The following is a 115,343-nucleotide window of genomic DNA, read 5'->3' as shown; positions in this document are numbered from 1 at the left end:
AGCGATCGTAATGCATGGCGCAGATTATGTAAGTGACGCATTTGCCGCAGTGCATAAAAGGATTGGAAGAAGCTGGGGATGCCCTGCGGTTCCAAGAGAACTGTCGCAATCAATGATCAATACAATAAAAGGTAGAAATTTATTATTCATCTATTATCCTGATCAGAATTACCTTTCCTCTTCGGAATGGTTAAAAGCATAAACGAAAAAGCAGTCAAATTTGACTGCTTTTTTAATTTTTGAATACATTATCATCAGAAACTTTAATCCTTAACAGGAATTATTATTGGATTTATGAATGCCGAATATAAAAATAACCAAGATGCGGATGTATCCCCCAAAGTATCATCAGAATGTGTTCCTGCTATAAGGTTAATGAGTAATCCGGACGGATCATGTACTTTTGAAGAGTGAAAAATACCTGCTTTAACTCACATTAATGCTCATGTATTTTGGATCAGTAATCAAACGGAAGAATGGGAAAGAAACACCCATATTGCTCCACGAAAACAATATGTTGTTACCATTAAAGGAACTGTTAGATTTAAGGTTACTGATGGCTCAACATTTGTAATTGAGCCAGGAGTTATTCTCTTGGCAGAAGATATTGAAGGCGAGGGGCATAGTTGGGATATGATTGATTGTGAAGAGTGGACAAGACTGTATATTCCAATGGTAGAAAATGCTGATGATTTTTTCATTCCCAATAATACTGGGAGACTTTAGAATATCCTGTCTGCCTATCTGTTATTTAAATAAAAAATCCCTATGTAAAAACACAGGGATTAAAATTATCTTTATTTCAGAACTAGCTGAATTTTTTGAATACTAGAGTCGCATTATGCCCTCCGAAACCAAAAGCATTACTCAATGCAAAATTGATCTCTTTTTCTTTAGCTTCTCCAAATACAATATTAATATCCTTTGGAATATTTTCATCAATACGGTGAAGATTGATGGTAGGAGGAATAATACCATTCTGAATAGCCTTGATAGAAAGGATGGCTTCAACTGCACCTGCTGCACCTAATAAGTGCCCTGTCATTGACTTTGTTGCACTGATATCGAGCTTTTTATTTCCTTTAAAAGCATTGTTAATGGCTTTTAATTCAATCAGGTCTCCCAATGGAGTAGAGGTAGCGTGTGGGTTGATATAATCAATATCTTCCATATTGGCACCTGCTTCCCTTACGGCTAATTGCATTGCTTTAATAGCCCCAACGCCATCCGGATGAGGTGCTGTCATGTGATAAGCATCTGCTGTCATAGCGGCACCTGCTAATTCTGCATAGATTTTTGCTCCTCTTGCTACTGCATGTTCATATTCTTCAAGAACTAATGCTCCCGCACCTTCACCCATTACAAAACCATCTCTTTCCGCATCATAAGGGCGGCTGGCTGTAGCAAAATCATCATTTCTTGTAGACATTGCTTTCATAATAGAGAATCCACCAATTGAAGCCGGAGTAATAGCCGCTTCAGAGCCGCCACTGATGATTACTTTTGCTTTTCCGAGACGGATATAGTTGAAAGCATCCATTAATGCTGTATTTCCGGTTGCACAAGCAGATACTGTGGTATAGTTGATTCCCTGAAGTCCATATTTCATGGAGATCATTCCTGAAGCCATATTGGCAATAAATTTAGGGACAAAGAAGGGATTAAAGCGAGGGGTACCATCACCCTGTGCAAAATCCATTACTTCCTTTTCAAAAGTCCACATTCCGCCTTGTCCAGTTCCCCAGATTACTCCGGAGTTGAAAGGATCCATATTTTCAAGATCTAAACCTGAATCTTGTATTGCTTCTGCAGAAGCGTACATTGCATATTGTGTAAAAAGGTCACTTCTTTTGATTTCGTTGTGGGTAAGATGCAGCTTTGGATCAAAGTCTTTTACCTCACAAGCAAAATGTACCTTAAACTTTTCTGTATCGAATTGCTTGATTAATCCTGCACCGCTGATGCCTTTAAGGCTGCTTTGCCAAAAATCTTCAACATTGTTTCCCAAAGGTGTCACAGCACCTAATCCTGTAATGACAACTCTCTTCATACTTTAGTTACTAATTTTAAATCGATTAGACTTTCATGTGATAAACCGGGTCTATCCATGTATTTTGCTTCTTTCTTTTATCATCTGAATTTCCGTTTGCAATATTATCATTTTTCTTTCGCTGTAGACGAATAATCAATCATATTATTTGACGCATAATAAAAGATTTTACTTTTTGAAGCTATTTTATATTGATACTATTTTTTTCAAAATTATCACGGCCTCTTTATTCATGGGCAGTGGCTTTAGATTTACCTTTTGTGTTCTGTTTTTTGAACGACTATTAGAAACACTTCTGAGCTATCCTTATTGAGAGTCTTTCATTAATTATAAAAAGAATCAGGTAAAATCTGTGAGGGAACATAAGAATACCATTATGAATCTATCTGCAAATTGGTTACAATCATTTGTTTTTTTTCAAATCCCTGAATGATAATCACGCAGGGATTTTATTAAATATCTTTATTTCAGAACTAGCTGAACTTTTTGAAAACTACACTCGCATTATGACCTCCGAATCCAAAGGCATTGCTCAATGCAAAATTAACTTCTTTTTCTTTAGCCTCTCCAAAGACAATGTTGACATCTTTCGGAACGTTTTCATCAATTTGGTGGAGGTTGATCGTTGGAGGGATTACGCCCTGTTCAATAGTCTTAATAGAAAGAATTGCTTCCACCGCTCCTGCAGCACCCAATAAGTGCCCGGTCATTGATTTTGTAGCACTGATGTCCAGATTCTTACTGCCTTTGAATAACCTACTGATTGCTTTTATTTCAATAAGATCTCCAAGGGGAGTAGAAGTTGCATGTGGATTGAGGTAATCGATGTCTTCTGTATTGGCACCGGCTTCTTTTAATGCAAGTTCCATAGATTTTATCGCTCCAGTTCCATCAGGATGAGGGGCAGTCATGTGGTGGGCATCAGCAGTCATTGCCGCTCCTGCCAATTCGGCATAAATCTTAGCTCCTCTCGCTTTAGCATGTTCATATTCTTCCAATATCAGAGCTCCTGCACCTTCTCCTATTACAAAGCCATCTCTTTCTGCATCATAAGGGCGGCTTGCTGTTTTATCATTTCTGGTAGACATGGCTTTCATCACGGAAAAACCACCGACTGAAGCAGGCGTAATTGCAGCTTCAGAACTGCCACTGATGATTACTTTCGCTTTACCAAACCGGATATAGTTGAAAGCATCCATCAAGGTGGTATTTCCTGTTGCACATGCAGATACGGTTGAATAACAGATTCCCTGAAGCCCATATTTCATAGAGATCATGCCTGAAGCCATACTGGCAATAAATTTGGGAACAAAGAAAGGGTTGAAACGCGAGGTTCCATTTCCATTGGCAAACTCCATAACTTCATTTTCAAAAGTCCACATTCCGGCTTGCCCTGTGCCCCATATCACCCCAATGTCAAAGGGATTTGTTTTTTCTAATTCCAGACCTGAATCCTGAAGAGCTTCGGAGGAAGCATACATGGCATATTGTGAGAACAGGTCACTTCTTTTAATTTCATTATGATTCAGGTAGACTTTAGGATCAAAATTTTTGATTTCACAGGCATAATGAACCTTCGAATTTTCTATATTAAAATGGGTAATCAATCTTGAGCCGCTGATTCCATTGATACTATTTTGCCATAGATCTGTGACATTGTTTCCCAGAGGGGTGAGTGCACCTAGCCCTGTAACGACAACTCTTTTCATAATTAATTTGGGATTTAAGGGTTAAATAAATTAAATTTCCATAAGATAAAGGGCTTGATATCTTCATTTCGTGTGTTTTATCATTTTGTTTGGTGGTTCTTATTGCTCTATGATGAGCCAGTGAATTTTACCAGAAAATAGGATTTTTTATTTTTCTAAAATCATGGTGACCCCTTGTCCACGAGCGGCGCAAATAGAAACGAACCCTTTTCCGCTTCCTTTTTGATCAAGAAGCTTTGCTAAGGTTCCAATAATTCTTCCGCCTGTTGCAGCAAAGGGATGGGCAGCAGCTAAACTACCTCCTTTCACATTTAGCTTATTTCGATCGATTTTTCCTAATGCTTTTTCCAATCCGAATTCTTTAGCCAAATCGTCATTTTCCCAGATTTTTATCGTAGCTAGTACTTGAGCAGCAAAAGCTTCGTGGATTTCATAATAGTCAAAATCTTCCAGATTCATTTTTGCCTTTTTCAACATTCTTTCTGCGGCAAATACAGGGGCTAATAAGAGATTGTGTCTGTTTTGGACATATTCTATTCCTGCTAACTCTGAAAAAGAAATATAAGCAAGTATTGGGAGATTATTATTTTTTGCCCATTCTTCACTTGCCAGTAATACAGCTGAAGCTCCGTCTGTAAACGGAGTCGAATTTCCGGCAGTTAATGTTCCGTTCTGTTTATCAAAAGCTGGTTTTAGTTGAGACAATTTTTCCAAACTGGTATCGCGACGGAGATTATTATCTTTATCCAGTCCAAAAGCAGGGGTAATCATATCATTAAAGAAACCTTCATCATATGCCTTCGCCATATTTTGATGACTCTTTAGCGCCAGTTCATCCTGTTCTTGTCTGGATATTCTATAATATTGTGCCGTTATTTCAGTATGTTCTCCCATTACCAAACCAGTTTTGGGTTCCTGTCCTTTATAGGGAACAGGCATCCAATCTTTGAGGGAAGGACTCAGTAAATGTTTTATTTTTTTAAATACTGATTTTTCCTTATTAGCCTTTAATAGTGCTTTTCTTAATCTTGGAGAAGATTCAAAAGGGATATTACTCATGGCTTCCACTCCACATGCAATACCACATTCTATCTGTCCCAAAGCTATTTTATTAGCAATATAAATGGCTGCTTCAATTCCTGTGTCACACGCTTGCTGGAGATCACACGCAGGAGTTGCAGGATCGAGGGAAGTATTCATTACCGTTTCTCTGATAAGATTACTTTCCGAAATATGTTTAATCACTGCACCACCTGCTACTTCACCAAGAATTTTTCCTGTCAGATGACAGCGATCTATCAACCCACCGAGGGCAGCAAGTAAAAGATCCTGATTTCCTTGTTCTGTGTAAGCGGTGTTCATCCTTGCAAAAGGAATTCTGTTGTAACCTACAACAGCGACTTTTTTTGTTGTCATAGCTTTTGTTTTATCATAAACTGATGCTAAGTTCTTTACTGATCATGCTGGCTACTTTGTCTAATGCAATATTCAGAAACTTTTCATCACTTGTTGTTTTAGAAAGTAAGATTCCTCCTTCAATAAGCATGATGAAAATAGAAGCATAATACTCTGCATCTGCTTCTTTGCTGATTTCCTCTTTATGTTGACCTTCCAAAATTACAGCTGATATTTTTTTACCCCATTCTTCAAAAGACCTTTTTACCTGGGTTTTTAGAAGGGGAAAAGCATCATCAGATTCTGTTGCCGCATTCATAAGAGGGCAGCCTCCGTTTAAAAACACAGTGTGCCAGTTTTTTCTGTAAAAATCTACAAAAGCATAAAGTTTGTCTACAGACGTTGGATATTGAGAACTAAAAGAGCGACTCATTATTTTGGCCAACTGTGCTGCATTATATTTATATACCTCAATAGCAACATGATCTTTGTTCTCAAAGTTTCCATAAATACTTCCTTTCGTCAACCCAGTTGCATGGGTGATATCTGATAAAGAGGTAGAAATATAGCCTTTGGTATTGAACAAAGTTGCTGTTTTCTCAATAATAAATTGTTTGGTCTTTTCTGCTTTTGACATTTTCAGTTCTTGTTTACAATGCAAATATACAAAATATACCAATCGGTATATTTTTATTTGTAAAATAAATTTACACTGATAAAAAACTCAGGCTATGAGTGAAATGACAAACGAAATTGAAATATATCAGGCCAATGATGCATTGAGGGTAATTTCAAAATTGAATGCTGCGCTTACGGGACATCCTTCTTCTGCGATTTTGGCATATTTTTGAAATTCTTCTTCTGTGATTCCTGGAACTTTTGCTGTTAGGGTAAGTTCAGATTTTGTGATTTTTCCAATGTTGGGATCAAGGGTTATCACGGAAGTGGTGGTTAGTTCTTCAGGAGTGAATCCTGCTTGTGAAAGTTCTGCACTCAGTTTCATAGTGAAACATCCGGCATGGGCTGCTGCGAGTAATTCTTCAGGATTTGTGCCCACTCCATCCGCAAAACGGCTGTTGAAAGAATACTGTGTTTGGTTCAAAGTTGTACTTTGAGTGGTAAGATGTCCTTTACCTTCTTTAATGGTACCGTTCCAAACGGCTGTTGCATTACGTCTCATATTATTTTTGTTTAATATTGTTTGATTTAATGTTTAAAATACCCTTTTTTAGGAGTATTTCTTTAGCCTTAGTATTATTTCGGATTAAATATACAAAAAAACATGATTCATAATTATTAAATTATAAATTGCAGATGGAGAGAAAATTTTCAATGAAAAAATAGAAAACATAAGCTTATATTGGTATTATTTTATCATTTTTACCAATATTTGTACTGCGAACCTTATTATTAATTTTTTTCAAAACTGCCTGCATGAATGGACTAGAAAATATTCTTAGAGAAATAACTCCACTATCTCCTGAAGACAGTTTTCTGGTGTTTGACAGAATCAAGGCATCATTTGATTTTCCGTATCATTATCATCCTGAGATTGAAATTAATTTTGTGTACAAAGGAAAAGGATATCGCAGAATGATTGGAGATCATACAGGAGAAATCGGGGATATAGAGTTGGTGTTGGTTGGGCCTAACTTACCACATTGTTGGGCTAATTATAAATGTAAGAACAGGAAAACTCACGAAATCACCATTCAGTTTAATCAAGACTTTTTTAATCAGTCTATGATGCAGAAAAATGTTCTGAAGCCGATCAATAATCTAATGAAAGATTCGATCAGAGGGATTTTGTTTTCGACAGAAACGGCTGAGAAACTAAAAGATTCGTTTCTCAATCTGTCTAAGATGAATAGTTTTGAATCTTTTATAGAAATTATGAAAATTCTCAATGAATTGGCAATTGCGGAAGATAAAACATTTTTATCATCTTACAGTATTGAATCGGAAACCTTCGATGATAATGATAAAATGAAGGTGATTCATGATTTCGTTCATAAGAATTTTGAAATTAAAATAACCCTGGATAAGGTGGCTTCATTGGTGAACATGAGTAATGTAACGTTCAACAGGTTTATTAAAAGAAGGACAGGAAAAACATTTATCAATTATCTTAATGAAATCAGAATAAGTTATGCTGCCCGATGGTTGATGGAAAAAAATCTTACCGTCTTTGAAATTGCTTTTGAAGCAGGTTTTAATAATATCGCAAATTTTAATAAAGTTTTTAAATCTATTAAAAAGACTACCCCGACTGAATTTAAAGAGCAGTTTAAAGGGGTGAAAAAAATTGAATAACCAGAGAATTTTCTACTTTGTGATTTTCCTTGATTTTCACATAACTTTCTTTTTCAATTCCAATATATTCTCAGATAATTCCTCTTTTTTTATTTGTTTTGATAATGGTTTAATTAATTGTTATTGAGTGTTTTAGGTGTGTTTAAATCAAGGCGCTGAAAAAATAATATCGTTTTATGATAAAATAGTATTATATCTGACTGTTAACAAAATTTAGATTTGTTAATGTGAATTAAATCTTAACGAAACTTTAAATAATTTAATCCATAAATGCCAAAATATTGCTAAAAAAACAATAAACTTTTTGGTGTTGAAAAATAAAGTAATGTTATTGATTCTCAATTAAATCTAACTAATCTAAACCTTATGAGAAAAGCAGTTATACCGGTTCTATTTGTTTTTTCCCTTTCTGCAGTAGCACAGGAAAAAAAAGCGGCCGACACTACAAAGGCAACCGATATTCAGGAGGTCGTAGTCACCTCTTTGGGGGTTAAAAGACAGGCTCGCTCTCTTACCTATTCCAGTCAGCAGATTGGTGGGGATGAGCTGACAGAAGTGAAAACGCCCAACCTTTTAAACGCCGTTAATGGAAAAGTTTCCAATGTACAAATTAATAGAACCAATGGTGTAGGCAGCTCGGTAAGGGTAATTATGAGAGGTAATAAATCGGTTTCTAATAGCCAGCCTTTATATGTAATTGATGGAATTCCTATTATCAATGGAACTGGGAAATCAGCAGAAATAGGACAGTATTCTAATATGCCGGATCCTGGAGATGTATTGAGTTCAATAAACCCTGATGATATTGAAAGTATGAACTTCCTGAAGGGAGCTTCTGCTTCTGCATTATATGGTTCTGCCGGAGGAAACGGAGCTATTTTGATTACCACAAAAAAAGGGCGTATAGGTAAAAGTTCAATTTCTTATAGCAGCAGCCTTACAGTGGAAAATGCATACAGCCTTCCAAAACTGCAAAATAGCTATTTATCTTATGATCCAGCAGTGCCAGGTCAGGCTGCAGGAGATAACGAATTTAGCTGGGGCGCTAGAGGAGCATCTAAAAATTATCTTAAAGATTTTCTGAAAACAGGGACAACTTGGGTGAACAGCCTTTCTTTCCAGTCTGGAAATGAGAAATCAACAAACTATTTTTCCATTGGAAATACAACGAATAAAGGGATTGTTCCAATGTCCTATTTTGATCAGTATAATGTTTCATTCAGAAACTCCAGTAAGTTCTTAGATGATAAACTTACATTGGATGCCAATTTTATCGGTTCCATTCAGGAAAGTAAAAACAGACAAACGCCGGGAGCTTCTTTCTCACCTTTGACTTCTTTATACTGGTTACCGAGAGGAGTAGATTTTGACCAATACGGACCGAATAATTATTCCTATCTCAATAAAGAAAGGTTACTGCCTGCACAAAATTGGTGGGAGATAAAGCCGGATGGAAGTTTTAAAAGAAACCCGGAAACACAAAACCCTTACTGGATTTTAAACAGAAATCCGGTTACCGTGAGCAACAAAAATGCTTATGGTGCTATTTCATTGTCCTACCAAATTAACCCTTGGTTATCAGCAAGAGCAAGAGGGAATTACAGCTGGAATATCTCCGATAGTCAGCGTGATATTGCTGCTTATTCAGCACCTAGTCTTGTAGCAGGGGGTGAAAATGGAAGAATCCTAAAAAATGTATATGAGAATTCCTCTACCTATGGAGATATCCTATTGGTTGGTAGTCCCAAAATAAGTGAGTCTATTTCATTAGACTTTACAGTAGGAGGAAGTATCAATACGACAAGAAACAAAATAACAGAAATAGATAACGCTTATCTTGCTGCTCCTAATCTGTTTACATTAAATAATTTACAATGGAATGTAGATAGAAAACCTGGAGACGGATATCACAATATCTATACAAATATGAAAAAGCAGGTACAATCTGTATTTGCAAGTGCTTCATTAGGATACAAAAATATGTTTTATGTAGATATGACCTTTAGAAATGACTGGGACTCTACATTATCTCTCACTGGAAGAACCGGATTTGATTACGAATCTGTAGGAGCAAATGCTATCTTATCTTCTATTTTTAAGCTTCCGGAAGTTATTAATTTTTGGAAAATCAGAGGATCTTATGCGACTGTAGGTTTAGGTTTACCAGCTAATATTTCCAATGCAATGGTTGAATATGGTAAAGGATATTCTTATGGAGTAGATGCCGGAAATATCGTATACCCTAAGAGCTCATTTGTTACAGACCCTAGATACAAAGAACTTTTCCCTAGACCGGAATTAAACAAGACTTTTGAAGCAGGAACGGAATTCAGATTATTGAATAATAGATTAAGTTTTGATATTACGTATTATAATTCAAACGCAACCAATCAGTTGCTGGAAACAACAATCTATTCCAACTTAGGGGGAATTCCTACAGGTTCATACTACATCAATGCAGGTAAAATTAAAAATACCGGTTTTGAAGCTTCATTATCTTATAAGGTATTAAGTTCAGAAAAATTCGGTTGGACAACTATGGTGAACGGTTCAGCTAATAAAAATACCATTGTTGAGTTATTTCCACCTAGTTTAAGCATTCCGCAGGATCAGCTTTTTACACTTACCGGTGGTGGACAGTATACGCAACTTAAATTGGGCGGATCTTTTGGTGACCTTTATGGAATAAAATTCAAAAGAGATGAGCAGGGGCGTATTCTGGTAAATGACAAAGGAGTTCCTATGGCAGAAAGTAATCCTTCTTATTTAGGAAATCCAAACCCTAAATTTATTATGGGATTCAGTAATACATTTAATATTGGTAAACTTGGAATTTCTTTCCTTATCGATGGTAAATTTGGAGGTCAGGTTCTTTCTCTTACTGAAAAAGCAAATGACTTCTATGGGGTAAGTCAGGCTTCTGCTGATGTAAGAAATGCCGGAGGGGTCTCTATTCCTAATGCTGTATATGCACCAGGAACAGCTAATGCAGGGCAAGCCTATACAGGTTTAACAGACCCAAGAGAATATTATAAAGCTGTAGGAACAACAGAAGGGTATGCAAAAGGAATTGATGAAGCTTATATATACAGTGCTACAACAGTACGTTTACGCCAGGCTTCTATTTCATATACATTCGATGTCAACTCAAAATATATGAGAAATGCGACAGTTAGCTTAGTGGGATCCAACCTCTTTTTCTTCTATAAAAAAGCACCGTTTGATCCTGAGCAAGTATCTGGAAATACACCAGGAGGAGTAGGGGTAGACTCATTTGGATTGCCGGTTACCCGATCTATCGGATTATCATTAAAAGCTAATTTCTAACTTTTACAATTACAAAAATGAAATTCAATCATATTAAAATAGTAGCATTTGGAACTGTAATGTTGTTTTCAGCTACAGGATGTACCAATGATTTTGAACAGTATAATCAAGAAAAATTAGGTGGCCCGGAAAATTTTTATGCAGACTTTAAGGCAATTGTAGATCCTATGAAATCCATGCAAAGAGAGTTGCAGGCAGATTATCAGAGGTATCCTAACCTTAGTGCGGATATGTACAGCGGAATGTTCAGTACAGCCACTCCATTTAATGGTGGAGTAAATAACCTGACGTATTCCATGGTGGAGGATTGGAATAATAAAATTATCAATAAACAAAAGGATATTTTCAATTTATCTCTGATTATTGATGATGCTGCTAATAAAATATATGCAGGGAGAGATTTTACGGGTTTCTTTGCTGTAAAAAACATACTGAAAGTGATTACTGCTGCAAGAGTATCCGATAATCATGGCCCAGTTGTATATAGTAAATATTCAACACCTAATCCTAATGGAGTAACCGACTTCGATTCTCAGGAAGCTGCTTATAATTATTTTATTGCAGATCTAACCTCTGCTATCAACGACTTACAAAAAGTAATTGCAACTTCTGCTACGGAAAGAATAGAAGATAAATCAGCTCTTAAGAAAGCTGATTTAGTGTACGGTGGAAGTATGGTTCAGTGGGCAAAACTTGCTAATTCTCTTAAGTTGAGGTTGGCGATGAGAATGAGTTATGCAGATCCTGCAAAATCAAGAAAATATGCTGAGGAAGCATTGTCTTCATCCGCAGGACTTATTACAGAAAATACAGATAATGCTTTAATAAGTGTAGGTCAGTCTGAATTAAGTCTAATTATTTATAGCTATGGCGATTGTATGATAGGAGCTCCTCTAATGGCTTATATGAACGGGTATAAAGATCCTAGACTTCCTGCTTATGCCCTTCCAACAACAGATCCTCAGATTAAGGATATTACCCAATATAAGTATTTAGGAATACGTCAGGGAATTAATTTATTAAATGGTAAGTCGACCTATGGAGAATTCTCTAAACCTCAGGCAAAAGCGGCATCAGCAGATTATTTTTCAGCAACAGATGGTAAGCTTAAAATATTTACAGCTGCAGAAACCTGGTTTCTAAAAGCTGAAGCGGCATTGAGAGGATATGCAGGAGCAGGAGATATACAGACTAATTATCAAACCGGGGTACAGCAGTCTTTCGGAGAATGGGGAAAGGCAGCGGATGTAAGTACTTATCTTGCTAACTCCACAGATACAGAAATGCCTTATGTAGATCCTAAAAATGCTTCCAATAACGTAAATGCAGGAGATCCTCAGTTAAGTACGATTACCATCGCATGGAATAATAGTGACTCTAATGAAAGAAAGCTGGAAAGAATTATTACTCAAAAATGGCTTTCTCTTTATCCTAATGGCCCTGAAGCATGGGCTGAACAAAGAAGAACAGGATACCCGATTCTTTTCAAAGTAAGAGAAAATAATAGTGGTGGAACGATCAGTACGGAAGAAATGATTCGAAGAATTCCTTATACCATCAGTACTAAAACATCATTGTATAATTATCAGCAAGCCGCACAAATGCTTAATGGGCCGGATACAGGAGGTACCAAGCTATGGTGGGATAAAAAATAATCAAATCTTAAATCATACAGAGACATCTCAGGTCAGATTTATCTGATTCATTCAGGCAGGAGAGGTACGTAGGCTCTCCAAAAAATTTATAGTTTCGTTTTTTAGCCGGAATGAGCCTTGAGATGTTCTCTTTTTCTTTAGAATCTTATTTTTAAATATGGGAAAAAACAACTCCGGAACCCGTCGGATTCAGCCGATTCTTTGGATATCCACATTATATTTTGCAATGGGAGTACCTTTTGTAACCATTAATGCGGTTTCAGGAATCATGTATAAAGACATGGGAGTTTCGGATTCACAGATCACATTCTGGACGGCACTTATTATGTTTTCATGGACGTTAAAACCGCTTTGGAGCCCGTTTCTGGAGATCTATAAAACCAAAAAATTCTTCGTTGTTGTTACCCAGTTTGCCATAGGAATTCTGTTTGCTCTTATCGCATTAAGCCTGCCTTTACATGATTTTTTCAAATACAGTATTGCGCTTTTTGCTGTCGTTGCATTTTGTGGAGCAACTCATGATGTTGTTGCAGACGGAACCTATATTGGTTTTCTAAGTAATAAAGAACAGGCCAGATATATTGGTTGGCAGGGAGCGTTTTACAATCTTGCTAAAATTATCAGCAGCGGAGCTTTAGTATATGTTGCCGGAGTTTTAGAGAAAACAAAAGGAGTTACCAATGCCTGGATGATCATTATGGTGATTTATGCATTATTATTCTTCGCATTAGCTGCGTATCATTATTTGATTTTACCTAAAGAAGAGAAAAATCAGAAAGATGAAAAAACAGCAGGAAATGTTCGCCAAGAATTATGGGAAGTGATTACCTCTTTCTTTACCAAAAAGAAAATTCTGTGGTGTATCCTGTTTATCATTTTGTACCGTTTTGCAGAAGGTTTTGCAATCAAAATTGCTCCTTTATTCTTTAAAGCCCCAAGAACTTCAGGTGGACTGGGATTGTCAACTTCAGATATCGGGCTTATCTATGGAACCTATGGTTCTGCAGCATTTATTTTAGGGTCTGTTTTGGCGGGGTATTTTATTTCAGCTCGCGGATTGAAGAGATCATTAATATGGTTATGCTGTGCATTCAATATTCCATTTGTGGTATATGCATTATTAGCTTACTATCAACCGGTTGATCTTTTACCTGTAGGAATAGCTGTTGTTGTAGAATATTTCGGTTATGGATTCGGGTTTGTGGGATTAATGCTTTATATGATGCAGCAGATTGCTCCCGGAAAACATAAAACAGCCCATTATGCTTTTGCCACAGGAATTATGAACCTAGGAGTAATGATTCCGGGAATGTTCAGCGGAATGATTAGTGACTGGATAGGGTATAAAATGTTCTTTATCTGGGTGCTGATTGCTACAATTCCTGCATTTCTTGTGACTTTATTTGTTCCTTTCCCTTATTCAGAAAATCAGAAAGAAGAACCAATCATTAATAAATAAATTTTAAAAAGTAAATTATACTTTATGACAGCTCAATCAGTAATGATCCCTTGGCAGGATCGCCCGGAAGGTTGTAATGATATTATGTGGAGGTTTTCCGAAAACCCGATCATTGACAGATATGCAATACCAACATCCAATAGTGTATTCAACAGCGCAGTAATTCCTTTCGAAGATGGTTTTGCAGGAGTATTCCGTTGCGATAATAAAGCCGTACAGATGAATATTTTTGCAGGGTTTAGTAAAGATGGAATCAATTGGGATATCAATCACAATCCTATTGAAATGCAGGCGGGGAATACCGATATGATTGAATCCGATTACAAATATGATCCTCGTGTTACCTTTATAGAAGACCGTTACTGGATCACATGGTGTAATGGATATAATGGGCCTACTATCGGAATTGGATATACTTTTGATTTTAAGGAATTTTTTCAATGTGAAAATGCATTCCTTCCTTTCAACAGAAATGGAGTTCTTTTCCCGGAGAAAATCAATGGTAAATATGCCATGTTGAGCCGTCCAAGTGATAATGGACATACACCTTTTGGAGATATTTATATCAGCTATAGTCCTGATATGAAATATTGGGGTGAGCATCGTTGTGTGATGAAAGTAACTCCTTTTGAAGACAGTGCATGGCAGTGTACTAAGATTGGCGGTGGCCCCGTTCCTATCAAAACAGAAGAAGGATGGCTGCTTTTTTATCATGGAGTAATCAATACTTGTAACGGGTTTAGATATTCAATGGGGGCTGCTTTGCTTGATCTTGAAGATCCTTCGAAAGTATTGTATAGAACAAAACCTTATTTATTAGCTCCCGCAGAGTTGTATGAGTTGGCAGGAGATGTACCTAATGTAGTTTTCCCTTGTGCCGCTTTAACGGAAGGTGATAAAGTAACAGTATACTATGGAGCAGCGGATACTGTAGTGGCTATTGCCTTCGGACATATTTCAGAAATCATCGATTTTATGAAAAAGAACTCCATTTAAAGTATTATCAATCTAGTTTCCCAAAAGATACTTAATTCCCGGATCTCATGATATAACAACCAAATTCAAAATACAACTATGAAGAAACATGTAAACTTCTATTTAGTCTCGGGTCTCTTTATTACAGCAGCATTATTTGTAAAATGTACAAGTAATGAACCGAATGACAGCAATTCAGGTGGAAAAACAAAATTTGAAAACCTTATTGCTTACAAGAATAGTGATCACGAAATTTCAGTAGGATATTATCGTACCTGGAGAGATAGTGCTACCGTGGCAGGAAATATTCCAAGTATGAGGTCTTTACCAGACAGTCTGGATATCGCAATGGTATTCCCCTATGAAACACCTCCTGGTAATGCCTATTGGAATATGTTAAAAACAAATTATGTACCCTATCTTCATAAAAGAGGAACAAAGGTTATTATCACATTAGGAGATCTGAAGAATGCTACCACAACCGGAACGCAGGACTCTATAGGGTATTCAGCATGGGCTAAGGGAATTCATGATAAATGGGTTGGTGAATACAATTTAGATGGCGTTGATATCGATATAGAAAGTAATCCTAGAGGCGAAACGCTCATTAAATATGTTGCAGCAGCAAAAGCGCTCTCTAAGTATTTTGGGCCAAAATCGGGAACAGGAAAATTATTTGTGTATGATACGAATCAGAATCCTACAAACTTTTTTACTCAGACAGCAGCTTATTATAATTACACATTCTATCAGGCGTATGGCGGTAGCATTGCAAGATTGAATAATGTTTCTGCACTCTATGCACCTTATATCAGCATGAAAAAGTTTTTACCAGGTTTTTCATTTTATGAAGAAAGAGGGTACCCTACCAATTATTGGGATGATGTAAAATATCCACAGAATGGTACCGGGAGAGCCTATGATTACACCCGCTGGGAACCTGCAACAGGAAAGAAAGGAGGGGTATTCTCTTATGCTATAGATCGCGACGCTCCACTTGAGTCACAACATGACGACAGACTTTTAAAGCCTAATTTTAAAGTTACCAATGACCTGATTAAAATTATGAATCCTTAATTTAAAATCAATATAGCTTTCCGATTAATACTCGGAAAGCTTAAAAATATAGAAATCTCATCAGAATGTGAAAAAAAATAGCGAAGCAAGGTGTTCTGTACGAATAATAGCACGTAAATTTTTTACTTTTGATAAAAATACCTTTAATACTTGATCTACTTATTTTAAACATCATGAAAAAAGAACTGCTTATTTCATTTTTTACAGCCTTAGTTTTTACAGCAAATGCCCAACAAAATAAAAATGATGTATTATCCTGGGTAGATCCATTTATTGGAACCGGAGGGCATGGGCATACATTTCCGGGCGCAACAACACCCTTTGGAATGATTCAGCTGAGCCCGGATCAGAATACGAAAAGTGGTGACTGGGATTGGTGTTCCGGATATCATTACAGCAGTAAAACGATTATGGGATTCAGTCATAATCACCTTAGCGGAACAGGTTGGGCAGATCTTGGAGATATTTTGGTAATGCCAACGGTAGGGCAGGTAAAAATGGTTCCGGGATCAGAAGACAAACCTGAAACAGGATATCGCTCAACCTTCAGTCATGATAAAGAAACTGCTGTACCCGGGTATTATTCGGTAATGCTGGATAGCTATGGTGTTAAAGCAGAACTTACCACTTCTCCAAGAGTGGGATTCCATAAATATACTTTCCCAAAGACTGATGAAGCCAATATCATTATTGATCCCACCAATAAAATCTTCGGAAATATTTACCACACATTAGTAAGCGTAGAAGGCAACAATAAGATTAAAGGATATTGCTATAGCAATGGATGGGGTGGAAAAAGGTTTGCCTATTTTGTTATGGAATTTTCCAAACCGTTCAAATCCTATGGAGTATATGCTGAAGGAAAGATAAAAAACAACGAAAAAATTGCATTGGCTAAAGATGCGAAAGCCTTTGTAAGATTTGCTACAGAAGCTAATGAGAGCATCGAAGTGAAAGTTTCACTATCTCCGGTAAGCACAGAAAATGCTCAGGAAAACTTTGATGCAGAAGCTAAAAACGTAGATTTTGCACAAGCTAAAGAAACCGCACAAAAGACATGGCGTGATCTTATCAGCAGATTCCAGGTAAGCGGAGGAACAGATAATCAAAGAAAAATTTTCTATACAGGAGTGTACCACACCTTTATTGCTCCGAATCTTTATATGGATGTAAACGGAGATTACGTAGCTGCCGAGGAAAATATGAATACCAAATGGTTTACGAACTACAGTACTTATTCCTATTGGGACGGATTCAGAGCCACGCACCCTTTGCTAACTATTATGGATCAAAAACACACAAAAGAATTTGCCAATTCCTTAATCAGCCGATATACGGATCGTAAAGATCACATGCCAATCTGGGAATTATGCGGATATGATAATTTCTGTATGCTAGGTTATCACAGTGCATCAGTAATCTGGGATGCTATTTCAAAAGGAGTACCAGGTATTGATAGCGAAAAAGCGTTTGCAGCCATGAAAGATGCTTCTCTGACCGATAAAATGAGCAGTAGTGATGGTGGAGGTGGCCTTAATGATTATATTAAGTTAGGCTATTCTCCTTCAGAAAATGGAGCATCCGTTTCTGCAACTTTAGAATATTCTTATGATGACTGGTGTATTCAGCAGCTGGCAGAAAAATTAGGAAAGAAAGAAGAAGCAGAAGTGTACAGAAAACGTTCTATGAACTTCCTGAATACTTTTAATAAAGAAAATAATCATTTTTGGCCAAGACAAAAAGATGGGAAATTCTTAGCAGACTTTCCTCTTAATGATTGGAAAAAGCTTCAACCACATTGGGTTTCCGGAAATATCTGGGCTTATGATTTCTTTGTTCCACATCAGATCGATGAAATGATGAATCTATATGGCGGAAAGAAAGGGTTTGAAGAAAAATTAGATAAGACATTTTCTGAAGCCCTTCATATGGAAGGTGAGCAGCATGTAGATATCTCAGGGTTTATCGGATCTTTAGGATTTGGAGATGAACCGGGACATCATGTTCCATACTTGTATAATTATGCAGGAAGTCCTTATAAAACCCAAAAAATGGTAAAATACATCCGTGATAATATGTATGCCGCCAAACCAGATGGAATTGTAAATAACGAAGACTGCGGACAGATGTCAGCATGGTATATTTTCTCATCATTAGGATTCTATCCTGTTACCCCAGGAAAGCCCGTGTATGCCATTGGAGCTCCCCAGTTTCCGAAAGCATCTTTACAATTGGAAAACGGAAAAACCTTTACAGTGATTGCAGATAAGATTTCAGATAAAAATATCTACGTACAGAAAATGTTTCTGAACGGAAAAGAGTATAAAAGCTGGGAACTGAATCACAGTGATATTATGAATGGCGGTGAGCTAAGATTTGTAATGGGAAGTAAGCCTGTAAAATAAAGACTAATAAAAAATAAACGAAATAAACGTATCAATGGAAAGGAGAGATTTTATTAAAACAAGTGCACTGGCAGGAGCTGGATTGCTATTTACTCAGAATGTTTTTGCCAAAAACCTGGTGACAGAGGATTTTCCTATTGTCCGTGTTTCTAAAGATAAAAGACATTTTACCAGTGAATCTGTAGAAAGTGCTATTGCAGCCTTTAAAAAGAAAGTAAACAATAAAGAATTGAGCTGGCTTTTTGAAAACTGTTTCCCCAATACATTAGATACTACGGTCTTCTATAGTGAAACCAATGGAACACCGGATACTTATGTGATTACAGGAGATATTGACGCGATGTGGCTTCGTGACAGCTCTGCACAAGTATTCCCTTATCTGCAGTTCTCAAAGAAAGATGAGAAACTTCATAAACTGATTTCTGGAGTTATCCACAAGCAGACCACTTTCATCCTGAAAGATCCTTATGCCAATGCATTCTACAATGATGATAAGAAAATAAGCAAATGGAAAGAGTATGATCATACCGATATGAAACCGGGAACCCATGAAAGAAAATGGGAAATCGATTCTCTGTGTTACCCTATCCGTCTGGCCTATCATTTCTGGAAAACAACCGGAGATACAAAACCATTTGATAACAATTGGCTGCAGGGAATAAAACTTACTTTGCAGACTTTTACCGAACAGCAGAGAAAAAAAGATTTAGGGCCTTACCAATTTGAACGCACAACAGCCTGGGCTACCGACGGAGTTCCTATGGGTGGATATGGTTACCCAACAAAACCTGTAGGCCTTATCAGCTCCATGTTCCGCCCAAGTGATGATGCTACAATATATGGATTTTTAATTCCTTCAAACTTATTTGCTGTGGTAAGCTTACGCCAGGCAGCAGAAATGGTTTCTCAGATAAAAAATGAAAAAACATTGGCTCAGCAATTAAATAGCCTTGCTGATGAAGTAGATACAGCCATCAAAAAATATGGAATTTACAATCATCCTGAATTTGGAAAAATATATGCTTTTGAAGTAAATGGCTTTGGAAGTTATAACCTGATGGATGATGCGAACTGCCCAAGTTTGTTAGGATTACCTTATCTGGATGCGGTGAAAGCAGACGACCCTGTTTATCAGAATACAAGAAAATTTGTCTGGTCGGAAAACAACCCGTTCTTCTTTAAAGGAAAACTGGCAGAAGGGATAGGAGGGCCACATATTGGATTGGATATGATCTGGCCTATGAGTATCATTATGAAAGCGCTCACTTCAAAAGATAAAGGTGAGATCAAATGGTGTATAGATACTTTACAGAAAACGCACGGCGGGACAGGCTTTATGCATGAATCCTTCCATAAAGACAATGACAAAAAATTTACCAGAGAATGGTTTGCATGGGCGAATACATTATTTGGCGAATTGTTATGGAAAACCTTTAACGAAAACCCTGAATTACTGAAATAACCCTCCATTTTATATGGCCAATTCTTCTAAGATACCTTCCTTGAAAAAGAGGGAATCCAGGGAATGCTATATAAAAATCAAACATCAAAACACCTTAAAAATTATACAATGAAAAAAAAATCAATCCTTACCACAGCACTGATGGCCATCGCGCTACAGTCAGGTTCTCTGCTTAATGCACAACAGCTTACCCCTACAGGGATATGCTATGTAGAAGTGAACAATAACAACATCCTGAATGCAGGAGCGTACAAATTGCAAACATCGGGTAGTTATCTATTCAATGTGGTGAATATTTTTGCGGCTAATATTAATTATGATACCAGCCGTGGAAGAGCCTACTTGTATTCTAATAATAATGTTACTAAAGTTCTTACGAATGCGGATACCTACATAAAACCACTTCAGCAGAAAGGAATGAAGGTAGTTCTTACCATTCTTGGAAATCACCAAGGTGCAGGAATATGTAATTTCCCTACTCGTGAGGCGGCTAAAGATTTTGCTTTGCAACTGGCGAATACAGTAAATACTTACGGATTAGATGGGATTGATTTTGATGATGAATATTCAGAATATGGAAAAAATGGAACTGGACAGCCTAATGACAGCTCTTTTGTAATGCTTGTTCAGGAATTAAGAGCACTCCTTCCGGATAAAATCATTTCATTCTATTATTATGGAGATGCCGCTTCAAGGCTTTCATGGAATGGAGCCAGAGTAGGAGATAACGTAAATTACAGCTGGAATGCCATGTACGGAACATTCTCTGCGCCAAATGTTCCTCCGCTTACCAAAGCCCAAATTTCTCCTGCAGCAGTATGGATGGGAAATACTTCCAATTCTACGACAACCAGCCTGGCCACTCAGACAAAGAATGGCGGATATGGAGTATTTATGTGGTATGATCTTCATGGAACCAATGAAACATCCCAACTCTCCGCAGGAACCCAAACATTATATGGACAACCAACCGTTTTAAGTGGAACTTTACAATCTTGGTCACAAGGAACCAATTGTGATGCTCCTATCGGATTGTATACAAGCAATCTTACCGGAACAAGCGCAAAATTAAACTGGTCTGCAGTAGGAACGAATACTTATGATATTGATTATAAACCAGCTTCTTCAACAACATGGACTAATGCCGTGTCCGCAACAAATTCAACCTCTGTAACTGTTTCCGGATTAGCAGCCAATACCGAATATGACTGGAGAATCAGAACAAATTGCAGTGTAAAAAGTGCTTATATGTTTGCTCCAAGATTCAACAGTGGATCAGGAGGAACAACACCTTCCGGTTCTTATGCTCTTTCTCTGGATGGAACAAGTGAATCAGGAGCTGCCGGAAATCTTAATCTGACAGGTTCAGCATTGTCTTTTGAAGGGTGGATTAAGCCTTCCTCCTTCAAATCAGCATCTCCGTTTATCTCGTCTATTATGGGAACAGAAGTTGGTGATTCTAATTCAGCGTTATTAAGATTAGGAGATGCCGGTCTGGCCAATAATAAACTTCAATTTGTAGTAAGTATCAATAATGTACAACAAAAACTGGCTTCCACTACAGCATTAAATGCTAATACCTGGTATCATGTAGCAGCAACTTACGATGGAGCTTCAATGAAACTTTATATTAATGGGACTCTAGATGCAAGCAGAGCTCAAACAGGAAGCCTTAGCTCAAACGGAGCCTTTAATGTTGGTTATTCCTATAATACATCTAGAAATTTTAACGGTAAAATAGATGAGGTTAGAGTTTGGAAGCGAGCGTTAAGTCAGACGGAAATCAGCCAGAATATGTGTAATGTTTCACTTCCTGCTTCTTCTTTAGCAGCCTATTGGAAATTTAACGAAGGAAGTGGTTCTACAGTTCAGGATAGTTCAGGAAATGGAGCAACTTTAACCCTCACTGGTGTGGATGCGTCCAATTGGGGAACAGATCTTCCGTGTGCTGCAGGAACTTCAAAAACAACATCTGCTCAAAGAAGTATAAGTGCTGGAGAAATAAATACTAAAGATCTCATCAAAATATTCCCGAATCCAATCAGCAAATCTTCATCATTTACAGTTTCTGTTCCCGATGAATATAACAAAGGCAAATTGACAATCTTTGATTTTTATGGAAGAATTATGGGAACAAAATCATTGAATACAGGAAACAATCAGTTTGAATCCTCCGGAATGCAATCAGGAAATTATATCCTTCAGTTTGAATCTCAGAATGGAAGTATAAAACAGACAGAGAAATTAATGATAAAATAATAAAACAGTCATTGGGCTTAGGCTCAATGGCTTTTCCTATTCTAATAAAATTAATATACAATGAAAAAAAAATCCTTTCTTATTCCCCTAATGGCCTTAATGCTGCAGGCCGGCTCTCAGCTCAAAGCCCAGCAGCTTAATCCTTTGGGAGTCTGTTATGTGGAAGTAAATAACAACAATATGCTGAATGCAGGTTCTTATACTTTACAGAATACGAACAGACAGCTTTTTGATGTAGCTATTATCTTCGCTGCCAATATCAATTATGATGTTTCTAAAAACAGAGCCTATATCTCAAACAATAATAATGTAACGAAGGTTCTGAATGATGTAAACACCTATGTAAAACCTTTACAGCAAAAAGGAATTAAGGTATTATTGGATATACTGGGAAATCACCAGGGAGCAGGGATCTCCAATTTCCCGAATCGTGAAGCAGCAAGAGATTTTGCATTACAGGTAGCGCATACAGTAAACACCTATGGTTTGGATGGAGTAGATCTTGATGATGAATACGCAGGATATGGAAATAACGGAACAGGGCAGCCTAATAACAGCTCTTTTGTCATGTTATTACAAGAACTTAGAGCTGCGATGCCTGATAAGCTAATTACTTTCTATTATTATGGTCCCGCTACTTCAAGACAAACTTACAATGGAGATTTAGCAGGAAATTATATCAACTACAGCTGGAATGCGATATACGGAAACTATATTGTACCTAATGTTCCGCCTCTTGATAAAACAAAACTTTCTCCCGCAGCAACCTGGATACAAAACTCAAACTCAGGATCTACTCCAGCATCTACATTAGCGACTTTAGCAACCAATACAAAGAATGATGGCTATGGTGTATTTATGTGGTATGACCTGGGAGGAACCAATGTTGCTAATTACCTGAGTACCGGAACCAATATTCTTTATAATGAAAATGCCCAATTAAGCGGACAGTTATATTCATGGAGCCAGGGACAAACCTGTGATCCGCCGTTAGGGCTTGATGTGAGTAATGTTACAGGGACTTCAGCCAAATTAAATTGGACATCCAATGCTTCTCAAACCTATAATATCGATTATAAACCCGCAAATTCAACAACATGGGTGAATGTAGCAAGTAATTATTCAGGAAGTAATGTGGTAATCAATAATCTGACCTTGAATACGGATTACGATTGGAGAATACAATCGAATTGCTCTCCGACATTGACAAGTACTTACCTTTTTGCTCCTAGATTTAATTCAGGAAATGGGTGTGCAACACCTTCAGGATTGGTGTCCGGAAGCTATCTCGGAAATTCAACGCAGTTATCATGGGATGCAGGAACAGCTTCTTCTTACACATTACAATACAAAACCACTGCAGCTACTGCATGGAATGAAGTTCAGAATATTAACACCAACAGCTATTCCTTGCAGAATCTTAGTCCTAATACAAGCTATGTTTGGAAAGTGCAGGCAGCATGTAATGGAGGAACTACAAGTAATTATTCAGGAGAAGGAGCGTTCAATAGCGGTTTTGCACCTGTGACAAGCCCTGGCTCAAGATCACTTTCCTTTAATGGAAGTACAAATTATCTGAATGCGGGACAGTTTAATCTAAGTGGAAATGCTGTAACCATTGAAGGCTGGGTAAAAGTAAATGCATTCAAATCTGCTTTCCCTAATATTTCATCAGTTCTTGGTATTGAAGTAGGAGATAACAACTCTGCTATGTTGAGATTTGGGGATGGTGGTCTGGCTAATAATAAACTTCAGTTTATCCTAAGTTTCGGTTCTTCTCAGGTGAAAATGAATACCAATACATCATTTAATACCAATACATGGTATCATGTAGCCGCAATGTATGATGGAACTGCAATGAAATTATATGTGAATGGTAATCTTGATGCAAGTACTCCGGTTACAGGCAACTTTACAGCAAACGGTATTCTTTATTTAGCCAGAAATTATGACAACTCCCGAGCTCTGAATGGTTCTTTGGATGAATTTAGAGTGTGGAAAAGAGCATTGACAGCTCAGGAGATTATGAGTAACAGCTGTAATGTAGCAGCAAACTCACAAGGGCTGGAAGCCAATTGGAAAATGGATGAAGGAAGTGGAATAGGCGCTCTGGACACCACTCCAAATACGCATTTTGCAACATTGGTGAATATGAGCGATACCAATTGGAAAACAGAGGTTCCTTGTAATGGATCTTTATCTGTAAGAGATGCTGAGACTGTAAAAGAGAACAATACTGTGTATCCAAACCCAGTTAAAAGAGGAAGTGATATTCACTTTACCATTACTGATAACTCCAGTGAAGTTTCGTTCTACGATGTTTCAGGAAAATTATTAAAAAAGCAGAATGTTAATCAAAATAATAATACAGTGAATACTCAGGATTTAACCACTGGTACTTATATTTACAAAATCACATCCTCAAAAAATAAAGTAGTATCATCAGGTAAGATCATTGTAAAATAACAATCAGTTATCCAACTGTTTATCTGAAAGAAGATAAAAAAGATTATTATAAAACAGACAGGCAGTCTATCCTCTTGTTTGTCTGTTTTTACAAAATAGAATTGCTAGAATTTTAAATAAAAAATAATAATGCAGAATATATTAGGAATCGATATTGGAGGTTCACATATTACGCTGGCTCAGGTAAATCCTGAAAAACGTGAGATTATTACTTCAACGTATGTAAGGGAACATGTTAATTCCTTTGATGAAAAAGAAATTATTTTCTCTGCGTGGGTTTCAGCCATTGAGAAGGCAGCTCATGATCTTATAAAAGATGATCTTTTAATAGGAATTGCGATGCCGGGGCCTTTCGATTATGAAAACGGGATTTCTCTGATGCAACAAGGAAAATTCATCGATATATATCAAGTCAATATAAAAGATGAGTTGGCTAAAAGATTATCCATTTCTCCAAAGCAAATTCATTTTGTGAATGATGCGGCAGCCTTTATGGAAGGAGAAGTATTTGGTGGCTGTGTTCAGGGATATAAGAGAATTTTTGGAGTAACGCTTGGGACAGGATTAGGAACCACGTTTTATAATGGAGATTTTGCTACCGATGAAGACTTATGGGATTCCCCTTTTAAAGATTCGATCTGCGAAGATTATCTGGCAACACGATGGTTTGTGAAACGGTATAATGAATTGACAGGTGGGCAAATCTCCGGAACAAAAGACCTTCTGGATAAGCCTTTGGAAATACAACAACAAATATTTGATGAATATGCAGACTCTTTCTCAGGTTTTATAGTGAAATATGTAGATCATTATAAACCGGAAGTTTTAGTTTTAGGCGGGAATATCGCAAAAGCTTACCCTTATTTTGAGAAAAGATTTATTCAGAATGTAACAGAGAATAATATTAACTTGCAGGTTAAAATTTCTGCCATCTTTGAAGATGCTGCCATTCTGGGAGCGGCCAGTTATGCATTAAAAAAGCTTATATAAATTAACAAACGAAACGATACAATGAAGTCTATTTTTTCTACTTGCTTTCTTTTATTACAGGCTCTGGTTTTCGGCCAACATGCATCTCCCGTAGATTATGTAAATCCATTGATGGGAACCCAGTCTAAACCTTCATTATCCAATGGAAACACGTATCCGGCAGTCGGGCTTCCATGGGGAATGAATCTTTGGACAGCACAAACCGGAAAAATGGGTGACGGATGGGCTTATACCTATGATGCAGATAAAATAAAAGGATTCAAGCAAACCCATCAGCCCTCTCCATGGATGAACGATTATGGTGCATTTTCTATTATGCCGGGAGTAGGGAAACTAAAATTCAAAGAAGACGACAGGGCAAGCTGGTTCAGTCATAAAGCTGAGGTTACAACACCTTATTTCTATAGCGTTTATTTGGCAGATATCAATGTAACTACCGAATTTACGCCCACAGAAAGAGCTTCTTTTTTTAAGTTTGAGTTCCCGAAAACCGATAGCGCTTATGTAGTAATCGATGCTCTTAATAAAGGGTCATACATTAAGATTTTACCTAAAGAAAGAAAAATTTTAGGGTACACCACAAGATATTCTACAGGGAAATATGAGAATTTTAAAAACTATTTTATTGTTCAGTTTGATAAAGATTTTGAATTAACAAAAACCTGGAAAGATGATAAATTGATCAACGATCAGTTAGAAATGACCAGCGATCATACCGGAGCAATAGTAGGATTTAAACTTAAAAATAAAGAGACCGTTTATGCTAAAGTAGCCTCCTCATTCATAAGTTTTGAGCAGGCCGAGCTGAATCTTAAACGAGAGATCGGAAGCAAAAACTTTGAACAGGTAAAAACCGATGCCAAAAATATCTGGAATAAAACCTTAGGAAAAATAGAAGTAAAAGGGGGTACAGATCAACAGATGAGAACTTTTTATTCCTCATTATACAGAACTTTATTTTTCCCACAGAAATTATACGAAATTGATGCTCAGAACAAAATAAAACACTGGAGCCCTTACAATGGAAAAATTACAGACGGAAAAATGTTTGCCGGAACCGGTTTCTGGGATACTTTCCGAGCCCTATATCCTTTCCTGAATCTCGTTTATCCAAGTATCAATGTAGAAATGCAGGAAGGATTAGCCAATGCTTACAAAGAAGGAGGATTTCTTCCGGAATGGAGCAGCCCTGGATATTCTGATATTATGATTGGAAACAATTCAGCATCTGTAGTGGCAGACGCTTATATCAAAGGACTTCGCGGATATGATGTAGAAACCCTTTGGCAGGCTGTAAAACATGGAGCTAACAATGAAGGCCCGATTGAAGCTTTAGGCCGTGCTGGAGTAAAATACTATAATGAATTAGGCTATGTTCCTTATGACGTGAAAATTGATGAGAATGCAGCCAGAACATTAGAATATGCTTATGATGATTTCTCTATTTATCAACTTGGAAAAGCATTAGGAAAACCAGCTTCAGAAATTGATATTTACAAAAAAAGAGCGTATAATTACAAAAATCTGTTTGATAAAGAAACAGGATTAATGCGTGGTAAAAATAAAGATGGTAATTTCCAGAAGCCTTTTAATCCTTTCAAATGGGGTGATGCCTTTACAGAAGGGAACAGCTGGCATTATACCTGGTCGGTTTTTCAGGATATTGATGGTTTGGCTCAGCTTATGGGCGGTAAAAAGAAATTTGAAGCCAAACTGGATGAAGTATTTTCATTGCCACCAGTCTTTGATGATAGCTATTATGGCGGAGTGATCCATGAGATCAGAGAAATGCAAATCATGAATATGGGGCAATACGCGCACGGAAACCAGCCCATTCAGCATATGATCTATCTGTACAACTATGCCGGAGCACCTTATAAAACCCAATATTGGGCAAGACAGGTAATGGATAAGCTATATCACGCGACTCCGGATGGCTATTGTGGAGATGAAGATAACGGACAGACATCTGCATGGTATATCTTCTCAGCATTAGGCTTTTATCCGGTAACACCAGCAACAGATCAGTATGTGTTAGGAGCACCATTATTTAAAGAAGCTACCATCCATCTGGAAAATGGTAAGAAAATTGAAATAAAAGCACCGGAAAACAGTGCAGAAAATATATATGTACAATCATTAAACGTGAATCAACAGCCTTATTCAAAAAATTGGCTAAGTCATAAAGAATTAATCAAAGGCACAGTGCTGGACTTTAAAATGAACAGCAAGCCGAACACCGACAGAGGATCTCAGGAAAAAGATTTTCCATATTCAATGTCAAAAGAAGAATCAGGTAAATAATTTTAATTAAGAAAAACAAGGTATATGAGCGCAGAGAAAAGAGAAATATTTGATAGAGTTGAAAAAATGCTGCAGACCCAAGGTTTTACTATTGCAGCAAAAGATGAAACCAGACCATGGGGAGGCTTTTTTGTGATTGATGAAACACAGGCACAGGATTTCGCTAATCAATACTTTGATGGAATTGATGTAGAGAACCTAAGAATAGGAGGTAAATTAAGCCCAAAGATCCTTATTGTAGCACCTGAAGCAAGACTAAGCTGGCAGTATCACCACAGAAGAGCAGAAATCTGGCAGGTAGTAGAAGGAACTGTAGGAATCAAAAGAAGCAACACAGATGAAGAAGGTGAGGTTGGAGAATACCATCCAAAAGATCAGGTAAAACTTCAGCAGGGAGAAAGACACAGATTAATAGGTCTTTCAGGTTGGGGAATCGTAGCCGAAATCTGGCAACATACCGATGCCTCCAACCCTTCAGACGAAGATGATATCGTAAGAGTACAGGATGACTTTGGAAGATAAATAAAAAAAGCAGCATCAGAATTGATGCTGCTTTTTTTATGAAGGGAAGCTGGATGCTGGAAGAGGGAAGTTACTTGACGTTTTCATCATACCTTTCCATCATTTTTATCAATTTAAAAGGATATGCTGACAGTCAAACCTTATAGGTTTTTAAAACCTATAAGGTTTATCAACGATATATTTTCAACCTTAATTTTTAAAAGGATTTTTTATCCATTAAAAAACCAGCATCAATCAAATGCTGGTTTATATATTTTTAAGGTATTTCTGTTCAGAAAAAGAAGTTAAAAAGATTTCAGTTAATAAGCTGCCCAATAGTACTTCCATCTTCCAACTCCCATCATCCCTTCTTTAGAATGTTACATCCAATCCTACATAGAAATTTGCTTTCATAATCGGAGCATATACCATTCCGCCATCAAAGTAGTTTCCAAAAGGGTTTTTAAAATCAATGATTGCATTCTTCTGATAATATGAAGTAAGATTTTCTCCTCCTACATAAGCTCTAAGCTTCTTGTTGAAGTTTTTTGAAATCTGTGCATTCAATACAGCATAAGAATTGGAATAGGTTGGTAGCTGAAACTCTGCCGGGTTTCCTTCCATATTCGGAAGTCTTTGCTTCCCTACCCAGTTTAAAGTAGTATCAAAGCTCCAGAATCCACCATTGTCATTCTTATTGGTAGCGTAAGCAAGATTGATGAATCCTCTGTGTTTTGCCATAAAAGGAGCTTCTCTTCTTCCTCCCATATAATCGGCCTGTACATCATAGTATTTATATGCTAATCTTACATCAAAGTTTTTGAAAGGAGTAAAATCCCACTGCGTTTGGAAAGAGTTGGCAAATGATTTTCCTTCCAGGTTATAGAATGTAAGCTGTTGTGGAGATTTATCTAAATCTACCAATACCTGATTTTGGAAATCCGTTCTGAAAAAATCAGCAATGATAGTAGATTTTCTTCCGAAAAGCTTGAATTCCTGTTGTAAACTTGCTCCATAGTTCCAAGCAATCTCAGGTTTTAAACCATAAATATTTCCTCCATTGGGTAGAATATTGATGGCTCTGTTGGAAGCAAAATATTGTTGGCTTTCCGCAAATACATTCGCTGTTCTAAACCCTCTTCCTGCAGAAAGTCTTAAAATAGTTTGTGGAGTAAAATCATATTTAAAATTCACTCTTGGAGTAAACTGAGTTCCTGCCAGATTGTGGAAATCCACTCTGGTTCCTGCTACCAAAGTATATTTTAGTCCAGTTAAGGTGTATTCCGCAAAAATTCCCGGAACAATCTCGTTTCTTTTAATATTGTCTGTCAGATAAGTTTCCTCATATCCATCATACAAGAAGCTTGCTCCGGCCTTATACTTATGATTGGTATTTCCAAGGATACTTTCAAAAATTAAATTTGAATAATAAGTATGCTGCTTTCCAGCGTAATTTCTCAATCCAAAGAAGCTGTCTTGCTGGTGATAAACATATTGGTTCATCCATCCGATGCTTTGGTAGGGCTTTCCTTTAAAAACATATCCTGTTTTATTCCAAACTTGGAATCTTGAAATATCTATTCCAACACCATAGGCAGGTTGCTTATCCTGAGCGAGTTTTTTATCAAAGCCAACCTGGCCTGCAGTTCTTTCATCTCTGATAAAGTTAATTCCAAAATGAGACCCCAATCCTGACTTTTCCAAATCATTATAATTAAGAAGATAAGCAGCATTGATCTGTGTTCCTTTTGGCCTGTCAAGGAAACCATCATCATTCATATCTGTATTCCCGAAAGTTCCATTTCCATGAAGAAGGAAAGTCTGAGACCACTTATCATTGATAGGTGCTACACTGGTAATATTCACTTCTGCTCTTCCATTGAAATCTGAAAAAAGATTCAGGGAAGTTTCCGGAGTTTTTGCATTTTTTAATAATTCCGTGTTGATTTGTCCTGTAATACTTTCATAACCGTTGGTTACCGTACTTCCTCCCTTTGTCAGCTGAATACTTTCAATCCATCTTCCCGGAATAAAATTCAATCCATAAGCCGAAGCCAATCCTCTGATCTCAGGTAACTGTTCTTTAGTTAAACTTGTATATTTTTGATCTAGCCCCAGCATTTTTAGCTGTTTGGTTCCTGTTACGGCATTGCTGAAAGATACATCTACGGTAGCATTCGTTTCAAAACTTTCAGATAAATTACAACAAGCTGCTTTTAAGAGTTCTTTTTTATCAATATTAAAAACTAACCCGGCTTCCTTTTTACTTAAAGAAGTAGCTGCTTTAGAACCCGTTACTACAACACCATCAATGCTTTTCTCTTGTTTGTTGTGAGAATTTTCGTTAGATACAGAAGAATGCTCTTTATGGTCTTCATGTTTCGTTGCTTCTTCATAATGAGCGGTTGGATTAGGTTCTCCAAAAGTAAACTCTCTGTCATAGAGGCAGCATCCCGGAAGCCCTTTGTAAATGTCATCTGAAGCTCTGTACTTTTCATTATCATGTCCTGCATCAGCAATTGCTTTTAAAATTTTATCCGATGAGGTTTTTGCAGCATCAAAAGCTAAAGTGATTATTTGTGTTTCGGCACTCCATTCCGCTGAATCTGCCCCTGCACTTTTTGCTGCTTTTTCAATTCTTGCTTCACATGATGCACAATTTCCTCTTACATAAAATTCATTCTCCTTTTTAGCATGAGCAGCTGTCATATTAGCATGATGATCGTGGTGAGATTCTGCCTGTACAGGCTGTAGATCTCTGTCATATAAACAACATCCCGGAAGACTTTTGTAAACGTCATCCGAAGCCTTGAATTTTTCATTGTCGTGGCCTGCTTCTGCTACCTTTTTAAGAATGTCATCTGCAGAAACTTTATCTGTTTCTATGGTGAGTGTTTGAAGATCAATAGAATAAACAGCAGTTTTTGCCCCTGCCTTTTTAGCAGCTCCTTCAATTCTTGTTTTGCACATTTCGCAGTTCCCCTTTACTTTGAACTGGTTTTTCTGAAGATTTTGAGCCGATATAAATTGGGTAAATAAGAATAATGCACCAAGTATAAACCTGGAAATATATAATTTCATTTGTTTAAAAAATTTAGATTAAATAAAATACGGTTCGCTATAGGATGTAACGAACTCAAAATGTTTTAATTAGCCTATTTTGGGCGGTTGCCAAATTTCCTTTAAACGATCTGAAAGATAAGGGTCTGAATATTGAAACTGAGGATTCTTATTCGCTTTGTAATAAGACAGTTCCAGACGCAGATTTTTGGAAAAAGGAGTTTCAATAAAGGTATAACAGATAGCACATGATGAACAGCAGTCGTCATTGCATGATGATTTTGAAGAATCATGTTTTCCGTTCTTTTTTGAAGAGTGATTTTTACAGCAGTCGCTCTTTTTTCCAGATTCTGCCTTACAGCAGGTTTGCTGCATAGATTGAGTGTATAAGCTATCTTTAGGAACTAAAAAAATTCCTAAACAAAATACTATTGCCAGTATGTGAAATAGCTTCATATCTGCAAAAATACAAAATTTATGGTAAAGGATCACCAACTTTTAATGAGCAACTGTGCCAAGGTTCACCATGAGCTGGGTTTAATTTGGGTTTTTCTCCCATAGCCAGGTTTTGTGAAGCTGTCTGAGCCGGAGTTGGAGTAGGAGTTACCTGTATATTATTTTGAGCTGCTTGTGGTGCCGGAGCAGGTTTTCCATTGAGAGGTTGTCCTACAGGAATATCACATCGATGTCCCGGTTGTCCGTGTGGCGGGTTCATTCCCGGAGCCGTTTTCACGGGTTGGGCATTATTGTCCACGGCTATTTTTGCTGGAGCCGCAGAGCTCGGATCAATTTGAATCGAATTATTAGCACCTACACTGATATTTTGAGAAGCAGGAGTAGCTGATGGCTGGCTATTTAAAGGTTGTCCTACAGGAATATCACATCGGTGTCCTGGTTGCCCGTGCGGAGGGTTCATTCCCGAAGCAGTCGCCATAGCTGCGGTAGATTGTATTCCCGCCTGATCCATCAATGAAGTCTTTGGAGTACTATTGATAGCTACAGAAGGCTGCTGAGAACCAGCTTCCTCTTTTAAATAAGTTGCTCTTTCATCTTTCTTACAAGAAACAGCTAATATTGATACAGAGATCAAACCTAAAAACGTATTCTTCATATCCTTGATTGGGTATAAAGCAAAATTAGCAAAACATTTTTAATTGTTTTGCTAATTTTATATTTATAATACGACTTTTCGATTAATTTTTTACAAGAAGTCTAAATCCTTCTCCGTGAACGTTGATAATTTCCAATCCTTCGTCATCTTTCAATAATTTACGAAGCTTGGCAATATACACATCCATACTTCTTGCCGTAAAGTAGTTTTCCTTTTTCCAGATTTTTCTTAGAGCAAGGTCTCTTGGCATAAAGTCGTTTCTGTGGATGCAAAGAAGCTTTAATAACTCATTTTCCTTTGGAGAAAGCTTGTATTCTTTATCACCTACCTTCAGTTGTCTCAACATAGAATCGAAGAAGATATTGCTGATCTTGAATTGTTCCTGCTCTTCATTTTCCAGTGTAGAGCTTCTTTGAAGAATCGCTTTGATCTTGTATAAAAGAAGTTCAGTATCAAATGGTTTTGTGATGTAGTCATCAGCTCCCAATTGGTATCCTTTAAGGATGTCTTCTCTCATATTTCTTGCCGTAAGGAATATGATCGGTGTATTCTTATCAATTTTTTTTACATCTTCAGCTAATGAAAACCCATCTTTCTTAGGCATCATTACGTCGAATATACAGATGTCGAATTCATTTTCTGTAAACTCTTTCAATCCCTGTTCTCCATCAGTAGCAAGGGTTACTTCAAAATTATTGATCGTTAAATAATCTTTAAGCACCGCCCCGAAACTCTGATCGTCCTCTACTAATAATATTCTGTTGCTCATAACTTTTACTAATTACTAATTAACAATTAAGAATGAACTTCCTCACTCTCTCTTCTTATATTTTGTTTTTTGGTTTCTTATTTTACCATTACCCCATTGGTAATTTTATTGTAAAGGTGCTTCCATCTCCTTTGTTGGACTCTACAATAATCTGCCCTTTGTGTAATTCTACAATCTTTTTAACATAGGAAAGACCTAGTCCCTGTCCTTTTACATTGTGAATATTTCCTGTTTCTTCTCTGAAGAATTTTTCGAAGATTTTGGTTTTGTTCTGGGTTTCCATTCCCATTCCCTTATCCGAGATTTCAATAACATACCAATGACCTTCATTTCTGGTCTCCACATGAATTTCCGGTGCTTCCGGAGAATATTTATTGGCATTATCCAATAAGTTCACCAGCATATTCGATATATGGAACTCATCAATTTTAAAATTATAATGAGTGGCATTAAATTGTTGAGTCAGAGTACCGTTTCTTTGTTGTACAATAAGATTAAAGGATTCTGTCGTTTTTTTAATCAATTCTCTTACATTGGTTTCTTTCAGGAATAATTCCACCTCATTTCTTTCAAGCTTAGACATGTTCAATACATTTTCTACCTGCTTTTTCATCCTCAGATTTTCCTGCTTAATCAATTCGGAATAATATTTTACTTTATCCGGGTTGGTCGCAATCTTATCATTCGCTAATGAATCTGTTGCCACAGAAATAGTTGCCAGTGGCGTTTTGAATTCGTGAGACATATTGTTGATAAAGTCTGTTTTCACTTCAGCAAGCTTCTTCTGTCTCATCATATAATTGATGGAAATGATATAAATACCCAGAATTGTAAGCAGTGAAAGGAAAGTTCCCAATAGCATCGGCCAGTTGTTCATGGCCAAAGAATATTCTTTTTTAGGGAAAACTAAAGCAAGATTATATAAGGTATTGTATTTTTTATCTGTGAAAAGAGGATAATTGTACGTGTTGCTGTCTTTTTTCTCTTTGTAGGCTTTATTGGCAATACTGGTAAGTTTGTTGTCTTTATCTACGATTCCGTATCCGAATTTTGCAGTAATTCCTCTGATTTTTAATTCTTTTGTAATGACTGAATCAAGAGTCGCAGGGCTTACCCTTTGTGCAATGGGTAGATTGTTTCCATATACCTTTACAAACTCTTTTACAGCGTAATCCCCGGTTTCAATATCCTGATTGATGTCCGAGGTAAGAATTTCGCGGTTTGTGGTATCTCGTTTTATTTTGTAAGCAGCTTCATCAGTATATAAAGTCGTTAGCTTTACAGAATCTCCTTTTTTAGAAATAGGAAGCTGTGCATTGGAAATAATATTCTTGGAATAGATAATCTGTCTCTGAGTTCCGGAATCTTCTACTTGCTGAATTGTAGTAAGTGAAGGATTTTTGCTGTTAGCAAGAATGGTATTTCTGTTATCCTTCGTCAGATATTTATCGGCTTCAATTTCTTCAATTGTTTTTGATGTACTTTCCAGGACTGAATAAACCTTATTCGAGAAATCCTGTTCCAGTACTCCATAATAGCCTTTCAACCAATAAAATTGGAGCGTAACAAAGACAATCAGTGAGATCGTCATAAACACCGAAATTATTGGGATGAATTTATTATTCATTATTTAATTATATATGTTTTGGAAAAATGAATGTTAAAATTAATTGTTTTAAGACTACGTAAACAAAAAACGAGCCAAATAATTATGTTTTTTATCTTAAAAGACTGTTTTTTAACAAATATTTATGAATTATTGTTTACTTGTCATAGGAAAAGTCCTTTGTGTAAATAAAGAGTTAACTTTATTTAAAATTATTACTTTATGGAATCTAATATCATTTTCAACAAAGATTTTGAATCGAAAAGCGTCTATGTAATGATTATTTACAAGGCCGATGCTTCAAAAGTATGGAACTATTTTACCCAATCCGAATTATTGGATCAGTGGTGGGGGCCAAAGCCCTGGAGATGTGAAACTGCACATCAGGATTTCAAAGAAAATGGGATCTGGTTGTATGCAATGGTAGGGCCTAATGGAGAAAGGTCTTATTCCCAATCCAAATATGGAGAAATCATGGAACATAGAAGTCTTGACTGGACAAGTGCTTTCTGTGATGAAAATGGAAATGTGAATGAGGATGCTCCAAGATCAAAATGGCTATTCGGCTTTACAGGAGTAGAAGAAGGAACAAAAGTGACCGTTAATATTCACTACCAATCTGAAGAAGTAATGAAAAAAATGCTGGATATGGGATTTGAAGGAGGATTTAAAATGGGGCTTAGCCAGCTTCAAGAGATCATTGGATGATTTGAAAATGAAAAAGAGATTGATCGTTAGGTTTATGATATGAAAATCGGGCACTCTAAATGGAGTGCCCGATTTAATGAAATATGGAATGAAAAATGTTTCTTTTTATTTCAACTTTATAGTTTTTCTATGCTGATGAAAGTTCCGTCTGTAGGAACAATTTTATAAACGTCGGCAACGGTTAGAATAGAAACTCCTCCTGATACCTGAACTTTAAGTTTGTCTCCTTTATCAAACATGGCCAAAAATTCCATTGTTCCCACTCTGTTAGCTCCAGCTGTAATCAGGATGGCTTCATTTAAAGGAACGTCATTTCTGGCAAGAGTAGCTCCGTTTTTTAATGCCCTGAAAGAGATAACAGGCGGGCTTACATGTATACCCGAAGTTTTTACTTTCAAACTGATAAGGATCTTATAAAACCCTGATTCTTTAAAGGTAAAATTGTTGAAATTATTATTTACGGTTCCCTGAGGATCAATAATACCCAGCTTATCACCATCTAATGTGTTGTTATAAAATCCAAACGGAACATCTTTTTCACCACAGCCAATCAGCACACATCCTACAGAAGGAAAATCGCTTTCAGCGGTTGTTGGATTCATGCTGGCACGTGTAGTTCTTCCTCCGTTTTCGTAAAAAGTAGGTTTCCATGTTTCTCCATCATATACAACGACTCTTTGAATGTCTTTTCTGTACATGATCATTCCTTGCATAGAAGGGTCTTTATCAAAATGGTTGGTTTGACTGGCATTGTATAAAGGTAACTCAGTTTCATTGTTTACTGTTGGGATCATTACTCCTTTAGATCGTGCTGGATTATCCTCTTTATTCACAACACTGAACATGGAATTGGAGCTTGGATTGGTTGCGCTCCCAACAATAACTTGGGAAAAAACCATCTGGGCAGCCAATAAAAGGGCTGAAATATAAATATTCTTTCTCATCTTAGTTCAATTTCTCTATATAGATAAAAGTATCTTTATCATTCATTTTAAAGTTTACACCAGCTCCTACATTCAATCCTGTATCAGCTTGAATTCCCGCTCTTAAACGGATCTGATCTCCGGCATGCAGATATTTTGTAGTGGAAAAGTTATTCACAGAGTTGGCACTTCCGGCAGTTACTAATAAGCCATAAAGCAGAAAGCTGTTTTCATGAATTTTTTGCCATCCTTCTCCTGTTGCGTTAGCATACAGCGCCTGAAGGGAAATAATAGTAGCTGCATTTCCTACAGAAAGGCCTCCGGCACTGCTTGATTTTATGGATGGATTGATTCTGTAGAAGCCATCTGCGGGAATCGTAATTTCTCCATTGGCGTTCACTGTAACTCCTAAATTATTTACATTATTTCTGTCAAAATCATTTAAAATATTAAACAATAGAGTAGGTCGACCCGTAATTCCCAATACGTTAGCAACAGATACATCGGAAGCATTTGATCCCAGGATGCTTACATTTTTATAGTTTTTGATACTTCTCTCTGTGGCGGAGATCCATCTATATCCATCATATTTTACTACATCCTTGATCTCTTTGTTATAAAATACCAACCCATTATCTTCAGGTTTATTATCATATAGATCCGATTGTGCTGCATTGTAATTAGGAAGTTGAGTATGATTGTCAACAACAGGAAGCATAATTCCTTTTGTAGTATGCTCTACCTGTAAAGCGGCTCTTGGATGAATGATTTCAGGTCTTTTACCCATTTTGACTTGGGCAAATCCTAGTGTATTTACTGCTGTCGCAATAAAGACGTTGAGTGTAATTGTTTTTCTGATCATCTTAATCGCTTACTTTGGTGAACATTATTTCTCTTGGATAGTATTTAGCAATATTGGTGTTGGCCGCAGCGGTAAGGGTAACCACTACAGATACTGTTGCTAATGGAGAATGTATTCTCGGGACAATATAATCTCCGGGATTCAAACGGATTCTTGTGGTGGTGAAAGCTGCCGTATTGGTATCTCCGCCAATTCCTAAAATTCCGTAATAATCAGGGAAGAATGTGGTAAGCTTAACCTCATTATAACTTCCATTACTTTGTTTCAAATAGGCTCGCAGCTGATATTGAGGGCCACTGGTAAGAGAGACGGCTCCTCCTGTTTTAGAAGGAACATTCAGGTAAATGTCATAAACTCCTGCTTCGTTGATGACAAATTTGGCATTATCAAAACTTTTGTCTCCATAAAGTCCTCCTCCGGCTACAACAGCTGCTTCTCTTGTTATATTAAGACTGTTGTAAGATTGTTTCCCATCAACAGGAGCACTGAATCCTAGTCCTACATGCCGGCCGCAGCCAAGAAGTACACATACGACGCTGGTCTCTTCATCAGCATTGGATAAAAAGCGAGCTTGTTTCATTTTAAAGTCGGCAGCTGTAGGCTCATTGTTCCATTTTGCTCCATCATAAGAGTAAAAGGTAGCATGTGTTTTTTCGAACATCATCATTCCTGTCATCTCATTGTCTGAGGTCGTGGAGCTGTACAATGGGAGATTTTCCGGTGCAGATACTTCAGGAAGCATCATGCCGTAATTTTTTCCTCCATATTTTCCATCGATTTGTAAAATGGCCTTATTATGAATTTCAACCGTTGGGTTTTTTGAAATTCCTACTTGTGAAAAGGCCATGCTGAGAATGAGCAACATTAAAGAAGTGCTAATTTTTTTCATGGTTTTGATTTCTATTTAAATTTTAATCTGTTTTTTCTTCAGAAGAATCTTTTCGAAATGCATAGTTTTTTCAGTTCTTAGTTTTTGTGTGTATTTTTTTCAAATTTCAGCCTGCCCGGCTCATAATGAGTCGGGATATCATTTTTGTGGTGTCTTTTTTTTCAGTGCTGTACAACAAATGCAAGCCTGAAGAAATTGACCATAGTATTCTGAGGGAAATTGACCATAGTAACAGGTCAAAAGAATGTGGTCTGAAGTCTCTAAATTACAAATCTAATACGGAATATGCCTATCAAATTCTGATAAATTGTAAGATATGAATATTATATTCGTAAAATATAGGTGTAATAGCTTGGGAATGAAATGGTTTAAAATATTAACTATAAATAAAAAAATACAATATTTTTTAAATCAACAAGTTATTTTTGTTTAAAAAAAATAGAGACAAGTTTTTGACTAGTCTCTATTTATATGGGGAATGCAGTGTTTTAGTGGTATTTCACTAATAATGCTATTGTTTCATTAGGGAATTTTCAAAATTCTGCATTTTAACTTAAATAAGCTCTTCCTCCTGAAAGTACTGAATAATTGCCTTTTTCATAAGCAAGGTTTGCTCATTAGGCTTTAATTCAGGAAGATCTTCGAGTTTGTCAAATTGAGGCCACCCATCTTCATAATGGGTGAATTTATAATATCCAAAAGGCTCAAGCAGTCTGCAAACTGCAATATGGATCAGGTTTACCTTATCTTCTTTTGTATATTTCTGTTGTCCGCTGCCCAGTTCCTGAAGTCCTATCAAGAACAGTAAAGTCTCAATAGGAGGGTTCTTCTCAGTCTGGAAGTTATCTTCGAAGAACTGTTCTATTTTTTTCCAGTATTCGGATTCGTTCATAAGATTGATAAATGATGATTAATAATTGATGGTATCAATGTTTAATCTCGTTTTATGGTTGTTTTTAATTATGATCAATTTTTAATAAAAACGCATATTCCAATGCATCTTCTTTTAGGGATTCAAACCTTCCACTTGCCCCTCCGTGACCTGAGCTCATATCTGTTTTAAAAATCAGAATATTGTTATCGGTTTTCAATTCTCTAAGCTTTGCAGTCCATTTTGCAGGCTCCCAATATTGTACCTGAGAATCGTGGAATCCTGTTGTAATTAATATATTAGGATAATCTTTAGCTTCTACATTATCATAAGGTGAATAATCCTTCATATAATGATAGTATTCCTTGTCATTAGGATTTCCCCATTCGTCGTACTCCCCGGTTGTTAAAGGGATCGTATCATCAAGCATTGTTGTTACCACATCTACAAAAGGAACTTGTGCTACAATACCATTGAATAATTGAGGCTCATAATTCATTACTGCACCTACCAATAATCCTCCGGCACTTCCGCCCATTGCATATAAATGATTGGATGAAGTATAGTTTTCCTTTATAAGATATTTTCCTGCATCTATAAAATCGAAGAAAGTATTTTTCTTGAACAACATTTTTCCGTCTTCATACCATTCTCTTCCCAAATATTCACCACCGCGGATGTGGGCAATAGCATAAATAAAACCACGGTCAAGGATGGAAAGTCTTACATTGGAAAAGCTAGCATCTACAGTGTGGCCATAGCTTCCATATCCATAGAGTAGAAGTGGAGTGTCTGCTGATTTCTTAGTGTCCTTATGGTAGACAAGAGAAATTGGGATTTTTGTTTCTCCGTCTCGGGAATCTGCCCAGATTCTTTCTGAAATATAATTTTCCGGGAAGAAGTTTCCACCCAAAACTTCTTGTTGTTTCAGAAGAGTGGTGGTTTTGTCTTTCATGTTATACTCGTAGGTAGAACTTGGCTGAGTTAGAGAGGTATAACCATAACGTAAAATCTCCGTATCAAATTCAAGATTGATTCCTATATAAGTAGTGTAGGTTGGATCGGAAAAAGGTAAATAGTAAGATTCTTTTGTCTTCTCATCAATAATTTTGATTTGAAGCAATCCCTTTTCTCTTTCTTCTAAAACCAGATAATCTTTGAAGATTTCAAAGCCTTCTAATAATACTTCGGCACGATGAGGGATTACGTCTACCCAATTTTCCATACCACAATTATCGATCTTCGTTTTTACGATTTTAAAATTTGTGGCATCATCAGCATTCGTGATAATGTAGAATTCATCTTCATAATGTTCTACAGAATATTCAAGGTCGTCTATTCTGGGCTGAATAACTTTCCAGTCTGCGAAAACGTTGTCTGCAGGAATGAAATGATGTTCATCGGAAATAGTGCTTGAACTGGCAATAAAAATATATTGTAATGATTTTGTTTTAAAAACATTTACATCAAAAGTGTCATCCTTTTCATGGAAGATAAGTACATCTTCTGCAGGGTCAGTTCCCAGTTTATGTCTGTAAACCTGAAATGCGCGAAGGCTTTTGTCCTTTCTGATATAAAATATATGTTGATTATCATTAGCCCAAACAGCCTTTCCTGTAGTATTCAGGATTTTGTCAGGAAGAATTTCTCCGGTTTTTAAATTTTTGAAGTTTAAAGTATAAATTCTTCTTCCGACATTATCTGAAGAAAAAGAAGTCAGTTCATTATTAGGACTCACAGCTACACTTCCTACTTCAAAGAAATCTTCGCCTTCTGCTAAAGTATTGACATTAAGTATAATTTCCTCCTCATTATCCAAGCTTTTGTACTTTCTGCAGAAGATTGGGTATTCCTTGCCTTCTTCATAGCGTACAATATACCAGTATTCATTGAAGATATAAGGTAAAGATTCGTCATCCTTCTTGTATCGAGCTTTCATTTCTTCGAAGAGCTCTTCCTGAAGCTCTTCAGTGTCTTTCATGATGAATTCTTCGTAAGCATTTTCTTCTTCCAGATATTGAATAACTTCCGGGTTTTCCCTTTCATTAAGCCAGAAATAATTATCAGTTCTTTTGTCGCCGTGGGTTTCTAGTATTTTTTCTATTTTTTTTGCCTGTGGAGCTTTCATCAGAATATTTTATTTTTTGTACGCTTTGATATGCTTTATCAGAACGTACTATTCAATGTTAATTTTTGTTCAAATGTAGTTAAAAAAAAACCATCTTTTCTGTATTGAAAAGATGGTTGAGCTTATTTTTTGTATTAAAGACTATTTGTGTAGTGCCTTAATATATTTTTCAAGAGCCATGGTCATAGAAGGAGTTTCCTTCGTAGGAGCCATTAGATCTACTTTTAATCCGGCTTCTTCAGCAGCAGCTAAAGTGGTGTTTCCGAAAACTCCGATCTTCGTTTCATCTTGTTTGAAGTCTGGGAAATTCTGTTGTAGAGACTTGATTCCTTGTGGACTGAAGAAAATCAACATATCGTAATCTTTAATGTTGATGTCTGTTAAGTCACTACATACAGTACGGTACATGATTGCTCTTGTCCATTCTACATTAGCAGAATCTAAAGTTTTTACAATATCCGGACTTAAAACATCTGAAGATGGCAACAGATATTTTTCAGTAGGAAACTTCTTGAACAGAGGAAGAAGATCTGAGAAGTTTTTCTCCCCAAAGCTGATTTTTCTTTTTCTGTACACGATGTGTTTCTGAAGATAGTTGGCAATAGCTTCCGATTGACAGATATATCTCATTGTATCCGGAACTGCAAAACGCAATTCTTCTGCAAGTCTGAAGTAATGGTCAATAGCATTTTTACTGGTAAAAATGATACCGGTATATTGCGTCAGATCTATTTTCTGAGTTCTGAGTTCTTTATTGTCAACCCCTTCGACGTGGATAAATGGGCGGAAATCAATCTTTATTTTTTCCTTCTTCGCTATATCCAGATATGGAGAAGACTCACTAGGCGCTGGTTGAGAAACCAATATAGACTTTATTCTCATCTTTGACTTTATTAAAAAAATAACAACTTCCAAAGCAGTAATAATGGTGCGATTTGGAGCGTGCAAATATACAAAAATTTATAATACCATTTCTCTGGAAGAATCTTGTTCTTGTGAAATAAATAGAAAAAAACTTTGAAAATGAATACAAAAGAAAAGAAAGAGAAATAGTATAAGAATATTTTATTTCTGTCTATAGGGAAGTAATAATGGGTGACACACAAAATTATCAACAAAAATGACAGGATAAAATAGAACTTTGTCGAGGTGAAGTAGAAAATAGTCCATTTTTTTCCATCTCCGATACTTTGATAGAATAAATAACCCAATGTTGACTTGGTCAGGTAAAAAAAGATTACCGCAATGAGGGTATATCCAAATTTATTAAGCTGATATCCCAAAATCTGCAGGTCTGCAATATATTTCGGAACTACCGGAATGTATTGTGAAATCAAAACAGATAAAGTAAGGGCAATCACACAGGAGGTGATAATCCAGCTCGGGAGATTGTTACTTGCATCAAAATACTTTTGAAGCAGAAAATCTTTAAGACTTGCATCTCTTTCTATAATGTTCATCATGAAAACATATAAAAATATACAGCCTATAAGTATAAAAATGACCCAATCGTTGTTCTCAGGTATTCTTACATGATTGATGTAGTTCGGTGACGATGGCAAATTTTTAAGTTTTTTATTTTTTTATTTAACTATAAATAACACAACTTGGCATAGATTTTCTTTATTGCTTCATCTGCTAAATTTGATGTTAAGCCTTTTTTTCAATTGATTTTGTGCATCATCTAAGATTCTTGATCTCAATTTTTATTTGATCCACGAATCATTGAAAAATTTTTTGCAAAATTATAGATTATTTTGTATAAAATAAAAAGGTTAAATAAACTATCTTTGCAAACTGAAATGAAAAAACTCGTCATAATCCCAACGTATAACGAAAAGGAAAATATTGAAAATATTATTTCCGCGGTTTTTGCATTGGAGGATGACTTTCATATCCTAGTAGTGGATGATTCTTCTCCGGATGGAACAGCTGAAATCGTAAAAGAATTACAAAAGAGGTATCCACATTACCTTCATCTTTCTATAAGACATACAAAAGATGGTTTGGGTAAAGCCTATATTCATGGATTTAAGTGGGCTATCGAAAATAAATACGATTATATTTTTGAAATGGATGCCGATTTTTCGCATAATCCTAATGATCTGCCTAAACTTTTTGAAGCCTGTCTGAATGCTGATATGGCTATTGGATCTCGCTATTCAAAAGGAGTAAATGTGGTGAACTGGCCTATGGGAAGGGTTCTGTTATCTTATTTTGCATCCAAGTATGTAAGATTTATTTTAGGGCTGCCTATCCATGATACAACAGCCGGTTTTGTGTGCTTCTCTCGTAAGGTGTTGGAAGATATAGGATTGGATAATGTAAGATTGAAGGGATATGGGTTTCAGATTGAAATGAAATTCAGAGCTTTTAAAAAAGGCTTTAAAATTGTGGAAGTTCCTATTATATTTACCAATAGGATTTTAGGGGAAAGCAAAATGAACGGTGGAATTATCCATGAAGCTGTTTTTGGTGTGTTAAACTTAAAATGGAAGTCAATCATCAATAGATTATAAAATTAAGCATGACCAATTCTTCCAATAAAAAATATAAAAATAAGCTGATGAAAACTTTGATCCTTGTTTTTGTTTTTCTGGGGCTGTCTTCATGTAGTGATTATATTGATAAGCCTAAAAATCTGGTTGATCAGGATGTGATGGCAGAGATCGTCGCAGACCTTGTGATGAACGATCAGGTTAATTTTATGTATCAGAACAGAAATATGGAAGCGGGTACAAGATTTATTTTAAAATCCCATAATGTAAAACCGGATGACTTTGTTGAAAGTTTTAAATATTATGTGATTAAAGAAGAAATGACAGACATCGCAAATGAAGCACAGCAAATTTTACTGAAAAAAGATCCTAAGGCGGATAAGTATGTAAAAGATAAGCTGAAGCAAACCGAACTAGGAATGCCTCAGAAATAAAATAATGATGACGCAGGGCTGCCCTGCAATGAGAATCGCTGATCGAAGCGAACTAAAAAAGTGTACAGATGAAATTTTTTAATATAGAAAAAACCTCTGAAGGAAAAGCAAGAGCAGGGGAGATCACTACAGATCACGGAAAAATCCAGACTCCTATTTTTATGCCGGTAGGAACTGTTGCCAGTGTAAAGACAGTTCATCAGAGAGAATTAAAAGAAGACATTAAAGCCCAAATTATTTTGGGAAATACGTATCACCTTTACCTTCGTCCAGGAATGGAAACAATGCAAGATGCAGGTGGTTTACATAAATTTATGAACTGGGATCTTCCTATTCTTACTGATTCAGGAGGTTTTCAGGTATTCTCGCTGGCGAGCAACCGAAAAATGACTGAAGAAGGAGCAAGATTTAAATCTCATATTGACGGAAGTTATCACATGTTCTCTCCGGAAAGATCAATGGAGATTCAAAGACAAATCGGAGCTGATATTTTCATGGCTTTCGATGAATGTACTCCCTATCCTTGTGACTATAACCAGGCGAAATCATCAATGGAGCTTACACACCGTTGGCTGAAAAGATGTATCGAATGGACTAATGATAATCCTGAATTATATGGACATAAACAAAGGCTTTTCCCTATTGTTCAAGGATCTACTTATTCAGATTTAAGAAAGATTTCAGCGGAAGTAATTTCTGAAGCTGGAGCAGAAGGAAATGCTATTGGAGGGCTTTCTGTTGGAGAACCTGAAGAAGAAATGTACAGAATTACCGATGAAGTAACAGATATCCTTCCTAAAGAAAAACCAAGATATTTGATGGGGGTGGGAACACCTTGGAATATTCTGGAATCGATTGGATTAGGAATCGATATGATGGATTGTGTTATGCCTACAAGAAATGCCAGAAATGCAATGCTTTTCACATGGCAAGGGGTAATGAACCTTAAAAATGAAAAATGGAAGCGTGATTTTTCGCCTTTGGATGAATTCGGAACCAGCTTTGTGGATCGTGAATATTCAAAAGCATATCTTCGCCACTTGTTTGTATCTAAAGAATATTTAGCAAAGCAAATTGCTTCAATTCATAATCTTGCATTTTACCTAGATCTGGTAAAAGTGGCAAGAGAACATATTATCGCCGGAGATTTCTATGAATGGAAAAACTCCGTAGTACCAGTTCTTAGACAAAGACTATAAGAAGAATATGCTTAAAATCGTAGACAAATATATCATTAAGAAATACCTTGGAACTTTTAGTTTCATGCTGGTACTATTGTCTATAGTGGTGCTTGTCATCGACGTTCAGCAAAAGATCCCAAGAATAGAAAATGCTAAAGCTCTTGATCCAAAACTGGATCTTGGGTATTTTCTCGTGCATTTCTATCCTTTCTGGATTATTAATCTGGTGGTAACCTTCCTTTCCATTCTGGTATTTATTACCGTGATCTATTTCACATCCAGAATGGCAAATAACACTGAAATTGTGGCCATTATCAGTAGTGGTGCCAGTTTTCACAGGTTTTCAAAGCCCTATCTGTATACTTCAATTCTGATTGCTTTAATGGCGCTTGTGGTGTACCATTTGGTGCTTCCCTGGGCGAATATTAAGAAGAATGAACTGGAAGCATATACCTATAATGCAGCCAATAAAGAAAAGATTCTAGGAACAGCTCCTGCCTCTTCGCAATTGAGCAGAACAGAATATATCTTCGTAGATTCCTGGAATAAAAGAGAAAAAAGAGGATCCAGCTTCGTTTACCAAAAATTCGATAAGAATCGAAGAATGGTTTATGAGCTAAAAGCTGGTGAAGTATATTGGGATCAGGTTAAAAAACAGTTCGTTTTAAATAACTATCTGGAAAAAACAATCAATAAAGATAATACCGAAAAGCTTAGTAATGGAGTAGAACTTAGGAAGAACTATAGTCACTCTCCTGAAGAGCTTTTCCCTAATGAGCTTTTAGGACAAAATAAAACAACACCTGAGCTGCTCAAATTTATTGAAAGAGAAAAAGCAAGAGGAAACAGCAACCTGAATTCTTACCTGAATGAGCTTCATCAGAGAACTTCTATGCCCGTTTCCATCATTATTTTGACTTTCCTGGCGCTTTCTTTGTCTTCTCAAAAGAAAAGAGGAGGTTTGGGAATCAATCTTGCGATAGGGATTTCATTGGCCTTCCTTTTTGTCTTCTCATTTGAGGCTTTAAAGGTCGTTTCAGAGAATAAAAGTTTGCCACCGGCTTTGGCGATGTGGCTTCCAAACCTTGTATTTCTTCCGCTTACCCTTTATCTTTACATCAAAAGGGCCAATCAGTAAAGGAGTTTTACTTCTTTGTGATAAAAAGAAGACATGCCGTCTTTTTCCAATTCGATCCAAAGTTCTCCTTTTTCATCTGCATTTCGGATGATGCCATTTTGTCTTTCTTTTTGAATTTCAAAGACTGAGATCTCATCTTTTCGGAATAAACTCTCATTGAATCTGTCCAGGATTTCCTGGTCAGAAGGAACGTTTTTTAGTTTTTCTGATAGAAATTCATGAAAGTGTAAAGTGAAGTCTTCAAGGTCAAATTCCTTGCCTATCTGCGTTAGGAGGGACCCCGCGTTCGAAATTTCCTCAAATTTATCCTGAAGGATATTAATTCCGGTACCTATAATGAAATAACTATTCTGATTAATTTTTTTCTTTTCAATCAAAATTCCCACGATTTTTTTACCTTTAAGGATAATATCATTCGGCCATTTGATTTTTACATCATTATCAGCCAAATTGGCAAGGAAATCTCTGACAATAATTGCGGTATAATAATTGAATATAAAGTCGGAACACACAATGTTTTGAGTATTCACTGCCAGCGTATATGCTAAGTTTTTTCCGGCAGTCTGAGTCCAGACATTTCCATACTGGCCACGGCCTTTAGTTTGATTAAAAGTATGCAATCCGATAAAATCTGAATTTTCGTAAAGTAAAAACTTTGATATTTCGTCATTAGTAGAAGAACATTCTTTTAGATAGAAGAGTTGACTCATTTAAGAAAACTTTAAGACATTAAGGGGGTAAAAGTAAGGTTAAAGTAAAGAAAAAACAATAAATTTGCAGATTATAGTATTTTTTTAATGAATAAAACAGCAGAAAAACAAGCACTAATAGATAAAATCGTTGAAGCACTTCAAGATGTAAAGGGAGAAGATATTATGATCTTTGATCTTTCAAACATTGAAAACTCAGTAGCGGAGACGTTCGTAATATGCAGCGGAAACTCGAATACACAAGTTTCAGCATTAGCAGGAAGTGTAGAGAAAAAAGTGAGAAACGATCTGAAAGACAGACCTTGGCACGTAGAAGGTACAGAAAACTCTATGTGGGTATTGGTAGATTATGTTTCAGTAGTGGTTCACATTTTCCAGAAGGAGGTACGTGAGTATTACGATATCGAAGAACTTTGGGGTGACGCAGTCATTACCAAAATTGAAAATCAATAATAAAAATTTTAAAAAGTCTAAATGAATAACAAAGGATTCAATTGGTTCTTTCCTATTGCAATCATAGCTCTTTTGCTTTTCTTTGGTTCCAATTTCCTTGGCGGAGATACAGCAAAAACTATTGATGAAGATGGTTTCTTTAGAGAAATGCAGGCAGGGAAAGTTCAGAATATAATTATATACAAAGACATTGAGAAAGCTGATGTTTTCCTTACCAAAGAAGCAAAATCAGCAATGGTTAAAACCGGAAAGGAAAATAATCCTTTTTCAGCTTTAGATATGGCTCCTAAAGCAGATTATTCTGTAAAATATGGAGATCTTCAACTTTTCCTTCAGAAATTTGAGCAAATTAAGGCGACAAATCCTGCTATTAAAACAGCTAAAGATTATGGAACCGGAAAAAGTCCTTTCGCGGATATTTTAATCTCCGCATTGATTTGGATTGCTATTCTGGGATTATTCTACTTCCTTCTTTTCAGAAAGATGGGCGGCGGCGGAGGTCCTGGTGGACAGATTTTCTCTATAGGGAAGTCTAAAGCTAAGCTTTTCGACGAAAAAGAAAGAATTCAAGTAACGTTTAAAGATGTTGCAGGATTAGAAGGAGCTAAAGAAGAAGTTCAGGAAGTAGTAGATTTCTTGAAAAACTCTGAAAAATACACGAAATTAGGAGGTAAAATTCCTAAAGGAGTACTTTTAGTAGGGCCTCCGGGGACAGGTAAAACCTTATTGGCTAAAGCTGTTGCAGGAGAAGCTAAAGTTCCGTTCTTCTCACTTTCAGGATCTGATTTCGTGGAAATGTTTGTGGGAGTAGGTGCTTCAAGAGTAAGAGACCTTTTTGCTCAGGCTAAAGCTAAATCTCCAGCAATTATCTTTATTGACGAGATTGATGCAATCGGGCGTGCAAGAGGAAAAAATAATTTCTCTGGCGGAAACGATGAAAGAGAAAATACATTGAACCAGCTTCTTACTGAAATGGATGGTTTCGGAACAGATACGAACGTGATTGTAATGGCTGCCACCAACAGAGCGGATATCCTAGATAAAGCTTTGATGAGAGCAGGACGTTTTGACCGTTCCATCTATGTAGATCTTCCTGAATTACATGAAAGAAGACAGATTCTTGATGTTCACTTAAAGAAAATCAAGCTTGATGATAGTGTAGACAGAGATTTCTTGGCAAAACAAACTCCTGGTTTCAGTGGTGCAGATATCGCTAATTTATGTAATGAAGCGGCACTTATCGCAGCGAGAAACAGTCATGAATTTGTAGTAAAACAAGACTTCCTTGATGCGGTAGACAGAATTATCGGTGGTCTTGAGAAAAAAAATAAAGCGATCAAACCTTCTGAGAAAAGAAGAATTGCATTCCATGAGGCAGGTCACGCAACTGTTTCTTGGCTTACAGAACATGCTTCACCATTGTTGAAGGTAACGATTGTACCAAGAGGCCGTTCTTTAGGAGCAGCATGGTATTTACCGGAAGAAAGACAAATTACAACCACTGAGCAGTTACTTGATGAAATGTGTTCACTTTTAGGAGGTAGAGCCGCAGAACAGGTAGCATTAGGAGATTATTCTACAGGAGCTCAGAATGACCTTGAAAGAGCTTACAAACAAGCGAATTCTATGGTAACAATCTATGGTTTGAGTGAAAAAGTAGGACACGTTTCTTACTATGACAGCTCAGGTCAGTCTGATTATTCATTCTCTAAACCATATTCTGAGAAAACTGCAGAGGTTATTGATGATGAAATCAAGAGATTTGTAAGTGAGCAATATGACAGAGCAATAAGAATTCTTACAGAAAATAAGGATAAATTAGATGCTCTTGCTAATAAACTTTTAGAAAAAGAAGTGATCTTCCGTGAAGACCTTGAAGAGATTTTTGGAAAGAGAGCATGGGATCCTGAATTAACAGAGAAACCAGTGACCAATACGATCCCTGAAAAAGCAGAGCCGGAAGTATTGGATATTCCTCAAATTAAAGAGAAAGAGGATGAAAATGTGATACAGGCTCCTGAAAGCCCAACACAGCTTTAAAAGCCTTTAAAATAGGATAAATAAAACCTGACAATTTTAAAATTGTCAGGTTTTTTCATATTTAAGGAGATATTTTGGAATGTATTGTAATTTATTTTCTATTTTTGTATAAAGTTGACTAAAAATAGATTAAGTTGAATTTATTCAAGAGGATTGTAAGCAAACTTACCAACCAGCCTGAAGAAGAGGAGAAACAGAGCCTGGAGAAGCTTGGGGATTCGCTGAAAAATGCGGATCTTGACTATAAGTTTGCGCAATTATTTACGCATTCGGGAGGATTTTTTAATTATTGTGCAGATGAAGCGGAGGCTCTACAAACTTTAAATCAAATTATCAAAATAGAAGGGATAAGAGACCTTTTTTGTTGGGATAAGGAACTTCAGAACTTTTTAAATGTTGTGAAAACTACTTATACCTCAGAATTGCAGCCGTCAAATGATGCAGCATTCATCACCTGTGAATACCTCATTGCTTATGACGGAAGAATAATGCTTTCCCATAATAATATTCTTCATTATCATTCTTCAAGGCTGCCGGATAGAATTATTATCATAGCCAATGTTTCACAGATTGTAAATAACCTGAATGATGCCATGGGGAAAATAAAAAGAAATGGAAATATAAAGAACCTTACTTCCATCAGCGGAAGCCAGTCCAAAATGGACAGTTCTTCCAATTCCAATACAAAACTGTTTTTATTGTTGCTTGAAGATTAAGCACCCACTTCTAAATTTTAAATCTTGGATAAAAATCTCATTCAAAGAACCCTTTCAGGCCTCGTTTATGTAGCCATTATTATTCTTTGTTCAACTCCGTTAGGAGCACAACTTATCAACAGTGTTTTTCCTGGTCTTATCCAACAGCAGTACCTTTATTATGGACTGATAAGCTTTTTGCTGCTTGTAGGAACCTGGGAATGTGTTAAAATCATGAAGTTCGGAAAAGGCTATGAAAAATGGGTAGTCTATCCATTGGTTATTTTCATATTCTATATTTTTTCCAAACGATATTTTCATCACGACTTCTTCTTTGATTTTAGGTTAAGTGAAATATTAGCTCTGGCGTTGATTGGAATAGCTGTTGTTACTTTATTCAAATTTCCTAACGAATTGTATTTTGATAGTGGTAAGCTGATCTTTACGGTCATTTATGTGGCTCTTCCGTTTAGTTTTGCATTAGGATTACCTAAGTTCTCCAGCTACAGCGATAATTTCTCTTTGGAAGTTCTTTTCCTGTTTATTTTGATCTGGAGTAGCGATACCTTTGCTTACCTTGTAGGAAAGTTCTTTGGAAAACATAAGATGGCTCCTAAAATTTCACCTAAAAAAACATGGGAAGGGTATGCCGGAGGTGTAGTTCTAACCTTAGTATTGTCTTACTTTATTGAGCATTACCAACCTGAACTGAGAGGAAACTGGATGGTTGTAGGATTTTTAATCGCAGCATTTGCTCCTTTGGGTGATTTGGTAGAAAGTCAGTTGAAGAGAAATTTCGGTGTGAAAGACAGTGGAAACATCATTCCCGGACATGGAGGTGTATTAGATAGACTGGATAGTTTTATTATCTGCGTTCCTGTCGTATATTTGTACTTTATTTTAGAAAAATTTATATAGTCTCATGAAATTGCATAGAGAATCAAAAGGAACCATTACGGTAGCAACGATACTTTTCTTGGTATTGGGTGCATTAGCAATCTATTTCCTTAAAATATGGTCTTTGTTGATCATTGTACCTTTATTGGTTATTTACTGTCTTGTATTCTGGTTTTTCAGAGTTCCAAATCGTACTATTCTGGATCATAAAGAGAATGTAATCGCTCCGGTTGACGGAAAAGTAGTAATGATCAAAGAAGTGGAGGAAAATGAATTCATTAAAGGAAAAGCCATTCAGGTTTCTATCTTTATGTCTCCTTTGAACGTTCATATCTGTAGATATCCGGTTACTGGAAAGGTAGTGTATAAAAAATACCATCCCGGAAAGTATCTTGTAGCTTGGCATGAAAAGTCTTCTACAGAGAACGAAAGAACAACGGTGGCAGTTGAAACTTTAACAAACCATAAAGTTGTTTTCAGACAGATTGCAGGATATGTAGCCAGAAGGATCGTATTCTATTGTAATGAAGGAGATCAGGCAAAAGCTGGGCATGAGTTCGGATTTATTAAATTCGGGTCAAGAATGGACGTATTCCTGCCTTTGGATACTGAAATTGTTTGTAAGATCGGAGATATTACCAAAGGAGGTTTGGATGTTATCGCTAAATTAAAACATTAAGAATTATTATTATCATAATGAAGACTGTTCTGAAAAGAGCGGTCTTTTTTGTTTCTAACATCTCATGATGTGGATGATTTACACAAAAATTACTAATAAAAAAACGGGAACTTATCCCGTTTTTACTGTTGATATATGTTTGAAGATTCCTCTTCTTTAATCTAAGCCTTAATATATGGCTTTATTTCATCTAATAAGCTTAATATAAACTCTACCGGTAAATCTTCTTCCACATCAATTAAAAGAATCTTAAACTTCTTTCTTCCGTCCTGTGTCAGTTCCGGATAATCCAGTTTGTCACCATGATAAAAACTGAGGGAATGTTTTTTGTATTTTTTGCTGTAATAGAAATAGCACAGCATTTTCTTTTTATACTTTATGAAGGGAAGACCAAAGCTCAATGTTTCTGTCAGATGTTCAGGATCTGACGCTAAGATGGTCTCCCTTAAAAAAAGAAGAGTACTTCTTTCAGGCTCTTCGATTCTGTAGAAATACTCTTGTATAGGATTCATTTTTATGTTGATTTAAAAATAATTAGTCAAAATTTTGAAGTTCAACAAGCTTGTTGTACATTCCTTTTTTAGCAATAAGCTCATGGTGGGTTCCCTGTTCTACAATGGTTCCTTTTTCCATTACTACAATCCAGTCTGCTTTTTGAATGGTTGAGAGACGGTGAGCAATCACTAATGAAGTTCTGTTTTCCATCATTTTCTCCAGAGCGTCCTGTACAAACCTTTCAGATTCAGTATCCAGGGCTGAAGTAGCTTCGTCCAGAATCATGATTGGTGGGTTTTTCAATACAGCTCTTGCAATAGAAACCCTTTGCTTCTGACCTCCGGAAAGTTTGTTTCCGTCATCTCCGATGTTCGTGTCGTATCCTTCAGAAAGCCCAGTAATAAATGTATCTGCATTGGCGATTTTAGCGGCTGCAATCACTTCTTCTCTGGTAGCATTAGGTTTACCCATCAAAATATTATTGTAAACCGAATCATTGAATAATACAGATTCCTGGGTTACCATTCCCAGAAGTTGACGGTATTCCTGTAATTTTAAATGTTTGATATCTACACCGTCAATCAGGATTTCTCCTTCAGAAACATCATAAAATCTTGCTAACAGATTGGCGATGGTTGTTTTTCCACTTCCACTTTGTCCTACCAATGCAACTGTTTTCCCTTTAGGAATCGTTAAATCAAAGTTTTTAAGGATCAGATTAGCCTTATCATAATAGAATCCAATATTTTTGAATTCAATGTTATTATTAAGAGTTGAAATAGAAACCGGTTCTGCAATTTCTTCGATTTTTACATCTGCATCCAGAATTTCCAATACCCTTTTCAGAGAAGCTTCTCCTTTCTGTACATTCGAAATAGATGTAGATAAACTCTTTGCAGGAGGAAGAATCTGGAAGAACATTCCCAGGAATACTAAGAAACCTGCAGGGGAAAGACTTTGTTCAACAATGATTTGTTTTCCTCCGTACCATGCAATGATCAAGAAAGTAATAGATCCTAGAAATTCACTCATTGGCGATGCCAGTTCTTTCTTTCTTCCTAAGCTGATTGAGCTGGAAATCCATTTGTTCATAGACTTCATAAAACGGTTGTCCATGATCTTTTCTGCATTAAAGATTTTAATAACCTTTGAAGATTTTAGGGTTTCATCTACAATAGAAAAGATCGTTCCCATTTCATGCTGGGCTTCATGAGAATCTTTTTTAAGACTTTTACCGATCAATGCAATCATTGTTCCCATTACAGGTAATACCAATAAAGAGAAAAGGGTCATTTCCGGGCTTACAATAAATAAAGAGATCAGAGTACTGATTAGCATAAACGGAGCATTGATTAATTCAACCAAACTCCCCAGGATGTTTCCTTCCACTTCCCCTACGTCATTAGACATACGAGACATCATATCACCTTTTCTGCTTTCTGTAAAGAAGGAAACCGGTAAAGAAAGTATCTTTCTGTACATGGCACCACGAAGATCCTTGGTAACACCTACACGATAGTTAATTAAAAGAAATGCACCAAGATATCTGAAAATATTTCTTAAAAGGAACATAAAGGCTGTAATGATACAAAGCCAAGCCAGTACTTTTAAAGAACCATATTGAGCAACCAATGATTGTATATAATAATTGGCATAATCTTTTGCATAAGTGAAGAAATCCAGAAGTTCCCCTGAATATACCGGAGCTACAGTTTTTTCTGTCTTAATCGTTCCGAAAAGCATTCCTAAAACTGGTAAAATAGTTCCTAGTGAAGCAATCTGAAACAGAGAATACAGAATGTTGAAAAATAAACTTCCGTAGATATATTTTTGATGGGGTTTCGCGAACCTCAGAATTTTTTTATACTCATTCATTCAATGAAAAATTTGGATAGCAAAATTACATAATTTTAAAAGATAAGACGTTCTTAATCCTGTTTTACTTTAATTGATATGTTTCAAAAATATGGGTTTTGTTACAACCCCTTGAAATAAAGTGAATAAGAATTTAAAAAGATGTTTCAGGAATAATAAGGTTTGTAGAGAAATATTATCTTCTTGAAAATAAAAAACCGCCTAAAATGGCGGTCTATATGATGAAATTAATTAAAATTTACCTGATCATTATATTTCGGAGCAAAATTTTTAGGATTTAGCTTATCCAGTGTTTTGCCAAAATTATTGATGATTTGAGTCATATTATCAACATCTACAATATTCATATCGTCGTTTACCTGATGATAGTGAGTAGCTTTGGTCATATCAACAGTGGAAAATGAGTGAGCAATAATTTTCTTTTTTACAAAGCTCACATTGTCTGAACGATAGAAAAGCTGTTGTTTTGCATACGGATCTGCGTTGATTTTTAAACCATTTACAGCATATTTATTAAATAGTTCATCAAGATCTGAAAAACCGTCTCCCGTCATATATAATGCGTTCTTTCCCCATTGAGATTCTGTTGCAACCATTTCAAAATTGAAAAGAGCCGCCATATTGCTGTAAATTTTATCAAGATTTTTATCCTCAGAGATGGCGCGTGATCCAAGCATTCCTTTTTCTTCTCCGTTGAAGGCCATGAAAACCATTGAAAACTCAGGTTTCTTATTTTTAAAATAATCAGCAACTCCTACCAATGTTGTAATTCCGCTGGCATCATCATCGGCTCCATTATAAATATTGTCTCCGCTTTTCTTATTGGTTCCTATATGATCAAAATGCCCTGAAAAACCAAGATTTTTCTCTGATTTACCTTTCTTTATACCACACACATTGTAAGCTGTTTTGCCTTTGTAATCAAAAGGTATCAGATAAGAGTTTCCTGTACAGTATTCAAGATTGTTTTCTTTGAAAAGAGTAGCAATGTAATTAGCAGCATTGTCATTTTCTGGAGTTCCGATCTCGCGACCTTTCATTTCATCAGATGCTAGTGTGGAAATGACGTTTTTTACTCTTTCTTTTGAGACCTCCTGCGCAAAAGTACATATAGAGAATAGTGATAAAGTAAGATACGTTAGCTTTTTCATAGTCTTTAATTAAAAGTTATACGATCTGTCGTCTTTCAGATCAAAATGTTGCATGGAAGTTACATAAATTAATTGATCGGATGGAAATAACAGGCAGAGTAGGGGAATAGAAAGGTAGATATAAATAAAAAACAGCTCCCAAAAGGAACTGTTCTCACTCAAAAAATCGTTGTAAGGTTACCGAAGTCTGTCTACAGATTTCACGAGCCTCTCATCTTTACGGATGTATACGTTTGCTATAAGCAGGCATATTACCGCGATCAATGGGAAAATTGGCTCAATACCCTTCTCAGGAAATTGAATTCCTCCGGATAAGCTTAGCAGCCAGTACACCAATACACCAATCAACAAAGCGTTTATAATGATGCTGATGGTATTCAGCAAAATTTGTCTTTTTCTGTTTTTGAAACTGAAGATACTCAATGATCCAATGATAACAAGGACTATACATCCTATATTAATTACAGGGATACTGTCTGAAATCACAACATCCTGTCCTGTTATAAAAAGGAAAACAGCAGCTAGAACTGCTAATAAAGTCCATATAGTTTGTATTCTCTGTAGCATTGAATATTAAATTCTTGGCAAAAATAATATAAATTTTGCACAATTCAAAAATAAGTGTAGATTTGCATTATACAATGTACTTGAAAACAAAAGTCGCCGGACTTACTTTTCTTACTCACAATTAATTACATTTTTACATTAAATATGTTTAACATAGAAACGTTAAGGTCAAAATCCGTAACGGAACTGACTAAAATCTTAAAGGATTTGGGCGTTAAAGTTGCAAGAAACAGCAATGAAAATGACAAGATCTTTGCAATTCTTGACTTTCAGGCTTCCAATCCTAAAGTAGCAAAAGATTATTTCAACGCCACTGAAACCAGCACGAATACTGAAGAAGCTCCCGCAGAAAAAACTGCGAAAGCTCCGGTAAAAAAGGCTGCCCCAAAAAAAGCTCCAGCAAAGCCAAGAGCCAATGCGAAAGCTGCCACAGAACCCGTAGTAGAAGAAAAAGTAGAAGAGAAAGCGCCGGTTACTGAAGAAATAAAAGCAGAAGAGCCTAAAGTTGAAGAAGCAGTAGCTGCCACAACAGAAGAAGTATCTGCCGCTAATCCAGCTAAAAAGAAAAGAAAAAGAGTTTCTCCTAATACAGGAAATACAGAAACTACTCAGGAGAGATCTGAAACTCCTAAAAACACAGAATCTCAAGAGCCTGCTCAGGCTGAAGAAAAGCCTAACAATCCTCAACAACAGCAACAGGCTAACAGATCTCCGAAAGGACACAATCATCCACAGAACAGTGGAAACCAACATAAAAATCAAAACCAGAACCAGAACCAACACCAAAATCAGAATCAAAACAGACATTCTGAAAAGGTAGAGGAGCAGCATGACCATAAGAAGGAATTCAGCTTTGATGGTATGGTAAGCATTGAAGGGGTTTTGGAAATCTTACCGGATAATTATGGGTTTTTACGTTCATCAGACTTTAGCTATATCTCTTCTCCTGACGATGTATATGTTTCTACAGCACAAATCAGAAATTATGGATTAAAGACTGGTGATACTGTAAAAGGTATTGTAAGACTTCCAAAAGAAGGTGAAAAGTATTTTTCATTATTAAGACCTACAGAAGTTAACGGACGTGATCTTGCATTTATTAAAGATCGTGTTGCTTTTGAATATCTGACTCCACTTTTCCCTGAAGAAAAATTCAATCTTGCAGGAAGCGGATCTACAATTTCTACACGAATTGTTGATTTGTTTGCACCAATAGGTAAGGGACAAAGAGCAATGATCGTAGCTCAGCCTAAAACAGGTAAGACGATGTTGCTTAAAGATATTGCCAACTCTATTGCAGCCAATCACCCGGAAGTCTATATGATGGTTCTTCTAATCGACGAACGTCCGGAGGAAGTTACCGATATGGAAAGAAGTGTAAATGCAGAAGTAATTGCCTCTACATTTGACGAAGCAGCTGAAAAACACGTAAAAGTGGCTAACCTTGTTTTAGCAAAAGCTCAGAGAATGGTTGAATGTGGGCATGATGTAGTAATCCTATTAGACTCTATTACGAGATTAGCAAGAGCATACAATACGGTAACACCAGCATCAGGAAAAGTTCTTTCCGGTGGGGTAGATGCTAATGCTCTTCATAAACCAAAAAGATTCTTTGGTGCGGCAAGAAAAATTGAAGGCGGTGGGTCTTTAACAATTATTGCAACTGCATTAATTGACACCGGTTCTAAAATGGATGAAGTAATCTTTGAAGAATTCAAAGGTACAGGTAACATGGAGCTTCAGTTAGACAGAAAAATTGCTAACAGAAGAATTTACCCTGCTATCGACTTAATTTCTTCAAGTACTCGTAGAGATGATCTTCTTCTTGATGAAGTAACTTCTCAAAGAATGTGGATCTTTAGAAAATATCTTTCTGAGATGAATCCTGTAGAAGCAATGGAATTTGTAAATAAAAACATCAAAGGAACTCTTAACAATGAAGAATTCCTGATGTCTATGAATAAATAAATTTAATTTGTTATTATAAAAAGCACGGATCCTCAGGATTCGTGCTTTTTAATTATTAATTAGTCAACATACCAATTGTTTTTATTTTTATATAATCTGATGGTGTATGAATTACAGATCGTATCATCAATATTTTTACACTTCAGATAATTTACGATTGCTTTGTCTCCGGACTGATCGAAAATCACACGCTCAAATTTGAGTTTTCCCAGGAACTCTCCATTGGGATTGAGGTCAGATTTTTTTGAAATTCTTTTATACCCTTCAAGAAATTTTAAGGTACTGCTGTTTATGGTTGCTGAAGGGAGTTTTTCATGAACAGGTTTAAGAGAATCAAGTTTTATAATTCTGTCATATTTGTTGTCCTGAGTAGAAGAAACTTCAAGCAGCGTATCTGAAAGTGCAAATTCATATCTTCGCTTTTCCGCAACAACCCTATTAATAATTTCACTATCCTTTTCATTCATATTAGAAAGGTGAATGTTATAACGTTGGGCAATTTCATTGAGCTCTTCAGAGGTGGTTACTACAACACCGTGAGGTTGTAGAGCATGATTGATCGCTTTATTCAGCACATTGTACTCTTCTTTGGAAACAGTCTTTCCAGAATCACAGCTTGTAAGAAATGCAAGTAAAATTGCTAAAATGTAAATATTCTTCATGAGGCTAATATAGAAAAATTAATAAATGCCCCGATACTATGGCCTTCATCAATGTTAAAGATTTATTAAAGTAATCCCCAATCTTTGATAATAGCTTAAATATTGGCTAATTTTGGGTTATAAACATTAAAAATAAAGATTATGTCATTTGAATTACCAAAATTAGGATATGCATACGATGCATTAGAGCCTACAATCGATGCAAGAACTATGGAAATCCATTATACAAAACATCACCAGGCGTATATTGACAATTTAAATAAAGCAATCGAAGGAACTGATTTAGCAGGAAAAACTATTGAAGAAATCTGCCAGACAGGGACTGATAAACCAGCTGTAAGAAACAATGGTGGAGGACACTTCAACCACTCTTTATTCTGGGAAATCTTAACTCCTGGTGGAAGCAATGAGCCAGTAGGAAATGTAAAAGCTGCTATCGAAAACTATGGTGGTTTTGAAAAATTCAAAAATGATTTTTCTGACGCTGCTAAAACAAGATTCGGTTCAGGATGGGCTTGGTTAGTAAAAAATGCTGACGGTTCTGTTTCTGTTTCTTCTACTCCAAACCAGGATAACCCATTAATGCCTGTTGCAGACGTTAAAGGAACTCCAGTTTTAGGATTGGATGTTTGGGAGCACGCTTACTACCTAAACTATCAAAACAGAAGACCTGATTATGTTTCTGCATTCTTCTCTGTAATAAACTGGGATAAGGTAGAAGAATTATTCAACAAATAATTTTCAGCTATTATAAAAATAAAAGGTTCAGAATTTTCTGAACCTTTTTTCGTTTTGATATTTTTAAAATTTATCTTTTTATTATTTTCTGTGTGAAGACCTTGTTACCTGAATGTACGTTTACAATGTAAGTGTTGGATGGTAAAGAATGGATATCAACAGCTATTTCTTGTTCCTTGGTGAATGATTTTTCAAACACAATTTTACCATTAATATCACTAATTTGTACTGATCCTGAACGTACATTGTCCAGTACTACTACAAACACTCCATTATTAGGATTTGGTGATATCTGAATGTTTTTCGGCTGAACTTTTTCTTTAAGCATGGATTTTGAGTGGTTAGGATCTGCATTAAGATCAATACGATAATCCTTATCCTGTGGTCTTGCAAATTTAGCTGCAGGAGAAGTGGTATTGGTGTTAGCACGCAGATTATCACAATACATAAAATCATATATGGAATTGATGTCGTTTTCAGCATGAAGCCCATCATTAGTTCCGGCATAAGAATAAATGAGTGTAATAATGAATTTATATTGCCCTGTAGGTGGATTGGTAAGATCTGCCTGATTTATTGTAAATTCAAATTCATTTGGATTAGGGAAGTTCAGCGTAGCAGATGTTGGGTAAACTATGCTGGTTGATATATCTAAAAGAGATATTTCAAAATCTATTATGTTTGCACCCTGAGGGATCGCATAATTTCCATGTACCTGAAGCGGGAAGCTCGTTGGTTCTTTACAAGAGCGCGCTTGGTATGTAAAATTAACATAAGCTGTATTCATTTTACAGATATCATTGCTTAGGCTGGCGATTTCAGTATTGGTTAACGTGAAATTTGTTTTATTCAGATAAAATCTCGGAAGTAGGTTGTAATCCGGGTCATCATTGTACTGCTCAATATTTCCGTAGTATGAACCTCCACGGCTGGCGATGTTTGCTGCTGCTTCCATATAGGGTGCATAATTATTCGCGTGAACTACGATAAATTTTGCATTTCTATCCTTTTTAAACTTTGTGAAGGCTGCAAATGCATTGTCTTCATGGAGCCCGTTGGGTGGGTTGAAGTTGACTAAGTAAGAACCATTGCTTAAGCTTCCGTTTGCTCTCTCTGCATCAGTGAATAAAACAATAATTAATGGTCTTTCTTTATATCTGTCTAATGATTTTTGAGGACTTACAATATCAGGATTAGGATAATGATCAAGAGCTGATCCTATTAAGTTTACAGCGTCATGAAAATGATCCCCGTTTCCTAGTCTTCTGGAGAAAGTTTGGGCGGTGGCCAGATCGCTGGTAAAATTGGATTCTATATAGATTCTTGGAACAGAAGGAGTCATTCCCGGAAAATCGGTTCCATAATGTACTACAGCAACCCGATTGCCACGGTTGCATTTTAAAATTTGTTCCGTTAATCTCATGGTAGAGACGGTCATCTGATTGAAAGCAACATCACTTATGGATCCACTATTATCCAGGCAGAAAATAACGTCGCTTCCGGAGATCTGTGAATAAAGAGAATTATAGGATAGTAAAATTGAAAACAGGATAAGCTTAAATGTATTCTTCATAATTCTCAAATTTTAAATGTTGTTAATGAATGAATTGTTATAAAGTCTTATCCGGTATTGGGATTCTTGAATTTGAGAAAAGAAGGGCATAGCCGGAAAGCATGCCGTAAGCGATAGATTTTTCATGGTTTTATATTTTGTTTATGGTTGTTACCCACTGAAAATCAAAAATCAGTGATTACACAAATATATTAAAACCTGAATGAATTGTTGAAAATATTTTTAAATATTTAATATTTTAAGTATTTATTTCTATTTTTAATTCGTTTCGTATGTTTTTATTCTATAATAATTATCTTCTGATTTCACTTCCGGATAAGCCGTTCATTCTTAATCCATATTTCCAGTTTACATAAGCGAAAACCTGGTAAAGCTTATATTCGAATTTTATCCCGTAATTCTCTCTAGGATCATAATCTATTCCGGATTCTATAATGTTTCTATATTTTCCGGTACTGTAATAACTATTCCATTCATTGACTAAGAATATGTTTTTTGTTTTTAGAAAAGATTCTGAATACTGGCTGATGGGCTTGGCTACTGCATTGAGAAAATAGTCAAATTCAGTATCTATTACAGTGAGATCCCATTCCCCGTCGTCATTTTTAGACGGTTTCATTTCATACTTTTCTTTATCTTTTTTAGAGCTGTTTTGCTGTGAAAGACAGCTGAAAGGGATAAAGGCAATTAAGAATATTAAAACAATATTTTTCATGACTTATATGGATATAAAAAAAGCACTCCAATAAGAGTGCCTTTCTGTATTATTTTTTAATATATTCTTTCTGAACTACGGAAACCGCAGGGAAGTGGTCACTATATCCACCTGTGAATCGGTCTCCATCCCAGGAACGTAAAGGATATCCTTTCCATTGCCCTTCTTTATTTATCAAATAATCAGGAGCGTAGATTTCGGCCTTAAAAATAGTATAAGTAGGAGTGATTTTTTCAGGAGAATAAAGATTTCTTGAAACAATAATCTGATCAAATAAGTTGGGAGCATCTCTGTATGCAAGAGAAGCTACTCCTGCCTTATATAATTTATACATTAAGTTATAATAAGGAGTTTTGTCAGATAATTCACTCGGGTCACCTACAGCTGCCAAATGTTTCTTTAAACTTGGACTTACTGGATCATCATTGTAGTCACCCATTGAGAATAATTTAATTCCAGGGTTTTCGGCAGTTACTTTATCCATTTCTTCTTTTAGGACAGTAGCTGCTGTATTTCTTTTAGCAAGAGAAATCGCTTCACCTCCTCTTCTGGATGGCCAGTGATTCATAAAGATTCCTACTTTTTCACCATCTAATAAACCGATTGCGATTACAATATCTCTGGTGTATTCTCTTTTTCCATTTTCATCGTAGATTTTAATTTCTTTCTTATAAGAATCTAAAACAGAGAATCTGCCTTTCTGGTAAATGATAGCTACATCAATTCCTCTTGAATCATAAGAGTTGAAATGTACAATACCATAGTTGCTTCTTGCCAGAGCTGGTTGTTTGATAAGGTCTTCAATCACCTGTCTGTTTTCTACCTCGATTAATCCGACAATGGCAGGATTATCATTCGTATATTGTCTTCCAAGTTCCGAAATTACTTTCGCTTCATTGGCTAACTTCTGTTTGTAGTACTTTGTTCCCCATCTTTTTGGACTGTTGGCAGTGAAGTCTTCAGATAAAAACTGTTTTCTGATCACTTTTTTCCCAATCAAAAGATCATCACTCCATTCACCTTTGTAATCTTCTGTTGTTTCAAGATATTTAAGCGAATCTAAAGGTACACTTCTGTGAAATTTAGGATTAGAACGCGGTAATGTTCCGTCGATATAATCTGCGGAAGGGATAGTGTCCCAAAGGTTTTCTACGTTCAGGAATGCGACAGCTGCTCTCTTTACCTGCCTCTGTTGTGAGAAAGCAGAACCAAAGCAAAATAGGGCGGCGATGATTAAATATTTTTTCATATTCTTAGTATATTCAAAAAATTGAGGGGGTAAAATTACTAATTTTATATAAGAATAAAGATTAAAATAATCTGAGTTTAATTTAATAAATGGTTAACGTTTAGATAGAAAGTCTGAAGGAAATACATTATCGTTCATTATTTTGTTATTGTTACATGGTATTTATTATTTATATAATGCTAAAAAATAAGCGGTTTGTTTGGGATTAAAAATGTTCTATAATGATTGTTCAGTACTTTCTTTAATATCTATTGCTGTTTTTTGTGATTGATTAAAATTGGGCTATATTTTTAGGATAATTAATGGAGGTTAAGAAAAATTAATAGAATAAATAACTTAAAATGTTTGAGTTAATGAAAATAGTCCTAAATTTGTTGCCCCTTAAATAAAGAAGGAGTTAAAAATAAGTTTATTATGATTAAAAAACTATCCCTAATCTCTTTGTTTACTTTAATGCCTGCCTCTTTTTATTTTGCGCAAACTACTGTGTTTGCTTATGTTAAAGATCAGGATGGTAAGCCTTTGGAGAAAGCAGAAGTAGATCTAGCACAGTCCACCGATGACACGTCTGTGGATAAAATTGGATACTTCCAGTTTGTGGATTTAAAACCTGGCCACTATCTTATTACAGTGACAAAACCAAATTTCGAGTCTAAAATCTTAGAGTTTGATGTGACTGCAGATGAGAAGAAAAAAGATTTAGGTGTTATTACACTTAATTACAACTTAGGATCAGATGCAGGAGTAATAGTTATTGATGACTCAGCAAATGATACTGAGGATGGAGGTTCAGCAATGCAACCTACAGTAGGACTTTTAAGCTCAGGAAGAGATGCTTTCCAAAATGTTTCCGCTTTTGAACTAGGTGCTTATTGGTTCAGACCAAGAGGGGTAGACAACAGATTTGAGGATGTACTTTTTAATGGAGTATCCATGTCTAAAAATGATGACGGGAAAGTAGATTTTAATAACTGGGGTGGTCTTAATGATGTCACAAGATATCCTTATGAAAATGTAGACAACATTACTCCTTCAGAATATACTTTTGGTAACTTAGGAGGTGCGGTGTATTATAACACCAGAGCATCCAGCTATAGAAAACAAACTTCATTAGCTTATTCATTTACCAACAGAAGTTATTTACATAGAGCTATTGCTACTTATTCTTCAGGACTTTCTAAAAATGGTTGGGCATTCACATTCTCTGCAAGTAGAAGATGGGGAGACAAAGCAATCATTGATGGGGTATACCAAGATGCATACGCTTATTTTGCTTCTATTGAAAAGAAATTCAGTGATAGACACTCTATTAATTTGACGGCTTTCGGATCTCCTACGTACAGGGCTTCCAATGCACCAAACACTCAGGAGGTTTATGACCTTATGGGGAAAAACTATAACTCATACTGGGGATGGCAAGATGGAGAAAAAAGAAACTCCAGAATCAGAAACGTGTTTGAACCTGTATTCATGTTAACAGATTACCTTAAAGTAGGTAAAAACTCTAACTGGATCAATACATTTTCTTATCAGTTTGGTAGCGATGCAAGAAGTAGACTAGACTGGTTCCATGCGGCTGATCCAAACCCAACTTATTACAGAAAATTACCAAGCTACGGTCTTTTGACAGCTGACGAATTCAGACAACAGTCTCAGATCGATTGGAATTATCTATATAATACAAACCGTATTAACAGATTTGAAATGGATGGGGTAACTCCAAGAGGAGCATCTTATACATTGATCGATGATGTTAATAAAGATAAAACTTTCAACTGGTCATCACACTTTGATACAAAATTGAAAGATAACTGGAAGTTGAATATTAACTTCAATTATCAGAATCTTAAATCAGATAACTTTAGAAGAATTAATGATTTATTAGGGGCAAACTATGCTAATAACCTTAATCCTTTTAACAATGATGTAAGATATAACCTTGATGATGCGAATACTCAGGTAAGAGTAGGAGACAGAACTCAATATTCTTATCAATTAACTAGAAACCATTATTCATTAAACGTTTCTACCGAAATTGATTTCAAAAAATGGAATGTAGTAGCTTCCGTATTTACTTCTCAGTCTGAATCTTACAGAAATGGAGATTATAGAAGTGGTATTGCACAGTTTACTAATAACTCTAAAGGGAAAAGTGCTGTATACAATGCTTTAGATGCAGGTATCAAAGGTAAAATCACCTATAAAATCAACGGTAAAAACTTTATCGTATATAACGGAGCTTTCTTCAGCCTGGCACCTACACTTAATGAAATCTATATCAACCCTAGAGTTTCTGATTTCCTAACACCAGGTGTTAAAAATCAAATTATCAACTCTAATGATATCAGCTATATCATGAGAGGTCAGATCTTGAAATTAAGATTATCAGGATACTATACTACAATTAGCAATTCTACAAGATTAGCAAGATATTATGCAGCTGTTTCTACAGACTCAGGATCATACAACACATTGATTAATGAGGCTATGAGTGGAGCAGATAAGAGATACCTTGGAGCTGAGTTAGGTTTTGATGTGAAAATTACACCTACTATTAACGCGGTAGGGGTGGCAAGTGTTGGTGAATACAAATACACAAACACTCCACAGGTATATTCTGTAGATGATATTAATGGTTTCAGAAGCTATGGAGCTGCTAATATTAAAGATTATAAAGTAGCAGGTACACCACAGAAAGCATTCTCTTTAGGATTAAAGTACAATTCACCTAAATACTGGTGGGTAGGAGCTTCTGCTAACTATCTGATGGATCAGTATCTTGATTTCTCAGCCCTTAACAAAACAGCTACGTTGTATACAATCCCAGATTCAGGAGGTCTTATTTATGACGGAGCTACACCGGAAGTTATTCAGCAGCTTACAGCTCAGAAGAAATTTGACGACCAATTTATGCTGAATGCTAACGCAGGTAAATCTTTCCAATTTGGAAAATACAGAGTTGGGGTAAGTATTTCTGTGAACAACATCTTAAATAACAGAAATTATGTAACCGGTGGATTCGAACAAGGTAGAGCAGCTAACTTTACAGATGCACTTGCAGAATCCCAAAGAGCAATTCCTTATTTCGGGCCAAAACTTTGGTATGATAGAGGAAGAACTTTCTTTACTAACGTTTATTTAAGATTCTAATAAGACTACAATGAAAAAATATAATTCAATTTTAAAATATATTTTTATCACAGCCGCTTCTCTATGGATTACCGTAGGATGTGTACATGATGATAAATATGATGAGCCGAATTTAGATGGTTACCAATGTGTTGCCGATTTTCAGGCGAATGTAACATTAAGCGAACTGAAAAAGAAGTTTACCGTAAACAATCCTACAGGGGCTGCTTATGTTTTCCCAGCAGATAAACCTAACGATGCAAGTGATGATTTGTATATTGAGGGATATGTTTCTTCTACAGATGAAACAGGAAATATCTATAAAACTATCTATATCCAGGATGCATTAAAAAATCCTACTCATGGTTTTACGATCAGTGTAGATATGGTAAGTTCTTATACAAGATTCCCACAAGGATCCAAAATATATGTAAAGCTTAATGGGCTTGCGGTAGGTACTTATGGAGGTGTAGTTCAACTTGGGGTAAAAACAGGAGCAGAATCTGCAGCAAATGGAGTATCCAGAATTCCTGAAAAATTAGCTCCACAGGTAATTTCAAGATCTTGTACTACAAGAGGAGAAATTATTCCAAGAGTAATCACTTTAGCAGATCTTAAAAATAATGAAGACTTAATTGGATGTCTAGTTCAATTGGATAAAGTTGAATTTGATGGTAAAGCACTATGTTCAAATTTTGCTCCTAGTGGTCAGACTGTAGATAAAGTAATCGGACAAGGATGGGTTGAATCATCAAGCTCTTATGTAACAACTGCAGTCGTAAGAAACAGTGGATATTCTTCATTTGCAAACCAATATGTTCCTGCAGGAAACGGAACATTTAAAGGAATCTTCAGTAAATTCCAGTCAGGATCTAATACAACATACCAATTCTATATCAACAAAGTAACTGACCTTGATATGGAAGGGAAAAGTGCAGATGGTATTGACCACCATTTCCCACGTCTTGATAAAGTTCAGGAAAACCCTTGTAGATTCAGCAATGCAAATCTTACTGCTAAAACAGTTTCTGATATCAAGCAGCTTGCTGGTGGACTAGCTCCAAACGGATTGGTACAGATTACAGGAGATTTCTATCTGAAAGCTCAGGTTACGGCAAATGATGAAGCGGGGAACTTATTCAAATATGTATATGTAGAAGATGCAACAGGAGGGATTAAAGTAAATATTAATAAAACTGATCTATTCCAGGATGCAAGATTTAAAGTAGGAAAAGATCTTAATATTAAATTGAAAGGATTATATATCAGAAATGTTGGCGGAGAATTACAAATAGGATCTAACGACAGTTCATCTGCTGTTGGATATAGAATCAAGGAAGATGATGTCTACAAATATTTATATGATTCTAATGAGCCTGCAAGAGCAGTAGTAGCTTCAGAAAGAACAATTTCTCAGTTAACCACTGCAGATGTAGGAAGATGGATCAAAATTAAAGATCTTGAATTCATCAACGGAGACTTAGGGAAAACGTATGCGGATGGTTCAGCACTTTCAAATAGAACTTTAGAAGACTGTTCAGGAAAAACAATTACTTTGAGAACCAGCGGACGTGCTGTATTTGCAGGAAAAGCAGCAAATACTATTGAAGTAGCGGGAGGTAAAGGAGATGTATATGCTATTTTAAGCGTATTCAATGGTACTTACCAATTATGGTTCACTAAACTTCCGGATCTTCAGTTAACTAATCCTAGATGTGACGGAAGTATCTATACACCGCTTCCTGTTCTTTATAAAGACGATTTTGCTGCAGGTGGATTTAATGGTACAGAGTGGACAGTGGTTAATAAAGTAGGGCCAAACCAATTCTGGGGAACATCTAACCAAGGAAACGGAACGAACTATTATGCAATGATGAATGGTAATGCAGGTGGTGCAGGTAATAATTTCGATAACGAAGACTGGTTGATTTCTAAAGCGGTAAGCTTAGTTGGAAAATCTAAAGCTATCTTAACGTTTACTACAGATGTAAGATATACTGGGCCTGCTTTACAAGTATTCGCTACAGATAACTATACAAATGATGTAACAACTACTACCTGGACTCAGCTTCCAGTGAATCTTGACACGAATGCCAATGCATTTGGAGATTGGGTAAGCTCTGGAAATGTAGATCTAAGTGCCTTCTTAGGTAAAAACGTAAGAATTGCATTCAAATATACTTCTACAACTGCAGGTGCTGCAACATGGGAAGTAGATGACTTCAAAATTAAAGGACAATAATTATTGTTTCTATATATGAAAGCCAGCTCGAAAGAGCTGGCTTTTTTTGTGGGGTAATTATTTACAATTCTTGTATTTTAGTATTTGTCAATTCAGATGGTATTTAATAAAAAAGGAATATGATACAGATTGAAAAACTAAAGGAGATTATCAATCATTACTATCCGATGGTAGTAACAGATATTACTCCAATAGAGCCTGGCTGGGCAGCACTCGCTTATAAAGTGTATGCAGATGATGGAAAAATGTTTTTCTTAAAAGTATATGATAAAAAGAGAAGCTCTATTGCCTCTATTTTGGATAGGGTACCTGTCTATTTATTTTTTATAGGGTGGCTCAATTCGGATGCATTTCTAGAAGGAAAAATTTCAAAATTGGTTAATACAAAGGATGATCAAATTAAGGTAGAAGATGAAAACTACCTTTATATCATAATGGATTACATAGAAGGGTACACGGTAGGGGAGCGAAATCTTACTCAGGAGCAAATTAGAGAACTTGCTGAAATCATAGCACGGTTGCACGCAATAGTTCCACCAAAATCTCCGTACATGGAGCCAATTACTGAAAAATTTGAACATTCCTGGCTGAATACATTTAGAATCTCTTTAACATCTCAATTTAGATTGTTGAACCAGGATATCCAAAACATTGTGGAACCATATCTTGTAAGTTTAGTTGATCAAATTGATGAATTGAAACACCAGGGCGAGCAGCTTTCTAAATCTGAGTTCTCATTTGTATTTTGCCATACAGACATTCACAACTGGAATATGATTGCCAATGAAGATGATATTTATCTGATAGATTGGGAAGGAATAAAGTATGCTCCAGCTGAAGCCGATCTTTTTGGACTTTATAATGAGTCTTACTTTTCTGAGTTCTTGAAATATTATCAAAAGATACATCCATCCTATCAAATGAATATGGAACTTCTTAGGTATTATATGATAAGCAGACATATAACGGATCTTTGGGAGGGAATAGAACAGTTGCAATTCGATACATTATCATCTGATGAATATAATCAACAGTTAGCAGCATTGAAAGATGTATGCGAAGAAAATGCTGCATTTATCAACAGTATTTAATAGAGACAGTTTCAAAAAACAAAAACCACCGCTTTTGTGGTGGTTTTATATTAAAATTTGTTTTGTCTAAAAGGAAACCTCGTTCACCTCTTTTCCTCTTTGGAAGTTCATCATTTTCTGACTTCCTTTATACCCTATACTAACCAGGTTAATTTGCTTAGGAAAAGCGCTTAAAAGGATCGTATTTTTAATCTTTAAGGTCGTAATATCTGAAACTCCTCCGGTCTCAAAATACACCCATACAGTTTCTCCGCTAATCTGACTTCCCGTGAAGGTAATTGTTTTGGGAGCACCATTGACAAATACATCAAAATTATTGTTCACATATTTTTTCACTTCTGCTTCAAACCCTGCTGTGTTAGGATTGATCTTAATTGCATCAGAGATATGGCTTGTATTCATTTTTGTGGTAAACTTCAATGTCTTGCTTCCATCAATATAATCCACTTTGGTCATTGAAGAGAAAAAGTCTACATACATAAAACTCATTAACACAAAAAATGTTAAAATTCCTGATATATATAAAAGTTTTTTCATCTTAATTAATAGATTTACAATCATTCTTGCTAGTTATAGTTCACAAATAATATGCCAATTAAAAATTTACATTCACAGAATATTTATCATAAAACGCTTTAATGTGTGCTACTGCCTCATCAGCAGTGTCTACCACACGATAAAGGTCAAGATCATCTTCTGCAATCATTCCTTCTTTTACCAAAGTAGTCTTGAACCATTCAAGCAATCCACCCCAGAAATCACTTCCTACCAATACAATCGGAAATTTACCAATTTTATTAGTTTGAATCAAAGTTAATGCCTCAGTCAATTCATCCAGTGTTCCGAAACCTCCTGGCATGACAACAAATCCTTGAGAATATTTTACAAACATTACCTTTCTCACGAAAAAGTAATCAAAGTTCATCGAATAAGACTTATTGATATAAGGGTTAAAATGTTGTTCAAAAGGCAGATCAATATTTAATCCTATTGATTTTCCTTTAGCATTGAAAGCTCCTTTATTTCCTGCTTCCATAATTCCGGGGCCGCCGCCGGTAATAATTCCAAAACCTAGTTTTGTAATTTTCTCAGCAATTTCCACCGCCATTTCATAGTATTTATCTTCCGGTTTCAGACGTGCTGAACCAAATATAGATACACATGGGCCTATTTTTGCGAGTTTTTCGTAGCCATCCACAAATTCAGCCATGATCTTAAAGACCATCCAGCTATCCTTAGTAATGGTTTCGTCCCATGTTTTCTGTCTGAAACTATTATGTAGTTTTGTCTCGTTGCTATCAAATTCTGGGTTTACCAAGCTTTCATCTCTGATTCCATCCATTTCCATTTGCAAAATTATTTAAAATGTTTTTCGGCTTCTATTACGGATGCTGGTCTTCCCACATCTATAAGAATGCTGTCATGCAGGAAACCATGTATGTGTTCGGTCTGCATGAGATCCAGATATTCTTCCATAACAGAGAATTTGCCTTTTCTTTTTATTTTTTCAAAGATGACTGGATTGATACAGTGAACACCACTGAAGGCAAGAGCTTTAAATCCTTTATTGAACTCAGCCAGCCTTTGTTCTCCTGTTTGTACATTCAACCAACCTCTTAATACCATGTCATCATTGAAGAGCAATTTTCTCGAACTTTCTCGATCCGATACTGCTAAAGTAGCAAAATCTTTTATTTTTTTGTGATATTCTACCAATGCATTAATGTTGAGATCAGTTAAAATATCGGCATTTAAAATTAAAAAATCTTCTCCATGATCAAGAAATCTTCTGGCAAAAATCAAGCCGCCTCCGGTTTCCAACAGCTCATTGGTTTCATCGGAGATTTCAATCTTACAGCCGAAGTTATCATTTTTATTTAAAAAATCAACAATTTGATCGCCAAAATGATGAATATTAATCACAAAATCCTTTATTCCATATCCTTTTAGATAATTGATATTCCTTTCTAAAAGAGGAATACCATTCACCTGTGCCAAAGCCTTAGGATGATGGTCTGTAAATGGTTTAAGTCTGGTGCCTTTTCCGGCAGCGAAAATAAGAGCCTTCATATAATATGAGTAATAAATGGAGAATAATGAGTAAGGTAATAACGGGAAACGAGTATTACTGATTGCTCATTACTGATTGTTCAGTTGAGGTTGTTCGTCGTGATGGATGGTTACCTTCGTTCCGTTCGGGTATTTTTCTTTAACGAACTCAGCAATTTTTATGGCAGAATATACAGATCTGTGCTGCCCGCCAGTACATCCGAAATTGATCTGAAGGTTTTCAAATCCTCGCTCCAGATAATCCTCAATATTGATAGAAATGATTGATTTTACGAGTTCTAAGAATTTTGGCATCTCTGTTTTAGTTTCAAGGTATTCCTGAACACCGATGTCATTCCCAGTTTGAATTTTATATTCTTCAATTCTTCCTGGATTTAAAATTCCTCTGCAGTCAAAAGCAAATCCGCCTCCATTCCCTGAGTTATCTTTTGGAATTCCTCCTTTTTTGTATGAAAAACTGTGTATGTCGATGTGTAGCATTTTCCTTTTTATTTTTTTTTGTGAAATTAAACCATTAAGGTATTTGAAGTAATTATTTGTTCTTGAAAAGTGTTTTCTAAGTTAAAATAGTATCAATTTTCTTTTTAGTCTCTGCTAAGATTAATTGCTCTATAACTTTTTTAAGTTCCGGATAATGATGCATGTCTTCCCAGGAAGATGCAAATTGTGAGATATTTTGGATTCCTTTTTCAAGGCTTGCCATAAAGTGTTGTTTTCTTTGAATTAATCCTCTGAAGCCGTATGCTCCCAGTACTTGAAGGAATCTCATCATCTGAATTGGCTTAACCGATTCTTTTAGTTGATTTTGAATCTTTTGATCTTCAAAAAGTTGAATATAGAAATCCAGCATTTCAGTTTTGAAATTTTCAGGGAAATTTGCTTTGGCCTGAAACAGAAATGAAATGACATCATACATCAATGGGCCTCTCATTGCGGACTGATAATCGATGAATGATACTTCATCTTTTTCGTTCACCATGATGTTTCTTGCCTGAAAATCCCGGATCATGATTCCTTTAGGTTCCAGATTTTCCACCAATGTTACAATTTTTTTAAACTCTTTCAGTAAGGTAGATTTATTATACTCCAGTTCCAGAACATCAGCTACAAAATTTTTAAAATAATAAAGGTCATGAGTTATAGGAAGCTCATCATAGCTTTCATACTCAAACGTTTTCGAAAAATCAATGTTTCCTTGGGTTTGGTTTTGCAGTTTGAAAAGCTTTTTGAGTGTCTGTTGCACCAATGCGTTTACACGAGGCGATAAATGTTCCTCCGTAATGACCTCTGATAGCGTTTGTCCGCCCAAAAACTCCTGAATATACATTTTCCTGTCTTCAGAAATAGCAAGAATAGCAGGTGTATTCAGGTTTAGCTCAGAAAAGACTTTGGAATAGTACAGAAAACTTTCATTTTCGGGTATATTCTCATTATAAGTGATGATGTATTTGTAAGTATCGGTTATGGCCAGAAAGTTGACCCTTGCAGAACCGCTTTGGGCTAATGTGATGAATTCAGTGGATTTTTTACCAAGATGGTTTTCAAAAAATCGTTTTGCGTTTTCAGAAGTCATAATAATAAGTAAACAAATATACTAATTTAACATGAATAGTGTTAGGCTGGAAGAAGGAAGTTGGAAGAAGCAAGAACTTAGAGTTGAAAATAAGAAATCAAGTTTGTTTTATAAGCTTTATTCGGAAATCACGGGGCGATTTTTTTTAATTTATCACCAATGGGTGTATTTTGTGCTTTCTGTAGCCTGTTTTCAATGGAATGCTTTAACTTTCTTGGTTCTGGTTCAGGTTATTACAGGCTAATTTTTATCTTTGTAGTATGTTAAAGGATTTTAAGCCGGTGTTGGGTATTTTACTTCGTTTCATCATTATTTATCTGGTGTTGCTTTTTGCCTATCAATTTTATTTGAATGCAAGTAAGGATTCTGGTTTGGATCCTTTTTCAAGAATTATTGCCAATCAGGTGAGTGCTTTACAAAATGCAATAGGTTATCCTTCGCAACTGTATAATGATGTGAATAATGAACAGGTTTGGTTTTATGTGAAAAAACAATATGTAACGAGAATGGTGGAAGGGTGTAATGCTATTTCTGTGATGATTCTCTTTGTATCTTTTGTTTTTGCATTTTATAAAGGAGCTAAAACTTTTGTTTTTGTGGGTGTAGGCTTGATTTTACTTTATATCATGAATCTTTTGAGGATTGTAGGGCTAAATGTTGTGATGGCTGAGCATAAGGAATATGGTAAAATGTTTCATGACTTTGTTTTTCCGGCAGTTATTTATGGTAGTGTTGTTCTACTTTGGTTAATATGGATTAAATTCTTTGCTTTAAAACATGAAAATTCTTAATTGGCTTCTTGTTATTGTAGGGATCTGTGGCTTGATAGGAGTCAGAATGTTGGAAGATCAATTGTTTTATGATCCGTTCCTGGACTATTTTCATGAGGCCAATAAAAATATTGCCTTTCCAGTATTTGAGTGGAGACAATTAATAGGAGGAAATGTTTTGAGGTTTACTCTTAATTTATTTTTCTCTTGCCTGATTATCCAAGGGTTATTTAAAAAGAAACAATGGACTTTTCAGGGTGCTTTGATGATGGTAATTGTCTTTGCGATTTCTTTTCCCATTTATCTTTATTGCATTCAGGATAAATTTGAAATAGGGTATCTTTTTTCTTTTTATATGCGAAGGTTTGTGATCCAGCCTTTGATTATACTTTTGATTGTTCCCATGTTTTATTACAGGAAACAGCTGGAAAAGGAAGGTAAAAGGTAATATAATTCTCTTAGGTTTTATATTATTCTGCAGTATGTTTGTCTACACTTGTTACATTTTCAGCAGTCCATTCTACTCTTTTTATGAACTCTTTTTGGCGAACAGGGCAGCTTTCGATCTGGCATATAGAACATGAAATAGGCTTGCAATCATCCATGTGGAAATTAAACTCAATATTTCGTTTGATATTGTTGGCCAAAAGAATAATCACTTTTTCCATCTCACTATGAGCATCGCGAAGATCATAATACCAGGGTAAGGTGATATGGGCATCAATATGCAACGAGGCCCCAAATTGCTGGATTTTCATATTGTGAACATCAATCCATTCCGTATGTCTGTTTTTTTCAAGTATTTTAATTACCTGATGAAGTATTTCAGGATCTTGCTCATCCATAATACCACTTAGTGATTTTCGGACGATTTTATAGCCTACAAAGATGATATAAAGCCCGAATACCAAAGCTACTACAGAATCCAGCCAATAGATTTTTGTAAAGTAAACGATAATTAAACTGGCTACTACTCCAAGGGTGGTAATTGTATCCGACTGAAGATGTTTTCCTGAAGAAATAAGAACCAGAGAGTTTTCTCTTTGCCCTTTCTTGATGGAAATATAGCCCAACAAATAATTGATAACAGCAGTAGCTGCAATGATCCAAATCCCTAAATCAATTTTACTCAGGGTCTTTCCTACGATAAGGCTGTATATACCCTCGTAAATGATCATAAGCCCTGCAATGGCAATTAAAGCTCCTTCGATACCGGAAGTAACGAATTCTACCTTTCCATGGCCGTAAGGATGGTCTTCATCTTTAGGTTTAGCAGCAAGATGAAGTGAATATAATCCCATAAATGCACTGATGACATTTACAATACTTTCCATGGCATCGGAGAATACTGCGTCGGAATTGGTGAGTTTCCAGGCAATAATTTTTCCAATGAAGAGGATCACTCCAAAAGCGGCAATAATCTTCTGGAATCCTATTTTTTCTTTGTGGGTATTCTTCTGGGTATTCATACAGTGTTTGATAAAAAAAAGAATCTCAATTCTGAGACTCTTTTTTATTTTGTTAGTTTATACTAAGTTGTTTGCTACAAGATATTCTGCGATTTGTACCGCGTTTGTTGCGGCTCCTTTCCTCAGATTGTCTGCTACGATCCAAAGGTTGAGCGTTTTCGGCTGTGATAGGTCTCGTCTGATTCTTCCTACAAAGACTTCATCTTTTCCTTCCGAATATAATGGCATCGGGTAGTGGTTGTTTTTTACATCATCCATTACGATTACTCCAGGAGTTTCAGATAATATTTTTCTTACTTCATCCAATTCAAATTCGTTTTCAAATTCAATGTTTACACTTTCTGAGTGTCCACCTTGAACCGGAACTCTTACTGCTGTTGCTGTTAAATTGAATGTGTCATCCCCTAGAATTTTCTTAGGTTCTTTCATCAATTTAATTTCTTCTTTAGTATAATCATCTTCTGCAAATACATCACAGTGTGGCAATGCATTTTTGAAGATTTGGTATGGATATACTTTCGCAGCAGAATCATCACCGCTGATTTCCCCGTTTAATTGGTCAACGGCTGCTTTACCTGTTCCTGTTACAGATTGGTAAGTAGAAACAATTACTCTTTTTAAATCATATTTCTTGTTCAAAGGCCCTAAAACCATTACCAACTGAATGGTAGAACAATTTGGATTTGCAATGATCTTGTCTTCTTTAGTCAGTACATCTGCATTAATTTCAGGAACGACTAATTTTTTATCAGGATCCATTCTCCATGCTGAAGAGTTATCGATAACTGTTACTCCAGCTTCTGCAAATAAAGGGGCAAATTCAAGAGAAGTAGAACCTCCGGCAGAAAAGATAGCAATATCCGGTTTGGCAGCTATAGCGTCCTTCATGCTTACAATCGTAAATTCCTTCTGTTTATACTTCACCTTTTTACCTACAGATTTTTCGGAAGCTACCGGAATTAATTCTGTTACAGGGAAGTTCCTTTCTTCCAAAACTTTCAGCATAACTTGTCCAACCATTCCTGTTGAACCTACTACAGCTACTTTCATTGATTTAATTAAAAATTTTAAGATTAAACTATTTATAAATTATAACGCATATAATTTCTTTATCTATTTTAAGCCCCAAAGACTCTTGCCCAAGGGAATGCGAATGCGAATAAAGCTACCGCGATTAATCCCATAATGGTAATGCCAAGGGAAATGGTATCGTTTGATTTTACTTTTTTGTTGATAATCGTCATTAATACCGCTGCGATAAGCATAGAGAATGGATGTTCAACATATTGGAATCTTAATGCTGCATTTTTCATTACTTCACCCATGTTTAAGCCTTTGCTAAAAGTAGTTACCAGCATAATGATTCCTATCAAAAACTGAACGTGGAAGAAAATCATTGTGAAAAGGGTCGTCTTCTTTAAAAACTTATTTACTTTTCCGCTGAAACCGAACATGGTAGCTAAAAGTGCAATGATAAATAATGCAACCAAAAGAAGTTCAAGATACCCGAATCCTTTGTGGGCACTCAATAAAATCTTGTAAAAATCCATAATCTATTTTTTTTGTAGACAAAGATAACAAAAATCCCGGCTCAAAGCCGGGATTCATATTTATAAAATCTAATATTGTTATATTATTAGAAGTTGAATGATAAGGTTGTAGACCAAGTTCTTCCGAATCCAAAGAATACTCTGTTTCCGTCAGCAATACCTTTGTAAACTCTTCCAGCCTGCTCATAAGTAATTCCATAATCAGCATCTCCTTTTTTAGCTGTTGGATTTACCAGATCAGTTGTTTTGATGTTTGTTACACCATCCTGAATATAAGTAATATCAAACAGGTTGTTTACGTTTACACCAAGAGTGAAATATTGATTTGGGTTTTTCAATTTAAGTTTGTAAGATGCACCTACATTAAATAAGTTGAAATCAGGTAATTGTAGAGCTGTTTTACCAGGAGTAAGGAAATCTGTCATATTAACAGTAGAATAAACTTTTCCTACATACTGCCAAGTACCATATATCTTAAGATCTGTAACAGGAGTTGCTGTAAATCCTAATGAAGCTGTTGTTTGAGGAATACTGTTGTTGTTAGTTCCTCCCACTTTTACTTTATCTAAATAAAGTGTAGATGTATTAGATCCGTTTGTTTGAATAGGAGTGTTGTCATCCTGGAAGTTAGACCCTGTTGCATTTCCTTTGAATTGGTAATCTCCCCAAGAGAACATACCTTGGAATTCAATGAATTTGTTAAGTCTATAGTTTGCTTCAAATTCTGCTCCTTGGTGAAGCTGAGTAATTCCACTGATCTCAGAATATCCTCTAACATTGTTTTCGAAAATTACATTGCTTCTTCTGAACCATCTGTCTTTCCACTCAGTTCTATATAAGTTAACTTTAGCGTTGAAGTTAGATGTCTTGAATCCATAACCTAATTCCACAGAGAAAATTTTCTCATTAGTTAGGTTAGGGTTTACTACCTGCTGGTTACTTGGATATACAGAATTCATCAAAGGCTGCTTGCTGTAGTACCCAACATTAGCAAACACGTTATGATTGTTGTTGATGTTATAATTGGCTCCCCCTTTAATATTAAATCCGAAAAGGTTTTTAAATCCAGTTTTTCTGTCAACAGTTTGTCCTTGTTGTGTTGATCCTGGTTTTACAAAATCATCAATTCTCTGATATGCCTGATTTGATACCGACCCTTGTGCATAAGCAGTTAACTTTTCAGTAGAGTATTCTACCTGTCCGAATCCACTGTACCAAAGAACTTCACCATCATTACTGAATGAAACTCTATCTTGCATTGGTGCATTTGATCCACCGAAAGGATTCCATGATAGTTGCTTGTAATCATACGTATTACGAACAATATTGTTTGTTGGTAAGTTTTTGTTCGTATCATCTGTATACCCTTTTGCTCCATATAGATCAGAAAGTACCTGGTAGTGATATCCATAGTAATATCTGTCATCTGTACCTACTGAGAAATTCCAGTTATCATTGATCTTGTGTTGGAAGTTCATCAAAATACCATACCAGTTGTGAGAGTTCACACTTGAAGTACGTACTAGTGTATTTCTTGCAGCACCAAGAGTAGGGGTTACAGCTCCGTTAGCAGCAAAGATTGCATCATAGTCATAATGTCCATCTGTGTTATCAACAAAAGCACTCATACCCTTTCCGCCAACAGCACCTAGGTTTCTTGCACCACCACCACGTCCGTTGGACATGTAAGCAACTGTACTTAATGTTGATTTGTCACTGATAGTCCAGTCCCAGTTCAACATGATTACAGGCTTTGCATAGTAGTTCATAGCATTTGCTATATTTGTTCTTTGCCCATTTACTGTACCATATCCGTAGTCACCATTGTATGGTCTGTATGGAGAACCATCATGATCAGGATTGTATTTGATATAGTTATTAATTGTTGGAGCAAAAGATCTCTGATCGTGCCATTGCGGAGAAGAAGTCATCATAAACTGTAAGTTATGCTTCTTGCTTGGCTGGTATCCTAATGCAAAGAAATAAGTATATGATTCGTAATCTGTATTTTGTACGTAAGTACCTCCTGCTTGTCTAGCCATTAAGAATGAAGCAGCCCATCCGTTTTCAGATTTTCCTGTATTGTAAGCGAAAGATGTTTTTAAGAAATCGTTATTACCAATACCAACTCGTACAGCTCCGCCCTGCTTCATATCTGCAGAACGGGTAAGGAAGTTCATTGTACCTCCCACAGAAGCAATTGCTAATTTGGAAGAACCAAGTCCTCTTTGTACCTGCATCGTACTTGTTACATCTGATAAACCTGTCCAGTTTGACATGTATACAGCTCCTGATTCCATGTCGTTTACAGGCATACCGTTTACCATTACGGCAATGTTTCTGGTTTCAAAACCACGGATAGTAAGTTGAGAATCCCCGAAACCACCACCACCTTTTGTAGCATATATGGATGGTGTAGTGTTCAATAATTCTACAAGTTCTTGATTTCCTTGTCTTTCAAGAATCTGTGCAGCTTTAATAGTAGAAACTGCTACTGGTGTTTTTCTATCTTTAGCGATATCAGTAACACCTTTAAGAATTACCTCTTCAATGTCTTTAGACTTGGATTTAACCGTGTCCTGAGTTTGTTGAGCGTAATAAACACTAGCTGTAGATAAAGTAATAACCGCAGTTAGTATCGATTTGTTGATTAATTTCATAATCGTTAGTAATAATTAGATTTAATTTTCTGCAAAATTCGCAAAATATATTTTAACTATTATTAACTCAATGTTAATTTTTAATCAGTCTTAATAATGTTAATTGTCTGAATGTCAGTAAAATGAATAAAAAATGACTTTTTGTATGAAAAAAGTCATGTTGTTGAATTTTTAATAAAGAGGTGGTGTTTTTGTTAAAAATTCAACGCTATTTCACTGCTTTGAGACTCAAATCTATATTCTCAGCAGAGTGTGTTAAAGCCCCTACAGAGATATAAGTTACTCCTGTTGCTGCAATTTTTTTAAGCATGTCACGAGTGATTCCTCCTGAAGCTTCAGACTCTGTAGATCCATTGATCATTTTTACAGCTTGCTTCATTGTTTTAACATCCATATTGTCAAGCATGATTCTGTCCACTTTTGCATTGATTGCCTCTTGTACTTCTTCCAGATTTCTGGTTTCAACCTCGATTTTTAACTTTTTCTTGGTCTTTTTAACATAATCCTTGGCCATTTTTACGGCATTAGTAATGCTTCCATTGTAATCAATATGATTATCTTTAAGCATGATCATATCATAAAGACCATATCGGTGATTGGTTCCGCCACCAATAGCAACAGCCCATTTTTCACACATTCTAAAGTTTGGAGTTGTTTTTCTGGTATCTAAAAGTTTGGTTTTGGTTCCTACTAATCTTGAATCCCAGTCATGGGTAAGGGTTGCAATGCCACTCATTCTTTGCATACAGTTAAGAACAAATCTTTCTGTAGAAAGTATGGATCTTGCACTTCCGGTTACAATAAGAGCAACATCTCCTACTTTACATGGCGTTCCATCTTTAATGAATGTTTCAATTGTAAGATTTTTATCGAACGTTTTGAAAATAATCTCTGCTAATTCTACTCCTGCAAGGATGCAATCTTGTTTTACCAATAATTTTGCACTTTGCTGAAGATCTTCAGGAATGGTGGAAAGGGTAGAGTGATCTCCGTCCTGGATATCTTCTTCAAGAGCAGTTTTTATAAATGTTTTTAATGCTTTATCTGTAACGTAGGCTGGTCTTTTCATTTGTTATATTTTTTAATAATATCTGGATAAACCTTTTCCGAATAATAAGTCGTGGATGATAAATAGAATAACGATCTCATGATTTTTGGCTTCTATTTTTTCAAACTCAATATAATCTTGTATAGAAGTATTGTCTTGGTTTAATCCTCTGTATTCTAATACTTCTTTAGTGAATCTTCCTTCTCTTTTTATATAGAAATCCCATATAAAGGTATCCCAGTCATATTCCTGTGTAAAATAACGGATTTTATTTCTATTAAAAACCAAAATAGGACGGTTGGGATTGTTACTATAATAATAAGTTGAAGCTAAATTATTGTCTTTTATAAAGTCTTCAATATTAATATCAATGGGTTTAGACGAAATCTTTTGTTTTGAAATTTCTAAAACATTGCATATTATTTTTAAGACTAAGGGATATTTGGAGTTTGAGATGAAATAATTTCTTAACCCTCTATGGATGCCATATCCTAATGCAATTGCCAGAGGAAATGATAGTAGAAATAATGGTATTTGTACCGAATCATTTAGATTTTTTCTAAAAATTGAAAGAATGAAGATAAAACTGAATGCAAGGAAAGCGATAATGACCTTTCTTGAATAAAATAATATATTTATTTCTGTGGTTATATTTAAGTTTGAAATCTTCATTGATTAAAGTTTCTACACTAAATCTTTATTGTAAAATGCTCCCTTATTCTCTGTCATTTCCATAGATTGAGTAATAATGAGATGGGCAACAGTCGTCAGGTTTCTCAATTCTGATAATTGTGGAGAAAGAATAGAGTAGTGATAAATTTCATCAACCGCCGCAGCAATTTCCTGATGCTTTTGTAAGGCCATATTCAAGCGTCTGTTGCTTCTTACAATTCCTACCAGATCACTCATCATTTCCTGAAGCTGTTTTCTCAGGTAGCTGATAATGACCATTTCATCCATGATTTTCATTCCTTCTTCATTCCATTCCGGAACAGCTTTTAAATCATCAAAGTTGAATAGATTTTCATTAAGAAGAGAAACTGTTTTCATAGCGGCATTGTGACCGAAAACTAATCCTTCAAGTAAGGAATTGGAGGCTAATCTGTTGGCTCCGTGTAGTCCGGAGTTGGTACATTCTCCTACTGCAAAAAGGTTTCTGATGGAAGATTGTCCGTCTCTATCCACCTCAATACCTCCCATGAGATAATGACAAGCAGGAACTACCGGAATTAATTGAGTGAATGGATCAATTCCTTCATCCTTACACTTTTTATAAATATTAGGGAAATGTTCAAGAAATCTCTCCTGGTTCATTTCTTTGCAGTCCAGGCCTACATATTCATCCCCTGAAATTTTCATTTCATTATCAATGGCTCTGGCTACAATATCTCTAGAGGCTAGTTCTTCACGTTCATCATATTTCTGCATGAACTTTTCGCCTCTTTTGGTTCTTAATTTGGCTCCGTCTCCTCTTACTGCTTCAGAAATAAGGAAAAGCATTCCGTCAATCTTATTATAAAGAGCAGTAGGATGGAATTGATAATACTGCATATTGGAAACCTTTCCTTTCGCACGGGCTACAAAAGCGATTCCGTCACCTGTAGCAATCGTAGGATTGGTTGTATTTTTATAAACATGTCCGGCACCTCCTGTAGCAGCTAATGTAATTTTAGAGGTTATTTTTTTGATGGTTTTGGATTTTTCATCCAAAATATAAGCTCCATAACAATGAATATCACCTTCGTTAAGTTCTTTTCCAGGAACATGATGCTGTGTAATAATATCAATTACATAGTGATGGTCTAAAATTTCAATATTAGGGCTGCTGTTTGCTGTTTCCAATAGTGCTCTTTCAATCTCAAAACCTGTAATGTCTTTATGGTGGACGATTCTGTTTTCGGTATGGCCGCCCTCTCTTCCTAAAGCAAATTTGCCATTTTTCATATCAAATTGAGCACCCCATTCTACAATTTCATTGAATCTTGCAGGAGCTTCCTTTACGACCATTTCTACGACATCCCGCTTATTTTCGCCGTCTCCGGCACGCATAGTGTCTTCTATATGTTTTTCAAAATTATCTTTCTGAAAGTCGGTAACTACAGCAAGGCCGCCTTGTGCATATTTGGTATTGCTTTCGTCTTCGTCAGACTTTGTGACAATGATGATTTTGGCATCAGGGAGTTGTTCAGAAACTTTAATGGCATAGGAAAGTCCGGAAATGCCGGAACCGATTACTAATACATCCGCTTTTATCATGTGCTTGCTTTAGATACAATCATTTAAATATTAAATAAATTTAAACAATTTTTCGTTTGGTTTTCTTACTTTTTTCATATGCTGAAAGGAGTCTTCTTCAGAGCGGTAACCTAAAGCGAGGGTAACGGTTACTTTTTCTATTTCGGTATTGATATTCAGAATTTCTTCTATTACATCCTGTCTGAAGCCTTCCATAGGACATGAGTCTATATTTTCGATAGCAGCAGCATACATGAGATTGGCTAATACTATATAAGACTGCTTTTCTGCCCAGTTGAAAATTTCATCTTGCGTTTTTTGATTGATATGCTGACTGATACTGTTTTTGAATGGATCCAGCGTTTCAAGGGGAATTTCTCTTACTTCCGAAATGTGTTTAAAATAACCACGGATATAGTTTTCCTCAATGATTTTCTTGGAAACAATAACGATCAGATGGGAACAGGTGGATATCTGAGAAGGATTGTAAAAAGCGGGAATCATTTTCTGTTTCATTTCCTCACTTTCCACAATGATTATTTTGTAAGGCTGAAGTCCCTGTGAACTGGCAGACAGCTTTCCTGACTCAAGAATATTATGAAGAGTTTCCTGAGGAATAATTTGATTATTAAATTTTTTTACAGAATATCTCCTGCTTAAAGCTTCCAAATAATTCATAGCACAAATTTATGAATTGAATATGAATAAAGGGTCTTTAAAATGAAATATATCAGCCTAATTTAATGTAAAAATCACCCCGCAAAGCGGAGTGACTCTTTTTAATATGAATAATGAACGTGGTTAATTTCTGTTTTTAACAATGATCCAGCCCGCGAAGTTAATCGGAGTATTGTGACTGTTGTTTTCATTCCATGAGATAGAATACCAGTAGCTTCCTGTAGGAACCTTTCTTCCGTTGGCTGTGCCATCCCATTTGTATCCATTTGTTTTATCTGCTTTAAAAACCTGTACACCATATCTGTCGTAGATATTCACATCCAGATTAGATTTTACAGCAAGTGCTGAATAGTCAATCGTATCATTGATGCCATCATCATTAGGTGTGATAAGATTGATAAGTTTAGGGACTGTGATATTGATTGTAACAGGTTCGCAGTTGTAGTTATCTTTTACATATATTTTAGCAACTCCTCTTGTAACGTCAGTAAATACATTCGAATCCTGCCAGGTTATTTTATCCATTGAATATTGATAAGGTGGCATTCCGCCTGCAACATTCACAGTGACTGTTCCGCCTGAGATATCTATACTTGAGATAACAGGGCTTTCTGCCGGAAGTACCATTACAGGTTGTATGGTGAAGCAGTCACCGGTTTTTAGCTTTACCCAATAGGTGCCCACTCCTACATTTTTAATAGATTGAGTGGTAGCTCCTGTGCTCCATTCGTAGCTTTTGAATCCTGGGCCTGCGTCCAGAGTTGTTGTGCTTTCCATACAGATGATTTTATCTTTTAAAACCCTGGACGGCGTTGGAGCTGTTACAGTGAGAGTAAGTTTAGCAATTGAAAAACATCCGTTTGCATTGAATACTTTTACATAAGCAACACCATTAGGAGCAATATATCCACTAGGATTGGTTATAGGATTGGTTCCGTTGAGAGCATCTGTTAAAGATGGGTAATATTCTTTGGTATATGCGGCTGGATTCGGAACGACTGCGGCATTGATAAGATTAAATGATGCTGTAAGCGGATTGCTTTCAATAAAACAAGCTTCTATCGGGATATCATAAACTGTTACCGGTGGGTGGGTGTTTAGGGTAATTTTAGCCGTGCTGACGCAACCTTGTGCTGTAGTTACTCTTACATATATCGTTCCCGGAGGAGAGACGTAAGCTGAAGGATTGGGGATCTGATTGGTGCTCGCATTCAGGTCGTGTATGCTTGGGTAGAATTCTTTAGTGACCCCAGTTAAAGTCGTTACTGCAGCTGTGTTGAGGTCAAATATGCCGACTCCGCCATTGTTGTTGTTACATTCGGTAAGGCTTGCGTCTGTGGCAGCAAAAGGAGTGGGTTCAAGCTGTATGATACCATCTCCATTGTCGCAAAGGGTTGCCGTGGGATCTTTAACTACAACTTTAATGGTGGTATTTCCTGTGTATTGGAAGCTGCTGGGGTTGGCAATTGGTGTAGCATTTCCCAATACATAATACGTAAATATGTAATTCCCGGGAGTATTTACAAATTGTGAATTGTATGAAGTAAGATCCACAATTCCATTTCCTGTTGTAGGATTGGTACAAACAAAAGGTTTGATTGTATTATTTAAAATAGGAACTTTATCTACATATACTTTAGCGTTTTGAATGGAGTGTCGGGCACTGGCACCTCCTGTTGCTGCAGAAAATCCAAAATACCCTTGTGACATTCCTACGGCATTTCCGGATGGGGCAAATGACTGATCAACGATAAGTACACCGTCTATTTTAATTTTAATGATCCAGCTGGTTGGATTGGAAAGGTCGGTTTCTCCATTTACTTCCACGTGCTTATAAGTAGCCCCAACAAACGGTTGTGTAGGATTTAAATCTGGAGAATGAAACGTACTTCCTGGGGTATTATTATATTCTATATTGTTGCCGGCAGTATTATTTGTTCCATAGAGAACGTGTACTTTGCTCATCTGCCCTTCGGTAGTATTATTAAAAATATCAAAACCAACCATTAGTCCGGATGCGTTGGCAGGAATTCCGAGACCCCCACCTGAAACAAATCCTGTTGGGGGATTGGCGAGATACCAGAATGTAAAGCCGTCTCCACGTCCAAATTGTGTAGTTCCGTTTCCATCAATTCTGAAATCGAATTCCACTTTCCATTTGTCACAATAACTTAAAGTGATGGGAGTAGATAGTTTTATAGCCCCATACTTGCTTGTCTGATCTGTGGTAAGTCGGATGAAATCTCCGCTTACAATAGCATCTGAAACAAGATCCCAACCTGTTGTGTTTACCGGATTTCCGATAAGTTGATAGGTCTGTGAAAGTGTTTTTCCTGGGAGGCATAATAAGATACCAAGTAAAATAAAGAGTAGATTTTTTTTCATAGTGGAAGGTTGTGATGTTACTGCATGTATTAATTTCTTATTCAAGGTTTTTTACCAGTACCCAACCTGAGTACCGGGTTTCGGTATTGTTTTTATCATTTTCATTCCATAAGATCGTATACCAATAGGTTGCGGTAGGGATCTTTTTGCCATAAGCTCTTCCGTCCCATGTGTAATTTCTTATTTTGCCTGCTTCATAAAGCTTGTTTCCATATCTGTCAAATACAGTGAAAACTAAGTTCTTTTTGTAAGCTAGTGCAGAGTAATCAATGAAATCGTTTTTATTATCCCCGTTAGGAGTGATAGCATTGATGAGATTCGGAACAGTGACCTGAACCTCAATAGGGGTGCAGTTATAAAAATCTTTAACAAAAACTTTTACTTCTCCTCTGGCTAATCCGGTAAAGGTATTTGAGGATTGCCAGTTAGTCCCATTCAAAGAATATTGATATGGGGATCTTCCGCCTGCAACATTTACTGTGATGGTATTGTTTTTAATGTCAATACTTGAGATAACGGGATCGGGAGAGGGTTTTACATATACGGTTTGTGTAGTGATACAATTACCTGTTTTTAACTTTACCCAATAAGTGCCGACGCTAACACCTTTGATGGAAGATGTTGTCTCTCCTGTGCTCCATAGATATCCGTCAAAACCGGAACCTGCATCAAGGTCAGTTTTGTCTTCTATACAGATCGTTTTATCTATTAAAATACTTGATTTAACAGGTGGAATTACTACAAGATTGATCTTGGCAATAGCAAAACAGCCATTGGTGTCTGTTACTTTTGCATAGACGGCAGTGTTTGTTGAAATATATTGGTAAGGGTTAATAATCTCATTGGTATCATTTACAGCATTGGCAATTGTTGTGTAGTATTTTTTAGTGATACCACTGGTTAGTGGGGTTACATTAGCTGATGTTAAATTAAATTCAGCATTAAGAATGTTGTTTTCAATGAAACAAGACTGCATGGTAGCCTCTTTTACCACAGTATCAGGATAAAAGGCAAGAGTAATCTTTGCAGTACCAGTACATCCCAATGGAGTGGTTACTTTTACATAGACCGTTCCGGGGGCGGAAAGATAGTTGTCGGGATTGAGAATTTCATTAGTTCCTGCATTTAGATCATTGAGTGTCTTGTAATAGTTCTTTGTGACTCCGGGAACATTTGTTACATCAGCAGAGTTAAGGTTGAAAATTGCAGTTCCTGCTTTATTGTTGTTGCATTGGGTCAATGTTTTATCATCTGCTTTAAAAGCGGCGAGGGTCAATTGAATTTTTCCATCAGGATTATCACAAAGTATTCCAGCGCTATCTTTGATGACGATAGTTACAGTTGTATTGGTATTAAATTGATAATTGGTAGGATTGGAAATAGGGGTTGAGCTGCCTTGGGGGTAATAAGTAAAAGTATAATTTCCCGGATTGGAAACAAACTGAGAATTGAAGTCTGTTAAATTTACGTTTCCAAGCCCTGTACTAGGATTAGGGCAGTAAGATTGAGTTGCCAGGGTTTTTAATATGGATACTTTATCTGTGAATATTTTTACATTTTTAATGGAATGCTTAGCACTTGCTGCTCCTGTAGATGCTGAAAATCCAAAATATCCCTGGGTCATAGTAGCTGCTCCAGCTGAGGGAGTGAATGATTGCGAAGTGATGGTATTGCCATCTATCTTTACAGTGATGATCCAGTTGGTAGGAGTTATAGGGTCGGTTACTCCGGTAACTTCTACATGTTTGTAAGTAGATCCTACAAAGGGTTGGGTAGAGTTCAGATCAGGGGAGTGAAATGAGCTTCCTGGAGTGTTGTAGTATTCCAGACCATTGGTGTCTGCTGTATTGGGAACTACTCCGTAGGCGACATGCACTTTGCTCATCGAGCCACCACCTGCTATATTGTTGTAGATATCAAAACCTACAATCAGGCCCGTAGCATTTTGTGGAATTCCTAGTCCTGCACCTTGTTGGCTGGTCACCGGAGGATTGGCGAGATACCAGAATGCAAATCCATCTCCTTTGCCGGAAGAGGTTCCGTTTCCGTCGATTCTGAAGTCAAACTCAACTCTCCACTTATCGCAGTATTTTAAATTAATAGGATCATTTAATTTTATTGCGCCTGCTTTATCGGCTACGTCATCGGTAAGCAAGATGAAATCTGTGTTTGCAACTGCACTAGGTACTATAGTCCAACCAGTAGTGTTGATAGGGTTTCCGGTGAGTTGATAGGTCTGGGCAAAGGAAGTTCCAGACAAGCATAGCAAAAGAATAGAGAAGTAAAATAATAAAAATTTATTCATTTCACTGGGAATTTAATTCGTGTAAATATATTAAATCCCAATTAAAAAATGGATATTTTATATTAATTTTGTTAAAAAAATCAATTATTATTCAGAAAATAATATTTTTTAAGATAAAGTAATGAGAGTTGTAGGTGTTGTGTTGGATTTTTGTGAATGAAATTAAAAGAGTGAATTGTTTTCCAACCCTTCAAAATAAGTGTCAATCTCAAGATCTGGGGAGCTGGCTGCGGCTACTGCTAGTTTATCACAAAGTTCATTTTCAAAATGACCGGCATGACCTTTTACCCAATGCATGGTGGGTGTGTGTTGATTGTAAAGCTCAATGAATTTTTTCCAGAGATCGGGATTTTTTACATTTTTCCAGCCTCTTTTAATCCATCCGGTAATCCAATTCTGATTGACAGCATCTGCTACATATTTGCTGTCGGTGTAAACGTGAATGTCGTTTTCTGTGGATTTTAGTTTTTCCAAAGCAGAAATTACTGCCAAAAGTTCCATTCTGTTGTTGGTCGTCTTTCGGAATCCTTTAGAAAAGGTTTTCTGATAATTCTTTTCAGGTACGCGCATGAGAATTCCGTATCCGCCTTTTCCTGGATTTCCACTGCAAGCACCATCTGTATAAATTTCGATTCTCAAACCTGTTTTGTAAAAATTGAACTGTCTAAACCAATGATATAAAGTCACCGGATATCATGAAATATTGTAATGAAGAATAATATCTTTTAATTATTTAAAAAGGAAAATCATCATCATCGTCAAAATCATTCATCGATGATCCTGAAAGTTTTGAGCTGTCGGGAAGATCAAATGCTGCTCCTGGTTGGATGGTTGTTTTAATTTTGTCAAAACCACTTGGCTCGCCAAAGTTGGATGGGAAACCACCTCCCATGCCGCCATCAAGAGCTGCTTCAATGTCACCGAATTTTGCAAAATGTTTTAAGAATGATAATCTGACATCAGCTGTAGCACCATTTCTGTGTTTTGCGATAATCAATTCAGCTTGATTTTCCGTAGAGGTTTCTTGTCCTTCTTCGTCATTGTCCCAAACTGTAATTTTATAGTATTCAGGTCTGAAGATGAAAGATACGATATCCGCATCCTGCTCAATCGCTCCGGATTCCCTTAGATCTGAAAGCTGAGGTCTTTTTCCGGGACGTGTTTCCACACTACGTGAAAGCTGGGAAAGTGCAATTACCGGTACGTTAAGTTCTTTTGCAATAGCTTTTAAGGAACGGGAGATCATGGAGATTTCCTGTTCACGGTTTCCAACTCCCTTTCCTCCACTTCCTGCGGTCATCAGCTGAAGGTAGTCGACCATGATCAGTCTTACACCATGCTGCATAACCAGTCTTCGGCATTTTGCACGGAAGTCGAAGATGGAAAGTGATGGTGTCTCATCGATATATAAAGGAGCGTTTTCTAGCTCAGATACATTCGAGAAGAGTCTTTGCCATTCTTCGTCATCCAGAGTTCCTTTTCTAAGCTTTTCAGAGGAAATTCTTGTTTCTGAAGCGATCATTCTGGTGATAAGCTGTACAGAGGCCATCTCGAGAGAGAATAGAGCCATTGGAATTTTGTGACCTACAGCAATATTTCTTGCCATAGAAAGAAGAAATGCTGTTTTTCCCATCGCCGGACGTGCAGCAATGATAATAAGGTCGGAATTTTGCCAGCCTCCGGTTTCTTTATCTACGTCTCTGAATCCGGAAGGAACTCCTGAGAGTCCTTGCTTATCCTTAAGAGATTTGATGGTATCAATAGCTTGCTTTACTAACGAGTTCGCAGTATCGAATCCTTTTTTAATCGTTCCATTGGTGATCTCAAAGAAAGATTGTTCCGCTTTATCCAGAAGTTCAAATACATCGGTTGATTCTTTGTATGAAGAATCGATCACATTCGCGGAAACATTAATAAGGCTTCTTAAAATATATTTTTCAAGAATCACACGAACATGATATTCAATATGGGCAGATGAGCTTACTCCCATAGTCAGGTCGATGATGTAATGATCACCACCTGCCTGGCTTAGCTTATCTTCTTTTTTTAAATCCTGAATGATGGTCATTAAATCTACAGGATGATTGCCTTCGTAAAGCTTCAAAATAGTAGAAAAAATGATCTGATGTCTGGGATCATAAAATACTTCCGGGGTAAGAAGGTCAATGGAATGGTCAAGACCTTTTTTGTCAATCAAAAAAGTTCCGATAACAAGTCTTTCAAAATCCACTGCATTAGGAGGCATTTTTCCATCCGCAATAGAGAGCTCTTTTGCAAAGTTTCCGTGTGTAAGGGATGATAATGTTTCTTTCTGCGCCATGGTGCAAAGATAGCTTATTTAAAAAATATCAAGAAAATAGTATTCAACAAATTATTAGCAGTCTTTGTAGAAATGCGACTAGTAGGGGATTGGTTATGTTGATAAAAAAAATCACCCCAGACGGGGTGATTTTTATGATAAGATTGAAAGATTATTCTCTGTTTTTCAGGATGACCCATCCTGAGAATTTGAAAGGAGTTTTTCTGCTGTCATTCTCGTTCCAGGTTAAAGTATACCAGTAAGTACCTGTAGGGATTTTCTTGCCGGCAATGGTTCCGTCCCATTTGTATCCGTTGGATTTGTCAGCTTGGTGAATTTTTACACCATATCTGTCAAAGATACTTAATGCAAGGTTTTGCTTGCCTGCAATGGCTGAATAATCCATAATGTCATTAACGCCATCTCCGTTTGGTGTAATAACATTGATGATATTAGGTACCAATACTGCTACTTCAATAGGATCGCAGTTGTAGGCATCTTTTACGTAGATCTTATAGCTGCCTCTGGCAACATTGTTGAAGATGTTAGAATCCTGCCATACAACATTGTCTATAGAGTATTTGTAATCAGGAGTTCCCCCTATTACATTTACTGTTATGGTAGTAGTTGCTACATCAATGCTTGCTATCACAGGTTGTTCAGTTGGGTAAACTTTTACGGTTTGTGTAGTAACGCACTCTCCTGTTGTTAGCTTTACCCAATAGGTACCTACTCCTACATTGCTGATGCTTTGTGTAGTAGCTCCTGTGCTCCATTCGTATTTTTTGAATCCTGGCCCTGCATCTAGCGTGGTTTTGTCTTCCATACAAATGATTTTATCCTGAAGTACTGTTGATTTTACAGGAGGAAGTACTTTAAGGGTGATTTTAGCTACATTAAAACATCCTCTGGCATCATATACTCTTACGTATACAATTCCATTTGGAGCGATATAGGTTTTAGGGTTTGGTATTTCATTCGTCGCATCTACGGCATCGGCCAGAGAAGGGTAGTATTTTTTATCTGTACCCGAATTTTGTGGTGTCACTGGAGCGTTGTCAAGATTAAATAAACCTGTAGATGGATTTGATTCTAGGAAACAAGCTTCTAATGCAGCATCATATACTGTGATTGGTGGGTAGAACTTTAATTTGATTTCTGTAATGGCGATACAGCCATACTCGTTGGTTGTCTTTACAAAAACTGATCCTTCGGATGCAACATATTGGTAACGGTTAGGGATTTCGTTGATGTTATGATCAAGATCATACATTGAAGGATAATACTGTACAACCAGATTAGGAGTTACTCCTATGTCTGCAGAGGTTAAATCATACATCGCTGTTCCAGCATTGTTGTTGTTACACGATGTAAGTGTTCCTGGGGTAAGCTTGTATGATCTGTCTGTAAATTTGATCTCTCCGAATTCCCTACATTGATTTAAGAAAGTGATAGGTTTGGTAGGGTCAACGTAAGATATTGAATAGGCGTATTTGTTAGCTGTATTAACCGAAATAGGAGCGGTTATAGGGTCATAATCGTTGTTGGCATCTGCCACAGTACGATAATATTTAATAACAAAATTAGGATTGTTATTTCTGATCTGATTTGATAATGTACCGAAATCAAACACTACCGGATTGCCACAAATATCAATGTTACCATCCTGTAGTAATCCTGGTTTTAGGAAAGGAAAGGGTTGGTAAATTTTTAAAGAATTATTATCAAATGGTGTAAGAAGCAGTGCTGTTCCGCCAAAGCTTAACTTGAAAGGAGCTACTTTAGGGGAGAAGTTATTTAAAAATAAATGATATATTTCTCCGGGAAGTACGTCAATGTATTTTACAAAGCCATCACCGCCAGCGGGTTCTGTAGTATCTGTAGAAGTTAAATCCAGACCTGTAAGAGGGGCTTTGGGCCCGGCTAGGTTTGCATAAGAGCATCTTAAAGGAGTTTCTCTGGGATTGTTGCAATCGTGGTTGGGTCCATATAGGGCGAAGTCATAATCAGTGGTAGCAGCGTCGGGGCCTAATGGTGTAATGAGGAAAGTAAGTGTTCCTGCTGTTTTTATACTGAAAGTAAGCCAGATAGAGTTGGTTTCAGAGGTTAGGCAGCCACTTCCTTCTTTTACATTTCCGTATCCGTTTGGAGTTAGGGAGATTTCAGAATCACTACATATAGGTATCGCGGTGACGCAGTCCTGCTGTGCAAAAACCATTTGGGTGATGAAAATTAGAAAAACCAGTAGATATTTTTTCATTTTGACCGATTTAAAATTGAATACTTGAGTTATTAGTTCTTTGGAATGAGTTGGTTACCCCATCCTGGCGCGGTTTCTAATCCTACTTTTGCTTTCTGATATTGAATTTCAGCTTCAGATTTGTTACCTGATTTCTCTGCTAACTTAGCCTTTAATATAGCCAGTCTTGGATTGTTTGGATCAGATTCTGATTTCAGAATATATCCTGAAAGATCCTGTTCTCCTTTTACTGGATTTTTGTGTTTACCTGACTGTAAGATCTGAAGGGTTATAAGTCCTTTGAGGATGTTTATTTCCTGGGGATCTTGCTCAGATAGTGGTATAGCGAGTGCATATTTTGCTGCAATAGCATTGCTTTCTATAAATGATTCGTTAGGATTTTTTGATAATAATTCTGCTTTAAGATACATGGAAACAGCAGCATAGTAAAAGGCTTTCGATTGTTCAGAGGTGTTGGTCTCTGTGAATTTCTTAAACAGTTTGTCGTAATCACCCTCAGTATTAACGGTGTTGAGCTGTATGGCACTTTGTTGTAATGCTTTGTCGGTAAAAGTTTGGGCGCTTACCCATAAACTAGTCATGAAAAAGCTTAAAATAAGTAAAGTTTTATTCATAAAGGAGTTGTTTGCTACAAATGTATGAAATTAATAACGTTTAGTGGTCTGGTTTAGTATATATTTAAAGAAAATTGCGTTTTGTGTTTGTATTTGGTATTTTGTTTTATTGGTTTGGTTGTGTTGATGTTATAATAGATGTTTGTCTTTTTGTTTTATTTGTAAATAAAATTGGGTTTTATTTTGATATTGAATAGGTATAAAAACAAAACAAGGATAGAAAGTGTTCTATCCTTGTTTTGTTTATTTTTTATTTTTAATTGATTTATGTGTTTTTAAATCAATTGATGATAAGTTTGTTAATATTGCATCTTTCTTAGCTTTGGATTAGTGCTTCCAACAATCAAGGCAACCAAGACCGTCATGCATCCTCCGAATACTACTGAACGTACTACACCTAAAGCTTTGGCCATTACCCCGCTTTCAAATTGTCCCATTTCATTACTGGACATAATGAATATTGAATTAACACTTAAAACCCTTCCTCTTATATGATCAGGTGTTTTTAGTTGTACAATAGTTCCTCTGATAACTACGGAAATACCATCAAGCATTCCGCTTAATACCAGGAACATAAAAGAAAGCCAGTAAAGTTTTGATAATCCAAATCCAATGATGCAAATTCCGAATCCGGTCACTACCGCAAGTAATATTTTTCCCTGGTTTTTTCGTAAAGGAACAATGGATAGAAGGGTAATAATACACATGGAGCCAATATCAGACCCTGCATTCAGTAAACCAAATCCTTCTGCTCCGGAATTCAGAATATCTGTAGCAAAGACCGGAATCATTGCTACTGCTCCTCCAAAAAGTACAGCAAACATGTCTAGGCATAAAGCACCCAGGATTTCCTTTGTTTTAAAAATATAAGATATTCCTTCGCGCATGCTTTCTACAACATCTACAGCTTCTTTCTTGTTTTCTGAATGCTGTTGATTCAGTTGCCAGAAAAAGAGTGAGGCAATAAATATTAAAGATAAAATAACAACCAGTGTCCATTGTACTCCGATATATCCGATGAGTAGCCCCCCGATAGCATGCCCACATACCGAAGAGATAAGGAATGTTGCCTGATTAAGAGTAACAGCATTCGGTAGGTTCTCTTTCTTTACAATTTTAGGAATCATAGAAGGAACAATTGGGCCTATAAAAGCTCTTGCAATGCCTGTGAAAAATATAACTCCATAGATGTAATAAGTGATTTCGTGCCCTGTAAAATGCATCTGCACGTTAAAAAAAGCAGGAATTAAAAGCAATCCAATCAGAAAAATATAAGCATAATTACAGATGAGTAATAATCTCTTTTTCTCATTCATATCTATAACATGGCCAGCATATAAGGCACAGCTTACTGCCGGTATCACCTCTGAAAGTCCAATAAGGCCAATTGAAAAAGGATCTTTTGTTAACTGATACACCCACCATCCCAATAAGGTAGCAAGCATTCTGAAAGCTAAAACAATAAAAAATCTCCCGGTGAGAAGATTTCTGAACTCAACATTTTGTAATGTCTGTAACGGGGTAAAGGAAATCATGAACAAAAATAGCCCTAAAAATTTATTTAGGGCTATCTGTATATCGTTTTTTAAAAGATATATTAAATATATATCAAAAGATAAAATCTATTTTAGTCGGCTCTTGAAGAACTGATCACAATGGCAGCAACTCCTGCAGCACCAATAATAGTGGCACCTGCTGCAATTCTTGCTTTTCTTCTGTCTTTCACTGCTGCTACATTAGATTTAGGGATAATTACCTCTGTACTGTCTTTTTTTCCAGCCGTCCCTACAAGATTATCTCCAACAATGTTTCTGAATAGTATTTTTTGTTTTGGAGATCCGTCTCTCATGGTAACTTTGTAAACCTTTCCGGCTTCCAGGTTGGAGTAGTTATTTTTTGAAATATCCTCGCTGTATTTTGTGGTAGCGCAAGATGTAATAACAAATAAAGACGTTAATAAAGATGATTTCAACAGTACAGATGCTTTCATTATTTTCGTTTAGTTTTTCAAATTTATAATTTTTTTCGAATATACGTTTTCGGAATTGAAAAAATATCTTTAAAGTTTGTAAATTTCTAACAAATCTGCGATATTTCTGTCATTGCCCAATCTTGGAGTTTTATTTTGTCCCCCTAGCTTTCCTTGAGATTTTGCATATTCATGGAATGCATTCTTTTTAAGCCTTGTGATATGAAGCTTTTGTAAAATATTTCCCGAAATCAGATCATCATAATACGTATTCCTGTTTCTAAGCTGCTGATCCAATTCATTTATGAATGCTTCCAGATTTTCAGGATCCTTTTCAAATTCGATCAACCATTCATGGTAAGGAAGCCCTTCTGTAGGGTTTACTTGTGGTGCAAGATGAAATTCAGTGATTTGGGCAGGATATTTTTCAAGAGTTGCTTTCATGGCTTCCTCTACTTCAAACGCAATTACATGTTCTCCAAATGCAGAAGTGAAATGTTTTGTTCTTCCGCTTACCAGAACTCTGTATGGGTTTTTGTTAATAAACCTGACAACATCTCCAATGGAGTAAGCCCATAATCCTGAGTTGGTCGTAAGAATCAGAGCGTAGTCTTTATTGAGTTCAATTTCCTTTAATGTTAATCTGCGGGCGTTAGGCTTTCCATATTCTTCTAATGGAATAAACTCATAAAAAATGCCATGGTTGGTTAGTAATAAAAGACCTTCCTTTGTATAATCGTCTTGAAACGCGAAAAAACCTTCAGAAGCAGGAAAAGTTTGAATAATATCTACCTTTCCACCCAATAAATCTTCCATTTTATCACGATAAGGTTCGTAATTTACACCCCCTGTAACCAGAAGCTGCAGATTGGGAAAGAGTTGTTTTATTTTTTTACCATGTTTCTCGGTCAGTTTTTCAAAATACATGATCAGCCAAGGTGGTATTCCCGAAATTAAGGTCATGTTTTGACTTTCTGTCTCTTCCACAATTTTATCTACTTTAGCTTCCCAATCTTCCATGATGTTGGTTTCCCAACTTGGTAGTCTGTTTTTTTGAAGATAATTAGGGATATGATGAGCGACAATTCCGGATAGTCTTCCCGTTTTAATTCCGAAAACTTCTTCTAATTCAGGGCTTCCCTGTAAGAAGATCATCTTTCCGTTTACGAAATCAGCGTTGTTTTTTTTACTGATATAATGAAATAAAGCACTTTGAGCTCCGACAATCTGATAAGGCATTCCTTCTTTTGATATAGGAATATATTTTGAACCCGAAGTGGTTCCTGAAGTTTTAGCGAAATATTCAGGAGTATCTGTCCAAAGAATATTTCCCTGTCCTCTTTTTACTCTTTCAATGTACGGTTTTAAATCTTCGTAGTCGGAAATAGGAACCCTGTTCTGAAAATCCTTTACAGAATGAATGCTTTCAAAATCATGCTCCCGCCCGAAAAGTGTCTTTTGGGCTGTATTGACAAGGGAAATTAATAAATCCTCTTGGTTTTTTTCTGCATTTTTTTTGAATTCCTCTGCTTTTCGGACATGTTTTTTTGCCCAGATAAGCGCCGCATTTTTCTTGAAGAAGTTTAACATGGTTCAAATTTATAAATAAGTAGAGAATTGTGGAACCCTTTTTAGCAGGTATGACATAAAAAAACCGATGAAACGAATTCATCGGCTTTTCTCGAAATTTGATTATGAAAATAACAACTATATGTTAATGTTATGCTTTATTTGTTTTCTTTGTATCTTTTATCCGGAGTACCATCTTTTTTAAGATGCTTGTTATCTTTGTATCTCTTGTCCGGAGTACCATCTTTTTTCATTTTAACTGCAGGTTGAGCTGGTTTTACCTCTGCCGGTTTAGCTGTTTTAGTAGCCATAGGTTTCGCCGCTTTTACTTCTGCTGGTTTAGTAGCTTTAGCGGTCGTTTTTACAACTGGAGCATGAGGTGCGCTTGTAGCGGGAGCAGTCTGCTGAGCAGTAGCAAGGCCTAATCCTAAGATTAATGACATTGCTGATAATAATTTTTTCATAGGAATACTGTTTATTTTTTGTTGATTAAAGATATACAAAAAGCAGGCTAAAAATTTTAGTTTTTTAAACTTAACTAAAGTTTATTACAGCTTAAAAAAAAATTAAAGTAATAGTATAAATATTAAAAAAGCCTGTTTTCCGATTGGGAGAACAGGCTTTTACATAAACAATAGATGGTTTAACGCGTACAGTTGGCTGTCCATGTTTTGCCATCCTGGATGTATAAAATTTTTAATGTGTTATTATCAATTCTGATATAAGAGGTTGCTGTAGACCCAACCATGACCAAGGTGTTGTCGCCTTGTTTGTTGAATTCTATTCCATTTAAACTTGGGATGCTGTTTGAGAAAGTAAAGTTATACTTGGTACCACTGGCAATCTTCGTTACAAATACACTTCCGTCGTTAGTACTTATATTGGTGGAGCCACCGTCTTTATAAGATACGCTTCCTTTGTACGTTCCTGCAAAAAAGTCATTGTCTGCAGGATCATCATCCTTGCTACACGACCAAAAAGATAATGCTGTAAAAACGAACAACATCAAAACTCCTAAAATTTTCATTGCTTTTTTCATAATACTACTTTTAATGTTTGGTTGATTTAAAGTCCCAAACACTATGCCATGAGAAAATATTCATTTTTTTTTAACAGAGAATTAAAAAAATTAGTAAAAAATTAAGATTTAAATAAGCTAAGTGGTTCATTTTAAATCTGAAAAGTTCCCGTTCTTTGGGCTTGAAGAAAAAAATATCCTTACCTTTGTATAGTATTTAACGGTTTCGGAAAACTCCCGAAATCGCTTTTGTCGTTTATACCATTACTATTTATGCAGTTAAAATCCATCAATGAAAAGTTCCTTCCGGATCTGATGCAGAAAGAATTCGGAAAAGAAATTTTTACTCAGTTAGAAAATAGTCAGCATATTGCCGTGAAGGGAAGTGCAGGGTCTTCCGTTTCTGTTTTTGTAGCTGAACTTTTTTTGGTTCAGAAAAAAAACATTCTTTATCTGGTAGATGATAAAGAGGATGCATTGTATGCCAATACCGAAATGGAAGATCTGCTTGGAAAAGATAAAGTATTGTATTTTCCCGCTACTCACCTTGAACCTTATCAGGTAGAGAAAACACAAAACGCAAATCTTGTACTAAGGACAGAGGTGTTGAATAAGATCAATTCAGGAAGATCTCCAAAAGTTATTGTTGCTTATTCGGGAGCTTTGTCAGAAAAAGTTTTGAAGAAAGAAGATTTCAAAGCAATTTCTCATCATATAAAAGTAGGGGATCAATTAGACTTTGATTTTGTGGATGAATTGCTAAATCATTATCATTTCCAACAGACAGATTTCGTTTCAGAGCCTGGAGAGTTTTCTGTAAGAGGAGGAATTGTAGATGTGTTTTCTTATTCCTATGAAAAACCCTATAGGATTACCTTCTTTGGGAATGAGGTAGAAAGTATTAAAACATTTGATATAGAAACTCAGCTTTCCGTAGATAAAGTGAAGGATTTTCAATTGGTATCCAATATGAACTTTTCGGTAACAGGAACCAGGGTTTCACTGCTGCAACTATTGCCTAAAGAAAGTTATGTGATTTCCAAAAATGGAATGGTGGGAATGCAGAAGATTAAAACCTTTTATGAAAAGTCCCTTGAAAAATATGAAACCTTAAGTAAAGATATTTCACATAGAGCTCCACAGGAACTTTTTATTTCTGATCAGGAGTTTTTATTTGATTATAAAAAGTTTAAAACGGTTGATTTCGGAAATGTAGTTATTGAAGGGTTAAAAGAAATTACCGAAATTAAAATGGAGCAGCTCCCACAGCCTTCTTTCCATAAAAATTTTGAACTCCTGATCGAAGATATTGAGGAAAAACAACAAGCTGGATTCGATACGTGGATTTCCTTTTCAACGGAAAAACAAAAAGAAAGACTGGAGTCTATTTTTGAAGAGCTGGAACATGAACTTCCTTTTAAAAGTTTTAAATCTGAACTGCATGAAGGTTTTGTGGATAATGGGCACAAACTGCTGGTTTATACCGACCATCAGATTTTTGATCGTTATCAGAGGTATAAGGCTAAAAATACCTTTGCAAAATCAGAGCAGCTTACTTTGAAAGATCTGATGTCCTTAAAGATTGGGGATTATATTGCCCATATCGATCATGGAATTGGGAAATTCATGGGATTGGTGAAGGTGAATAATGACGGAAAAATCCAGGAATGTTTTAAACTCACTTACAAAAACGGAGATTTACTATATGTAAGTATTCACTCGTTACATAAAATCTCTAAATACAATGGGCCAGATGGAAGAGAAATTGTGTTGAGTAAGCTGGGTTCTCCAACATGGAAGTCGCTAAAACAGAAAACTAAAGCTAAGGTAAAGCAGATTGCATTTGACCTTATTAAATTATACGCTCAAAGAAAATCAGCAAAGGGATTTGCTTATACTCCGGATTCTTATTTACAGAATGAGCTGGAGGCGAGTTTTATTTATGAAGATACTCCGGATCAGGAAAAAGCTACTGTAGATGTGAAAAAAGATATGGAAGCGGATACTGTGATGGATCGCCTGGTTTGTGGAGATGTAGGTTTTGGGAAAACAGAGGTGGCTATCCGTGCCGCATTTAAAGCTGCGACAGATGGTAAACAGGTAGCAGTGCTTGTTCCTACTACTATTTTGGCGTTTCAGCACTATCGTAGTTTTAAGGAAAGGCTTAAAGATTTTCCGGTAAATGTTGGTTATGTGAACAGATTCAGAACAGCTAAGCAGAAATCCGAAACGCTGGATGATCTGAAAAACGGAAAGGTAGATATAATTATCGGAACCCATCAGCTGGCGAGCAGTTCTGTTAAGTTTAAAGATCTTGGCCTATTGATTATTGACGAAGAACATAAGTTTGGGGTTTCGGTAAAAGATAAACTGAAGACCCTAAAAAATAATGTTGATACGCTTACATTGACTGCAACTCCAATTCCAAGAACATTGCAATTTTCTTTGATGGCGGCAAGAGATTTATCTGTCATTAAAACACCACCACCCAATAGACAGCCTGTAGATACACAGTTGGTAGGATTTAATGAAGAAACAATTCGTGATGCTATTTCCTATGAAATTCAGAGAGACGGACAAGTGTATTTTATCAATAACAGAATTGAAAATCTTAAAGATATTGCCGGACTTATCCAACGTTTGGTTCCAGATGCAAGAGTGATTACAGGGCATGGTCAGATGGATGGCAAGCAGTTGGAAAAGAATGTTCTGGACTTTATGGAAGGAAAATATGACGTGCTTGTTTCTACCACTATTGTAGAAAGTGGAGTAGATGTTCCAAATGCGAATACGATCTTTATTAATGATGCTCAGCGATTTGGAATGGCAGATCTTCACCAGATGAGAGGAAGGGTAGGGCGAAGCAACAGAAAGGCATTCTGTTATTTGATCACCCCACCTTATGATATGATGACTTCTGATGCCAGAAAGCGATTGGAAGCCATTGAACAATTTTCTGATTTAGGAAGTGGTTTTCAGATTGCAATGAAGGATCTTGAAATTCGTGGTGCCGGAGATTTGCTAGGAGCTGAGCAAAGTGGCTTTATCAATGAGATGGGATTTGAAACCTATCAGAAGCTGATGCAGGAGGCTCTTGAAGAATTGAAAGATGATGTGGATTTTGAGAATCTGTTTGAAAATGAAGAAGACAGACAAAAACTTTTCAAATCCGTAAAAGATGTTAATATCGATACGGATCTTGAATTAATGCTTCCTGATTTTTATATTTCCAATACGGAAGAGAGATTATTATTGTATCAGAAAATAGCGGAGATCAATAATGAAAAAGATCTTCATCAGTTTGAGCTTGAACTGATTGATAGGTTTGGGGCATTACCGAAAGAGGCCATTAATCTATTGAAAAGTGTTTCTTTAAAATGGCTGGCTGCAGATATAGGTTTTGAAAAGATTGTGATGAAGAATGGTATATTCTTAGGTTATTTTCCTAGCAATCCTCAGGATAAATTCTATCAGACAGATAGATTCAGACATATCATTAATTATTTAACAAGAAATCCTGCCGAAGCACAGCTTAAAGAAAAGTCTGGTAAAGAAGGAAATCAGTTGATGATGAGAAAAGAACGGGTGAAAAATGTAGATGAAGTGAATGTTTTATTAAAGGCTATTATTGAACATAATTGAAATATAGCTTGCAAAAATTAATAAGTTTTCCGTAATTAATCGTAAACCATATAAAAATTCACTTTTTTTATATGGTTTTTTTGTGATTCTTATCATGTTTTTCGAGGCTAATATTCCTTATTAAGAGAATTAAGCTCTTTTAAATGGGTATAAAGTCACTTTTTAATGAGAAAATATGATGTGATAAAACCCGATGGGAAAGTGGTTTAAGGTGGTATACATTTTTATTTTAATTTTAAAAACCGATCGTTGTAGAAATAATTCTACTTTTTTATATAATTATTTCTATCGTGTAATGTGTTTATTTCTATAGGTTTAACTATTATAACTGGAATTTTTTCGATTCATAATTTGTACATTTGCAGTCCTTATTATGAAAAAAATTATATTTTGTTGTGTAGTTGGATTCTTTTCCTTCTATGCTCACGCACAGGTGGGAATCGGAACTCCGAAGCCAAAATCGACACTCGATGTGAACGGCAAAACCACCTTAAGAAAAGAACTTAGAGTAGGCGGAACTTCGACCAAAGCAGGAAATGCTGGGTTGAATGGTCAGGTATTGGTTTCTCAGGGAGAAGGCAAATCTCCTGTTTGGAAATCAATTAATGTTCCTTTTATGGAAGAGGGGCAGTACAAACTAATTAATTCATATTTATCATCAGATCAGGTAGGTGTTACAGAACTTTCCAACGGTATTCAAGGAGATGGTGTCTCTAGAAATAATGTTGGAGATGATATTAAAGACGCTTCAAAAGGTAAATGGGTGAAAATTGCGGGGCTTAAAAACTCATTTATGATCAAAAATGGTAAAAACAGACTTACTTATCAGTTTCAAACGGGAGTTGAAATGAGGGCACCACAGTCTACTATATCTGATAATGTAAGATTTGCTTGTGCTGTTTTTAGAAATGATAAGTTGGTAGCAGTACGTCCTGATAGGGTAGCTTCCAGTAATAATTCCGGAAAAGCAGGGATTCAGGATTATGTTTTTACACTCAATTATACAGAAATTAATGTTCCTGTTGGAATACAGAATCTTGAAATTGCATGCAGAAAGATCAGTACTTCAAATGTAAACTCTCAGTTTGCTATAGGTCGTGATGTTCAAAGTTCAAATGGAGCATCCAATGCATTTACATTGGAGTCTAATATGAAGATTGATGTCATTGAATATGTAACTTATAAATCTAATTAAAACCAACTGATGAAAAATATATTATCGACTTTACTGCTCGCCTCGGCACTGACGCTTTCTGCACAGGTGGGTATTAACACTGAATCTCCAAAAGCAACGTTAGACGTAAACGGAGACTTGAATTTGAGAGATAAGATTGCTGTACTTGATACGAATGATAATACACTTTCTTTAGGTAACAATGACCAGATACTGGTTTCTCAAGGAGAAGGATATCCGCCTATTTGGAAGACCCTTCGTATTCCTGAATATGAGCCGAACAAATTTTACCTGATCTTTAATAATTCCTTTTCAGATAAAACAGGAGTTCAGTTTAGTTATTGGGATCAACCTCCTTCAAGTGGAACTTCTAAAGCTGCAGCTTTTGTAAAAGGAACAGACTTTTCTAATCTAACTACATTTAGGAAAATTGATAAGCTATCACAGAAAATCCAGATTTTCAGTACAGAAAGTAAGGCTTATTTTCAATTCGAAACAGTGGTGCAGGCTGATTTTGGGCCGAATGGAGCTACTGATACATCAATAGACTATGCCTGTGGTATTTTTGTAGATGATAAACTGATCAGTTTAAGACAGAATAATTTAAAAGCAAGCAGTGCTCAGTTTCCTTTCCTAACTCATAATCAAATTGGAGCGGTAACTAATCTTTCCAAAGGGGAGCATACCGTAAGTGTAGCTTGTTCAAGGCTTGCATCGTATGGAAATTCTACCAACAGAACTTTAGGTATTGGGATAAATACGAATGACAATATTAATGAATTCATTGCTCAGTCATCTTTAAAAGTGGATGTATATGAGATTCCACAAGTATTTAACCCAATCATAAATTAAAAACAAATTATGAAAAAAATATTTTTTGTTCAATTTTTATTGATGATTGGACTCATGCAGGCTCAGATAGGTATTAATACCACAACTCCTGTTAATAAATTAGATGTGAACGGAGATATCAATGTTCGAAAGGAATTGAGAACTAATGGTACTGATGTATTGAAAGGATCGGCTGGGAACGCTGGGGATATTTTCCATAACAACTCGGAAATAAAAGCAAATGATTGGAAAAGTATTAAAATAGCTGATGGACAAGGAAGTATGTCTTTGTTTTCTATTAATACAGTAGCAGATCAGACTGGGGTATTATTTACTGATAGTGGAAGTGCAAAACCATATATTGAAAATGCTAATCTGGAAGGAAACTGGACGGTATTACCTCAAGCCGTAGATACTTTTTCAGTAACGAACGCTACGAATAAAGTAACGTTTTCCTTTCAAACAATTGCCCAAAAAATATATTATGGCACATCCTCTGCGAGTTTTGCTTGCGGTATTTTTGTAGATAACAAACTTAAAGCAGTAAGAACGGATGTATTGTTAGGAGATAGTGGAGCTTATAAGATTTTTAATCTTAATGCAACTCTTGAGAATCTTACTCCTAAAAATAAATACTCTGTTAAAGTAGCTTGCATAAACAGAACATTAAATAATACAACACTTGGAATAGGAAGAGCCGTAGATACTTCAGCTCTTACCAGTGATATGGCACAATCTGTTTTAACAACATCGGTATTACAGCCTTATTAATTTTCATAGTCATACAATAATTAAGAATCTAAAAGCGTTATGTTTTTAGATTTTTTTATTTATTTGCTATATTCTTTGTGAATTTATAGGTTTAAATAATCTGTATTGTATAAAATTGAATTATATTTGAACAAATTAAAAATATATGGTAAAAAACTATTTTCTTAAAGTATTTGCTGGTATTACTCCGTCCGGTCTGCTGGCTTTATCACCTACAGGGCAGCAACTTCGAAAACAGATCAAATTTTGATAATAAGTCTCAAAATCTGACTCTTACTGTTGTTGTTAATCTTATTAGAATATAAATAATCATATAATTTCTTTGCGAAAAAAAATTATATTTGTCAAAAAATAATCAATTACCAGGAAATGAAACAAATTTTCTATGTTATCTTATTAATTGCAGGCTTTTCTTCAATACATTCCTGCAAAAATTTAGTGGATGAAGATGGGAATCCCCTTTTAGATCTGAATAAGACAGAAGGACTTAGCGGCCCAAGAGCTTTATATAAAGAAGTTACAGATAAAAATACCATCGCTGAATATCAGTACAGTGGTCTTCTTGTAAGTAGAGTGATCACAGATAGTGCTTCTATTACAGATATCATGTATAGTGGTGATCGAATCAGTCAAATCAATTTTAGAGGTTTCCTTGATCTTGATGGAAATGGAAAACTGGATAAAGACAGTATATCTTATAGCAGACAATTCAATTATGGAAACAATAGCAGGCTGCAATCAATTTCTGAAACACGTTCTGTTTTCAGAAGACCAGCCCCGGTTCCACCTTCTACTAAACCAGGCCCTCAAACCTTATTTGCTGAAGAAAGATACATTTATACTTTAACATATAATACGGCTACTTCAAAGCTTGAAACGATCACTACGATAAAAGGATTAGAGAAAGGAGGAGCTCAAATTAAGTATACTGATTACTCAAAAGCAGATTATTCTTATGTAGGAGATAATGTGTCTAAAGTACTTAAAGTATATGGCCCAATAACATCGAATAATCCAGATGTTTTCGGTACTCCTACTGAAAAATATAGCTATGAGTATTATGCTTACGATCAGCAGATCAGCCCATTTACATTATTACCAAACACGTATAAAATTTCAAGATTATTATCTACTCAACGTAATGATAAAGAAAGCTTAATTCTGTCTCCTAATAGTCCTAAGAGATGGTCTGTAACCGATATTACGGTACCAATTCCAACTCCTATTGTACAGAGTACGAATTATGTATATGATCCGCAGACTTACATGACAAAAGGCTATGGCATAAACTATATTTATAAACCACAATAGAATGGTTTTTTAACAATATTTAAACTCAATCTTCCTAAGGTTGAGTTTTTTATTTTTTATGCCTTAATTTTGCAAAAAATTTCTGATGAAATATTTAATCGTTGGGCTGGGTAACAAAGGCTCAGAATATGAAAATACACGACACAATATAGGCTTTAAAGTCGCTGAAAAAATCGCTGAAAAGCTTGAAGTATCATTTAATACAGCTAATTTTGGCTGGATGGCAGAAGGGAAGTATAAGGGCAGAAAAGTTTTCGTTCTTAAACCGGATACCTATATGAATTTATCAGGGAATGCCGTGAGATACTGGATGCAGAAAGAAAACATTCCTTTAGAAAATATCCTGATTGTAACGGATGATCTGGCACTTCCCTTCGGAACTTTGAGACTGAAAGGTAAAGGCTCTGATGCAGGTCATAATGGGCTTAAAAATATTAACGAAGTATTACAGACCCAGAACTATGCAAGACTTCGTTTTGGGATTTCAGCAGATTTTGCTGCAGGACGACAGGTGGATTATGTATTGGGAACTTGGAATGAAGAAGAAACTGAAAAACTTACCGAAAGAATAGATACTTTTTCTAAAGCCAGTCTTTCCTTTGTCTTTGCGGGAATCAGTAATACGATGTCCGGATTTAACGGAAAGTAGATAACAGAGACTTCGTTTCAGTTTTATAAATAAAGGCCATCGGATTTCCGATGGCCTTCTGTTATGCATTTAAATTAATTTCCAATCAATTTATCTGAGCTATGTTATATACTTTTTGAGTAAGTAACTAAATAGGATCTCTTGATTATTTTATAACCAGCTTACTGCTCCCGTTTCAACATCGTAGTTAGCTCCAACGATTTTGATTTTACCTTCTTCCTCAAGTCTCTTAAGCGTTGAGCTTTGTTTACGGATATCTTCGATAGCGCTTTTTACATTCTGGTGATTAAGTCTTTCTAAAAGAGAACTGTTTTTTGATGAACGTTCTTCATTTTCTTCAATCACTTCATTGATAATAGGATTGAAATGATTGATTAGGTGGTTCAGGTTATCCATTCCCATTCCTTCAATTTGTGCTGCATCAAGACCTCCTTTTAAAGCTCCGCATTTAGTGTGTCCTAAAACTACAATCAGTTTAGAACCTGCCACGTTACAGCCAAATTCCATGGAACCAAGAATGTCCTGGTTTACAAAATTACCGGCAATTCTGATACTGAAAACATCTCCCAATCCCTGATCAAAAATTAATTCTGCAGAAGTACGACTGTCTATACAGCTTAGAACTACTGCAAAAGGCCATTGTCCTTCACGAGTTGCATTTACCTGCTCCAGAAGATCTCTGTTGGCTTTAAGGTTATTAACGAATCTTTGGTTTCCTTCCTTCAAAAATTCTAATGCTTTTTCAGGAGTAATGGTAGATTGAGTTTCGTATGTATGTGCTTTCATATAATTTAGTTGTTTGTTGAATTGTTAAAAATAAAATAAAATAGTTGAATTGAGCTTACATTGCTCTTTTGTGCGTAATCAGGATGTGAGAATCTTCGCTTCTTTCATAATCTTTATAGGATGTTTTAAAGCCTAAAAGTTCTACATTGATATCTTCTTCTTTTGCACGGATATTGGCAAAATCCTGGATCATTTCCAGTACATCTGTTGTAATGTATGAAGTTTCTCTTGCATCGATGATTACCGTAGAGTTAGATTTTATGTTTTTAAGTGTTTTTTTAATGGCTGCTTTGTTTAAAAATGAAACTTCTTCAGCCAGCTTTATTTTAATTCCATCTGCATCATCCAGCTTTTCTCTGCTCAGATAATAAGCTCTCTTCATATTTCCCTGAAGAATATAGAATACAGAAATAGCAAGACCAATTCCTACTCCTTTTAACAGGTCGGTAGCTACAACGGCTACAACAGTCGCCACAAATGGTACAAACTGGAATTTTCCAAGATGCCAGAAGTGTTTGAATGTAGCAGGTTTTGCCAGTTTATATCCTACCAGGATCAATACAGCAGCAAGGGTTGCTAATGGGATAAGATTCAGAATAAACGGAATCGTAAGTACGCATACTAACAAAAGAACACCATGGATCATTGCTGATGATTTAGAAGTTGCTCCGGCGCTGGCATTCGCAGAACTTCTTACGACTACAGATGTCATAGGAAGCCCTCCAATAAATGAGCTTACCAGGTTTCCGATTCCCTGCGCTTTAAGCTCAAGGTTGGTGTCGGTAATTCTTCTTTGCTTATCTAATCTGTCTGAGGCTTCAATACACAGTAAAGTTTCAATAGAAGCTACAATGGCAATCGTTGCTCCTACGATCCATACTTTAGGATTGGTAAATCCTCCGAAATCCGGCATTGTGATCAGATTTTTAAAATCATCCATTGATTTTGGAACAGGCAGTGATACCAAATGTTCTGTACCAATCGCTAAAGCGCTTCCTGATAATTTGAACATTTCATTTAACAAAATTCCGACCACTACTGCTACCAATGCTCCCGGAAGCATTTTCATTCTTTTAAGAGCCGGAGTTTTATCCCAGGCAATAAGGATCCCTACAGAGACAAGAGTTACAATAATAGCTCCAAGGTGAATCGCTCCAAAGAGTTCTGTAAAATAACCAAAGTTCAATCCGTTACTAAAAAGAGATTGGTTCCCTTCGTAGTCTTTATCGAACCCCAATGCATGAGGAATTTGTTTTAAAATAATAATGATACCAATAGCAGCCAACATTCCTTCAATAACGTTATTGGGGAAATAGTTGGAAATACTACCAGCTCTTACAAAACCTAAAACCAATTGGATAAGTCCTGCAATGATTCCGGCACATAAGAACAGTTCAAATGCTCCAAGATCAGTAATGGCAGTCAATACAATAGCGGTAAGACCTGCCGCAGGCCCGGAAACTGATATATTTGAATTACTAAGAAATCCTACAACAAGACCACCTACGATTCCGGAAATAATTCCAGACAATGGTGGTGCTCCAGATGCTAAAGCGATCCCTAAGCACAATGGTAGTGCTACTAAGAATACAACGAGTCCGGAAGGGAAATTCTCCTTGATTCCTCCTAATAATGATGTTTTTTTCATGATATTTTTGAAAATATTATAACCGATTGATTTATTATTAAATAATCAATTATAAAAGATTGGAAAATTAATTTTTAAGCATAAACAGCTTATTCAGTGCCTGAAAAGGCATGAATAATTATAGAAAATCTAACTACTACTTTAAAATTAAGCTTCCGGAGGCGGAGAAAATATGCTAAGTAAAGGGGACAGATGAAAAGAATCATCTATCAGTACAAAAGACATAGACTGAGGTGCAGGCTCAGAAAACTTCAGATAGTCGAAAACATCCAAAGGTTTTGGAATTGTCTTTTCGTAAACAATAAAGGATGATGGGTGTGAATGCGGTTCTTCTTCGTTGATTATTATATTCGTTCTAAGAATGTCCCAGCCTGCCACCGCAGCAATGCTTGGCAGCGCTGTAAAATTCAGAAAAAACGTTAATACAATAATACTCCAGAATTTCATTTCACATTCTTTTTTAGAAAAACTATTTAGTCTTTCTGCTCATTACCCAATCGGAACCGGTAAGGTTGTAGATCTTTTGGATATCTTTTAGAGTTTTCTCAAAATCAATCTCAAGATCAATGATTTTACCTGTTCTAAGGTCAAATACCCAGCCGTGTACAATAGGTTGTTCTTCTAAAATATACCTTTCCTGTACACAAGCCATTTTAATAACGTTGATACATTGTTCCTGAACATTAAGCTCAACAAGCCTGTCATAACGCTTATCTTCATCTTCGATAGAATCAAGTTCTGCCTGGTGCAATCTGTAAACATCACGGATGTTTCTCAACCAAGGATTCAATAATCCTAAATCCTGAGGAGTCATCGCTGCTTTTACACCACCACAGTTATAATGTCCGCAAACCACAATGTGTTTCACTTTAAGATGTTCTACTGCATATTGAATAACCGCAGTGGAACTCATATCTAAAGTATTCACAACATTGGCGATGTTTCTGTGAACAAAAACCTCTCCCGGTTTGGCACCCATCAATTCTTCCGCTGTAGCTCTACTGTCTGAACATCCTATATAAAGATAATCCGGGTGTTGAGTTTTTGCCAGCTCATGAAAGAAGTTTGGATCTTCCGAAATTTTAGATTCTACCCATTTCTTATTGTTCTCAAAAATAACCTCGTACGATTGTGACATAATTTTAAATTTTTAAAAAAGGTTTATAATTATTTATTTCGTTTAAATTATTTTCGAATTCAATAGACTGAATCAATAATTATGCAAAAATATACTTTTTGCAGAAAAACTATCCACTTTTAACAAAGTTTAATATTAAAATATGCTTAAAATCATATCTAATATCCCTATATACTTTGTCTTAGAGTGAGTAGAGGCTTCTTAATAATCCAAACGTTTAAAAAACTAAGCTAAAATTACAAAGTAAAAACCATAAAATAGACTCTGGAGATTAAAATATTTTAAATTTTTTGCCTCCTTCAAGGAATAGGGATAGTCTAGATAAGTTCTATAGCTGCTATATGGGAATGTATGCCAATGGGGGATTGATCTCATCTGTCGGATTTATCTGTTTAGGATTTGTATGGCTCATAACTACATTGGCTGGGGTTATGCAGATCAGAAAAGGAAATGTGGAGATGCATAGACAACTTATGACTTATAGTTATGCATGTACATTTACCGTAGTAACACTACGACTTTGGTATCCCATACTAAAGAGCATCACACAAGATCCTGATAGCTCTTATCTTATTGTAGCATGGCTATGTTGGCTTCCCAATGTAATGGCAGCTTATTTTATTAACAAAAAAAGTTTTAAAGCGGATTAAGAAATTTTGTTGTTAATATACCCCTTCGTGGCTTCTAGACTAGGATATACTTTACCCGGATTTCCCATGACCATTGAATTTTCGGGGACATCAAAATTAACATACGCATTAGGAGCAATCAATACATTATTCCCTATATTCACATGGCCGACAATAACTGCGTTAGGGCCTATCCATACTTCATTTCCGATAACAGGATAACCTTCGTTTTTTCCTCGGTTCTGCTGTCCAATAGTGACACCTTGTGCGATATTACAGTTTTTACCGATTTTAGCTTTAGGATTGATGACAAGCGCTCCCCAATGTCCCAGATATAATCCTTCTCCAATTTGCGTTTCAGGATAAATCTGGAAGCCATATTTTATCTGGTAATGCCTTAAAACAAATTTCCAGAATAGCCCGGAAATAGATTTTTTCTGATATTTCTGAGCTTTTCTAAAAACATAGAGATAATGAAGATTTGGGTTGATGCATTTTTTCCAAATCCCAAAAGTGGAAAGCCATTGTCCGCCTTCCCTATAAAAATCTTTCTGTATTGTTGTATACTCTGGCATAGTACAATATCTTATACGTGGTCTATGATTTCCTGTAGATGAGCTACCGATTTTTCAAGTACAAACGGCAGATCTGTTTGTGCTATTTCTTTCTCGTATTGCCCGGCAAGTTCTCTATGGATAAGGAACTTTTTCATTCCTTCATAAATTCCATCTTCTGAATTAGGAGTAATAATACCTAATTTCCCATCCTGAAGCAGGTCTTTTATTCCTGAAACATCGGTTGAAACAACAGGTTTATCCAAAATAAGTGCTTCTGCAATGATGGTAGGAAATCCTTCATGTCGGGATGACATTACATAGAAATCCGATTGTTTAAGATAAGGATAAGGATTGCTTCTGAAACCAAGCATTTTTACAGTCTCCTGAAGCCCAAGCTGATTAAGCTTTGCCTGGATGTTTTCAAAATCAAATCCATCACCAATAATAATGATTTGATGATTCAATCCTTCATCCATTAGCTTTTTATGAACATCCAGAAGTCTATCATACCCTTTTTGAGGATATACTGTACCTATAGTGACAAAAGTTGGAAGATCTTTGGAAAACGGATAATCATTAATTTCAATTTCAGCCTTTTGTAGAGTGTCTTGTGAATCAATAGGGTTGAAGATTTTTACAACAGCCTCCTTTTCTCTGTCATGATGTGCCAGCTTCTGCATTTCTTCTTTCAGTTTATTGGAAATCACAAGTATTCTGTCAAACTTAAAAAGCTGTCTGATAACATCTGGCGTATATTCTTTTAGATTAAAGATATCATTCTGAATCCAGATTATTTTTTTAGAATCTTTTTGCGGGCTGGATAGCAGTTCTTTATACATTCCATGAATGGCTGCTATTTCAACGTCATATTTTTTATTCTTTAATACAAAGGTATACAACAGGAAAGGGAACCACAGAAACATTTTCTGATAAAGTACTCTGAAAGCTTTTACCGGAATTTCATGAGGTTTGTTGGTGGTGATCATTTCCCCTTTCAAAAGATAACGGAGGTTTACCCATGATGGGACTTCCTTGATATACATTCCTGTATAGAGATTGATCAGTAAATCAACTTCATATTTGTCTTCGGGAAGGTTTTTAAGAAAATTTACTAAAACTTTTTCTGCACCACCGTGGCGGAGGGATCCAATACGTATAAGAATCTTTTTTTTCATTCAGAGCTCTTTATATTCCGCGAAAAATAATTGCTGACTGTTTTATGATCAATAAAAAAACAGTTTTTTAGTAATGATTTTTCTATTATGCATTCCAGTGATTTTTTTGGGATACCTTACAAAAATATAAAAAAAACGATGCTTCCGTTCAGAAAGAATATAAAATATTGTTAAACAAAGGATATTCGAAAGGAAGTATAATGGAAAGATAGAACTTCTTATTGTAGAGGATAGGCTTATCTGATCCTTCTTGCTTTTTTGTATTTATGAGGAAGATTTGCTTTAATATATTCATCAAGCTTTTTACGATCTTTTTCCAGTTCTCTCGGATAATCTGGGTTGTTTTTCAAAACAATATCGCCATAATCTTCAATGGTGCATAAGAACTGAGCCGGATTTCCTATAAATACAGTATTATCAGGCATCGATTGAGATAAAACAGAGTTTGCACCCAGGATGCAGTTGTTTCCAATCTGTACATCCTGCGTAATAACACAGTTGATTCCTATGGTACAGTTGTTTCCGATTTTAATGCGACCCATAATTCTAGCATCCTCATAGCCGGGAAGCTTTCTCAGAAGGGTAGTTGTTCCGCCATGGTTAACGAATCTTACCCCGGCAGCTATATTGACATCATTACCAATTTCAATAAGATAAGGCTCTGTACCAAAATAAATTTTGTCAGGCATATTGAAATTTTTTCCTACTTTCATACCACGATATTTTGCTACCTCCAAACTCGCTTTATTTAAAAAGGTATGATAGGTAGAATGTATTTTCAGTACTATTCGGTATATGAAGATCATTATTGTAAATTTGTTTTTTACTTTTGCAAAGAAAAAGAATTTATATGATAAAAGTTTCCAAAATAGAATATTATTTGCCGGAGCTGGTTCTTACCAACGAGGATTTGGAAAAAGAGTTCCCTGAATGGAGTTCCGAAAGGATTCAGGAGAAAGTAGGCATCGCACAACGCCACATTTCATCAGAAAACGAAACAGTATTGGATCTTGCTGTTAAATCATCCGAAAAAGTATTGGAGAACTACGACAGGAATAAGATCGACTTTATTCTCTTCTGTACCCAAAGCCCTGATTATTTTCTTCCTACAACAGCCTGTATTTTGCAAGATAAACTTGGTTTGAGAAAGAATATCGGTGCTATGGATTTTAATCTTGGATGCTCCGGATTCGTCTATGGACTGGCATTTGCTAAAGGTTTAATCGCTGCAGGAATTGCCCAGCATATTTTACTGGTAACTTCAGAAACATATACCAAACATATCAACCCTAAAGATAAAGGAAACCGAAGTATATTTGGGGATGCCTCTGCTTCAGCAATCATTGAAAAATCTGAAACAGGGAATGATTATAAATTCTGTCTGGGAACAGACGGCAGTGGTGCAGAAAATCTTATTGTTAAAAAAGGAGCTTTCAGAACTGATTTTGAATTGAATCCTGAAAATGAATTTGCACCGGAAAACCTTTATATGAATGGCCCTGAGATCTTCAATTTTACGATTGAAAATATTCCGGGACTGGTAAAAGAAACGATGGAAGTGAATGGATTAACGATGGATGATATTGATCATTTTGTTTTTCACCAAGCCAATTCGTTCATGCTGAATTATTTGAGAAAAAAGACCAAGATTCCGAAGGAAAAGTTCTATATTGATATGGAAAAAACAGGAAATACAGTCTCTGCAACCATTCCGATTGCTCTGAAAAATATGATGGATAAAGGAATGTTGAAGGAAGGAGATAAAGTTTTACTGGCAGGTTTTGGAGTAGGGTACTCCTGGGGAGCAACAATATTGGAAATTTAATTATAACATCATAAATAAAAAATATATGAAGACATCCGTTTTTTTGGAAAAATTACAAGAAGAATTAGAAGAAGATGAAACGCTTACATTAGATACGAATCTGAAAGCATTGGAGAGCTATGACTCTATCAGCTTACTTTCCGTTATCGCTTTTGTAGACGAAAATTTCAATAAAAAAGTTGATACAAAACATTTTAAAGACATTGAAACGGTTTCAGATCTGAGAGATCTTATTGGTAAAGAAAACTTTGAAGATTAATGAATCAGTTTTCATTAAAAGATAAAATTATTCTTATTACAGGGGCTTCTTCCGGAATCGGGAGAAGCTGTGCTGTAGAATGCAGCAAGAGTGGAGCAAGTCTCATCCTTATTGCAAGGAATGAAGAAGAACTGCAGAAAACAGTTTCTATGCTGGCTCATGATACTCAGGTGGAAACCATCATTGCTGATATTGCCCAGTGTGAAAACCTTGAAGAGCTTATCGCTGAGAAGGTTTCAATAATAGGGAAGATCTCAGGATTTATCCACTGCGCGGGTGTTGAAAAAACATTGCCACTTAAAAAGCATACCCCACAATTATACCACGACATTTTTGCAGTGAATGTTATTGCCGGATTTGAAATTGCCAAGATTTTATCCCTTAAAAAATACAAAACAGAAACATCTAGTTTTGTATTTATCTCTTCTGTAGCAGGAATGGTGGGAGAAATCGGGAAAGCCGCTTATTCTTCCAGTAAAGGAGCTGTTATTTCAGGAGCACGTTCTATGGCAATGGAGCTTTCCAGAAGCAATGTACGAGTGAATAGTATCAGCCCGGCAATGGTACATACCCCAATATTGGAAAAAATGTTTGGAAACATTGGGGAAGAAGCTGCTGAGGAAATTCTAAAAAAACATCCCCTTGGAATCGGAAAACCAGAAGATGTGGCTAATGCCTGTATTTTCCTGCTTTCTGATGCTGCAAAATGGATTACAGGCTCCAATTTGGTTGTAGACGGAGGGTATTCTGCTCAGTAATTATTTTTGATAAAGATTTTCAATGATCTCTTCAACGGCATTGAAAATCTTCTGATTATCAAATTGATCTTCTATAGTTTCCAGATTTTTTCTGATCTTGGTGATAAGTTCAGGATCTGTCAGAAATGTTTTCATGGCTTCATACATCTCATTCGTATCATAATTGATGAGGTATCCTGTCTCTTTGTCTCTTACCATGACTCCCACATCTCCGGTATCCGTAGCAATAATAGGAGTCTGAAGAATCAACGCTTCTGCTACTAC

Annotated in this window: 101 protein-coding genes (2 of these 101 cut by a window edge); 43 read left to right on the top strand and 58 right to left on the bottom strand. The window is 36.0% G+C overall.

Annotated features, from left to right (window positions below; translation table 11 throughout):
* Together GTR01_RS07035 and GTR01_RS24760 are read left to right on the top strand one after the other, a co-directional pair.
* Positions 1-202 carry the end of a murein L,D-transpeptidase catalytic domain family protein gene (locus GTR01_RS07035; protein WP_160137152.1) on the top strand. Its footprint begins 557 nt before the window's first position, so only the last 202 of its 759 coding nucleotides appear in the window; the start codon falls outside the window, past its left edge; it ends in the stop codon at positions 200-202.
* Positions 203-594: 392 nt separating this feature from the next.
* A complete protein-coding gene (locus GTR01_RS24760; protein ID WP_262885746.1) occupies positions 595-726 on the top strand; it encodes a hypothetical protein in 132 nt (43 codons plus the stop codon).
* Positions 727-808: 82 nt separating this feature from the next.
* On the opposite strand, the gene fabF (GTR01_RS07025) is transcribed toward GTR01_RS24760, so the two are convergent.
* The 5 genes from fabF (GTR01_RS07025) to GTR01_RS07005 all read right to left on the bottom strand — a co-directional run bounded on the left by fabF (GTR01_RS07025) (position 809) and on the right by GTR01_RS07005 (position 6,334).
* Positions 809-2,050 carry a beta-ketoacyl-ACP synthase II gene (gene fabF / locus GTR01_RS07025; protein ID WP_160137151.1) on the bottom strand — a complete coding sequence of 414 codons (1,242 nt, stop codon included), beginning with the start codon at positions 2,048-2,050 and terminating at the stop codon, positions 809-811.
* A 473-nt stretch (positions 2,051-2,523) separates the two neighbouring features.
* Complete coding sequence (gene fabF / locus GTR01_RS07020; RefSeq protein ID WP_160137150.1) at positions 2,524-3,759, bottom strand: beta-ketoacyl-ACP synthase II; 1,236 nt, start codon at positions 3,757-3,759, stop codon at positions 2,524-2,526.
* 147 nt (positions 3,760-3,906) lie between these two features.
* Positions 3,907-5,175 (bottom strand): acetyl-CoA C-acetyltransferase, encoded by a 1,269-nt coding sequence (locus GTR01_RS07015; protein WP_160137149.1) that lies wholly within the window; start codon positions 5,173-5,175, stop codon positions 3,907-3,909.
* Between the two features lie 13 nt (positions 5,176-5,188).
* Entirely contained in the window at positions 5,189-5,791 is a 603-nt protein-coding gene (locus tag GTR01_RS07010) for a TetR/AcrR family transcriptional regulator (protein ID WP_160137148.1), read from the bottom strand.
* A 126-nt stretch (positions 5,792-5,917) separates the two neighbouring features.
* Positions 5,918-6,334 (bottom strand): OsmC family protein, encoded by a 417-nt coding sequence (locus GTR01_RS07005; RefSeq protein WP_160137147.1) that lies wholly within the window; start codon positions 6,332-6,334, stop codon positions 5,918-5,920.
* 254 nt (positions 6,335-6,588) lie between these two features.
* Here GTR01_RS07005 and GTR01_RS07000 point away from each other — a divergent pair, with 254 nt between their 5' ends.
* From GTR01_RS07000 to GTR01_RS06940, 13 genes are all read left to right on the top strand, one after another.
* Positions 6,589-7,467 carry an AraC family transcriptional regulator gene (locus GTR01_RS07000; RefSeq protein ID WP_160137146.1) on the top strand — a complete coding sequence of 293 codons (879 nt, stop codon included), beginning with the start codon at positions 6,589-6,591 and terminating at the stop codon, positions 7,465-7,467.
* A 366-nt stretch (positions 7,468-7,833) separates the two neighbouring features.
* Positions 7,834-10,794 carry a SusC/RagA family TonB-linked outer membrane protein gene (locus GTR01_RS06995; protein ID WP_160137145.1) on the top strand — a complete coding sequence of 987 codons (2,961 nt, stop codon included), beginning with the start codon at positions 7,834-7,836 and terminating at the stop codon, positions 10,792-10,794.
* A 17-nt stretch (positions 10,795-10,811) separates the two neighbouring features.
* Positions 10,812-12,449, top strand: a complete 1,638-nt coding sequence (locus GTR01_RS06990) for a SusD/RagB family nutrient-binding outer membrane lipoprotein (RefSeq protein WP_160137144.1) — start codon at positions 10,812-10,814, stop codon at positions 12,447-12,449.
* Between the two features lie 157 nt (positions 12,450-12,606).
* The gene (locus GTR01_RS06985) at positions 12,607-13,908 is read left to right on the top strand and encodes an MFS transporter (protein ID WP_160137143.1); all 1,302 of its coding nucleotides are present in this window, start codon (positions 12,607-12,609) and stop codon (positions 13,906-13,908) included.
* A 24-nt stretch (positions 13,909-13,932) separates the two neighbouring features.
* On the top strand, positions 13,933-14,904 hold the full coding sequence (locus tag GTR01_RS06980; RefSeq protein ID WP_160137142.1) for a glycoside hydrolase family 130 protein: 972 nt from the start codon (positions 13,933-13,935) through the stop codon (positions 14,902-14,904).
* Positions 14,905-14,982: 78 nt separating this feature from the next.
* Positions 14,983-15,960, top strand: a complete 978-nt coding sequence (locus GTR01_RS06975) for an endo-beta-N-acetylglucosaminidase family protein (protein WP_317167586.1) — start codon at positions 14,983-14,985, stop codon at positions 15,958-15,960.
* Between the two features lie 173 nt (positions 15,961-16,133).
* Complete coding sequence (locus GTR01_RS06970) at positions 16,134-18,365, top strand: GH92 family glycosyl hydrolase (RefSeq protein ID WP_160137141.1); 2,232 nt, start codon at positions 16,134-16,136, stop codon at positions 18,363-18,365.
* Between the two features lie 34 nt (positions 18,366-18,399).
* Positions 18,400-19,827 carry a glycoside hydrolase family 125 protein gene (locus tag GTR01_RS06965; protein WP_160137140.1) on the top strand — a complete coding sequence of 476 codons (1,428 nt, stop codon included), beginning with the start codon at positions 18,400-18,402 and terminating at the stop codon, positions 19,825-19,827.
* Between the two features lie 108 nt (positions 19,828-19,935).
* Positions 19,936-22,086, top strand: coding sequence for an endo-beta-N-acetylglucosaminidase H (locus GTR01_RS06960; RefSeq protein WP_228452176.1), 2,151 nt, complete (start codon positions 19,936-19,938; stop codon positions 22,084-22,086).
* A 60-nt stretch (positions 22,087-22,146) separates the two neighbouring features.
* Entirely contained in the window at positions 22,147-24,552 is a 2,406-nt protein-coding gene (locus GTR01_RS06955; RefSeq protein WP_160137138.1) for an endo-beta-N-acetylglucosaminidase H, read from the top strand.
* A 129-nt stretch (positions 24,553-24,681) separates the two neighbouring features.
* The gene (locus tag GTR01_RS06950; protein ID WP_160137137.1) at positions 24,682-25,542 is read left to right on the top strand and encodes an ROK family protein; all 861 of its coding nucleotides are present in this window, start codon (positions 24,682-24,684) and stop codon (positions 25,540-25,542) included.
* 21 nt (positions 25,543-25,563) lie between these two features.
* The gene (locus tag GTR01_RS06945) at positions 25,564-27,846 is read left to right on the top strand and encodes a GH92 family glycosyl hydrolase (protein WP_160137136.1); all 2,283 of its coding nucleotides are present in this window, start codon (positions 25,564-25,566) and stop codon (positions 27,844-27,846) included.
* 24 nt (positions 27,847-27,870) lie between these two features.
* Entirely contained in the window at positions 27,871-28,368 is a 498-nt protein-coding gene (locus tag GTR01_RS06940; RefSeq protein ID WP_160137135.1) for a phosphoheptose isomerase, read from the top strand.
* A 351-nt stretch (positions 28,369-28,719) separates the two neighbouring features.
* Here GTR01_RS06940 and GTR01_RS06935 read toward each other — a convergent pair whose 3' ends face one another.
* From GTR01_RS06935 to GTR01_RS06915, 5 genes are all read right to left on the bottom strand, one after another.
* Positions 28,720-31,428, bottom strand: a complete 2,709-nt coding sequence (locus GTR01_RS06935) for a TonB-dependent receptor domain-containing protein (RefSeq protein ID WP_185155101.1) — start codon at positions 31,426-31,428, stop codon at positions 28,720-28,722.
* A 69-nt stretch (positions 31,429-31,497) separates the two neighbouring features.
* The gene (locus tag GTR01_RS06930) at positions 31,498-31,863 is read right to left on the bottom strand and encodes a hypothetical protein (RefSeq protein WP_228452175.1); all 366 of its coding nucleotides are present in this window, start codon (positions 31,861-31,863) and stop codon (positions 31,498-31,500) included.
* 19 nt (positions 31,864-31,882) lie between these two features.
* A complete protein-coding gene (locus GTR01_RS06925; protein ID WP_160137133.1) occupies positions 31,883-32,518 on the bottom strand; it encodes a hypothetical protein in 636 nt (211 codons plus the stop codon).
* Between the two features lie 82 nt (positions 32,519-32,600).
* Positions 32,601-33,287, bottom strand: a complete 687-nt coding sequence (locus GTR01_RS06920; protein WP_002982671.1) for a response regulator transcription factor — start codon at positions 33,285-33,287, stop codon at positions 32,601-32,603.
* Between the two features lie 88 nt (positions 33,288-33,375).
* The gene (locus GTR01_RS06915; RefSeq protein ID WP_160137132.1) at positions 33,376-34,914 is read right to left on the bottom strand and encodes a sensor histidine kinase; all 1,539 of its coding nucleotides are present in this window, start codon (positions 34,912-34,914) and stop codon (positions 33,376-33,378) included.
* Positions 34,915-35,115: 201 nt separating this feature from the next.
* On the opposite strand from GTR01_RS06915, the gene GTR01_RS06910 reads away from it, so the two are divergent.
* Positions 35,116-35,601, top strand: a complete 486-nt coding sequence (locus GTR01_RS06910) for an SRPBCC domain-containing protein (RefSeq protein ID WP_160137131.1) — start codon at positions 35,116-35,118, stop codon at positions 35,599-35,601.
* 116 nt (positions 35,602-35,717) lie between these two features.
* Here GTR01_RS06910 and GTR01_RS06905 read toward each other — a convergent pair whose 3' ends face one another.
* The 7 genes from GTR01_RS06905 to GTR01_RS06875 form a co-directional block, all read right to left on the bottom strand.
* Positions 35,718-36,545: a hypothetical protein gene (locus GTR01_RS06905; RefSeq protein WP_160137130.1), complete on the bottom strand. Its 828-nt coding sequence runs from the start codon at positions 36,543-36,545 to the stop codon at positions 35,718-35,720.
* 1 nt (position 36,546) lies between these two features.
* A complete protein-coding gene (locus GTR01_RS06900; RefSeq protein ID WP_160137129.1) occupies positions 36,547-37,386 on the bottom strand; it encodes a hypothetical protein in 840 nt (279 codons plus the stop codon).
* A gap of 1 nt (position 37,387) precedes the next feature.
* A complete protein-coding gene (locus tag GTR01_RS06895; protein WP_160137128.1) occupies positions 37,388-38,275 on the bottom strand; it encodes a hypothetical protein in 888 nt (295 codons plus the stop codon).
* A gap of 553 nt (positions 38,276-38,828) precedes the next feature.
* Complete coding sequence (locus GTR01_RS06890; protein ID WP_066694474.1) at positions 38,829-39,167, bottom strand: hypothetical protein; 339 nt, start codon at positions 39,165-39,167, stop codon at positions 38,829-38,831.
* Between the two features lie 64 nt (positions 39,168-39,231).
* Positions 39,232-41,274: a S9 family peptidase gene (locus tag GTR01_RS06885; RefSeq protein ID WP_160137127.1), complete on the bottom strand. Its 2,043-nt coding sequence runs from the start codon at positions 41,272-41,274 to the stop codon at positions 39,232-39,234.
* Positions 41,275-41,415: 141 nt separating this feature from the next.
* Positions 41,416-42,156, bottom strand: a complete 741-nt coding sequence (locus GTR01_RS06880) for a uroporphyrinogen-III synthase (protein WP_034721908.1) — start codon at positions 42,154-42,156, stop codon at positions 41,416-41,418.
* A gap of 11 nt (positions 42,157-42,167) precedes the next feature.
* Complete coding sequence (locus tag GTR01_RS06875) at positions 42,168-42,836, bottom strand: DUF4271 domain-containing protein (protein ID WP_160137126.1); 669 nt, start codon at positions 42,834-42,836, stop codon at positions 42,168-42,170.
* 240 nt (positions 42,837-43,076) lie between these two features.
* On the opposite strand from GTR01_RS06875, the gene GTR01_RS06870 reads away from it, so the two are divergent.
* The 4 genes from GTR01_RS06870 to GTR01_RS06855 all read left to right on the top strand — a co-directional run bounded on the left by GTR01_RS06870 (position 43,077) and on the right by GTR01_RS06855 (position 46,525).
* Positions 43,077-43,793: a polyprenol monophosphomannose synthase gene (locus tag GTR01_RS06870; protein WP_160137125.1), complete on the top strand. Its 717-nt coding sequence runs from the start codon at positions 43,077-43,079 to the stop codon at positions 43,791-43,793.
* A 47-nt stretch (positions 43,794-43,840) separates the two neighbouring features.
* Complete coding sequence (locus GTR01_RS06865; protein ID WP_160137124.1) at positions 43,841-44,206, top strand: DUF4296 domain-containing protein; 366 nt, start codon at positions 43,841-43,843, stop codon at positions 44,204-44,206.
* Positions 44,207-44,274: 68 nt separating this feature from the next.
* Complete coding sequence (gene tgt, locus GTR01_RS06860) at positions 44,275-45,405, top strand: tRNA guanosine(34) transglycosylase Tgt (protein WP_160137123.1); 1,131 nt, start codon at positions 44,275-44,277, stop codon at positions 45,403-45,405.
* A gap of 7 nt (positions 45,406-45,412) precedes the next feature.
* Positions 45,413-46,525 carry an LptF/LptG family permease gene (locus GTR01_RS06855; RefSeq protein WP_160137122.1) on the top strand — a complete coding sequence of 371 codons (1,113 nt, stop codon included), beginning with the start codon at positions 45,413-45,415 and terminating at the stop codon, positions 46,523-46,525.
* Here the strand turns inward: GTR01_RS06855 and GTR01_RS06850 are convergent.
* Positions 46,519-47,235 (bottom strand): biotin--[acetyl-CoA-carboxylase] ligase, encoded by a 717-nt coding sequence (locus GTR01_RS06850; protein ID WP_160137121.1) that lies wholly within the window; start codon positions 47,233-47,235, stop codon positions 46,519-46,521. The two genes, GTR01_RS06855 and GTR01_RS06850, sit on opposite strands and share 7 nt — an antisense overlap.
* Positions 47,236-47,322: 87 nt before the next feature.
* On the opposite strand from GTR01_RS06850, the gene rsfS reads away from it, so the two are divergent.
* The 5 genes from rsfS (at position 47,323) to GTR01_RS06825 (ending at position 51,999) form a co-directional block, all read left to right on the top strand.
* Positions 47,323-47,688, top strand: a complete 366-nt coding sequence (gene rsfS, locus GTR01_RS06845; protein ID WP_160137120.1) for a ribosome silencing factor — start codon at positions 47,323-47,325, stop codon at positions 47,686-47,688.
* Between the two features lie 21 nt (positions 47,689-47,709).
* Positions 47,710-49,728: an ATP-dependent zinc metalloprotease FtsH gene (gene ftsH, locus GTR01_RS06840; protein ID WP_160137119.1), complete on the top strand. Its 2,019-nt coding sequence runs from the start codon at positions 47,710-47,712 to the stop codon at positions 49,726-49,728.
* A 134-nt stretch (positions 49,729-49,862) separates the two neighbouring features.
* The gene (locus GTR01_RS06835; RefSeq protein ID WP_185155100.1) at positions 49,863-50,444 is read left to right on the top strand and encodes an LUD domain-containing protein; all 582 of its coding nucleotides are present in this window, start codon (positions 49,863-49,865) and stop codon (positions 50,442-50,444) included.
* Between the two features lie 24 nt (positions 50,445-50,468).
* Positions 50,469-51,341, top strand: coding sequence for a phosphatidate cytidylyltransferase (locus GTR01_RS06830; RefSeq protein ID WP_160137118.1), 873 nt, complete (start codon positions 50,469-50,471; stop codon positions 51,339-51,341).
* A gap of 4 nt (positions 51,342-51,345) precedes the next feature.
* Positions 51,346-51,999 carry a phosphatidylserine decarboxylase family protein gene (locus GTR01_RS06825; protein WP_160137117.1) on the top strand — a complete coding sequence of 218 codons (654 nt, stop codon included), beginning with the start codon at positions 51,346-51,348 and terminating at the stop codon, positions 51,997-51,999.
* A 161-nt stretch (positions 52,000-52,160) separates the two neighbouring features.
* Here the strand turns inward: GTR01_RS06825 and GTR01_RS06820 are convergent, their stop codons facing one another.
* The 4 genes from GTR01_RS06820 to GTR01_RS06805 form a co-directional block, all read right to left on the bottom strand.
* Positions 52,161-52,511: a DUF1801 domain-containing protein gene (locus GTR01_RS06820; RefSeq protein WP_160137116.1), complete on the bottom strand. Its 351-nt coding sequence runs from the start codon at positions 52,509-52,511 to the stop codon at positions 52,161-52,163.
* Between the two features lie 22 nt (positions 52,512-52,533).
* Positions 52,534-54,369, bottom strand: coding sequence for an ABC transporter ATP-binding protein (locus GTR01_RS06815; protein WP_160137115.1), 1,836 nt, complete (start codon positions 54,367-54,369; stop codon positions 52,534-52,536).
* A gap of 227 nt (positions 54,370-54,596) precedes the next feature.
* Positions 54,597-55,520: a M28 family peptidase gene (locus tag GTR01_RS06810; RefSeq protein WP_160137114.1), complete on the bottom strand. Its 924-nt coding sequence runs from the start codon at positions 55,518-55,520 to the stop codon at positions 54,597-54,599.
* A gap of 177 nt (positions 55,521-55,697) precedes the next feature.
* The gene (locus tag GTR01_RS06805) at positions 55,698-56,087 is read right to left on the bottom strand and encodes a DUF4293 family protein (RefSeq protein ID WP_160137113.1); all 390 of its coding nucleotides are present in this window, start codon (positions 56,085-56,087) and stop codon (positions 55,698-55,700) included.
* Positions 56,088-56,231: 144 nt separating this feature from the next.
* Here GTR01_RS06805 and rho point away from each other — a divergent pair, with 144 nt between their 5' ends.
* The gene (rho, locus tag GTR01_RS06800; RefSeq protein WP_160137112.1) at positions 56,232-58,055 is read left to right on the top strand and encodes a transcription termination factor Rho; all 1,824 of its coding nucleotides are present in this window, start codon (positions 56,232-56,234) and stop codon (positions 58,053-58,055) included.
* Between the two features lie 59 nt (positions 58,056-58,114).
* Here rho and GTR01_RS06795 read toward each other — a convergent pair whose 3' ends face one another.
* The gene (locus GTR01_RS06795) at positions 58,115-58,717 is read right to left on the bottom strand and encodes a hypothetical protein (protein WP_160137111.1); all 603 of its coding nucleotides are present in this window, start codon (positions 58,715-58,717) and stop codon (positions 58,115-58,117) included.
* A 141-nt stretch (positions 58,718-58,858) separates the two neighbouring features.
* On the opposite strand from GTR01_RS06795, the gene GTR01_RS06790 reads away from it, so the two are divergent.
* Entirely contained in the window at positions 58,859-59,455 is a 597-nt protein-coding gene (locus GTR01_RS06790; protein ID WP_160137110.1) for a superoxide dismutase, read from the top strand.
* Positions 59,456-59,525: 70 nt separating this feature from the next.
* Here the strand turns inward: GTR01_RS06790 and GTR01_RS06785 are convergent, their stop codons facing one another.
* From GTR01_RS06785 to GTR01_RS06775, 3 genes are all read right to left on the bottom strand, one after another.
* Positions 59,526-61,028, bottom strand: a complete 1,503-nt coding sequence (locus GTR01_RS06785; protein WP_160137109.1) for a T9SS type A sorting domain-containing protein — start codon at positions 61,026-61,028, stop codon at positions 59,526-59,528.
* 292 nt (positions 61,029-61,320) lie between these two features.
* A complete protein-coding gene (locus tag GTR01_RS06780; RefSeq protein WP_160137108.1) occupies positions 61,321-61,743 on the bottom strand; it encodes a DUF6146 family protein in 423 nt (140 codons plus the stop codon).
* Positions 61,744-61,792: 49 nt separating this feature from the next.
* On the bottom strand, positions 61,793-62,992 hold the full coding sequence (locus GTR01_RS06775; protein ID WP_160137107.1) for an endonuclease: 1,200 nt from the start codon (positions 62,990-62,992) through the stop codon (positions 61,793-61,795).
* Positions 62,993-63,406: 414 nt separating this feature from the next.
* On the opposite strand from GTR01_RS06775, the gene GTR01_RS06770 reads away from it, so the two are divergent.
* From GTR01_RS06770 to GTR01_RS06760, 3 genes are all read left to right on the top strand, one after another.
* Positions 63,407-66,142, top strand: coding sequence for a TonB-dependent receptor (locus tag GTR01_RS06770; protein WP_160137106.1), 2,736 nt, complete (start codon positions 63,407-63,409; stop codon positions 66,140-66,142).
* 10 nt (positions 66,143-66,152) lie between these two features.
* Positions 66,153-68,363 (top strand): DUF5689 domain-containing protein, encoded by a 2,211-nt coding sequence (locus GTR01_RS06765; RefSeq protein ID WP_160137105.1) that lies wholly within the window; start codon positions 66,153-66,155, stop codon positions 68,361-68,363.
* A 119-nt stretch (positions 68,364-68,482) separates the two neighbouring features.
* Positions 68,483-69,454, top strand: coding sequence for a phosphotransferase enzyme family protein (locus GTR01_RS06760; protein ID WP_160137104.1), 972 nt, complete (start codon positions 68,483-68,485; stop codon positions 69,452-69,454).
* A 66-nt stretch (positions 69,455-69,520) separates the two neighbouring features.
* Here the strand turns inward: GTR01_RS06760 and GTR01_RS06755 are convergent, their stop codons facing one another.
* The 5 genes from GTR01_RS06755 to GTR01_RS06735 form a co-directional block, all read right to left on the bottom strand.
* Positions 69,521-69,991 (bottom strand): DUF6702 family protein, encoded by a 471-nt coding sequence (locus GTR01_RS06755; protein WP_228452174.1) that lies wholly within the window; start codon positions 69,989-69,991, stop codon positions 69,521-69,523.
* Between the two features lie 58 nt (positions 69,992-70,049).
* A complete protein-coding gene (locus tag GTR01_RS06750) occupies positions 70,050-70,802 on the bottom strand; it encodes a TIGR00730 family Rossman fold protein (protein WP_160137102.1) in 753 nt (250 codons plus the stop codon).
* A gap of 8 nt (positions 70,803-70,810) precedes the next feature.
* Entirely contained in the window at positions 70,811-71,524 is a 714-nt protein-coding gene (locus GTR01_RS06745) for a nucleotidyltransferase family protein (RefSeq protein WP_160137101.1), read from the bottom strand.
* A gap of 69 nt (positions 71,525-71,593) precedes the next feature.
* Complete coding sequence (locus GTR01_RS06740; RefSeq protein WP_160137100.1) at positions 71,594-72,004, bottom strand: RNase adapter RapZ; 411 nt, start codon at positions 72,002-72,004, stop codon at positions 71,594-71,596.
* A 76-nt stretch (positions 72,005-72,080) separates the two neighbouring features.
* Entirely contained in the window at positions 72,081-73,097 is a 1,017-nt protein-coding gene (locus tag GTR01_RS06735) for an aminoglycoside phosphotransferase family protein (RefSeq protein WP_160137099.1), read from the bottom strand.
* A 31-nt stretch (positions 73,098-73,128) separates the two neighbouring features.
* Here GTR01_RS06735 and GTR01_RS06730 point away from each other — a divergent pair, with 31 nt between their 5' ends.
* From GTR01_RS06730 to GTR01_RS06720, 3 genes are read left to right on the top strand one after another with little or no spacing between them, the layout of a single operon-like run.
* On the top strand, positions 73,129-73,341 hold the full coding sequence (locus tag GTR01_RS06730) for a hypothetical protein (RefSeq protein ID WP_160137098.1): 213 nt from the start codon (positions 73,129-73,131) through the stop codon (positions 73,339-73,341).
* A gap of 16 nt (positions 73,342-73,357) precedes the next feature.
* Positions 73,358-73,888: an exosortase family protein XrtF gene (xrtF, locus tag GTR01_RS06725; protein WP_160137097.1), complete on the top strand. Its 531-nt coding sequence runs from the start codon at positions 73,358-73,360 to the stop codon at positions 73,886-73,888.
* Complete coding sequence (locus GTR01_RS06720; RefSeq protein ID WP_160137096.1) at positions 73,875-74,315, top strand: exosortase F system-associated membrane protein; 441 nt, start codon at positions 73,875-73,877, stop codon at positions 74,313-74,315. The genes xrtF and GTR01_RS06720 overlap by 14 nt, the downstream gene beginning before the upstream one ends.
* 22 nt (positions 74,316-74,337) lie before the next feature.
* Here GTR01_RS06720 and GTR01_RS06715 read toward each other — a convergent pair whose 3' ends face one another.
* From GTR01_RS06715 to GTR01_RS06625, 19 genes are all read right to left on the bottom strand, one after another.
* Positions 74,338-75,336, bottom strand: coding sequence for a cation diffusion facilitator family transporter (locus GTR01_RS06715; RefSeq protein ID WP_160137095.1), 999 nt, complete (start codon positions 75,334-75,336; stop codon positions 74,338-74,340).
* A gap of 57 nt (positions 75,337-75,393) precedes the next feature.
* Positions 75,394-76,386, bottom strand: a complete 993-nt coding sequence (locus tag GTR01_RS06710; RefSeq protein WP_160137094.1) for an aspartate-semialdehyde dehydrogenase — start codon at positions 76,384-76,386, stop codon at positions 75,394-75,396.
* A gap of 68 nt (positions 76,387-76,454) precedes the next feature.
* Positions 76,455-76,886, bottom strand: a complete 432-nt coding sequence (locus GTR01_RS06705) for a hypothetical protein (RefSeq protein ID WP_160137093.1) — start codon at positions 76,884-76,886, stop codon at positions 76,455-76,457.
* A gap of 86 nt (positions 76,887-76,972) precedes the next feature.
* Positions 76,973-79,546, bottom strand: a complete 2,574-nt coding sequence (locus GTR01_RS06700; protein WP_160137092.1) for a TonB-dependent receptor — start codon at positions 79,544-79,546, stop codon at positions 76,973-76,975.
* 208 nt (positions 79,547-79,754) lie between these two features.
* Positions 79,755-80,615 (bottom strand): carboxylating nicotinate-nucleotide diphosphorylase, encoded by an 861-nt coding sequence (gene nadC / locus GTR01_RS06695; RefSeq protein ID WP_160137091.1) that lies wholly within the window; start codon positions 80,613-80,615, stop codon positions 79,755-79,757.
* A gap of 12 nt (positions 80,616-80,627) precedes the next feature.
* The gene (locus GTR01_RS06690) at positions 80,628-81,266 is read right to left on the bottom strand and encodes a hypothetical protein (RefSeq protein ID WP_160137090.1); all 639 of its coding nucleotides are present in this window, start codon (positions 81,264-81,266) and stop codon (positions 80,628-80,630) included.
* A 12-nt stretch (positions 81,267-81,278) separates the two neighbouring features.
* The gene (nadB, locus tag GTR01_RS06685) at positions 81,279-82,850 is read right to left on the bottom strand and encodes an L-aspartate oxidase (RefSeq protein ID WP_160137089.1); all 1,572 of its coding nucleotides are present in this window, start codon (positions 82,848-82,850) and stop codon (positions 81,279-81,281) included.
* A 30-nt stretch (positions 82,851-82,880) separates the two neighbouring features.
* Positions 82,881-83,507, bottom strand: a complete 627-nt coding sequence (locus GTR01_RS06680; protein ID WP_160137088.1) for an NAD(P)H-dependent oxidoreductase — start codon at positions 83,505-83,507, stop codon at positions 82,881-82,883.
* A 123-nt stretch (positions 83,508-83,630) separates the two neighbouring features.
* Entirely contained in the window at positions 83,631-85,892 is a 2,262-nt protein-coding gene (locus GTR01_RS06675; RefSeq protein WP_160137087.1) for a T9SS type B sorting domain-containing protein, read from the bottom strand.
* A 37-nt stretch (positions 85,893-85,929) separates the two neighbouring features.
* Complete coding sequence (locus GTR01_RS06670; RefSeq protein ID WP_160137086.1) at positions 85,930-88,197, bottom strand: T9SS type B sorting domain-containing protein; 2,268 nt, start codon at positions 88,195-88,197, stop codon at positions 85,930-85,932.
* 162 nt (positions 88,198-88,359) lie between these two features.
* Complete coding sequence (gene rnhA, locus GTR01_RS06665; protein WP_160137085.1) at positions 88,360-88,836, bottom strand: ribonuclease HI; 477 nt, start codon at positions 88,834-88,836, stop codon at positions 88,360-88,362.
* Between the two features lie 94 nt (positions 88,837-88,930).
* A complete protein-coding gene (dnaB, locus tag GTR01_RS06660) occupies positions 88,931-90,517 on the bottom strand; it encodes a replicative DNA helicase (protein ID WP_160137084.1) in 1,587 nt (528 codons plus the stop codon).
* Between the two features lie 151 nt (positions 90,518-90,668).
* Entirely contained in the window at positions 90,669-92,756 is a 2,088-nt protein-coding gene (locus GTR01_RS06655) for a T9SS type B sorting domain-containing protein (protein WP_160137083.1), read from the bottom strand.
* A 32-nt stretch (positions 92,757-92,788) separates the two neighbouring features.
* Complete coding sequence (locus GTR01_RS06650; protein WP_160137082.1) at positions 92,789-93,370, bottom strand: hypothetical protein; 582 nt, start codon at positions 93,368-93,370, stop codon at positions 92,789-92,791.
* Between the two features lie 299 nt (positions 93,371-93,669).
* On the bottom strand, positions 93,670-94,905 hold the full coding sequence (locus tag GTR01_RS06645) for an MFS transporter (protein WP_160137081.1): 1,236 nt from the start codon (positions 94,903-94,905) through the stop codon (positions 93,670-93,672).
* A 92-nt stretch (positions 94,906-94,997) separates the two neighbouring features.
* A complete protein-coding gene (locus GTR01_RS06640) occupies positions 94,998-95,360 on the bottom strand; it encodes a hypothetical protein (protein WP_089734860.1) in 363 nt (120 codons plus the stop codon).
* Positions 95,361-95,429: 69 nt separating this feature from the next.
* Positions 95,430-96,929, bottom strand: coding sequence for a GH3 auxin-responsive promoter family protein (locus GTR01_RS06635; protein WP_160137080.1), 1,500 nt, complete (start codon positions 96,927-96,929; stop codon positions 95,430-95,432).
* 137 nt (positions 96,930-97,066) lie between these two features.
* Positions 97,067-97,372 carry a hypothetical protein gene (locus GTR01_RS06630; protein WP_160137079.1) on the bottom strand — a complete coding sequence of 102 codons (306 nt, stop codon included), beginning with the start codon at positions 97,370-97,372 and terminating at the stop codon, positions 97,067-97,069.
* Positions 97,373-97,551: 179 nt separating this feature from the next.
* A complete protein-coding gene (locus tag GTR01_RS06625; protein WP_160137078.1) occupies positions 97,552-97,947 on the bottom strand; it encodes a hypothetical protein in 396 nt (131 codons plus the stop codon).
* A gap of 252 nt (positions 97,948-98,199) precedes the next feature.
* Between GTR01_RS06625 and mfd the strand changes: the two genes are divergently transcribed.
* From mfd to pth, 6 genes are all read left to right on the top strand, one after another.
* Positions 98,200-101,568 (top strand): transcription-repair coupling factor, encoded by a 3,369-nt coding sequence (mfd, locus tag GTR01_RS06620; protein ID WP_160137077.1) that lies wholly within the window; start codon positions 98,200-98,202, stop codon positions 101,566-101,568.
* Between the two features lie 373 nt (positions 101,569-101,941).
* A complete protein-coding gene (locus GTR01_RS06615; protein WP_160137076.1) occupies positions 101,942-102,763 on the top strand; it encodes a hypothetical protein in 822 nt (273 codons plus the stop codon).
* Between the two features lie 9 nt (positions 102,764-102,772).
* Positions 102,773-103,594, top strand: coding sequence for a hypothetical protein (locus GTR01_RS06610; protein ID WP_160137075.1), 822 nt, complete (start codon positions 102,773-102,775; stop codon positions 103,592-103,594).
* Between the two features lie 9 nt (positions 103,595-103,603).
* Positions 103,604-104,344, top strand: a complete 741-nt coding sequence (locus GTR01_RS06605; RefSeq protein ID WP_160137074.1) for a hypothetical protein — start codon at positions 103,604-103,606, stop codon at positions 104,342-104,344.
* A 369-nt stretch (positions 104,345-104,713) separates the two neighbouring features.
* Positions 104,714-105,655 (top strand): hypothetical protein, encoded by a 942-nt coding sequence (locus GTR01_RS06600; RefSeq protein WP_160137073.1) that lies wholly within the window; start codon positions 104,714-104,716, stop codon positions 105,653-105,655.
* Positions 105,656-105,740: 85 nt separating this feature from the next.
* Entirely contained in the window at positions 105,741-106,304 is a 564-nt protein-coding gene (gene pth, locus GTR01_RS06595) for an aminoacyl-tRNA hydrolase (protein ID WP_160137072.1), read from the top strand.
* Between the two features lie 150 nt (positions 106,305-106,454).
* Here pth and GTR01_RS06590 read toward each other — a convergent pair whose 3' ends face one another.
* From GTR01_RS06590 to GTR01_RS06575, 4 genes are all read right to left on the bottom strand, one after another.
* Positions 106,455-107,090, bottom strand: a complete 636-nt coding sequence (locus GTR01_RS06590) for a carbonic anhydrase (protein WP_160137071.1) — start codon at positions 107,088-107,090, stop codon at positions 106,455-106,457.
* Positions 107,091-107,145: 55 nt separating this feature from the next.
* Positions 107,146-108,738 carry a SulP family inorganic anion transporter gene (locus tag GTR01_RS06585; protein ID WP_160137070.1) on the bottom strand — a complete coding sequence of 531 codons (1,593 nt, stop codon included), beginning with the start codon at positions 108,736-108,738 and terminating at the stop codon, positions 107,146-107,148.
* A gap of 147 nt (positions 108,739-108,885) precedes the next feature.
* A complete protein-coding gene (locus GTR01_RS06580) occupies positions 108,886-109,185 on the bottom strand; it encodes a hypothetical protein (protein WP_160137069.1) in 300 nt (99 codons plus the stop codon).
* 22 nt (positions 109,186-109,207) lie between these two features.
* Positions 109,208-109,876, bottom strand: coding sequence for a carbonic anhydrase (locus tag GTR01_RS06575; protein ID WP_160137068.1), 669 nt, complete (start codon positions 109,874-109,876; stop codon positions 109,208-109,210).
* A 290-nt stretch (positions 109,877-110,166) separates the two neighbouring features.
* On the opposite strand from GTR01_RS06575, the gene GTR01_RS06570 reads away from it, so the two are divergent.
* Positions 110,167-110,526: a DUF2306 domain-containing protein gene (locus GTR01_RS06570; protein ID WP_228452173.1), complete on the top strand. Its 360-nt coding sequence runs from the start codon at positions 110,167-110,169 to the stop codon at positions 110,524-110,526.
* Here the strand turns inward: GTR01_RS06570 and GTR01_RS06565 are convergent.
* The 3 genes from GTR01_RS06565 to GTR01_RS06555 all read right to left on the bottom strand — a co-directional run bounded on the left by GTR01_RS06565 (position 110,523) and on the right by GTR01_RS06555 (position 112,950).
* On the bottom strand, positions 110,523-111,080 hold the full coding sequence (locus GTR01_RS06565) for a serine acetyltransferase (RefSeq protein ID WP_160137067.1): 558 nt from the start codon (positions 111,078-111,080) through the stop codon (positions 110,523-110,525). The genes GTR01_RS06570 and GTR01_RS06565 overlap by 4 nt on opposite strands.
* An 11-nt stretch (positions 111,081-111,091) precedes the next feature.
* The gene (locus GTR01_RS06560; protein WP_160137066.1) at positions 111,092-112,237 is read right to left on the bottom strand and encodes a glycosyltransferase; all 1,146 of its coding nucleotides are present in this window, start codon (positions 112,235-112,237) and stop codon (positions 111,092-111,094) included.
* Between the two features lie 236 nt (positions 112,238-112,473).
* The gene (locus GTR01_RS06555; protein WP_228452172.1) at positions 112,474-112,950 is read right to left on the bottom strand and encodes an acyltransferase; all 477 of its coding nucleotides are present in this window, start codon (positions 112,948-112,950) and stop codon (positions 112,474-112,476) included.
* A gap of 137 nt (positions 112,951-113,087) precedes the next feature.
* Here GTR01_RS06555 and GTR01_RS06550 point away from each other — a divergent pair, with 137 nt between their 5' ends.
* The 3 genes from GTR01_RS06550 to GTR01_RS06540 are packed head-to-tail and all read left to right on the top strand — an operon-like array spanning position 113,088 to position 115,079.
* A complete protein-coding gene (locus GTR01_RS06550) occupies positions 113,088-114,062 on the top strand; it encodes a 3-oxoacyl-ACP synthase III family protein (RefSeq protein WP_160137064.1) in 975 nt (324 codons plus the stop codon).
* 25 nt (positions 114,063-114,087) lie between these two features.
* Positions 114,088-114,321, top strand: a complete 234-nt coding sequence (locus GTR01_RS06545; RefSeq protein WP_160137063.1) for a phosphopantetheine-binding protein — start codon at positions 114,088-114,090, stop codon at positions 114,319-114,321.
* Positions 114,321-115,079, top strand: a complete 759-nt coding sequence (locus GTR01_RS06540) for an SDR family NAD(P)-dependent oxidoreductase (RefSeq protein WP_160137062.1) — start codon at positions 114,321-114,323, stop codon at positions 115,077-115,079. Before GTR01_RS06545 ends, GTR01_RS06540 begins: the two co-directional genes overlap by 1 nt.
* On the opposite strand, the gene GTR01_RS06535 is transcribed toward GTR01_RS06540, so the two are convergent.
* On the bottom strand, positions 115,080-115,343 hold the 3' end of the coding sequence (locus tag GTR01_RS06535) for a glycosyltransferase (RefSeq protein ID WP_160137061.1). It continues 897 nt past the right edge of the window; 264 of the gene's 1,161 nt are visible here — the last part of the coding sequence; its start codon lies off the right edge, out of view; it ends in the stop codon at positions 115,080-115,082.

The organism is Chryseobacterium sp. c4a, from assembly GCF_009900745.1.
Lineage (GTDB): Bacteria > Bacteroidota > Bacteroidia > Flavobacteriales > Weeksellaceae > Chryseobacterium.
This window is presented reverse-complemented; position numbering and strand designations above follow the sequence as displayed.

Coding starts and splice junctions, on each gene's coding strand:
- GTR01_RS06930 (WP_228452175.1), bottom strand. CDS start 31,863: ATGAAGCTATTTCACATACTGGCAATAGTATTTTGTTTAGGAATTTTT.
- GTR01_RS06765 (WP_160137105.1), top strand. CDS start 66,153: ATGAAAAAATATAATTCAATTTTAAAATATATTTTTATCACAGCCGCT.
- GTR01_RS06720 (WP_160137096.1), top strand. CDS start 73,875: ATGAAAATTCTTAATTGGCTTCTTGTTATTGTAGGGATCTGTGGCTTG.
- GTR01_RS06815 (WP_160137115.1), bottom strand. CDS start 54,369: ATGAATGAGTATAAAAAAATTCTGAGGTTCGCGAAACCCCATCAAAAA.
- GTR01_RS06955 (WP_160137138.1), top strand. CDS start 22,147: ATGAAAAAAAAATCCTTTCTTATTCCCCTAATGGCCTTAATGCTGCAG.
- GTR01_RS06625 (WP_160137078.1), bottom strand. CDS start 97,947: ATGAAAAAAGCAATGAAAATTTTAGGAGTTTTGATGTTGTTCGTTTTT.
- GTR01_RS06900 (WP_160137129.1), bottom strand. CDS start 37,386: ATGATCAGAAAAACAATTACACTCAACGTCTTTATTGCGACAGCAGTA.
- GTR01_RS06850 (WP_160137121.1), bottom strand. CDS start 47,235: ATGAGTCAACTCTTCTATCTAAAAGAATGTTCTTCTACTAATGACGAA.
- GTR01_RS06575 (WP_160137068.1), bottom strand. CDS start 109,876: ATGTCACAATCGTACGAGGTTATTTTTGAGAACAATAAGAAATGGGTA.
- GTR01_RS06750 (WP_160137102.1), bottom strand. CDS start 70,802: ATGGAAATGGATGGAATCAGAGATGAAAGCTTGGTAAACCCAGAATTT.
- GTR01_RS06590 (WP_160137071.1), bottom strand. CDS start 107,090: ATGAAAGCACATACATACGAAACTCAATCTACCATTACTCCTGAAAAA.
- GTR01_RS06870 (WP_160137125.1), top strand. CDS start 43,077: ATGAAAAAACTCGTCATAATCCCAACGTATAACGAAAAGGAAAATATT.
- GTR01_RS07015 (WP_160137149.1), bottom strand. CDS start 5,175: ATGACAACAAAAAAAGTCGCTGTTGTAGGTTACAACAGAATTCCTTTT.
- GTR01_RS06775 (WP_160137107.1), bottom strand. CDS start 62,992: ATGAAAAAATATTTAATCATCGCCGCCCTATTTTGCTTTGGTTCTGCT.
- GTR01_RS06755 (WP_228452174.1), bottom strand. CDS start 69,991: ATGAAAAAACTTTTATATATATCAGGAATTTTAACATTTTTTGTGTTA.
- GTR01_RS06940 (WP_160137135.1), top strand. CDS start 27,871: ATGAGCGCAGAGAAAAGAGAAATATTTGATAGAGTTGAAAAAATGCTG.
- GTR01_RS07005 (WP_160137147.1), bottom strand. CDS start 6,334: ATGAGACGTAATGCAACAGCCGTTTGGAACGGTACCATTAAAGAAGGT.
- GTR01_RS06855 (WP_160137122.1), top strand. CDS start 45,413: ATGCTTAAAATCGTAGACAAATATATCATTAAGAAATACCTTGGAACT.
- GTR01_RS06610 (WP_160137075.1), top strand. CDS start 102,773: ATGAAAAATATATTATCGACTTTACTGCTCGCCTCGGCACTGACGCTT.
- GTR01_RS06630 (WP_160137079.1), bottom strand. CDS start 97,372: ATGAAAAAATTATTATCAGCAATGTCATTAATCTTAGGATTAGGCCTT.
- fabF (WP_160137150.1), bottom strand. CDS start 3,759: ATGAAAAGAGTTGTCGTTACAGGGCTAGGTGCACTCACCCCTCTGGGA.
- GTR01_RS06820 (WP_160137116.1), bottom strand. CDS start 52,511: ATGAATCCTATACAAGAGTATTTCTACAGAATCGAAGAGCCTGAAAGA.
- rsfS (WP_160137120.1), top strand. CDS start 47,323: ATGAATAAAACAGCAGAAAAACAAGCACTAATAGATAAAATCGTTGAA.
- GTR01_RS06945 (WP_160137136.1), top strand. CDS start 25,564: ATGAAGTCTATTTTTTCTACTTGCTTTCTTTTATTACAGGCTCTGGTT.
- GTR01_RS06965 (WP_160137140.1), top strand. CDS start 18,400: ATGGAAAGGAGAGATTTTATTAAAACAAGTGCACTGGCAGGAGCTGGA.
- GTR01_RS06690 (WP_160137090.1), bottom strand. CDS start 81,266: ATGAAGATTTCAAACTTAAATATAACCACAGAAATAAATATATTATTT.
- fabF (WP_160137151.1), bottom strand. CDS start 2,050: ATGAAGAGAGTTGTCATTACAGGATTAGGTGCTGTGACACCTTTGGGA.
- GTR01_RS06795 (WP_160137111.1), bottom strand. CDS start 58,717: ATGAAGAATATTTACATTTTAGCAATTTTACTTGCATTTCTTACAAGC.
- GTR01_RS06680 (WP_160137088.1), bottom strand. CDS start 83,507: ATGAATTATTTGGAAGCTTTAAGCAGGAGATATTCTGTAAAAAAATTT.
- GTR01_RS06580 (WP_160137069.1), bottom strand. CDS start 109,185: ATGAAATTCTGGAGTATTATTGTATTAACGTTTTTTCTGAATTTTACA.
- GTR01_RS06760 (WP_160137104.1), top strand. CDS start 68,483: ATGATACAGATTGAAAAACTAAAGGAGATTATCAATCATTACTATCCG.
- GTR01_RS06895 (WP_160137128.1), bottom strand. CDS start 38,275: ATGAAAAAAATTAGCACTTCTTTAATGTTGCTCATTCTCAGCATGGCC.
- GTR01_RS06670 (WP_160137086.1), bottom strand. CDS start 88,197: ATGAATAAATTTTTATTATTTTACTTCTCTATTCTTTTGCTATGCTTG.
- GTR01_RS06980 (WP_160137142.1), top strand. CDS start 13,933: ATGACAGCTCAATCAGTAATGATCCCTTGGCAGGATCGCCCGGAAGGT.
- GTR01_RS06785 (WP_160137109.1), bottom strand. CDS start 61,028: ATGAAGAATACATTTAAGCTTATCCTGTTTTCAATTTTACTATCCTAT.
- GTR01_RS06655 (WP_160137083.1), bottom strand. CDS start 92,756: ATGAAAAAATATCTACTGGTTTTTCTAATTTTCATCACCCAAATGGTT.
- GTR01_RS06905 (WP_160137130.1), bottom strand. CDS start 36,545: ATGAGAAAGAATATTTATATTTCAGCCCTTTTATTGGCTGCCCAGATG.
- GTR01_RS06910 (WP_160137131.1), top strand. CDS start 35,116: ATGGAATCTAATATCATTTTCAACAAAGATTTTGAATCGAAAAGCGTC.
- GTR01_RS06585 (WP_160137070.1), bottom strand. CDS start 108,738: ATGAAAAAAACATCATTATTAGGAGGAATCAAGGAGAATTTCCCTTCC.
- tgt (WP_160137123.1), top strand. CDS start 44,275: ATGAAATTTTTTAATATAGAAAAAACCTCTGAAGGAAAAGCAAGAGCA.
- GTR01_RS06645 (WP_160137081.1), bottom strand. CDS start 94,905: ATGATTTCCTTTACCCCGTTACAGACATTACAAAATGTTGAGTTCAGA.
- GTR01_RS06710 (WP_160137094.1), bottom strand. CDS start 76,386: ATGAAAGTAGCTGTAGTAGGTTCAACAGGAATGGTTGGACAAGTTATG.
- GTR01_RS06925 (WP_160137133.1), bottom strand. CDS start 32,518: ATGAAGAATACGTTTTTAGGTTTGATCTCTGTATCAATATTAGCTGTT.
- GTR01_RS06550 (WP_160137064.1), top strand. CDS start 113,088: ATGATAAAAGTTTCCAAAATAGAATATTATTTGCCGGAGCTGGTTCTT.
- GTR01_RS06540 (WP_160137062.1), top strand. CDS start 114,321: ATGAATCAGTTTTCATTAAAAGATAAAATTATTCTTATTACAGGGGCT.
- GTR01_RS06615 (WP_160137076.1), top strand. CDS start 101,942: ATGAAAAAAATTATATTTTGTTGTGTAGTTGGATTCTTTTCCTTCTAT.
- GTR01_RS06545 (WP_160137063.1), top strand. CDS start 114,088: ATGAAGACATCCGTTTTTTTGGAAAAATTACAAGAAGAATTAGAAGAA.
- GTR01_RS07010 (WP_160137148.1), bottom strand. CDS start 5,791: ATGTCAAAAGCAGAAAAGACCAAACAATTTATTATTGAGAAAACAGCA.
- GTR01_RS06985 (WP_160137143.1), top strand. CDS start 12,607: ATGGGAAAAAACAACTCCGGAACCCGTCGGATTCAGCCGATTCTTTGG.
- pth (WP_160137072.1), top strand. CDS start 105,741: ATGAAATATTTAATCGTTGGGCTGGGTAACAAAGGCTCAGAATATGAA.
- GTR01_RS06730 (WP_160137098.1), top strand. CDS start 73,129: ATGAATAGTGTTAGGCTGGAAGAAGGAAGTTGGAAGAAGCAAGAACTT.
- nadB (WP_160137089.1), bottom strand. CDS start 82,850: ATGATAAAAGCGGATGTATTAGTAATCGGTTCCGGCATTTCCGGACTT.
- GTR01_RS06975 (WP_317167586.1), top strand. CDS start 14,983: ATGAAGAAACATGTAAACTTCTATTTAGTCTCGGGTCTCTTTATTACA.
- rho (WP_160137112.1), top strand. CDS start 56,232: ATGTTTAACATAGAAACGTTAAGGTCAAAATCCGTAACGGAACTGACT.
- GTR01_RS06560 (WP_160137066.1), bottom strand. CDS start 112,237: ATGAAAAAAAAGATTCTTATACGTATTGGATCCCTCCGCCACGGTGGT.
- GTR01_RS06605 (WP_160137074.1), top strand. CDS start 103,604: ATGAAAAAAATATTTTTTGTTCAATTTTTATTGATGATTGGACTCATG.
- GTR01_RS06885 (WP_160137127.1), bottom strand. CDS start 41,274: ATGAAAGCTCCACAGGCAAAAAAAATAGAAAAAATACTAGAAACCCAC.
- GTR01_RS07000 (WP_160137146.1), top strand. CDS start 6,589: ATGAATGGACTAGAAAATATTCTTAGAGAAATAACTCCACTATCTCCT.
- GTR01_RS06805 (WP_160137113.1), bottom strand. CDS start 56,087: ATGCTACAGAGAATACAAACTATATGGACTTTATTAGCAGTTCTAGCT.
- GTR01_RS06745 (WP_160137101.1), bottom strand. CDS start 71,524: ATGAAGGCTCTTATTTTCGCTGCCGGAAAAGGCACCAGACTTAAACCA.
- GTR01_RS06790 (WP_160137110.1), top strand. CDS start 58,859: ATGTCATTTGAATTACCAAAATTAGGATATGCATACGATGCATTAGAG.
- GTR01_RS06700 (WP_160137092.1), bottom strand. CDS start 79,546: ATGAAATTAATCAACAAATCGATACTAACTGCGGTTATTACTTTATCT.
- GTR01_RS06735 (WP_160137099.1), bottom strand. CDS start 73,097: ATGACTTCTGAAAACGCAAAACGATTTTTTGAAAACCATCTTGGTAAA.
- GTR01_RS06705 (WP_160137093.1), bottom strand. CDS start 76,886: ATGGATTTTTACAAGATTTTATTGAGTGCCCACAAAGGATTCGGGTAT.
- GTR01_RS06990 (WP_160137144.1), top strand. CDS start 10,812: ATGAAATTCAATCATATTAAAATAGTAGCATTTGGAACTGTAATGTTG.
- GTR01_RS06865 (WP_160137124.1), top strand. CDS start 43,841: ATGAAAACTTTGATCCTTGTTTTTGTTTTTCTGGGGCTGTCTTCATGT.
- GTR01_RS06635 (WP_160137080.1), bottom strand. CDS start 96,929: ATGTTAAACTTCTTCAAGAAAAATGCGGCGCTTATCTGGGCAAAAAAA.
- GTR01_RS06915 (WP_160137132.1), bottom strand. CDS start 34,914: ATGAATAATAAATTCATCCCAATAATTTCGGTGTTTATGACGATCTCA.
- GTR01_RS06650 (WP_160137082.1), bottom strand. CDS start 93,370: ATGAATAAAACTTTACTTATTTTAAGCTTTTTCATGACTAGTTTATGG.
- GTR01_RS06675 (WP_160137087.1), bottom strand. CDS start 85,892: ATGAAAAAAAATCTACTCTTTATTTTACTTGGTATCTTATTATGCCTC.
- nadC (WP_160137091.1), bottom strand. CDS start 80,615: ATGAAAAGACCAGCCTACGTTACAGATAAAGCATTAAAAACATTTATA.
- GTR01_RS06950 (WP_160137137.1), top strand. CDS start 24,682: ATGCAGAATATATTAGGAATCGATATTGGAGGTTCACATATTACGCTG.
- GTR01_RS06640 (WP_089734860.1), bottom strand. CDS start 95,360: ATGAAAGCATCTGTACTGTTGAAATCATCTTTATTAACGTCTTTATTT.
- dnaB (WP_160137084.1), bottom strand. CDS start 90,517: ATGGCGCAGAAAGAAACATTATCATCCCTTACACACGGAAACTTTGCA.
- GTR01_RS06810 (WP_160137114.1), bottom strand. CDS start 55,520: ATGAAAAAGCTAACGTATCTTACTTTATCACTATTCTCTATATGTACT.
- GTR01_RS06555 (WP_228452172.1), bottom strand. CDS start 112,950: ATGAAAGTAGGAAAAAATTTCAATATGCCTGACAAAATTTATTTTGGT.
- GTR01_RS06880 (WP_034721908.1), bottom strand. CDS start 42,156: ATGAGAATAAAGTCTATATTGGTTTCTCAACCAGCGCCTAGTGAGTCT.
- GTR01_RS06970 (WP_160137141.1), top strand. CDS start 16,134: ATGAAAAAAGAACTGCTTATTTCATTTTTTACAGCCTTAGTTTTTACA.
- GTR01_RS06780 (WP_160137108.1), bottom strand. CDS start 61,743: ATGAAAAATATTGTTTTAATATTCTTAATTGCCTTTATCCCTTTCAGC.
- GTR01_RS06600 (WP_160137073.1), top strand. CDS start 104,714: ATGAAACAAATTTTCTATGTTATCTTATTAATTGCAGGCTTTTCTTCA.
- GTR01_RS06920 (WP_002982671.1), bottom strand. CDS start 33,287: ATGAGCAACAGAATATTATTAGTAGAGGACGATCAGAGTTTCGGGGCG.
- GTR01_RS06995 (WP_160137145.1), top strand. CDS start 7,834: ATGAGAAAAGCAGTTATACCGGTTCTATTTGTTTTTTCCCTTTCTGCA.
- GTR01_RS06565 (WP_160137067.1), bottom strand. CDS start 111,080: ATGCCAGAGTATACAACAATACAGAAAGATTTTTATAGGGAAGGCGGA.
- GTR01_RS06740 (WP_160137100.1), bottom strand. CDS start 72,004: ATGCTACACATCGACATACACAGTTTTTCATACAAAAAAGGAGGAATT.
- mfd (WP_160137077.1), top strand. CDS start 98,200: ATGCAGTTAAAATCCATCAATGAAAAGTTCCTTCCGGATCTGATGCAG.
- GTR01_RS06715 (WP_160137095.1), bottom strand. CDS start 75,336: ATGAATACCCAGAAGAATACCCACAAAGAAAAAATAGGATTCCAGAAG.
- GTR01_RS06825 (WP_160137117.1), top strand. CDS start 51,346: ATGAAATTGCATAGAGAATCAAAAGGAACCATTACGGTAGCAACGATA.
- xrtF (WP_160137097.1), top strand. CDS start 73,358: ATGTTAAAGGATTTTAAGCCGGTGTTGGGTATTTTACTTCGTTTCATC.
- GTR01_RS06890 (WP_066694474.1), bottom strand. CDS start 39,167: ATGAACGAATCCGAATACTGGAAAAAAATAGAACAGTTCTTCGAAGAT.
- ftsH (WP_160137119.1), top strand. CDS start 47,710: ATGAATAACAAAGGATTCAATTGGTTCTTTCCTATTGCAATCATAGCT.
- GTR01_RS06770 (WP_160137106.1), top strand. CDS start 63,407: ATGATTAAAAAACTATCCCTAATCTCTTTGTTTACTTTAATGCCTGCC.
- GTR01_RS06935 (WP_185155101.1), bottom strand. CDS start 31,428: ATGAAATTATATATTTCCAGGTTTATACTTGGTGCATTATTCTTATTT.
- GTR01_RS06960 (WP_228452176.1), top strand. CDS start 19,936: ATGAAAAAAAAATCAATCCTTACCACAGCACTGATGGCCATCGCGCTA.